Raw genomic sequence first — 112,625 nt, forward strand, 5'->3', positions numbered from 1 at the left:
TGTCCGACGACCCCGACGCGTCCAAGAAGATCAAGATGTTCTCCGCCTCGCAGGACCGCTGGCTGGTCGCGGTCCGGATGGTCTCCGAGGGCGTCGACATCCCCCGGCTGGCGGTCGGGGTGTACGCCACCAGCACCTCGACCCCGCTGTTCTTCGCCCAGGCCGTCGGCCGTTTCGTCCGGGCGAGGAAGCGGGGGGAGACCGCGTCGGTGTTCCTGCCCTCGGTGCCCACGCTGATGGGCCTGGCCGGGGAGATGGAGGCCGAGCGCGACCACGTCCTCGACCGCAGACCGGCCGAGGAGGGGCTCGACGACTTCCTGCTGGAGGACGCCCAGCGTACGAAGGACAATCCTGACGTCATCGGCGACGAGCTGCCGTTCGAGACCCTGGAGGCGGTCGCCACCTTCGACCGGGTGCTGTTCGACGGCGGCGAGTTCGGCACCGCCGCCGAGCCCGGCTCGCCCGAGGAGGAGGACTTCCTCGGCCTGCCCGGCCTGCTGGAGCCCGACCAGGTGCGGACCCTGCTGAGCAAGCGCCAGTCCGACCAGCTCAGGGCCCAGCGCAAGGCCCCCGAGCCCAAGGAGACGGAGCTCGCCCCGCACGAGCGGATCGCCGAGCTGCGCCGCGAGCTCAACGGCCTGGTGGGGGCGTGGAACCACCGCACCGGCCAGCCGCACGGCGTCATCCACGCGGAGCTGCGCCGGGCCTGTGGCGGCCCGGCCATCGCGCAGGCCACGGCCGAGCAGGTCCAGGAGCGGATCGACCGGATCCGCCAGTGGGCCACCCAGCGCCGCTGACCCTCCGCCCCGGCTTTCCCGGGGTGGGCCCGCCCTGACGCCGGACCCGCCCCGGTCCAGGCTCACCTGGAGGCTCACCTGGTCCCGGTTTCGGCGGCGGTCAGGCCCGGTCGAGGGCGATGAGGAGGCCGCTGCGGCCGTCCACCGTCCGCAGCCTGCCCCGGACCGGCGGCGGGGCCAGGCGCGCCCGCACGGAGGCGACGCCGTCCGACACGGCCACCGGGACGGTCCTGGCTCGGGCCGGACGGTGCTCCAGGGCGCCCTCGTTCAGCCAGATCCGCACCTCGCGTCCTTCCCGGCCCTCCCGGCGCAGGAGAACGGTGGCGGTGCCGCACTCGTCCGCCGTGGCCGGCCAGAACAGCCGCAGCGCCCGCGGCTCGCCCGCGCGGCGGACCAGCGCCGCGCGCTCCGGCACGACGGGCCGGGCGGCGCAGGGTGCGGTGGGTCGCGCCGGCCCGGCCGTCCGGAGGTGGACCCCCGCGTGCCCGGCCGTGCCCGGGGCGATCGCGTGCCCGGCCGCCGCCACGGCCACGGTGTCCCGGGGCACGGCCGCCCCCGGGCCGCCGCCGTTGACCCAGACGGTGACCGCCTCCAGCCCGGCCAGCGCGCACACCGCCCCCGCCCGGGCCGAGCCCCGGCCGCGCACCAGCAGCCACAGGGACAGGGGGGCCAGGACCAGCCAGGAGACACCGAGCAGCAGCATGGGCGGACACCACCGTGAGATCGAAGAGCGTTTCCGCTCTCCGTGATACTCCTGCCACGGCCGGTGGTGTCGGCCTTGGACGTTCCGTGACCGTCCTTTACGAACGGATCACCGGGGCCTTCGCCCCCGGGGACCCGGGGAACGGCCGCGCCGTTCGGGCGCGGGACCGGCCTCCGGTCATCGGGGCGTCACCCCGGGAGCGATCGTGCCGTCCGGGTGCGGGACCGGTCCCCGAAACGGGCGCGCCTGTCCGGCGGACGCCCCGCCGCTCAGGCGCCGACCACCGGCTCGCCGCTGAGCTCGACCCCCGCGGCGCGCAGCTCGGCCAGCGCCCGCTCGGTGGTCGGCCGGGCCACCCCCGCGGTCAGGTCGAGCAGCACCCGTACGGCCAGCCCGCCGGCCGCCGCGTCCAGCGCCGTGGCGCGCACGCAGTGGTCGGTGGCGATGCCGACCACGTCCACCGAGTCCACACCGCGGTCGGCGAGCCAGCGGCCCAGGGGGGTGCCGTCGGGCGCGGCCCCCTCGAAGCCGCTGTAGGCGGCGGCGTGGGCGCCCTTGCTGAACACCTCCTCGGCGAGGGAGTCGTCGAGGGCCGGGTGGAACTCCGCCCCCGGCGTCCCGGCGACGCAGTGCGCGGGCCAGGAGTCGACGTAGTCGGGCTCGGCGGCGAAGTGCGGGCCGGGGTCCACGTGGAAGTCACGGGTGGCCACCACGTGGTCGTAGCGGTGGGCGGCGGCGTGCCGCGAGACGGCGGCGGCCACCTCCGCCCCGCCGCTCACCGCGAGGCTGCCGCCCTCGCAGAAGTCGTTCTGGACATCGACGATGATCAGTGCATTCGTCACGAAGCTAGTCAAACACGGTCGGAAGGACCGCGTCTCCCCGGGAGAGATGGTGGGCGTCCGAGGGCAGCTCCGCCAGCGCCTCGCGGTGCCAGGCACGCGACGCCTCCAGGCTCTCGCGGCCGACGACCTCGCCGCCGCGCACCAGCGGCACCTGGAGCGGCCGGGCGCCCGGCACCTGGAGCGGCCCGGCGTCCGGATCCCGGAGCGGCCCGGCGTCCCCGGCCTCCCCGGAGGTGAAGACCAGCTCGGCGTCCGCCGTACCGGAGGCGTCGAGCCGCCGGAAGGCGCGCTTGCGGCCCCCGCGGCTGGGCTTGCCCACCGACTTCTTGGCCACCGGCGCGAGTACCCCGGAGGCGTCCTCGCGGGCGACGAGCTTGTACACCATCGCGGCCGTCGGCACACCCGAGCCGGTGACCAGGGACGTGCCGACGCCGTAGCCGTCCACCGGGGCCGAGGCCAGCGACGCGATGGCGTACTCGTCGAGGTCGCTGGTGACGATGATCCGGGTCTTGTGCGCGCCCAGCGCGTCGAGCTGTGCGCGGACCTCCGTCGCGACCTCGCACAGGTCGCCGGAGTCGAGCCGCACCGCGCCCAGTTCGGGACCGGCCAGCTCCACGCCGGTCCGCACCGCCTCGGCGACGTCGTAGGTGTCCACCAGCAGCGTGGTGCCCGCGCCGAGCGAGACGATCTGCGCCTGGAAGGCGTCCCGCTCGGAGTCGTGGAGCAGCGTGAACGAGTGGGCCGCCGTCCCGGCGGTCGGCACGCCGTACAGGTGGCCGGCCATCAGGTTGGAGGTGAAGGAGAAGCCGCTGAGGTAGGCGGCGCGCGCGGCGGCGACCGCGGACCTCTCGTGGGTACGGCGCGAGCCCATCTCGATGATCGGCCTCCCGGCCGCGGCGTGGACCATCCGGGCGGCGGCGGTGGCGATCGCGCAGTCGTGGTTGAGGACCGAAAGGATCACCGTCTCCAGCAGCACGGCCTCGGCGAACGTGCCCTCCACGGTCATGATGGGGGAGCCGGGGAAGTAGCACTCGCCCTCGCGGTAGCCGTACACGTCGCCGGAGAAGCGGTAGCCCGCCAGGAAGTCGAGGGTCGGCTCGTCCACCACCTCGCCGTCACGGAGGAACGCGAGCTCCTCGTCGCCGAACCGGAAATCCTCCACCGCGTCGAGCACCCGGCCGATCCCGGACACCACGCCGTACCGCCGCCCGCCGGGCAGCTGCCGGGCGAAGACCTCGAACACCGCGTGGCGGGACGCCGCCCCGCTGCGCAGCGCCGCCTGCAGCATCGTCAGCTCGTAGTGGTCGGTCAGCAGCGCGGTGCTCGTGGAAGTACTCACGATTCGAAGACTATGGGGACGGTAGGGCAGACTGTTCCTGTGGGTGGCATCGCTCCGATGGAGGTCGAGCGTCCGGAGACGGACGTCCGGCCAGACCTGCCATGGGTCACCGTCGTCTGGAACGACCCGGTCAACCTCATGTCCTACGTCACGTACGTCTTCCAGACCGTCTTCGGCTACTCGCGGGAGAAGGCCGAGAAGCTCATGCTCGACGTGCACCAGAAGGGCAGGGCCGTGGTCTCCAGCGGCACCCGCGAGGAGATGGAACGCGACGCGCAGATCATGCACTCCTACGGCCTGTGGGCCACGGTGCAGCACGACTCGTGAGCCGCGCCGTGGAGGTCCCTTCGGAGCCGGGTTCTCCCGGCGACCCGTCACGGGGCCGTGCGGCGGCGGGGTCCGTCGTGGGACCTTTCCGGCGGCGAGGTTCGTCGCGGGGCCGTTCCGGCGGCGGGCGACGGCGGACGAGTGAGGACAGGCGAATGAAGGCAGGCGGCCGGTGAGTTCGGGATTCAGGCGAGGACACGAGGGCGGGGTGATCGCCGTCTTCGAGGACGCCGAGGTCTCGATCCTCCGCTCGCTCGCGGCCCAGATCCTCGACCTGATCGAACCGCCCGAGACCGGTGACGACCCCCTGGAACGCGCCCTCGGCATCGGGCCCTCCACGCCGTCCGAGCCGTCCGGCGACCCGGTGCTGGCCCGGTTGTTCCCCTCGGCGTACGAGGACGACCGGGAGGCCGCCGCGGACTTCCGCCGCTACACCGAGGCCACCCTGCGCGACGGCAAACGGACCGACGCCCGGACCGTGCTCGACAGCGCCGCGCCCGGCCGGGTCGAGCTCACCCGCGAGCAGGCCCACTCGTGGCTGCGCGCCCTCAACGACGTACGGCTGGCCCTCGGCACCCGCCTGGAGGTGACCGAGGACGTCCACGAGGAGTTCGCCGAGCTCGCCGAGGACGACCCCCGCTACCCGGCGTACGTCACCTACGACTGGCTGACCTACCTCCAGGACACCCTGGTCCGCGCCCTCTGACCGCCTCCGGATCCGGGGCGCGTCCCGGCGGCGGCGTCCCCGGCGGGTCCGGGGCCCGTCCCGGCGCTGCGTCTTCGGCGCGGACGGCCCCGTGTGACGGCGTTCCCCCTGCCCGGGGGATTCCGGGTGACGGTGTCTCCCCATCAGGGCGGGTCCGGGCGTCCCGGGTTCCCACCCCAGGTCACGACGCGGGTCCTCCGGGGCGCTCTGGTACCTTCCAGGCATGCTCACGATCTCTCGGGAACTGGCTGACAGGATCATCGCCCACGCCAGGGCCGACCACCCGGACGAGGCGTGCGGGGTGATCGCCGGTCCGGCCGGTTCCGACACACCCGAGCGGTTCGTCCCGATGGAGAACGCCGAGCGGTCGCCCACCTTCTACCGCTTCGACTCGATGGAGCAGCTCCGCGTCTGGCGGGAGATGGACGACCGTGACGAGGAGCCGGTGGTCATCTACCACTCCCACACCTCCACCGAGGCGTACCCCTCGCGCACCGACATCAGCTACGCCTCCGAGCCCGGCGCCCACTACGTGCTGGTCTCCACCCGCGAGGAACTGGGGGAGGACGCGGAGTTCCGCTCCTACCGGATCATCGACGGCGTGGTGGAGGAGGAAGAGGTGAAGATCGTCCCCGCGTGACCGCCGCCGTGCCGCCGCGGGCGCCCGCCGTACGGGCGCGGATCGCAGAGGAGGCCGTACGGTGCCTGCCGCTCACCGCATGGAACGCGGACCGGCGCTTCCCGACGGGCACCGGCATAGGGCGTAATCCTCCTTTTCGGTAAACTGACCACGCCGACCATCGACCCGAGCCAGGAGGACCGACATGCTGTCACGTCCCTGCGCGCGGGCCCGGCACACGGGCCTGGCGCCCGTGCAGACCTACCTCTTCGCGCACACTCCCACCGTCGTCGTCTACGACTGTCGCTGAACCACGGCTTTCCGGAAAACCCTGCAACCCCGCCCGGAATCCCCCTGTGCCCGCCGGTGTTCTGATCCGGGGGGCGAGCACTCTCATGACGACACAAGGAGATTGACCCGCGATGGCCATCGAGGTTCGCATTCCGACCATCCTGCGCACCTACACCGACGGCGCCAAGGCCGTCGACGCCAAGGGCGCGACGCTCGAGGAGCTGATCGGCGACCTGGAGACCCGGCACCCCGGGCTGCGGGACCGCCTGGTCGACAAGGGCGCGCTGCGCCGCTTCGTGAACGTCTACCTCAACGATGAGGACGTCCGCTTCCTGGGCGGTCTGGAGACCCCGGTCTCCGACGGCGACACCGTCACCGTGCTGCCCGCCGTGGCCGGCGGCGCCCGCTAGGACCTGCCTCGCGGATCCCCGCCCCGGCGGAGGGTCCGCATGACGGGGCTCTTCCAGGCCCTCCGCCGTCACCGGCCCTCCGGCGGGCCGGTGACGCGCCACTTTCCGGCTCCCGCCGCGCCGCAGGGCACGGCCGGTGCCGGGACACCACGAAGGTCCTGCGGCGCGGCTGGGCACGGCCGGCGCGGGAACACCACGAAGGTCCCGCCGTGCGGCCGGGTACGGCCGGCCGCCGGGACGCCACGAAGGACGACGCGGAAGCCACACCATGCGCTTTGACTCACTGATCGACTCCGTCGGCCGCACCCCGCTGGTCGGCCTGCCCCGGTTGTCCCCTTCCGAGGACGTGCGGGTCTGGGCCAAGCTGGAGGACCGCAACCCGACCGGTTCGATCAAGGACCGCCCGGCGCTGTGGATGATCGAGCAGGCCGAGAAGGACGGGCTGCTCAAGCCCGGCTGCACGATCCTGGAGCCCACCAGCGGCAACACCGGCATCTCGCTGGCCATGTCGGCCAGGCTCAAGGGCTACCGGCTGATCTGCGTGATGCCGGAGAACACCTCCGAGGAGCGCCGCCAGCTCCTGCGCATGTGGGGTGCGGAGATCATCTCCTCCCCGGCGGCCGGCGGCTCCAACGAGGCGGTCCGGGTGGCCAAGGGCCTGGCCGCCGAGCACCCCGACTGGGTGATGCTCTACCAGTACGGCAACCCGGCCAACTGGCGCTCCCACTACGAGACGACCGGCCCGGAGATCCTCGCCGACCTGCCGTCCGTCACCCACTTCGTCGCGGGCCTGGGCACCACCGGCACCCTCATGGGCGTCGGCCGCTTCCTGCGCGAGCACGTCCCCGACATCAGGATCGTCGCCGCCGAGCCCCGCTACGGCGAGCTGGTGTACGGCCTGCGCAACGTCGACGAGGGCTTCATCCCCGAGCTGTACGACCCCGAGGTGCTGACCACCCGCTACTCGGTCTCCTCCGGCGACGCGCTGCGCCGTACCAGGGAGCTGCTGGCCACCGAGGGCATCTTCGCCGGGGTCTCCACCGGCGCCGCCCTGCACGCCGCGCTGGGTATGGCCGCCAAGGCCGTCAAGGCGGGGGAGCGGGCCGACATCGTGTTCGTGGTGGCCGACGGCGGCTGGAAGTACCTGTCCACCGGCGCCTACGAGGGCACCCTGGACGAGGCCGAGGAACGCCTGGAGGGCCAGCTCTGGGCCTGACGCCGTAGCCCCGCGTGAGGCTGTGACGGTGCGGTACGGTCGTTGACACCGTCCCTGCCAGGGGGAGGAAGTGAGCCCGGGCTTACCGCCGGAACCGGCGGGACCCCGGGCTTCGCGTTTTCCTGGCTTACCGGGAGACGGGACCCTTCTGGGCGATTGCTACAGAATGCAAACGATATTCCGACTTGCCCTCTTTGTGGGTCAGGTTCGGAGATCATCTGGGCATGGCAGAGCACCATCGTGCACAGGAGTCACACGAGCTCAGGCCACACGTTCCGAACGTGGCCCGCATGTACGACTACTTCCTCGGCGGGAAGGACAACTTCGCCGCCGACCGGGACGCCGCCGAGAAGATCATCGCCATCACCCGCGAGGCCGGAGGCGACCTGCGCCTGCTGGCCCGCGAGCACCGGGCGTTCCTCGGCCGCGTGGTCCGCACGCTCGCCGGGATGGGGGTGCGGCAGTACCTCGACATCGGAACCGGGCTCCCCACCAAGGAGAACGTCCACGAGGCGGCCCAGCAGGTGACGCCCGACGCCCACGTGGTGTACGTCGACAACGACCCGGTGGTGCTGGTGCACGCCCGCGCGCTGCTGCGGGACGACCGGCACACCCGGATCGTCGAGGCGGACCTGCGCGACCCCGCCGGCATCGTGGACCACCCCGAGGTCCGCGCCTTCATCGACTTCGACCGGCCGGTGGCCGTGCTCCTGATGGCGATCCTCCCGTTCATCACGGACGAGGAGGACCCCGGGCGGATCGTCCGCGACCTCACCGCCCGCCTGCCCTCCGGGAGCCACGTGGCCATCTCCCACTTCTGCGCCGCGCAGACCAGCCCCGACCTCGTCCAGGAGGCGCAGGACGTCTACGCCCGGACGGGACCGACCGGGATCACCCTCCGCAGCCAGGAGGAGATCCTCGGGCTCTTCGACGGCCTCGAACTCCTCGACCCCGGCGTCGTCCCCATCAACGCCTGGCGTCCCGACCGGGAGGAGGAGGCGGCGCCCGCCGACTTCAGCCGCCCGTCCTGGCTCGGCGGCGTCGCCCGCGTACCCTGACCTGTCCCGGACCGATCGGCGGTCGAGGCCGGGGCCCTCGACGAGACCGAGGAGCGACCGAGGCCGACTTCTGGCCCGGCGTACTGTGTCACCCTCAACTCATGTCGTCCGGTGTGAGCAGCCCGAGGCGAAGCGCCGCGCGCTCGTAGACGTCCATCTGAGCTCGGGGACCGACGGCGAGGATCTGGATGAGAGGAAGCGTTCGCGGGCGATGAGCAGGTAATTCGCGGTAGACGATGCGCCAGCGTGCGAGCCTGGGGATCTCGTCGAAGTAGAGGCGGCGGCATCCGGTGAGATCAGGGTCGGCCGTGCCGATGAGTTCTCTCCCGCGTTCCTCTCCGTACATGAGGTTCTGGATCCGAAGGACCGCGATGCTTCGGAGGCGGTGTGTCGGAAGGTTCTTGAGGTCGTCATGGACCTCGGGCCTCAGCCGGACATCGAAGATGCGTTCACGGGGGGACATGATCCGGAGAGTAGCTGATTCATGACTCTCCGGAGTCATGTTGGGGCATTGCGTTATGCGGCTGACTCCCTCCCGGGGGGAGGGGCGGCGCAAGGCTCCTCCAGGTCTATTCCGAGGGAATCCGCCACCTCCTCCAGGGTCAGATCGGATTCGGCCGTCGAGTTCGCGAGGCGGTCCCGGATAAGGGGGGCCAGTTGGATCTCGTCGATGAGATCCGCGAGCTTCTCATAGAGTTCGAAGCTGATGATCACGGCTTCGGGCTTGTAACGGCGACCGATGACGACCGGTTCGGCCTGGAGGCCCTCTTCGCCGATGCGGGCGATGGTCTCGCTGAGCTGGGCGCGGGCGGTGGAGATTGGTTCCACGTGTACGAACTTCGCCATGCCGTGATCGTAGCACCACGGAAAGTCACTTGTACAAGTAGTTGTACAACTTTTCGTCGCGTCTGAACGTGTCCTGACGGGCGGCCGGCTGGCCGATCGGATCACGCTTCCCCTTCTCCTGGAATGACCGTCAAAACGGGGGAGCCGGTCGACCGACAGCGTGTTCGTAGTGGCCGACGGTAGCTGGAAGATCCGTCCATCGACGCTTATGAGGGCACTCGGGCGAGGTCGAGGAGCACCTGAAGGGGCGGCTCTGGCCTGACGCCGTATCCTGCCGCGCTCACGGCCTCGTCCGCGCCAGCGCCTCAAGCTGCTGGACGACCCTGTCGATCGGCGCACTAGCGTCGATCTCGGCGGTGCAGGTAGCCCGGAGCAGCGGCTCCACGTCGGCCAGGTCGCGCAGGATGGCCTCACGCTCCTCAGGATGCTTGCCGAAGGGGTTGTTGGTCCGCGTCGCGATGCGCGCGAGCATGATCTCGGCGGGAGCGCTGAGCAGGACGATGTGGTCGAACCGCGGGTAGAACCGCCCCTGGTTGGTCTTGCAGCCGGCCACGAAGAGGGTGCCCTCGCGGTGGCCGGTGAGCAGGTCGTCGATGGCCGGCTCCCGCCACGCCCAGTCGGTGGATCCGTCCGGCAGGGTCACCCAGTGGCTCCACCGGCCGCTGTCGGTGTCGACGGCGCGATGGCCCCGGGCCGCCAGCATCTCCATCGCGGTGGACTTGCCGGTGCCGGACATGCCCGTGACCAAGACCTTCGCCATCGGCCGAGACTACCGCGCCACCCCGAACTGCCGGAGCTGACAGGACCCCGGACTTCGCGCTTTCCCGGTCGATCACAGCGCAGTCGGAGGAGCGTGATCCCTGCCGCTGCTGATGTCGTTGCCGCGATCCTCTACAAGAACGAATCTGGCGGGTCGCTCCTGCCTGCGCGGGGACAATGCTCCCCGTGAAGGCGGGGCCGTCGCTGTGCCTTCGGATCAGGCGGCACGGTACTCGTCATCGATCTGGTCCGGCAGGAATGACGCGGGGATGCCATGCCCGATCAGGAAGCGGCGCTCACGCTCGAACACCTCGCGGGTGTGGCAGGCGTAGGTGGCCACATCTCAGAGGAGAGCGTGTCGCGAAACGGCCCCTCCTAGTCGTCGATCAGGTAGCAGGAATGGGTGCCTCGCATCCAGTCATGTCCGAACTCCGTGCCGGTGACGCGGCCGACGAGCACGAAGGCGGAGGTGACGCACTCCGCGAGGGACGGGCTGTAACCGTCCAGAGACAGCTGGGTGAAGTCCTCCCACTCGGCGGGCATGTCCTCCTCGTCCTCCTCCCCATGGGTCTCCGACCACTCCTCGTAGGCGAGCCAGCCGGGCAGCAGATCGGGATCGGTTCGCCAGCTCGTGTCCGCCCAGTCGAACCGCAGCCCTTCCGCATAGGCGTCGAGCGCGTACGGGTCGCCGCCGCGACGGGCCTTGGGCCGAGTGATACTCATCTCGGTCAGGTAGCTGCCGTCGGCCGCGTATAGAAGGGTGCCGGGATCATTCACATGCCGGCTCAGCCCAAGCGCCCGGCCGCCCATCGACAGCTCGTCGAGGGCGTCGATGGCCTGAACGCCGTGGTACTGCACCACTTGGGTCCATCGGTCATTCAACCGGCCGATCCATACCGCGCCCTCGTCTTCGGAGAAGTCGTGCTTCTCCAGTTCCGCCCAGCTCAGCTGAACTTCGCTCCCGAGATTCGCGCCCATGAGCCGCGCCGTATCATGCACTCCCCAGTTCTCCACCCATAGGCCCAGGAACTCCTGGCCCATGCCGTAGGACCGGATGAGATGCCACAGCCGCTCCTCATCTCTCACTTTTTCTCCTCGCGAATCGGGTAGAGGCCGCCGGTACGGCTTTCGCCGCGCCGGCGGCCCACGTTTCTACTTGATATGCACCCAGAACTTGTCGTTGGCGAGCACCCGATATCTGGCGTAGAAGATATTCAAGTGCCTGCCGGCGCTCGTGTTCTGGCTACCCAGGATGCTCTTCACCGAGAAGTTCTTCGCCCCATACCTGTCATGGACGAACGCGGCGCCCTGCTTGGTCGAGGCGAACGGGAACTCATCGCACTGCTCCCATTTCGTCTTGTTCTTCTCGCCCGTTAGCTTACGCGGCCGATCATCGAAGAACTCATCGCAGACCTCGTCCTTCGCGTCCTGGTTGGCCGTGTACCGTGGGTCCTTGCTGGTGATTCTGGACAACGCCTCCCCGCTCGGCCACTTGCCGGGGAAATGCTTGGGCCCGTCCGTCTTGAAGGGCACGGTGTCCTGTGGACGGGTGTAGGCCAGCTCGATATGACGGGCGACCGCTCCGTTGTCGAGGTCGAGACGTGACATCTCGTAGACCCGGCTCGAACCGTAGAAGACACATCCGCCTCGGTAGGTGGCCGTCTTCGCACCCATGGAGAGACTGTCGCAACGAACGGTGGGCGCCCCCGCGGACTTGTCGTTCTCGGGCTTACCCCACGCGGAGACCGCGATCTTGTCCCAGTTTCCCGCGTGCACCGGGTCGTTGTAGACCATCCAGGGGCGGATCGAGCATCGGCTGGCCCTTCCCGTGCCGAAGGTCGAATGGAAGATGAAGACGTCGTCTCCGTCGTCCATCCACTTCTTCACGTTCCCGGTGCGGGTCAGGCCGCCGTTGTCTCCGGAGGAGAACACCTTGACGCAGTCATTGGTGCCTCCGACGACGTCCACCTGCAACTTGAAGCTCTGGTACAGGTCATCAGGATCCGTACCGCCCAGGCCGAGCAACATGTTCCAGAAGTCGTCGTCCGCCGTCCAGAAGTTGTCGACTCTGGTCCAGACCTTGATGTCGCGGGGTGACAGGCTGGTTCCCGCTCCGCCGATCACGCTCAGCCCGTCGGCGGAGCCGAGGTAGCTGTGCATGACCACGGTCATGTCGAAGTTGAGGTAGTCCTCCACCCCGGTGGTCGTCAACATGCACTTGCAGTGCTTGTTGTACTTCGTGCTTCGCTCGTATATCGCGAAACTGAGGTGACGGCTCCAGCAGCCGCTGTAGGGCGCGATGGAGTCCCACCCTTCGCCTCCGTTCCAGATGTCGGAGCCGCCAGTGCGCTGGTCGCGGCCTCGCTCGCAGTCCTCCAGGGACATGTGGTCGTACTTGAAGTCGTCCGACGCCAGCGTGGACGCCTTCGCCGGTGGCGAGGCGAGCGGAGCCGGTGTGGACTGCGGCGCCTGAAGAGCGGTGATCTCCGCCGGTGTCAGGTTCTTCAGGTGAACACGGACCTCGTCGATGCTTCCCACCATGGCGCTGCCCACGGTCATGAGCCGGGCGGCGTCCCAGGTGGGGAAGGTGAGCGTGGCCGTACCGATGGCAGTGCCGTTGAGATGGATCGTGGCCGTCTTGGTGGCCGCGTCGTAGACACCGGCCAGGTGGAACCACTCGCCCACCGGGGGCTCCACGCCGGAGCGTACGCCCTCGACGGTGGCATCGGCGGAGTCAGCGCTGGTGAAGGTGAACACCAGCCCATGCTCAGGGTCGTTGCCCAGCCGGAAGGGAGCCTGGTGGGTGCCCTTCTGCTCGACGACGCTGTAGGTGCCGTCCTTGTCGTTCCAGCGCAGCCAGGCGGCCACGGTGAAGCTCTGGTCGGTGCGGATGACCGGTCCGGCGGTCTGAGCCAAGGGCTCTTCGCCGGGCTGGGCGACGTCGACGGTGACCTGCTGCCAGTCCGACCAGGTCGAGGAGGCCTGCTCGGTGACCGCGCGGACCCGCCAGCGCACCTTCCACCCGTCGGTCAGCTTCCCGGCGGGGACGGTGAGGCTGGCCTGGGTGCCGGAGACGACGTTGTCGGCGCTGCCGGTCCAGATCTGACCGCTGCCCTGCCCCGCAGGTGCGGCCGGGTCATGCTCGATCTCGGCTTCAGCCCGTAGTGCCTGGCCGGTTGGGTCGGTGACGGTGGCTTGCAGTGTGGGAGTGAGCGTGGTGCTCACCGCGACGCCGTCTACCACCTTCAACGGGGTGATGGTCAGGCCGGTTGCGGTGGGCTTGGGCAGACTGACGGTGAAGGACTGCCAGCCTGACCAGGCGGAAGCGGTGGTGGCCGAGACCGCGCGGACCCGCCAGCGCACCTTCCACCCGTCGGTCAGCTTCCCGGCGGGGACGGTGAGGCTGGCCTGGGTGCCGGAGGCGACGTTGTCGGCGCTGCCGGTCCAGATCTGACCGCTGCCCTGCCCCGCAGGTGCGGCCGGGTCATGCTCGACTTCGACCTCGGCGCGCAGTGTGCCTCCGGCAGGGTCGCTCACCTGGGCCAGTAGGCTGGGAGTGCGAGTGGGGGCGACGGTGGTGCCGTCCACCTGCTGGGATGGGGTGACCTGCAACGCACCCACAGCCGGTTCGGAGACCGGATCGGACACGTCGACGATGAGAGTTTGCCAGTCCGACCAGGGCGAACCTAGGGCGGTGGCGGGGTTTATCGCACGAGTCCGCCAGCGCACCTTCCACCCGTCGGTCAGCGTGTTCGCCGGAACAGTCACGATGGCCTGGTTGCCGGAGACGACGTTGTCGACCGCACCGGTCCAGACCCGCCCCGATCCCTGACCGGGGACGGCCGGGTCGTGTTCGAGTTCGAACTCGGCCCGTAGCGGCTGGCCGGCCGGGTCGGTGATCGTGGTGTGCAAGGCCGGGGTCAGGCTGGTGGTGACGGTGACGCCGTCCACCTGCTGAGCGGGGGTGACCTGGAAAGAGCCGACCGCCGGGTTCGGTACGTCCACGGTGGCCTGCTGCCAGTCCGACCACGCCGAGGCGCTCGATGCGGCCGCGTTAACCGCCCGGGCCCGCCAGCGCACCTTCCACCCGTCCGTCAGTTTCCCGGCCGGGACGGTGACCGTGACCGGGCTACCAGAGGCCACTGCGGCCGAGGCACCCGCCCAGACCTGGCCGGTGCCCTGGCCGGGAGTGGCCGGATCGTGCTCGATCTCGAACTCACCAGTCAGATTGCCGCCGATGACATCGGAGACGGTGGCGGTCAGTTGCGGGGTGAGCGAGGTGGCGGTGGTGTTGCCACCGGTGCTCTGGGCTGGAGTGATAGCTAGACCGCTCACCTGCGGAACCGAGGTCGGACCGGAGGTGGTGATGGTCAGCGTCGGCGGCCGGTTGAAGTCGGAGGTCTCCTCGGCTGAGGGGAAGACCCGGTAGTTGTCGGCGGTGTTGGCCTCGTTCGGGTGGCGCAGCATCAGCCCGTGGTTGGCCGAGCCGTTCGCCCAATCCTGGGCGATGCCGGTGATGTTCCACTCCAGCGGCGCCACACCCTGAGTACAGCTTTGCCCGAAGGCAGTCGTGTTGGTGACGGCGTCCTCTGTGGTCGCGGCGGGCTTGTTGCTCCAGTGCAGGTTGTTCTCATCCCAGGCCGCGGTCACTCGGCGCACCTGAAGGCCCGGCCCGACCGCGGTGCCGCAGCCCTGGGCGTCGATGTTGAGCAGCGACAGCCTGGCGTCGCTCACCGTCTGCCCGGCCAGGCCGGCGGTGTCGAAGCGCAGGTAGATCCGTGACAGCGAGCCGTACATGCGTCCGGCCGTCAGGTACCAGGCGGTCGGATCGGCGGGCCACTCGGCATCACTGCTGTCGGCGACCTCCACGTCATTGTTGAATGGCAGCGTGGTGGTCGGATCTACCCGCACCGGGTACGTGGTGGCCGGGTCGGTCAGGAACGCATGATCGGGCTTGAGCACCAGCTCGGTGCGGCCGTCCTTGACCACCACATCGGTGGCGACCTTGGCGTGCCGTGCCTTGGGTGAGCCGCCCTTGGCCAGACGATCCTTGGCCTGGGAAGCCTTGGTGCTCGCCTCCCACATGGCCGGCTGCGGCGCTGAGGCGATCAGCTTCTTGCCCTTACCCTTGGTAAGAAACAGGCGTCCGTCTTTCCCCTCGGACAGGGTCAGACCGTCGGCCTGCACACCGATGCGGATCTCCAGCGGCTTGGTGGGTCGCTTGTGTAGCACCACGTCATGCCGGAACCCAGTCGGCAACGCCGTCACCACTAAGTCGGCGCCCACGCCTGCGGCATCGGCGTAGGTAGCGACATTGTCCTTGATAGTCGGCTTGGGCAGCGGGATCGGCCACGTCAGCGCGTAGGATTTCCCATCGGCGGTCATCTTCACGAAGGGGTCCGTGCCACCACCGGAGATCTCCACGGCCGCGCCTTCGGCAAGGGCCTTGGGCCACAGCTTGCCACCCTGCTCGGCCAGCGTGGTGTTGATCGGCACCCATGCGTCGTTCTGCCGGGTCCGCACCGGGCCGGCCGTGATCTCGGTCTTGAAACTCTTCCCATCCGGCTGGGCGTAGGTAATGCTGGTGGCGGTCGTCTCGTCGTCGACTTCGACGGCCTTACCCTGCTTGGCCGCTGCCTGGGAGGCAGCGATCCGCGCCTGCGACGGCACGTTGGAAACCGCGTTGCCGTTTTTCCCCACGATCCACGCCGCCGTGTCGTTCAGGCTCGCGTTGTGACCGTTGCCCGACGAGTCGGCCGTGGTGGAACCTGTACCTTCGTCGAGCTTCCAGTGGGCGGCCAGCGTGCTGACCGTGAACGACCACGGGTGGGGGTCCATCTTATTGTTGGAGCCGTCGCGAGCCCCACTGACCAGCGCGGTGTATTTGGCTCCTGGCGTCAGCGGTCGGCCTGGCGTGAACGTCAGGACCTTGTTGCCAGCGTCCATGATTGAGGTGCCCTCGACCACCGCATCCTGGGCGTCTTTGACCGCGATGACGGCGTCGGTGACCGCCTCGTTGAACGTCGCGGAGATCTTGGCGGAGGGCAACGCGTCGGTCGAGTCCTCCATAGGGCTGACCGCGCTCACCTCCGGGTCGAATTCGTCCATCTCCGGATCGACGTCCGTGGTCCAATCCTCGCCTGGCAGGGGCGTCAGGTTCTCTGGACCCACGAAGTACGGCGTGGCCGCGTTGCTCTCCAGCCTCTCGGCGAGCGCGTCCGACATGGGCCCGAGGTCGATGACGGAGGAGTCAGCCTGTCTGGCCAACGCGAGCGCCTCTTCCGGCGTGGGCTTGGACCGCCTCGGAGCGCCGCTCTCCGTCCAGTGCAGGACGCTCCGCTCGACTGTCGCGGGCTCGTACTCGACCATAAGGGTGGGCGGGTGGCGGAAGCCCGGGTAGGGGCTGCCGCCGTATTCGCTGGCGTAGTACTGGCGCCAGTTGATCGCCGGGCTCTCAGTGACCGCCCGCAGCAGCAATCCGTGGTTGGGCACGCCCTCTTCAATCCAGGCGCGGGCCATGCCGGAGATCCGGTGGACGAGCGCCTCTTCCTTGGCGCACCACCCAGTGGCATTGGGGTCGATGCTGTAGCCGTACTCGTTGCCGCTGCCGCCCTCGGCTCCGTTGTTGGAGGGCTGGTTGTTCCAGCTCAGGTTGGTCGACGTGCCATCGAGGGTCCACGGGGAGGTAACGCGGGAGGCCACGATGCCCGACCTGATCTCACCACACAGCTGGTTGTTGGGCCCGCCGGACTTGTAGTTCCACACATACAGGTCCGCGTCGATGACCCTGGCGCCCTCCAGCTCCGGGACGGTGGTGTTGAACTTCAGGTATACGCGGGCGATGTCGGCGCTGGTCTGCGTGGTGCCCACGCGCAGGTATCCGGCCGAGGCGTTGTTGGCGCTGGGGCTGTTCTTGTTGACCCAAGCGTCGGTGGGGACGCCGCCGCCGAACCATTCGGAGGCGGCCGCGATCGTCACCGGGTAGGTCACCGCTGGGTCGGCCAGGAACGTCGCATCTGGGGTGAACACCAGCTCGTGGGTCTTGCCGGAGGGTTCCACGCTTGCGGTGACCGGGAAACTCTTGCCCTTCTCAGGCGAATTCTCCACCTTGGCGTCCATCGCGGTCAGCACGATCGGCGCCGCCTTCGGCTGTCCCTCGGCGTCCTGCAGCTGCGGCTGCCCCTCGGCGTTCTTGCCGAACTTCGTGTCCTTGGGCAGCGTGAGCGGCAGCCGCACCGTCACTGGGCCGGTCGGCTTGTGTCGGAAGACCACCTGGGAGACGAACCCGTCGGCCAAGGCCAGCACCACCAGGTCCGCCCCTGGTGCGACGGCGTCGGGGTAGGTGATCGTATTTTCGGAGATCTTGGGTTCCGGCAGTGCCCGGCTCACGCCCAAGCCGCTCTTGCCCTCTTCCCCGGTCGCTGACACCAGGTGCTTGGTGCCGCGTCCGCCGAAAGTCAGCGGGGTCTTGACCCGGGCGGCTTGCAGTTTGCCGTCGCGGGTCACGATGCGGGTGTCGATGGGCTCCCAGACGCCGCTGTCGGGGTTCTTCAACTGGACGGGCCGGGTGTGCAGCTCGGCACGCAGGTTCTTGCCGTCGGGGTCGGCCCAGACCTTCATGGTCTCGGTGGAGCGGGAGGGAACCTCGACGGGTTTGCCGGACTTGACGGCCTTGTCCCAGGCGCTCTTGAGGGTCGGATCTGAGGCGGCGCCTGGTGGTGTCGTCGATGCGGAGGCCGGGGTGGGGGATGGCGTGGGGCCCTGGGCGATCGCGGGCGCGCTCATGAGCGAGAGCGGCAGCATCAGCGTTGTGATCAGGGCAACGCGGTGGTGCATCCGGGCGGATGAGCCAGACGCTAATCGGCGTGTTTTCACTCACGACCTTTCGAACATATGTATCAAAACGAAGCTATCGTCACATAAAGCAAAGGGATAAGTAAAGATTGTTTTCGGTATCGGGAAAGTGCTGCTCCGTGATCACCACACGTCGTCCACTCGCAGGCGCAGCCACGATCCGCTTGTGGCCTTGAGAATTTCGTCTGCCTTCGCGAGCCGTTCAGGGCGCCGCGAAGCGTGATCGGATTAACCGGACCGTGACAGGGGGGACTGGCCGACGACCGTTGTGTCGCTGAGACCGAGCAGAGGGAGCGGCTCACCGAGCGGCTGTCCATGAGGAAGATCGTCACCGCGCTGGACGCCGCCCAGCAGGAAGCGGCCGACGATGGTTATGGAGCGGTGGACACCGCGCTGGCCCTGTACGAGCTGATGCGCGAGCACGTGGCCTGTACCGACGACACTGCTCTCCGACTATCTGCCGCATCGGCGGCGCCTCCACCCTCAAGCGGCACCTGCTCTCCGTCGGGACATGACCGGCCAGTACGGTGAGCGCGTGAGTGGCGCCCCAATCCTCGGCAGCCGGATCACTGGCGGCATGAAGGCACCATGCCGCTCACCTCCTCGGGATCGGCGGACACCGATCCGCGCGACTCCACCGCACCGAAGATCTTCGCCATGATCCATCACCGGTGTGGGAGCCTGGGCGCGTGGCGGTCGAGTGGTCCCGGGAGGAAGCCCTTGAAGCGGTCAGGGCGTGCCTGCCGGGTATGAGCGCGATGACGGACGGGTGCTCCGGCCTCGATGTCGTCATGGAGCCGGACAACCTGCTGGTGGTCTTCCGCTGGCGGCGGGATCCGAACGTGTACGCCGTCGAGGTCGCGTTTCCGGCGACGCCCACGAGTCCGTGGACCGGCTTACCGGTGACCTCGGCGTACGAATGGGCCGCGGACGTCATGGCCGGCCTCTCGGAGAACCTCGCGACCGGATTGGTCCTCCGGAGCCGCCGGAAGGTCCGCGACGGGTATGTCGTGCTGGACGCCCGTGATGCCGTGGACGTCTGCCCCGCCGGTTACTTCATCGACTCGGTTCCCCTCGTCGGCGCGCCTTCCTCCTCGCGGCCGCCCTTCTCATGGTCGTGGCGGAGACGGACCCATGTCACCTGGGGGCCGCCGGAGGAGTCGGTTCCCCTGCCCGCGTCCGAGGTGGGCTCCTGGCTGGCCGGAGCGGGGATGGACGTGAGCCTACCCCGGCGGCTGATCGCCGAGGCGAGGCTTGCCTGCTGGCTGCAGGCCCATGTCGACAACGACCGTGGAGAACCCTACGTCGGCCAGGTGGTCGCGTCCTGGGAGGACGCGCGGTGCGCCACCGCACGTCTCGACCTGGTGCACACCAAGCCCGGCGTCCCGTCGGAGGTACGGGGTGCGTTGGTGCGTTCAGCGGTCCGCATGGTGACCGAGAACGGTGCTCTGCACGTGGTCACCGCGCTCGATGTTCCCGAACTGCACGGGCTGGGGTTCCGGCCCGCGAACGGTGGCGGTCTCACGTTGCGTACCAGCGACGCCGACCGGTCGTCGGCTCCCGTCGCCGAGGGCTGACCCCAGGCGTCGCTCGTCCGTCTCGTCCGAGGCCGGACCTCCGCGAGACCAGGGTGGAGACCCTCCGCGGGCGCATCCATGGAGGATTGCTCGCCATCGATGCGGGCGATGAGCGGGACGCCGGGTTCACGAACTCCGGCCGGAGAGCTGGAACCAGACGATGCGGCCAGCGGCGGTCTCGTACCAGCCCCAGGCGGTGGCCAGCTCCTGGACCAGCCACAGGCCGCGCCCTCCGCTGCCGTCGCCGTCGGCGTCCGAGCACAGGGCGGGGCGGCACCCCTCGGATCCGGCGTCGATGACGTCGATGTGGAGCGTTCCAGAGTGGTTGGCGACGGCGACGAGGACCCGGCCGCCGGGGACGCGGCCCGAGTCGGAGTGCCGTACGGAGTTCGTCACCAGTTCGGTGACCAGGAGGAGGGCGTCGTCGGTGTGCGGGTGCTCGGTGTCGTCCAGCAGGTCGCGGACGTAGCGGCGCATCCGGGGGACGGTGGCGAACTCGGCGGGCAGCTCGACCTGCCCGAGCAGTCCCAACGCCCTCAATTGAGGGAGCGCAAGGCTCTGACTCTTGAGGAGGCGGCCGAGCGTGTCGGCTGGTCCATGGCGAAGGTCTCCCGTATCGAGACGGCCCGTGTCGGGATCACCTCCCCTGACCTCACCCGCTTGCTGGACCTGTACGAACTGGACCCCGCCAAGCGGACCGCTTTGCACGCGTTGGCGCGAGCGGCACGAACCAAGGGATGGTGGGACGCCTACACGGACTCGTTGCCCAGCGACTATGCGACCTATATCCAGCTTGAAGCAGAAGCCGCATTCATCCGTAGTTTCGACGGCATGCTCGTCCATGGACTGCTTCAAACGGAGGACTACGCCCGTGAAGTGATCCGGTCGGCTCTGATGGCTCTGTCACCGCCCGCGGAGGTCGAACGCCGTGTTGAGGTCCGGCTGACCCGTCAGAACCTTCTTCTGCGCGAGGAGAGCCCGCTCCGGTTCTGGACGGTGATCGATGAGGCTGTCCTCGCTCGGCAGATCGGCTCGGAGGCGATCATGCATGATCAGTATGTCAAGCTCGTTGAACTTGCTGAGCAGGACAACGTCACGATCCAAGTGCTTCCATTCACCGCCGGAGTTCATCCCGCCACCTCTGGGACGTTCGCCATCATGGAGTTCCGCGAACCTTACGATCCTGACGTGGTGTACGTCGAGAGCATGACGAGTAGCTTGTACGTGGAGAAAGATGTCGAAATGTACTGGTACACGCTTGCTTTCGATCACCTCCGAGCGGCGGCGCTCGGCCCCGATGAGTCGAGAGCATTGATTTCAAAGATGGCGGAGAAGACCTTCTGAGAACAGCCTGCGCTCGATCGAAGGGTGAATCGATGAACGTGTCCCGCATTACGTGGCGCAAGAGCAGTCTTAGCGGAAACGGTTCAAACTGTGTTGAGGTTGGTGTCTGGCGCAAGAGTTCCTTGAGTGCCGCACAGGACTGCGTGGAGGTCTCCGCATGGCGGAGAAGCTCTCTCAGCGGTAGCGGTCAAAACTGTGTCGAGGTGGCCGCTGGATCCCAGCCCGACCGCCTCTTCCTGGTCCGTGACTCCAAGGACCCCGAAGGTCCGGTGCTCTCCTTCGCCCCAGCCGAGTGGGACGCCTTCCTCGTCACCGTCAAGAGCGGCGCACTCGACGCGCTGGCCTGACCGGCTTTTCGACGGCCCAGATGCCGGCGGCAAGGAGGTGAAGAGGCTGTTCGGAAGACGCGGACCAGGCCCGGATGCCGACCGAGTGAAAGCGATGACTCCGCGGCATCCGGAGCCAGCCGGACGGGCAGGAAGGACATGAGCCCTACGCCACCGGTGCCCACTCGCCGGCGAAGGCTTCCGTCTACCTGATCGCGAGGTCCATGGCCCGGCCCGGTAGCGACCGGTTCGGCTCGGTATGGAAAAGGGCAGCGCCCGCGGAGGCGGACGCTGCCCCGGGGTGTGGATCAGTCGGCGTGGACCGGGCGGCCGGTCCTGGTGAGGGACGGGTTCTCCGCCGGCCTCCTCGCGGCGGACGGCTCCGTCGGGTACTCGGGAGCGCAGCGGGTGCCGGGCTGCGGCACCTTGAGCTCGATCAGATAGTTCGCGATCGTGTCGTGGGCGCAGACGCTGTTGCGGAACTGGCCGTGCCCGACGCCCTCGTACTCCAGCAGGACCGACTGCGGGATCTGCTGCGCGGCCGCGTGGTTCCAGGCCGCCGGGGTGCCGACGTCGTGGCGGGCGGTGGCCACCAGGATGGGCGGGGTGTCACCGATGCTGAGCCGGTGCTGCGGGTTGGAGACGGGGCCCTGCCAGTTGAGGCAGCTCGTCACGTCGGACCAGAACGGCGAGAGCTTCGTGTGGGGGGCGATCGTCTCAAGGCGCCGCCGGTACTGGTCGAGCTGGGCGAAGCTCGTGACGTCCCACTTCCAGTCGGAGCACCAGATGGCGGGGTAGGGGTTGGCGACCGCTTCGGCCTTAGCGGTGAACGAGGGCGGCGGCGCGGCGCCCTCGGCGAGGGCCTTCAGCCAGTCGGCGGCGTCGAACCAGTCACTCGGGGCGTACATGTAGTCGAACAGCCCCACCCGCAGTTCCTCGGCGGAGATCAGGTGTCCGTCGGCGGGGTCGGTGAGGTCTCTGGCCGTGGCCCTGGTGTGCAGGCCGTCCCACACGTCGACGACCTTCTCGTCGTGCAGCGCACAGGCCGCGGTCTCGCCGCACCACTCGGCGAACTCGAGGAAGCTGCCCTCGAAGTCCTCCGTCGTGGTCTTCAGGTAGTGCCACGCGGAGGTGATGCTGTGGTCCATGTTGGAGTCGATCGCCATCGCCCGGATGTTCTGGGGGAACATCTCGGCGTACTGCTGGCCGACCTGCGTGCCGTAGGAGATCGCGAAGAAGCTGACCTTGCGTTCGCCGAGCGCGATCCGGATCGCGTCGACGTCGCGGGCCGCGCTGGTGGTGTCCACATGGTCGAACAGCGGGCCGGTCCGCGCGCGGCAGTCCCTGGACAGGTCCGCGTTGAACGTCAGGAGCGACCGGTATTCGGCCTCGCTGGCCGGATAGGTGACCGGTGTGCGGTCGACCAGGTCCTCGCTGCACACCGCCTGCGTGCTGCGGCCGACGCCGCGCGGGTCGAGGCTGACCAGGTCGAAATACTGGCGGACGGGATCGCTGTCCGGGATGCCGCGGTTGAGGATGAGCGAGTTGATGCCCGAGCCGCCGGGGCCGCCGGGGTGGACGACCAGCACGCCGATCCGCTTGGCGGGGTTCAGCGCCTTGAGCCGTCCGATCGCCAGGTTCAGGGTCGGCCCGTTCGGCTTCTTCCAGTCGATCGGCACCTTCAGGGTCGCGCACTCACCCTTCTGGGTGGTGCCGCACTCCGTCCAGGTAGGCGGCTCGGAGGGGCGCCACTGCGAGGCGGAGGCGGTCTGGGCGGCGGGCTGCTCGGCGGAGGGCCGCTCAGCGTGGGCGAGGGCCGGGTGCGTGAACGAGGCCGTCAGAGCGAGCCCCGCGAGCGCGACGGTGAACAATCGCGTCTTCATGGATTCCTTTCATGAGCGTGCGCCGTGTGCGAGGGGGCGGCGACGGGTCAAGGACGTACGGAGACGGCCTTGACCTGGGCGGGTGGCACTCGCCGGTGAAGCGAGTGCTACGGCGCCGGTCATGGAGGTTCACCCGGATCCCTTTGCGACGCCCGCCCCCTGGGCGGCATGAGAACCTGACGGGAACGTTCAGGAACCCACGCCCGAAGATCGCAAGTAGACGGGTGGATCTTGTCGTAGTCCGCATCCGGCCGCAAAGGGTTTCAGCCCTGGCTGAAAGGGATGCTTCGCCCAGGGCCGTACCGGGCCGGCGTCATGGGGACCCCTGCGGCGGACGATCTGTGCCGTGAACGGCCGGAGCCCGGCGACGGGTGGTCGCCGGGCTCCGTTCCAGGGCGTGGACCGGGTCTTCTCCCGGTCCCGGGCCTCACGTGACGGCCGGCCGTACGGCCGCCGGGCGCGAGGTAGGGCGGGTCAGTCGAACAGCACCCGCAGGGAGAAGGTCATCTCGTCGCCGGAGGCGGTGCCGCTCAGGCCCACGGCGCGCAGGGCCTGGAGGTTGGCCTTCTCCTCGCCCTGCATGCTCTTCAGGTAGAGGGGCTCGATCTTGTTGAGGTCGGCGAAGAGGGCGAAGGTCGCCTTGTCGCCGTCGGGGATGGCCTGCTTGAAGCTCTCGCTGTCGCCCAGCTCGCCGTCCTTGGACAGCGCGGTGGCGTACTCCTGGGTGCTGGCCACCGTGAACACGCCGTCGCCCGCGACCTTGCCGAGCTGCATGGGGGTGCCGGACTGGGAGAGCGCCTTCTCCAGCTTGCCGAGGACCGCCTGGGCCTTGGCCGGGTCGGTGGTGATGCGGGCGCCGACCCTGGGCTGGTTGTCGGTGAGGCCGTTGGCGTCCAGCGCGACGGTGAGGTTCTCGCCGAGCAGCGTCACCAGGTCGGCCGGGAGGGCCAGCCCGGTCTGCTGCTGGATCTGGGCGACGGACTGCTTGAGGCGTCCGCCGGCGGCCTGGTCCGCCGAATCGATGATCTTTGGCCACTGCTTGGAGACCGCGTCGCCGAGGCCGGAGATGGAGACCGCGCCGACGGTGGAGGCGGGCAGTCCGCCCATGCCGTTGGCGACCGGGTCCGCGAGGCCCTCGACCGGCTGTGCGCCGCGGGTGACGCCGGCCACTTCGGCGTAGGAGCCGTCGAAGCGGAGCGCCGCGGCGATCCGGGCGTTCTTGAGGGTGTCGAGGGCCGTGGTGTTGCTCTTGGACTCCTCGGGGAGGAACGGGATCATCCGTCCGGCGTTCACCCAGAACGACAGCACGCCGGTCTCGCCGAGCGCGCCCAGGTCGCCGGAGAAGTCGGCGTCGTCGGACAGCGGGGGCGCCTGCGCGGCCTGGTCGGCCTCCGCCTTGGTCTCGGCCACCAGCGCGTAGTCGTCACGGAAGGCGATGCCGTGCTTGTCCTCGCTCATCAGCTTGTCGATGCCGGCCTTGGCCTTGGCCTCGTCGGTGACCTGGATGGCGACCACGGGCCTCGGCTCGCCGCCGCTCTTGGCCGGCGGGAGCACCGCCACGCCGATCCGGCTGCCGAGCCACGGCTCGACGTCGGCGGCGTAGTCGACCTTGGCGAGATCGTTGCCGTCCTTCGTGAGCATCGAGTACAGCGCCTTGCGCGGGTCGTCGCCCTTGAAGGAGTCCCTGGTGTTCGAGAACTTCTGCGCGATCTGGAAGAGCGCGACCTTCTGGCCGGCGGCGGGGTCGAGGTCCAGGCGGGCGTAGACGATGGCGTTGCCGGGCAGCACGTCGTGCGGCTGGGTGCCGCCGCCGCTGAGCAGGTTGACCGCGTAGAAGCCGCCGCCGCCCACCAGGGCGGCGATCAGGACGGCGATCCCCGTGATCAGCATGCCCTTGCCGCTCCTGGGCCCCTTGCGGCGGGCCGGAGGGGACGCGGGGTGGCCGGAGCCGAGGATCTCGGTGTTCTGCCCGCCGCCGTAGGGCGGCTGCTGGCCGTAGGCCGCCTGGCCCCCATACGGCTGGCCGCCGGAGGGCTGGCCCCCGTACTGCTGGCCGCCGTAGGGCTGCTGGCCCGCGCCGTGGGACGCCTGGTCACCGTAGGGCTGCTGGCCGCCGTACGGCTGCCCGCCGGAGGGCTGGCCCCCGTACTGCTGACCGCCGTACTGCTGGCCTCCGGACGCCTGGCCGCCGTAGGGCTGCCGGCCGTACGGCGTCTGCCCGGACGCCTGCTGCCCGTAGGACTGCTGCCCGTAGGGCTGGCCGGAGGACTGGCCGTAGGGGGGCTGCTGGTGGGCGGCCTGCTCCTGCCCGCCGTACGGCGTCTGCCCGGACGCCTGCTGCCCGTAGGGGGGCTGGCCGTAGACCTGGGTCTGGTCGTACCCGGAACCGCCCTGGGGGTGACCCGGCTGCGGCGGCTGCTGCGGGTAGCCGCCCTGCTGCGGGTGCCCCGAGGCGGGCGGTGGGACCCGCTGGGTGGCGTCGTTCCAGGGATAGGGGGACGTGCCGTCGGGCTGCCAGCCGGGGCCGGGAGGCTGGCCAGGGGGGTTGTTGGGAGACATGCTCTCTCACAATGTGGATTTAGTGGGTAAAGCGAAAATAGTGGACTTCGGTAGCCGGGCGCTTGCATTGCACTAACCGTGAGACCGCCTGTCAGGGCGGAGCCGGGGGCCGGAGCCTCTCGCGGGGGCGCGTCCCGTGCCCGGACGGTGAGGCGTCGGCGCAGGTCATGGCGGTGGTGAGAGGCCGGGGAGGCGGGACCCGCCGGGAGTCGGTACAGTGAACGCTCTAGAACAAGGTTCGGGAGCGTGGATGACGAAGTTCGACGAGGCGACGCAGGCGATCCGGGTGGACGAGGCCACCTACGACGTGTGCCTGGACGCCGGCTACTCGATCGGCGGCCCCCTCAACGGCGGCTACCTCATGGCGGTGCTGCTGCGCGCCGCGGTGGACGCCTCCCCGCACGAGCACCCCGTCAGCACCGCGGCCCAGTTCCTGCGCGCCCCCGTCCCCGGCCCCGCCCAGGTACGGCTGGAGCAGCTCAAGGCGGGCCGCACCGCGGCGATGACCCGCGCCACCCTCGTCCAGGACGGCGTCTCCTTCATCGAGGCCCTCGTGACGACGGCGACCCTCGGCGACGCCGCCCCCGACTGGACGGGCGAGCCCACGGCGGTCCTGCCGCCCGTCGAGGAGTGCGTCAGGCTGCCCGACCCCAAGCCGGAGTCGAACATGACGCTCAGCGCGCGGATGGACATGCGGTTCGACCCGCCCACCATCGGCTGGCTGCAGGGCAGGCCCACCGGCCGTCCCGAGGCCCGCGCCTACTTCCGGATGTCCGAGCCGCAGGACCCAGACCCCTACGTGCTGGCGCTGGCCGTCGACGCCCTCCCGCCCGTGGTGTTCTCCGCCGGGGCGCGCGGCTGGGCCCCCACCGTGGAGCTCACCTGGCACCTGCGCGCCCTGCCCGCGCCCGGCTGGCTCACCCTGGTCGGCGGCGGCAGGCTGATCAGCGACGGCTGGTTCGACGAGGAGGTCGAGGTCTGGGACTCCACCGGACGGCTGGTCGCCCAGTCACGGCAGCTCGCCCGGGTGGGCCGCGGCTGAACCCGGCCCGGCGGGACCCGGCCCGGCGGGATCGGGAACGTGGCGGGACCGGGGACGCGGCGGGACCGGGGACGCGGCGGTGCGGGCGGTGGCCGTTCGAACCGGGCCCGGCCTGGAGCGGCCGGGACGTTCCGGGCACGGCCGGGGGAGCGCCGAAGCGGCGGACGCCGCTGTGACGATTATTACCGTGATCGGGGACCCGGGGTCCCCTAACCTTGGGAACCGTGTCCCAAGCGAGCATCGGGATCTTCGACAGCGGGGTGGGCGGTCTCACGGTGGCCCGCGCCGTCATCGACCAGCTTCCGAACGAGTCCGTCCTCTATGTGGCCGACACGGCGCGGCAGCCGTACGGGCCCAAGACCATCGCGCAGGTCCGCGCCTACGCGCTGGAGGTGATGGACCACCTCGTCGAGCACGACGTCAAGATGCTGGTGATCGCGTGCAACACCGCCAGCGCCGCGGTGCTGCGCGACGCCCGTGAGCGCTACGGCGTGCCGGTCGTCGAGGTGATCCAGCCCGCGGTGCGCCGTGCCGTACGGGCGACCCGCAACGGCCGGGTCGGGGTGATCGCCACCCGGGCCACCATCGAGTCGATGGCCTACCACGACGCCTTCGCCGCCGCCCCCGACGTGCTGCTGACCGGGGTGGCCGCGCACCGGCTGGTGGAGTTCGCCGAGCGGGGCGAGACCATGAGCGACGAGCTCATCGAGGTCGTCCGCGACTACCTCAAACCGGTGCTGGCCGACGGCTGCGACACGCTGATCCTGGGCTGCACGCACTACCCGCTGCTGGCCGGGCCGATCGCCTACGTGGCGGGGGACGGCGTCACGCTGGTCTCCAGCGCCGACGAGACCGCCAAGGACGTCTACCGGATCCTGCACGACCGGGGGCTGGCCGCGACCTCCGGCACTCCCCGGCACCGGTTCCGCACCACCGGTGACACCGGGCTCTTCGAACGGCTCGGGCGGCGGTTCCTCGGGCCGGAGATCGAGGCGGTGGAGTTCGCGGCGCTGGGCGACGGCCCCGGCGGGCGGCTCGTGGAAGCGGGGGAGGCGCCGTGAAGGTGACGATCGTCGGATGCTCGGGGAGCTTCCCCGGGCCGGACAGCCCCTCCTCCTGCTACCTGCTGGAGGCCGAGGGGTTCCGCATGCTGCTGGACTTCGGCAACGGCTCGCTGGGCGCGCTGCAGCGCCACATCGGCCTCTACGACGTGGACGCGATCTGCCTGTCCCACCTGCACGCCGACCACTGCCTCGACATGTGCTCCTACCACGTGGTGCGCACCTACTCCCCGCAGGGGCCGCACCCGAGGGTGCCGGTCCACGCGCCCGCCGACGCCCCCCGGCGGCTGGCCGGCGCCTACGGCATGCCCGACGAGCCGGGCATGGAGACCTCCTTCGACTTCGCGCCGCTGACCCCCGGCACGTTCGAGGCGGGCCCGTTCCGGGTGACGGCCGCGCCGATGAACCACCCGGTCGAGACCTACGGCTTCCGCGTCTCGTACGGCGGGCGCTCGGTGGCCTACTCCGCCGACACCGGGGAGACCGCCGAACTGGTCCGGCTGGCAGCCGACGCCGACCTGCTGCTGTGCGAGGCCAGCTTCCCCGACGTCCCGGGACTGCCCGCCGATCTGCACCTCACCGGACGACAGGCCGCCGAGCACGCGGCCAGGGCCGGGGCGGGCACGCTGGTGCTGACCCACCTGGTGCCCTGGCACGACCCGGCCCGCATCCTCGCCGACGCCTCCCGGGCCGGTTTCCCCGGACGTATGGAACTCGCGCGGAGCGGCGCCGTCTATGACCTAGGGTGATGCCATGGCTCGTGCAGATGGACGTTCCCCTGACCAACTCCGCCCCGTCACCATCACCCGTGACTGGCTGACGCACGCCGAGGGCTCGGTGCTCGTCGAGTTCGGCGGCACCAGGGTGCTGTGCGCCGCGACCGTGCAGGACAGCGTGCCGCGCTGGCGGCGGGGCAGCGGCCAGGGCTGGGTCACCGCCGAGTACGCCATGCTGCCCCGGTCGACGAACACCCGCAACGACCGCGAGTCGGTGCGCGGCAAGATCGGCGGCCGGACGCACGAGATCTCCCGGCTGATCGGCCGCTCGCTGCGCGCCTGCGTCGACTACAAGATCCTGGGCGAGAACTCCGTCGTCATCGACTGCGACGTCCTGCAGGCCGACGGCGGCACCCGTACGGCGGCCATCACCGGCGCCTACGTCGCGCTGGCCGACGCGGTGAAGTGGATGCGCGAGCGGAAGATGTGCTCGGGCAACCCGCTGGTCGAGTCGGTCGCCGCGGTGTCCGTCGGCGTCGTCGGCGCGACTCCGCTGCTCGACCTCTGCTACACCGAGGACGTCGCCGCCGAGACCGACATGAACGTGGTGATGACCGGCTCCGGCGCGTTCGTCGAGGTCCAGGGCACCGCCGAGGGCCGGCCGTTCGACCGCGCGGCGCTGGACGAGCTGCTCGACCTCGGCGCCGCCGGGTGCGCGGAGCTGACCCGCCTGCAGAAGGAGGCCCTGGCGTGAGCGCCGGAGTCCCGTCGGCCGTGAGCCGGGGGGCGGGGAGCGACGCGGGCCACGGACCGGGGGTGCCGGCGTGAGCGCCGGAGCGGCGTCACCCGCGAACCCGGGGATGCCGGGGGTCCCGGAGGCCGCGGGCCGGGTGGTGCTGGCCACCCGCAACGCCGGGAAGATCACCGAACTGCGCCGCATCCTGGCCGAGGCCGGGGTGCCGGTCGGGATCGTCGGCCTGGAGGAGTTCCCCGAGATCGGCGACGTCCCCGAGACCGGCCTGTCCTTCGCCGAGAACGCCCTGCTCAAGGCGCACGCGGTCGCCCGCGCCTCCGGCCTGCCCGCGATCGCCGACGACTCGGGCCTGTGCGTGGACGCGCTGAACGGCATGCCCGGCATCTTCTCGGCTCGCTGGTCGGGCAGGCACGGCGACGACCTCGCCAACCTGGAGCTGCTGCTCGCGCAGGTGTCCGACGTGCCGGCCGCGCACCGGGGCGCGCACTTCGCGTGCGCCGCCGCGCTGGCCCTGCCGGACGGGCGGGAACGGGTCGCCGAGGGCGCGATGCACGGCGTGATCGTTGACGCGCCGCGCGGCACCGGCGGCTTCGGCTACGACCCGATCTTCGTGCCCGAGGGCGAGAGCCGGACGAGCGCCGAGCTGTCGGCGGCGGAGAAGGACGCCATCAGCCACCGGGGCCGCGCCTTCCGCGCCCTGGTCCCGATCCTGGTGGAGACGCTCTCCGGCGCGACGGGCTCGTAGCCGGGTCCGTGTGCGGCCGGGGCGCTCCCTCGTGGGCGGTTCCGTGCCCGGAGTCCGGGGGATGGGCCGGGCCGCAGGCACCCTGGCCGGGTCCCGTAATCGGCGCGTAAGATCCCGGCCCCGCCGCCGGGCGTAGCGTCGGAGGCATGAGGAGTGACAACCGCCTGCCCGTCTGGGCCTCGGCGCTGATCGGACTGGTGACCGGCGCGGTGGCGATCGGGGTCTCACTGCTGGCGGCGGGGCTGGTGAAGGCGTCCGCCTTCCCGGTCTTCGCGGTCGGCAACGCCGCCGTCGATCTCACCCCGGCCGGGCTGAAGGACTTCGCGATCCGGACCTTCGGTGAGAACGACAAGCCGGTCCTGCTGGCGGGCATCTTCGCCGTCATGGCCGTCCTCGCCGTCGCCGTGGGCGTCTTCGCCGCCCGGGACCTCCGGTACGGCCTGGCGGGACTGGCGGCCTTCGGGGTCGTCGGCCTGGCCGCCGTGCTGACCCGTCCCGATGCCGGCCCGGTGGATGCGATCCCCACCGTCGCCGGGGTCGCGGTGGGCGCGATCGCGCTACGGGCCCTGCTCAGACGCGCCTCCGCCGCCCGGGACGACGGCACCCGGGACGACGGCACCCGGGACGGTGACGCCCGGGACGGTGACGCCCGGGACGACGGCGTCCGGGACGGCGACGCCCGTCCTGAGGAGACGGGGCCGCCGGTCATGCGGGCCGGGCGCGACCGGTACGCGGTGAACCGGCGCGGGCTGCTGACCGGCGTGCTCGGCGGCGCCGCCGTCGCCGGGGTGAGCGGCCTGGCCGGCCGGGCGCTGTCGGGCCGGTCGGAGGTGAGCGCCGCCCGGGTGGGCCTGGCGCTGCCCCGCCCGGCCGTGCCGGCGAAGCCGCTCCCGGCCGGGACGGATCTGCGGATCAGGGGCCTGACGCCGTTCGTCACCCCCAACCGCGACTTCTACCGGGTGGACACCGCGATCGTCGTGCCGCAGGTCGATCCGCGCGACTGGACGCTGCGGATCGGCGGCATGGTGGACCGGCCGGTCGAGCTCACCCTGGCCGACCTGCTCAAGCGGCCCCTGGTGGAGGAGGACGTCACACTGTGCTGCGTCTCCAACCCGGTCGGCGGTCACTACACCGGCAACGCCCGCTGGCTGGGCGCGCGGCTGGCCGACGTGCTGCGCGACGCGGGGGTGCGGAGCGGAGCCGACATGCTGCTCAGCACCTCCGCCGACGGCTGGACCTGCGGCACGCCGCTCGACGTCGTCCTCGACGGCCGCGACGCCCTGCTGGCCGTCGCCATGAACGGCGAGGCGCTCCCGGTCGACCACGGTTTCCCGGTCCGTCAGGTCGTGCCCGGCCTGTACGGGTACGTCTCGGCGACCAAGTGGGTCACCGAGATCAAGGTGACCCGCTTCGACCAGGACACGGCCTACTGGACGACCCGGGGGTGGGCGGAGAAGGGGCCGATCAAGACGCAGTCGCGCATCGACCTGCCGAGGGACGGCGGGAGCGTCCCGGCGGGCCGTACCGTGATCGCGGGTGTCGCCTGGGCGCAGCACCGGGGGGTGGACGCCGTCGAGGTGCGGGTCGACGGCGGGTCGTGGCTCCAGGCCAGGCTGGCCGAGGCGCCGACCGCCGACACCTGGCGTCAGTGGGTCGTCGACGACTGGGACGCCGTCCCGGGTCGGCACACCATCGAGGTGCGGGCCACGGACGCCACCGGCCACACCCAGACCGCCCAGCGGGCCCCGGTCACGCCCGACGGCGCCACCGGCTGGCACGCCGTCACGGTCACCGTCACCTGAGCCTTCCGGCCTCAGGCGGGCCTCACGACGGCCTGTACGAGACGGCCCGCACGGGACGGCCCAGGGCGATGACGGGACCGGTCCGGGCCGGGCCCTCGGCGCGGCGCCGGGCGCGGCACCTGCCCGAGTTCCTGGCCCGCGGGCAGGGCTTGGCGGCCTTGAACTGCGAGGTCACCGTGGAGAGCAGCCCGGCCGGCCCCGGGAGGCCGCCGAGCGCGCCCGGCGCCACCGCCGGAACGGCGAGGAGGGAGGCGAACATCGCCCCCGCCGAGAGGGCATGCTTGATCGTCGTCATGGGGTCACTCCCTGCCGTCAGTCGTTGATCCCGCCGGGACCTCCGGGACCGCCGGGCTGCAGGTTGTCGCCGTATCCGATGCCGGGCGGCTTCGGCGGCCTGCCGCGCTTCTCCTTCGGCGGGCGGGGCCGGTCCAGGCCGGGTCCGTAGGAGACCGCGGAGAAACCGCGGTGCCTGATGCACCTGCTGGCCTTGCGCCTGCTCGGGCAGGTGCCGTCGTCCCGTGTGAGGGCCGGGGCGGTGACCGGGGCGGCCCGCACGGCGGAGCCGGCCGATGCGGTCCCGGCCATGGCGGCCCCGGCCGCCGGGACGGCGAGCAGGGAGGCGAGCACCGTCCCCGTGAAGAGGGTGTGCCTGATCGTCATGGACATCACTCCGTCCGGCCCTCGGGTCCGGGTGCGGCCCGGACCGGCGAACCGCCGGGCCGCCGCCTCAACCGACGCCGTCCCGGCCTGGGAACCTCGTGTCCCACGGTAGGCACGGCGGGCCCCGGAGGTCGTCCAGGGGAGATCAAAGCCTTGCGCACGGCTTATTACCATCGAGTAACCACCTGTGACCGAAGGCATCGTTTCCATCACGGAAGGTGACATGGGCCACGCGGGGCATCGGCGCCGTCGCGCGCCGGGCCGGGGGCGCGGGTAACGCCCCGGTAGGTCGCCCCGTCGCCGTCCGGCCGCGGAACGTCCCGGTGCGCGTCCCCCGGTTCGGTCAACTCGCCCGCCGGTCTGGTCAACTCCCCCGCGCGGCAGGCGGGGCGGCCCTAGCATCGGGCCCGGACGGATGGGCGAGGGGGACGCATGACGCGGTTGTTTCTGCCCGAGGGGGTCTACAACCCCGTCGTGGCCGCGGACGGGCGGCGGTGGCGCGACTTCGAACTGGACGGCTCGCAGCCGCTCCCGGTTCCGGCCGCGCCGCCACGGGAGCCGGAGCCGGCGCGCTGGCGGCCGCTGCTGCTCGACCGGTGCCGGCCGTACGGCGTGGCGGGCGGGCTGGCGATGCCCGACCCGCAGACCCAGGAGGACGTGACGCGGGCGGTGCCGCTGACCGAACGGGGCGTGCCGCGGCGCTTCCCCGACCCGCGCGGCATGTGGATCAGGCTGGTCAACGGCTCCGGTCCCGCAGAGGACCCGTTCCGGGCGACCAACGCGGTGGACTGCGCGCTGGCGGTGCTGTCCACCTGGTACGGCGCGCCCGCGGTGGCGGCCCCCCGGCGGCCCGAGTACGACCGCGCCGGAAAGCCGCTGCTCACCGGGGAGGCCGGGGGGGTGGCCCGCGCCGAGCGGTGGCTGGGCCAGCGCTTCCGGTACGTCGGGCAGGGGCGGCAGGCCTACGTCCCGATCGCGCAGGCGCTGCTGTCCGGCGGGCACGGATCGTGCGCGGTCATCATGAACCGGTGGCCGGGCGGCGGCAGCCACGCCTGGAACGCGGTCAACTTCTCGGGCGAGGTGATCTGGATCGACGCGCAGCGGGGCCACATGTCGGTGGAGCCGCCGTACGGGTCGGTCGCCGGGGTCTTCTGCGTGGTGGTCGACGCGGAGGGGCGGCGGCTGTGAACCCCATCGATGTCATCGACGCGGAGGAGGGGCCGTGAACCTCGACCAGGCCAGGGCGATCGCCGAGGAGTACTTCAACGGCGTCCGCCGTCCCGGCTCCGCCGTGGAGATCCGGCTCCACGGCTTCGGCGGCGGCTACGTCGCCTGGGCGGCGGAGCCCGAGCCCGACGACCCCGGGGTGCTGCCCGACACCGTCGGCGGAGGCTGCGTGGTGATCGACAAGTACACCGGGGAACTCGCCATCCGGCCGCTGCTCCACCCCGAGGCGGTCGCCGAACAGTGGCCGGGCCCCCGCCTCCGATAAGATCGCTGCTTTTAGGAGTACGATACTTATAAATGTACTCCTAAAAATGGAGGGCCCGTGCGGCTGAACAAGCCTCCGGACATGTTCGACCGCGACTGGGAGTGGCGGCAGCTCACCCGCTTCGCCCGGGACGAGGGTGCGGGCGCCACCCTGGGGGTCGTCTCGGGACGTAGGAGGCAGGGCAAGTCCTTCCTCTTGGAGTCGCTCTGCGAGGCCGGCGGCGGCTTCTACTACGCGGCGACGGAAGCCGTGCCACGACAGGAGGCGCTCAGGCAGCTCGGTGACGCGGTGGCGGCCTACACCGGCGCACCGGGGACGGTCCGCTTCGGCGACTGGGCGCAGGCCGTCGACGGGCTGCTGGCCCTGGCGGCGGACCGTCCGCTCCCCGTCGTCCTCGACGAGTTCCCCTACCTGGTCAGGGAGGCCAAGGATCTTCCCTCGGTCATCCAGAAGGCGCTGTCGCCGCGTCGCGCCGAACGGCTGGCCTCCAGGGCGCGGATCCTGCTGTGCGGATCCTCGATCTCCTTCATGGGGGGCCTGCTCACCGGCGCCGCCCCGCTCCGCGGCAGGGCGGGCCTCGAACTGGTGGTGCCGACCTTCGACTTCCGGACGGCCGCCGGGTTCTGGGGCATCACCGACCACCGGCTCGCGGCCATGCTGTACTTCGTGCTCGGCGGCACGCCCGCCTACCGCACCGAGTATCTCCGAGGCGAAGCGCCGGCGAGCCTCGGCGACTTCGACGCGTGGATCGTCGAGCACGTGCTCAATCCGGCGAGCCCCCTCTTCCGTGAGGTGCGCGCTCTCCTTGCGGAGGATCCGACCCTCCGTGACACCGGCCTCTATCACACGGTTCTCGCCGCCGTGGCCGAGGGGAACGCCACCCGGGGCGGTATAGCGACCCGGATCGAGCGCAAGGCCACCGACATCTCCCACCACCTGACGGTCCTGGAGGACGCGGGTCTCCTCGTCACCGAACCGGACGCCTTCCGATCCAACAGGTCGGAGTACCGCATCACCGAGCCGCTGGTCCGCTTCTACCATGTGATCATGCGCCCGTACTGGGCGCAGCTGGAGCAGGTACGGCCCGGCCGTACCGAACGCATCTGGAAGGCGTCCGCGCCGAAGTTCCTCAGCAACGTCGCCGGGCCGGTGTTCGAGCGGATGTGTCGCGTCTGGGCGTCGAACATGGCCGCCGACGACACCTTCGGGGGCTTCCCCGCGAGGATCCTCTCGGGAGTCGTCTATGACCAGGCCACGCGCACGGGACACGAGGTCGACCTCGCCGCGTTCGACCCCGAGGGCGGATTGCTCGCCATCGGCGAGATCAAGTGGGGAGACGTCGTCGGTCTCGGCCACCTGAACAGGCTTGAGAAGATCGCCTCCTTGCTGGCCGCCCGGGGACAGGCGCCCGGAGTGCTCGTCATGTTCAGCGGAGCGGGGTTCACCGACGATCTCCGGACGGCGGCCGCCTCCGGTGACGGCCGAATCCAGTTGGTGGACCTCCGCAGGCTCTACACGGGGGAGTGAGGGAACGGCCGGGGCGCCGCCCCCGCGGACGGCCCCGGCCGTTCCCTGCGCGCACTCCGTCCGGCGCGCCGCCCGCCGCCCCTCGCGGACGCCCGGACGCGTTGGCGGCCGGTCAGCCCGTGGCGAGGGAGCCGACGATGGAGGCGCGGGCGGCCCGGCGGGCCGGCAGCACGGCGGCGACGACCCCGGCCAGGCCGGACAGCGCCACGAACGCCAGGACCTGCGTGACCGGCACCTGGAAGGCGACGTCGTCGGCCATCGTCCGCGTCGCGGCCCAGCCGAACCCGACGCCGAGCCCCACGCCGACCAGCGCGCCGATGAGCCCCAGGATCAGCGCCTCCACGGTGAGCATCCGCCGCAGCTGGGGCCGGGTCAGGCCGAGCGCCCGCAGGAGTGCCGACTCGCGGGTCCGTTCGTGGACCGACAGTGAGAGCGTGTTGGCGATGCCCAGCAGGGAGATGAGCACCGCCAGGCCCAGCAGGCCGGTGATGATCATCACCATCATGTCGAGCGACTCCTCGAACTCGCCGCGGACGTCGGCCGCGCTGGCGACCTTCGCCGTCGGGTACGGCCGCGCCGCCGCCTCGACCACCCGGCGGCCCACGTCGGCGCCGACGCCGTCCCGGGCGTTGATCATCAGCCGACTGTCGCCGACCGCGCCGAAGTAGCGGTCGAAGTCACCCGCCGGAACGGTGACCGGCGGCAGGACGCCCGAGTCGGGGTCGAAGGTGGCCACGACCCGCAGGCTCACCGTGCCGGCCTCGGCGGTCCGCACGCCGATCCGGTCGCCGGTCTTCAGCTTCAGGCTGGTGGCGACGTTCCGGTTGACGACCGCCGTCCCGGGCGTGAGCAGGGCGATCGACCCCTCGTCGAGCTTCGGCCGGAAGTCCGGCGCCGGGGTGAAGGTCCCCACCCGGAACTCGGCGCCGCGGTCCCCGACTTCGGCGATCTTCTCGCGGAACGCCGCGACCGAGGCGAGCTCGGGCCGCTTCCGGAGGCCCTCGCCCAGGGCGCGGGGCATCGTGGAGTCACGGTCCTGCGGCTGGACCAGGTAGTCCACCGGGAACTGCTCGTCGAGCCGCTCGGTGAAGGTCACCCGTATGGTGCCGGTGATGACGGCGATGAGGGTCATCAGCGTCACGCCCACGGTGAGCGCCACGGTCGTGGTGGCCGACCGGCGGGGGTTGCGGCCGGAGTTGTCCACCGCGAGCCTGCCGGGCACCCCGGCGAGCTTCGCGGGCAGCCAGCCGACCAGCGCGCCGAGCGGCCTGACGAGCACCGGGCCGATGATCAGCACGCCCAGGAAGAAGACCGTGCCGCCGCCCATGACGACGAACAGCGCGGACTCGCCGGGGCCCATGGCGACCCCGGCCGCGGTGACGCCCGCTCCGGCGAGCAGGAACAGCGCCGCCAGGGCCGTCCGGACGACGCCGGTCCGGAAGACGTGCTCCTCGGCCTGCGAACGCAGCGCCGCGATCGGCGCGACCCGCGTCGCCGTCCGGGCCGGCAGCAGCGCCGAGCCCACCGTGACGACGACGCCCAGGGCCACGGCCAGCCCGATCGTGCGCGGCGACAGCGCCGGTGCCGTGCCGGTGGGCAGCGGCGCGCCGAACGAGGTCAGCGCGGCGAGCGCTCCCAGGCTCAGGCCGTAGCCGAGCAGCAGCCCGAGGGCCGAGGAGATCAGGCCGACCACCGTCGACTCCAGCAGGACCGAGCCGAAGACCTGCCGGCGGGTGGCGCCGATGCAGCGCAGCAGCGCCATCTCCCTGGTCCGCTGGGCGACGAGGATGGTGAAGGTGTTGTAGATCACCAGGGCGGCCACGAACATCGCCACCAGGCCGAACAGCAGCAGGCCCGTCTTGAGGACCCCGGTGTCCGCGCCGTTCCGCTTCACCAGGTCGTCGGCGAACCTCTCCCCGGTCATGACCTGGTAGCCGGATCCCAGGGCGGCGGCGACCGCCGCGCGGGCCCGCTCCTGGGAGACGCCCTCGACGGCCGCGACGTCGATCTCGGTGAAGGCGCGCTGCCCGGTCATCCGCTGCGCCATGGCGGTGGTGTAGCCGACCGCGCCGGTGTAGCCGAGCTCCTGGTCGAGGCCGACGTCGAACAGGCCGACCAGCGTGAACTCGTGCCGGGCCTCGCGCGAGTCGAGCACCGTGATCCGGTCGCCGACCTTGAAGCCGCGGGTCCTGGCGGTGTTCTCGTCGAGTACGGCCTGCGCGTCGGTCCTCGGCGCCGTGCCGCTGGTGATCTCGGTGCGGTTCAGCGGGCCCTCGACGACGGAGACGCCGGAGGTCGGGTAGTCGCCGGCGGCCTTGCCGTCCTTGCCGATCAGGGCGGAGGTGCCCCGCACCAGCCCCTGGGCGTCGGCGACCCCGCCGGTGGCGCGGATCTTCTCCAGAACCGCCGCCGGGACGCGCTTCGGCTCCCGGCCGTCCGTGCCGGGGCCGGGCAGCACGGCGACGTCGATCCTGTCGGCCGCCGCGCCGAACCGCTGACCGAAGCCCGCGTCGATGGTGTCGGTGAGCACGAACGTGCCCGCGATGAAGCCCACGCCCAGCGCGATCGCCAGCGAGGTGAGCAGCAGGCGCAGCCGGTGCGCCAGCAGCCCGGCCAGTGTCGCCTTGATCATCTCCTCAGGCCTCCAGCTTCATCAGCGTGTCCAGCACGCTCTGCGGCGTCGGCCGGTGGATCTCGCTGACCAGCAGGCCGTCGCGGAGGAACACCACGCGGTCGGCGTAGGAGGCGGCCACCGGGTCATGGGTGACCATCACGATCGTCTGGCCGAGCTCGCGCACCGACGTGCGCAGGAAGGCCAGCACCTCGGCGCCGCTGCGGGAGTCGAGGTTGCCGGTCGGCTCGTCGGCGAAGATGACCTGCGGCTTGCTGATCAGCGCCCTGGCCACGGCCACCCGCTGCTGCTGGCCGCCGGACAGCTCCGCCGGGCGGTGCCCGAGCCGGTCGCGCAGGCCCACGGTCTCCACCACGCGGTCGAACAGGTCCCGGTCGGCCTGGCGTCCGGCGATGTCCAGCGGGAGCCGGATGTTCTGCTCGGCGGTCAGCGTCGGCAGCAGGTTGAACGCCTGGAAGATGAAGCCGATCCGTTCGCGGCGCAGCAGGGTGAGCCGCTTGTCGTCCAAGCCGGTCAGCTCGACGTCGCCGATGTGCACCTGTCCGTCGCTGACCGTGTCGAGGCCCGCCAGGCAGTGCATCAGCGTGGACTTCCCGGACCCGGACGGCCCCATGATCGCGGTGAAGGCGCCGGTCGCGAAGGAGACGTCCACCCCGCGCAGCGCGTGCACCGCCGCGTCCCCCCGGCCGTAGCTCTTCGTCAGCCCCTTCGCGACCACGGCGGGCGCCGCGTTCTCCCGCGCGCCCCGCGCGCCGACCTCTCCACCGGTGAGGGTCACGTCAACTCTCCTTGCGACAACAGCGTTCATTACCGGGAAAACGCTATTGCCAGGAGAAACGCCCGCCATCGGACTGCGGGACGGACCTGTCCTCCACCGGAGGGCTCGCGCGCGGCGGCCGTTTCCCACCGCCGGAGTAGCCCGGCATCGGCCGTTCGGCCGACCCGGCCCCGCGTGACCCTCCCTGTGCCCGACCGCTCCGTGCCCGACCGGCTCGTTCCTGCCTGACCCGCTCCGGCCTGACCCGCTCCGGCCTGACCCGCTCCGGCCTGACCCGGGCACGGACCCCGGGCGGGGTCAGCCCGCCGAGTTCGGGGTGACCAGGCCGCTCTCGTAGGCGTACACCACCACCTGCGTCCGGTCCCGCAGGCCCAGCTTGGCCAGGATCCGGCCCAGGTGCGTCTTGACCGTCGCCTCGGCCAGGACCAGCCGGCCGGCGATCTCGGCGTTCGACAGCCCCCGCGCCACCAGCACCAGCACCTCGCGCTCCCGCGCGGTGAGCCCGTTCAGCGCCGCCGGCTCCGCCGTACCCGGCGAGGGGAGGTGTACGGCGAAGCGCTCCAGCAGCCGCCGCGTCGTGCTCGGCGCCACCACCGCGTCGCCGCTGTGCACCGACCGGATCGCGCTGACGAGGTCGGCGGGCGGCACGTCCTTGAGCAGGAACCCGGCCGCGCCCGCCTTCAACGCGGCGAACGCGTACTCGTCCAGGTCGAAGGTGGTGAGGATCAGCACCCGCGGCCCGTCCGGCTCGGCGCGGATCAGCCGGGTCGCCTCCACCCCGTCCATGACGGGCATCCGCACGTCCATCAGCACGACGTCCACCCCGGTCGTCCGCGCGGCCCGGACCGCCGCGGCGCCGTCGCCCGCCTCCGCGACGACCTCGATGTCGGGCTGGGCCCCGAGCACCATGCGGAACCCCGTCCGCAGCAGCTCCTGGTCGTCCACCAGCATCACGCGGATCACGCCCCGCCCACCTCCTCGCTCGACTCTCGTCCGACCCTCGATCAGCCTTTGCTCAGTTCTGCTCAACCGGCCGCGGGCTCGCCCACCGGCAGCCGCGCCGTCACCTGGAACCCGCCACCGGGCCGGGGCCGGGCGTCGACGCTCCCGCCGAACACCGCGGCCCGCTCCCGCATGCCGACCAGGCCGTGACCGTCCGGGCTGCGGGGGGCCGCGGCGCCGCGGCCGTCGTCGGTCACCCGCAGCAGCAGCTCGCGCGCGCCGTACTCCATCTCGACCATGGCCCGCGTGCCGGGACCGCCGTGTTTGAGGGTATTGGTCAGCGCCTCCTGGACGATCCGGTACACCGTCAGCTCCTCCCCCTCGGGAAGGGCCTGGCGGTCCCCGGCGATGCGCAGGTCCACCGGCAGGCCGGAGGAGCGTACCCGCGCCACCAGGTCGTCGAGCTGGGAGAGGCCGGGCTGCGGGGTGTACTCCTCGGTGGTGTCGTCGGCCCGCAGCACGCCGACCATCCTGCGCATCTCGGCCAGGGCCCGCCGTCCGGTGGCGGAGATCGTCCTCATCGCCTCGCGGGCCGTGTCGGGGTCGCCGCCGCCCAGCGCGTAGCCGGCGCCGTCGGCCTGGACGATCATCACGCTGACGTTGTGCGCGACCACGTCGTGGAGCTCGCGGGCGATCCTGGCCCGCTCGGCCGCGGCGGCCAGCCGGGCCTGCTGGTCGCGCTCGCGCTCGGCCCGCTCGGCCCGCTCCTCCAGCCCCTCCAGGTAGCGGCGGCGGGTGCTGGTGTAGATCCCGGTGATCCAGATGGCCATGACGAACACCGAGGCGCTGGCGAAGGGCTTGCCCTCGAACTCGCCGGGGAGCCGGACGAGGGCCAGGAAGATGCCCAGTTCGGAGGTGAGCAGCGCGCCGATCGCCCAGCGCGGCGCGCGGTACGCCGCCACGCCGTACATGGCGATGAGCACGGAGAGGTTGAAGAACAGCGGCTGCACGTCGGCGAGCCACTGGGCGAAGCTGACCAGCGAGACGGTCGCGAACACCGCCAGCGGGCGGCGCCGCATCCAGAACAGGGGCGCCACCAGCGCCGTCGCGAGCGCGAGGAACCCCCAGGAACCGAGGTCCCGGCCGAGCGGGCTGACGTTCCCGGAGCGGATCTGCTCCGCGTTGACGAGCGAGAGCAGCAGGAACGGCGTCAGCCACAGGAGGCCCACGACCGCCGGGTGCCGCCGGCTCCAGGAGTGCAGTCTGCCGAACACATCCCCACGATACGTACGGGCGGATCGGTCCCCTTCCGCCTCAGGGTGGAGCGCGGTGTACGACCCAGGTAGCACATTTTGTACGGCTTACGTGTGCTTTACCGCTCCTTGGGCATCATGGTGTCCGGGAGCGCCCTCCGGGGTGAGTAAAGGGAGACCGTTGGTGATGGCGGATCACAGCGCCGGGCCGCGCGATGGTGAGGACGCACCGCGCGGCCCGGCGTCTCGGGAGACGTCCGTCCGCCGGTCCGGCGACTCGGGAGAACCCGCCGGCCGGTGACGATGGGAGAGCGCGAAGCGGCCCCGGCCCCTGGGGAGGGGACCGGGGCCGTCGCGGTCACGTGACGGACGGGCCGCCACGCCGGAACCGCCGGATCAGGACTTGGTGATCTTCACGTCGTCGACACCGGCCTCGATGAGGCTCGCCGTCGAGGCGTCGGCCGTCTCGACCAGCAGGCGGACCGTCTGGCCCGCGTAGGACGACAGGTTCACCGTCGCCGTCTGCCAGGCCCCGGCCCGGTCGGAGGCCGCGCCCAGCTGCTGGAACACCACGGTGTTCGAGCTGCCGCTCACCACGCGGACCCGGAAGTAGTCGCTGCTGCTGGCGTTGTTCAGGTGCGCCAGGTACCAGGAGAACGTCAGCGTCAGCGTCCCGGACGGCAGCGCGATCTCCGGCGAGCGGACGCTCGTCAGGCCGCCGTCCACGTCGTAGTCGCCCGCCGCGGTGCCCGCCAGCCGGCCGGTGACCAGGTCGTTGGACCCGCTGACGGTGGTGCCGAGCTGCAGCGTCACACCCGAGGAGGTCGCCGCCGGGTCACCGCGCTCCCACTGCCCGGTGGTGGCGGTGTCGGTGCCGCCCGCGTTCACCGTCCAGCCCAGGTCGGTCTCGAAGGTGTCGCTGAAGACGACATTGCCCGACGTGCCGACCGTGAGGGTGAACGTGGCCGTGTGGTCCACGCTGGCGCCGTCACCGGTGACGATCACGTTGTAGGTGCCCGAGGCGGTGCCCGCCGGAACCGAGATCGTCATGGTGGAGGAGGCGCCCGAGGTCACCGACGCCGGGCTGAAGGACGCGGTCGCCCCGGACGGCAGGCCGGAGGCCGAGAACGTCACGCTCTGCGCGCTGCCCGAGGTGGTCTGCGTGCCGACCGTCGAGGTCGCCTGCTGGCCGGCCTGCACACTGGCCGAGGACGGGTTCAGCGTCATCGAGAAGTCGTTGCTCGTCGAGCCGCACGAGGCGGGCTCACCCGAGGCGGCCGGGACGTTGACGGCGTTCCACGCGGCCTTGGTCGCGTTGAACTCGGTGCAGGAACCCGGGAACAGCTGGATCGCCGCCTCCAGGCTCGCCTTGCGGACGAGCTGGTGGGTCCACGTCGAGGTCTTGCGGTTCAGCGCGCCCATGAAGATCTGGCCGGCCTTCTGGATGCCGACGCCGGTGACCGCCGTGCCGTTGCAGGTCGGGCTGACCGGCTGGCCGTTGGTCGGGTTGGACCCCATCGAGAGCAGGTAGAACCAGTGGTTCTGCACGCCCGCCCCGGCGTGGACCTCCAGGTTCGGCACCGAGGAGGAGTAGCAGTCGGGGTGGCCGGAGATCTGCGACGGCTTGTGCATGTAGCGGATCGGGCCGTTGCCGACGAGGTTGACCTCCTCGCCCACACTGAGGTCCGGCGGGTCGTACTGCGCGGGCTCGTTGGCGTAGAACTCCGTCAGCGCGCCGAAGACGTCACCGGTGGACTCGTTGAGCCCGCCCTTCTCGTTGCTGCCGGTCGAACCGCCCGGCGTGGTCTGGAAGATCGCGTGCCCGAACTCGTGGGCCACCACGTCGATCGGCGTCGCCTGGCGCTGGTTGTCCTGCGAGTGGCCGAAGTTGGTGTAGCTGCCGTTCCAGTAGGCGTTGACGTCGCTCAGGCCGACCCGCGCGGGGAAACCGCTGCCGCTGCCGTTGATGCCGTCGCGGCCGAGCCAGTTCTTGAGCATGTCCCATTCCTGGGCCACCGCGTACATGGCGTCCACGCACGCGGTCTCCAGGTTGGTGCCCGAGCCGTTGCCCCAGCTGTCGTCCGTACCGGTGTAGGCGGTGCCGCCCTGGCCGCCGCAGCGGATGCCCGGGCGGGCCGGGTCGGTCATGGAGTACGACGTCCCGGAGCCGGTGGTGCCGATGGTGACCGGGCCGTTGTAGTAACTCGACCCCGAGCCGTCCCTGACCTCGTCCGACTTCTCGGCGACCTCACCGGTCACCGCGTCGACGAAGACGTGCATCTTGCTCTCGCGGCCGCGGTCGGCGCCGGTCACCAGGACCTCGTAGGCCAGCCGGCCCCGTCCCTGGGCCATCACCGAGAGCTTCGGCGCGGCCACCTCGGCGGGGTCGCTGATCTGCGTCCGGGCGATCTCGGCGGCCTTCGCCGCGTCGATCTTCGGGGTGGTCGGGACGCTCAGCGGCTCGGTCTGGGCGACCGACGTGCTCAGCACGCCGCCGGCGGCGTTCGTCACGACCACGAAGTCGCCGCCGTAGACCGGCAGGCCGGCGTAGGTGCGCTGGTAGGCGATGTAGCTGAGCCCGTCCTTGGTGGCGAGAGCGCTGTGGCGCAGGAAACGGTCCTTGGGAGAGGCCCGCAGGATCGCCGGTTCTGACTCCACCAGGCGGTCGGCGGCCTGGGCGGGAGTGTCGGGGGAGGCGGCCGGCGGAGCCTGGGCGATCAGCCCGGCGGCTCCGGCGGACGGGGCGGACAGTGCCACGGCGAGGCTTGACGCCGAGGCAACGAGCGCAAACGCGACAGAGCGTTTCACGCGGGTGCTCCTTTGCTGAGCGGCGGCCACGGGATCTTTTTGGGGGGTTGTCCGTGGTCCGCCGTGGTGCACGGTGGCGAGTCCCGGAGCGCGTTCACGCACGCTGCGCGCCTGGCGATGGTGAACGGCGGAGGGGAGAGACTCGTCGGTAGCACTGGGGCTGAGAGGATTTGACCCTGTGGAGAGATCGCCGTCAATATCTTGGTCAAAAGAGGAAATTTCACGATTTGGTGACGGAAAGCGATTGCTGCACGGAGCCCCTGTTCACAGACTCCGTCCGTCGTTCACGACCGGGTTCCGGCGTTCACAATCCCCTCCGGCCGGCGCCCCGCGCGCGGCGCGCCGGCCGGATACGGCGGGCCGTCGAACCGGCGGCGTGCGACCGGAACCATTCGCCGGGCCGCCGGGCCGGCGGCCGGGCCGTTCCGGCGGGCGTCGGACCGGCGGCGTGCGGCCGGAGCCATTCGGCGGGCCGTCAGACCGGTGGCCGGTGGCCGGAGCCATTCGGCGGGCCGTCAGACCGGTGGCCGGTGGCCGGGCCGTTCCGGCGGGCCGCCGAACCGGTAACGGGTGGCGGAAACAATCCGGTGGACCGTTAAACCGGTGGCGGAGCGCCGGAACCGCCTGGCACCATCTGCCCGATGAACCGCGACCTGATCAGCCACATCGCCCATCTCGACCATCCCGTCGCAGCCCCCGTGAGCGAGACGAACCTCGACCGCCTCCTCCGCCGGCCGCGCCTCCCCGACGGAGCACGGATCCTCGACCTCGGCTGCGGAGAGGCCCGCTGGACGCTCCGGGCGCTGGAACTCCACCCGGGGACGATCGCCGACGGCGTGGACGTCTCCCCGAGCGCCCTGGCCTCCGCCGGAGAGGAGGCCGCCCGCCGCGGCCTCACCGAGCGGCTCCGCCTCCACGAGACACCCGCCGCCGAGTTCGGCGGCGCCGCTCCCTACGACCTCGTCCTGTGCGTCGGAGCCACCCACGCCTACGGCGGGCTGCGCCCCACCCTCGACGCCGTCCGCAGCCACCTGCGCCCCGGAGGGCTCGCCCTGGTGGGGGAAGGATTCTGGGAGACCTCGCCCACACCGGCCTTCCTGGACCGGTTCGGCGCCGAACCCGACGAGTACGCCGACCTCGCGGGCACCGTGACCCGGGCGGAGGACGCCGGATACGCCACCGTCTACGCCCACACCAGCGAACTCGCCGAATGGGACGACTACGAGTGGTCCTGGACCGGCACCCTCACGAACTGGGCCCTCGACAACCCCGGCCCCGACGGCGACGCCGCCCTGGCCGCCGCCCGCGACCACCGCGACATGTGGCTCAACGGCTACCGCGGCGTCCTGGGCTTCGTCACCCTCCTGCTGCGCCGTACCGGCTGAGGTCACGACCCGGGATACGGACGGGTGCCGGCGGCGCGTTCCTCCTCCAGGGTCGTCTCACGCAGCAGTCGCAGCGCCTCACGGATGACCGCGGACCTCGACTTCGCGCCCTTCTTCTCCCGGTAGTACTCGATGAAGAAAGCGTCCTGGGGCGAGACGGTCAGGGCGGTGTCCACGGATCTCAGAACCGCCGAGTTGTTTTCGATTCTTTTGTGGGGCCGACGGGATTCGAACCCGCTCTGTACAGTACCTAAAACTGCCGCCTCCTGCCGTTGGGCTACGGCCCCTTTATTTTTTCCCGCGAAATTCTCTGTCTGAGAATGGCAGTTCGGGCAGAGAAAACGCAAGTTGTTTATTCTGTTGTCGAGCCAGTCGCCGTTGATGTGATCGACGTGCAGGGTCAGGTTCCGGCCCTGCCAGACTCCCTCGATCTTACAGCCCTCGCAGCGGTAGGGTACGCCCACTTCCTGGAGCGCCCGACGCAGCATGGGAGGCTTGATCCTGTGGGATCCGGGCGGGAGCACACGAAGGATCTGATCTGACGACAGGCGCTGGCGCGAGCGGCCTCCCCGATGGTGAGCCTGGCCGAGGAAGTGGGACGTGTCGATGCCGAAGCGCTTCAGCTGGCGGCTGATGTGGGCGTGGTTGCCTCCGGCGACCGTCACGCCCAGGCGGCGGAGGACCTCGGTGACGCTGAGGGATTCCGCCGCCGCCTCGGCCAGCATTTCGGGGGTGTATTTGTATTTGATGGGCACGTGCCGAGGATGGGCGGCGTGACCGACAATTCTCGGGGCGCGATCAAATGGCGATAAAAGGGTGAAAAGGTTATTCGTCCACGCCCAGCTCCCGGCGGAGACGCGCCACGTGGCCGGTGGCCTTCACGTTGTAGAGAGCCTTTTCGATTTTGCCGTCGGCGTCGATGACGAAGGTGGAGCGCAGCACTCCGACGATGGTCTTGCCGTACATCGTCTTCTCGCCGTGCGCGCCGTACGCCTTGTGGACCTCCAGCTGCGGGTCCGACAGCAGCGGGAAGGTCAGCGCGTCGCGCTCGGCGAACTTCGCCAGCCTGGCGGGGGAGTCCTTCGACACCCCCAGTACGGCGAAGCCGGCGGCGGCCAGCGAGTCGAGGCTGTCGCGGAAGTCGCAGGCCTGCTTGGTGCAGCCCGGGGTCATCGCGGCGGGATAGAAGTACAGGATCACCCGCCTGCCACGCAGACCCTCCAGGGAGACGGTCGTGCCGTCGGCGGCGGGAAGGGCGAAGTCCGGGGCGGCGTCGCCGGGCTCGAGTTTCATGGTGTCCCTTCGTGGAATCGTTCCCGGGTCAACTTACCGGTCGGCCCGAAGTGTCGTCGGGGGGACGGACCTGACAGACTGATCGATGTCAAGGGCGAGGAGAGGAGAGCCATGGCGGACACCGATCCCATGGAGCTGGAGCGGCGCATCGCGCGGACCCGTGCCGAGTTGGCCCAGACGGTGGATGCCATCGCCGACCGGGTGAGCCCGAAGAACGTCGCGCGCCGGACGGTCGCCAAGGCCGAGTCGGACGCCAGGCGGTTCCTGGTCTCGGTGAGCGAGCGGGTCGGCGAGGCGGTCGGGCTGAACCCGCGGCCGGTGCGGCCGGGGGAGGAATCCGAGGACCTCTGGGCGGGGGAGCAGCCGGAACTGGCGGAGCTCGGGCCGATCCTGGTGGGTGTGGGCGCGGTGCTCGCGGTCAGCGCGGCGGTCCTGCTCTGGCGGCGGCGCCGCCGCTGACCGGGCGGCGGGCCGTACGGACGGCGTCGCCGGGGAAACAAGCCGCCGGGGAAACAAGGCGTCAGGGAAACAAGCCGCCGGGGAAGCAAGGTGCCGGAGAAGTGAGTCCACGGGGACGTGAGTTGCCGGGGACGTGAGGACGTGAGGCCCGCGGGTGTGAGCCCGCGGGCCGTGTGCGTCAGAGGGGCCGGGTGCGTCAGAGGAAGGTCCGGCCCTCACCGCGGTAGGTGGGAGCCTCCTCCACGATCTCCTCGCCGTCGACGAGGTGCAGGCTCGCGAAGCGCTCGGACAGCTCGCCGGCCTTGGCGTGGCGGAACCATACGCGGTCGCCGACGCGCAGCTCCTCGGCTGCCTGGCCGAGGAGGGGGGTCTGGACCTCCCCGGCGCCCTCGTCGGGGTCGTAGCGCAGGCCGCAGGGGAGGTAGGGCTGGGGGAGGCGGTCGGGGCCGGGGGCGCCGGAGGCGTGGTAGCCGCCTCCGAGGACGGTGACGACGCCGGCGGCGGGGCGGCGGACGACCGGGAGGGCGAACAGCGCGGCGGGCCGGCCGGTGAAGCCGCGGTAGAAGTCGAACAGGCGGGGGTGGAAGAAGCCCGATCCGGCGGCCACCTCGGTGACGGCCTTCTCGCGGGCGGTCTTCTCGATGCTGCCGGTGCCGCCGCCGTTGACGAACTCCAGGTCGGCGACCTGGCGGACGGCGTGGACGATGCGGCCCCGGCGGGAGACGAGCTCGCGTCGCGACCTGGCCTGCATCCACCGGATCGCCCGGGTGCGGGCGGCGCCGCCCGGCGGGGCGTCGCCGACCCCGGCGATCTGGGACTCGTAGGCCATCAGCCCGGCGAGGCGGAAGCCGGTCCGCTTGGCGATGCCGGCGGCCAGGTCGGCGGCCTGGCCGGCCTCGCGGACGGTGGAGCGGCGGGCGCCGACCCGGAGCCGGCCGCCGAACGCGACGAACCCCGCGTCGATGTCAAGGCAGACCCGGATCTCGTGGCGGTCGCGGACGCCGGCCACGGCCGACTCGACGAGGTCCAGGTGGTCGGGGTGGTCGACCATGATCGTGATCTCCCGGGCCGCGCGGCCGTCGGCGGCCAGTTCGGCGAGCGCGGCGCGGTCGGCCGTGGGGTAGGCCACGAGCACGTCCCGCAGTCCGGTGGAGACGAGCCAGAGGGCTTCGGGGAGGGTGAAGGCCATGATCCCGGCGAAGCCGTCCATGGCGAGGATCCGTTCGAGAACGGGGCGGGAGCGGATCGACTTGCTGGCGACCCTGATCGGCTTGCCGCCGGCCCGCCGGACCATGTTCTCCGCGTTGGAGCGCATGGCCGCCAGGTCGAGGACGGCGAACGGGGGGTCCAGGTGCGCGGTGACCCGGTCGTAGCGCTGGCGGTCGTCCATGACGGCAGGATAACCCGGCGCGGCCGAACATGAGCAGTATTCATGTCCATCGGGCGGCGGTAAAGTCTCCCGCCAGGGCGATCACAAGATCATGAAAATGGCAGGTCGCGGCCCGCACGGGAGCTTCCGGCCGGTTAAGCCTGGGGGCGTGACGAGTAGCCTTCAGGAGACCTCGGCGGGGCTCGGGGGGACGACGGCCGAGGAACAGCAGCACGCCGCGCGCCGCCGGGCGGTACGGCTGTTCCGCCCGGCGAGGAGCCCGGCCGGCGTGGTGGTCGCCCTGATGACGTCCACCGCGTTGTCGGCCGCCGCCGGGGTGACGGTCGGGATGGTCACGGACCACCCGCTGGGGCGGGTGCCGTACCGGAGGATCGCCACCGGGCCCGGCGCCGCCGCCTGGTCGGACCCCTCCGTGATCCTCGTCTCGGTGGGCGCGATCGTGGCCGGCGCCGTGCTGCTCACCCTCGCGCTGCTGCCGGGGCGCACCCGGCTGGTGCCGCTGGAGACCTCCGATCCGCGGCTGTACATCGGCCTGACCAGGAGCGGGCTGCGCCGTACGCTCCGGGCGGCGGCCGAGTCGGTGGACGAGGTGACCGGCGCGCGGGTACGCCTCGGCGCGCGGGACATCGAGATCACGGTCATCAGCGGCGCCGAGCGGACCGGCCCCCTGCTCCGCCAGGTCGGCACGGTGGTGGGCGACCGGCTGGCGGGCCTGGGCGCGATCTCCGAGGGGGAGATCGTGGTACGGCTCCGCAAGCGGGGACTCTAGATGTCCGGCGGACGGGAGCGGCGGATGGGCGGAGAGCGCGGATGAGGCCGTACCGGGGCAACCGCATCGGGCTCGCCGTCGTCGGGCTGGCGCTGGCCGCGGCCGGCCTCTACGGCTTCCTGCGCGGGGAGGGCAAGCTCCCCCGGCCGCGCGGGGAGCGCCTGCTGCCCCGCGGGCTGCCCGCCCGGGTGGCCGAGCATCCGTGGGCGGGGTGGGCGGCCGCGCTGCTACTGACGGCGCTGGCGCTGCTGTCGATCCTCTGGCTGATCCGGGCCGTGGGGCTGGGACGCCTGGGGAGCCGGAGCGGCAGCGCGACCGCCATGCTGGGGGTTGCGCTTAAAGAAATCGAAGGGCTCGCCCGGATCCGCGTCCGGTGGGTCAAATGCGACCGGCTGCGGATCTCGGTGACCTGCGGGCCGTCGTCGGACCTCGCGAAGCTCGTCGCGCGGCTGAACCGCGACGCGGTCGGCAAGGTGCGCCGGACGGTCGGAGACGACGATCTCGGGGCGGTCGTCCGGCTGCACGTCGGACGGCGCTGACCCGCCGGACCACGACCCGGCCGGTACGGCGGGCGTCGGCCGGTCCGCCCACGGATCCCGGTCTCCCAGGCTCGGGTAGGCATCGCGGGACGGGCTGAAGAACGTGCCGGGACGCGCGTCGGCCGCCGCGGCGACCGGGACCGGATGCACGAGCCGGTCGCTCCGCCCGGGCGCGGGGAAGGCCGGCACCTCCGGGCCGGACGCGCCCGGGGTCTCCTCATCCGCCGCACGAGGTCTCCTGGAGGTCCGGGAGAAGGCCAGCCCGGCCGCCAGGCAGGCGAACGGCAGGGCGGGCACCACGTACCGGTGGTCGAAGGCCGCGATGAACGGCGGCAGCGCCAGCAGCGTCGCGCCGGCCGCCCACGGCAGCAGCACGGCGCCGCCGAGCCGCCGGACGCGCGCCAGGACGCCGACCAGGCCGATCAGCACGATCGCGGCGATGAACGGGCCGCGCAGGTAGCCGTACCGCTGGTAGTCGCGGAGCAGCCCGGCGTACGGCTCGGCCAGCACGGGCCGGCCCGAGACGCCCTGGTAGGCGGCGGTGATCTGCTCGGCCGTCCGGCCCCGGGAGGCGGCGCCCTCCGGGAAGGGCCTGGCCGTCTCCGGGAAGACGTAGGCGCTCTGCGGGCCGGGGGCGGGGTAGACGCGGCGGTTCCAGTCGAAGATGTGGGCCACGTCGGCCAGTCCGGTGCGCAGGAAGTCGAGGGGCTGGGCCCTGATGGCCTGGGCGGCGAAGTCGCCGGCGAGCCGGTCGCGCTCTGCCCAGCTCCCCTCGATCTCGTTCAGCGGGGAGGAGCCGTCCCAGATGTACGCCGGTGGGGCCTTGCGCTCGCTCACCGGCTCGTCCGGGCACAGGACGGCCTCCGGACCGGCCGGTCTGATCTTCGGGCAGTCGGCGAAGGTGAGCGTGCGCGCGTACAGGAAGGCGTTGCCACGGGTCAGCCCGTAGGAACCGTACTCGGAGTGGAACCAGGCGGCGTAGGCGCCCAGGCCCAGCGCGGCGGCCACGGCGGTGGCGGTGACCGCCCGCCAGCCGGCCCGGCGGATCACCAGGCAGACGAGGACGACGGCGGTCAGCGGCAGGCCGATCGTCCGGGTGACGGTCGCCGCGGCCAGCAGCAGTCCGGCGAACAGGGCGGCCGGGACGCCCGGCCGCTCCCGCCGCAGCAGCAGCGTGACGGCCAGCACCGCGAGGAACTCCATCAGGGAGTCGGCCATGACGAGGTGTTCGAGCTGGACCTGGTGGACGTCCAGCAGGACCGGCAGGGCGGCGAGCGTGGCGCCCCAGCCGGGCAGGCCGCCGGGGCGGCGCAGCACGAGGTAGACGCAGACCGCCGTGGCCAGGCCGAGGAGGTGCTGGACGACGACGACGGCCGGCACGCTGGACAGGGGGTGCAGCAGCCACAGGAACAGCGAGTATCCCGAGGGCCGCGACTCCATGGGCCGCGGGTCGAGGCCGCCGTTGAGGTAGACGAAGGAGTCGGCCCAGAACCACAGGGCCGGGCGGTAGCCGAGCACGGCCAGGGCCCGCAGCGCGCCCCCGGCGAGCAGGGCGGCCAGGAAGACCCAGTGGGCGCCGAGAAGGCGGAGAAGGCGCGGGGAACGGCGGTCCGGACGTACTCCCGCTGACACCTTCCGACCTCCGGGTCCATCTCGGGTGGAAGGCTCCTGCGGCCGGAACCTCCGCGACGAGCCAACCAGCATAGGCCGCCCGGCGGAGATCAGGTGCGGAAAGGCGGCTTTTGCGCTGATTCTGCCGATTCTGATGATTCGATGGTCATGCGCCGGAGACCTTCCCGCACGGTGACCTGCGGAGACGTGCGCGCGGCCTGCGGTGGCGGCTCAGCACTCGATGACGTTCACCGCGAGGCCGCCGCGGCTGGTCTCCTTGTACTTGTCGAGCATGTCCCGGCCGGTGTCGCGCATCGTCTTGATCGCCTTGTCCAGCGGGACGAAGTGCCGGCCGTCGCCGCGCAGCGCGATCCGGGCGGCGGTGATCGCCTTGATCGAGGCCACCGCGTTGCGCTCGATGCACGGGATCTGCACCAGTCCGCCGATCGGATCGCAGGTCAGGCCGAGGTTGTGCTCGATGCCGATCTCGGCTGCGTTCTCCACCTGCTCCGGGGTGCCGCCCAGCGCCTCGGTGAGCCCGGCCGCGGCCATCGAGCAGGCCGACCCGACCTCGCCCTGGCAGCCGACCTCGGCGCCGGAGATGGAGGCGTTCTCCTTGAACAGCACGCCGATCGCCCCGGCGGTCAGCAGGAAGCGCACCACGCCGTCCTCGCCGGGCGTCGGCGTGAACCGGTGGTAGTAGGTGAGCACGGCCGGGATGATGCCCGCCGCGCCGTTCGTCGGGGCGGTGACGATCCGGCCGCCGGCCGCGTTCTCCTCGTTCACCGCCAGCGCGAACAACGTGACCCAGTCCATCGCCTGCAGCGGGTCCTGCCCGGACGACTCGCCGCTGAGCCGCCGGTGGAGCTGGTGGGCCCGGCGGCGGACCTTCAGCCCGCCGGGCAGCACGCCCTCCTTGTCGATGCCGCGCCGCACGCACTCGCTCATGACGCGCCACAGGTTCAGCAGGTCGTCGCGGATCTCCTGCGCGGAGCGGCCGAACGCCTTCTCGTTCTCCATCATCAGCCCGGAGATCGACAGGCCGGTCTCGGCGCAGTGCGCCAGCAGCTCGGCACCGGTCGTGAAGGGGTACGGCACCGCGGTGTCGTCGGGCTTGATCCGGTCGGCGCCGGTGGCGTTCTCGTCCACCACGAACCCGCCGCCCACCGAGTAGTAGACCTTCTCACGGAGCGGGTCACCCGACTCGGAGAAGGCGGTGAAGCGCATGCCGTTGGGGTGGTGCGGCAGCGAGATCTTCCGTTCGAAGACGAGGTCCTCGCCGATCACGAAGGGGATCTCGTGCGCGCCGTACAACCGGACGGTCCCGCTCTCGCGCATGGCGGCCAGCCGCTCGTCGACGGTGTCGACGTCCACCAGCTCGGGCTTCTCACCCGACAGGCCGAGCAGGACGGCCTTGTCACTGCCGTGGCCCTTGCCGGTCAGCCCGAGCGAGCCGTACAGGATCGCCTCGACCCTCGCGGTCTTCTCCAGCAGCCCGTCCTGGGCGAGGCCGCGGGCGAACCTGTGCGCCGCGGCCATCGGGCCCCCGGTGTGCGAACTGGACGGGCCGATACCGATCTTGAAGAGATCGAAGACGCTGATCGCCATTGATCTGGTCCTTGCTTGCGTCGCCGCGACCACGCGAGCCCCCATGGCCCGCATGGTCACGGCACTGTTGGGAGGAGGTCAGGACTCACCGGAGGTGAGCACGCCGTACTCCTCGGCGGACAGGAGGTCCTCGGGCCGGCCCTCCATACGGACGCGGAAGAGCCAGCCCTCGCCGTAGGGGTCGCTGTTGACCAGCGACGGGTCGTCCACGACCAGGTCGTTGACCTCGACGATCTCGCCGCCCACCGGGGCGAAGATGTCGCTCACCGACTTGGTGGACTCGACCTCGCCGACCGCGTCACCCGCGGCGACGGTGGAGCCGACCTCGGGGACCTGCACGTAGACCACGTCACCGAGCGACTCGGCGGCGTAGGCCGTGACGCCCACGGTGAGGGTCAGGCCGTCGTCGATGCCCGCGACCCACTCGTGCTCCTTGGTGTACTGCAGGTCATCGGGAATGCTGCTCACTTTTTCCTCCTGTAGAAAGGCAGGTCGACGACCTCGACCGCTTCATGGGTACCCCGGATGCTCACGGCCAGACCCTCGGAACGGTCACCGTCCACGTAGGCCATGGCGATGGGCCTGCCCAGGGTCTGGGACGGGGCTCCGCTGGTCACCTCGCCGACGACGGCGCCGTCACCGGCGACGACCACCGGGTAGCCGTGGCGGGGCACCCTGCGGCCGGTCGCGATCAGTCCGACCAGGCGGCGCGCGGGCGGGACGTCCCTGAGAGGCTCCAGGGCGGCCCGGCCGACGAAGTCGCCCGGTTTGTCAAACCTCACCACACGGCCGAGCCCGGCGTCGAACGGGGTCAGCCCGGACGTCAGCTCGTTGCCGTACAGCGGCATGCCCGCCTCCAGGCGGAGGGTGTCGCGGGCGGACAGGCCCGCGGGGATGAGACCGTGCGGGGCGCCCGCCTCGGTCAGCGCCGACCACAGCGCCTCGGCGTCACCGGCGGCGACGAACAGCTCGAAGCCGTCCTCGCCGGTGTAGCCGGTGCGGGCGATGAGCGCCCGGACCCCGGCGACGGTCGCGGGCAGGCCGGCGTAGTACCTCAGGCCGTCGAGGTCGGCGTCCGTGAGCCCGCCGAGGATGGCGCGCGAGTTCGGGCCCTGCACCGCGACCAGCGCGTACTCCTCGGAGCGGTCGTCCACCGCGGCGTCGAAGTCCTTGGCCCGATCGGTCAGCTCGGCGGCGACCCGGGGGTAGTTGGACGCGTTGGCGACGACCATGAACTCGTCGGCGGCCAGGCGGTAGACGATCAGGTCGTCCAGCACGCCGCCGTCCGGCGAGACGATCATGGTGTAGCGGGCGCGGCCCGGCTCCAGCGCCGACAGGTGGCCGACCAGCGCGTAGTCGAGGGCCTCACCCGCCTGCGGGCCGGTCACGAAGATCTCACCCATGTGGGAGAGGTCGAACAGGCCCGCCGCCTGGCGGACAGCGTTGTGCTCGGCGGACTCGCTGCCGTAACGCAGCGGCATCAGCCACCCCGCGAAGTCGGTCAGGGTGGCGCCGAGAGCCTCGTGGACACCGCGCAGCGGCGTGGGTCGTGACATGTTCGCACCTCAGGCAGGGGACGGATGAGAGCATCCTCCCCCTCTGTCATCGTTGCCTGAGAGCTTCGCCCGATTTTTGCCGGACTTTCACCTTCGGCGAGGCCGTACGGCCTGCTTTCCAGAGGTCACCTACCCGCACGGTCCTTTGCCTTGAGAGGTTCGCGGGGAGGGCTTGCTCCTTCAGGGGTCCTGGCCTGGATGTCAGGACTCTCTCCCGCACGGGTTCATCGGTGCCGTGGCCAGCCTAACCGGCGGCACCCGCCGAGCGAAATCCCTCACGGGGACTCACCGGGAACTCACCGGGGACTCACGGGGGCTCGCGGGGGACTCGCGGGGAAACGTCCGTCTCCGCCCGGCCGTACGGCGGGGCGGCCGTGTCGCATGGGTTCCTTGCATAATCTGATGAATCGATGGACGACTTCTTCCGCGAGAGGATCCTTGAGACGGGACGGCTGCCGCTGTTCTGCTTCTTCGTCGCGCTGATCGCCGCGTTCGTGCTGACCAGGATCAACGTCCGGCTGATCCGGGCGAAGATCGGCTGGTTCGGGAACGTCAGCGTCGGTGACATGCACATCCACCACGTGGTGTTCGGCGTGGTGCTGACCCTGCTGGGCGGGGTGGCGGGGCTGGTCGTCTCGGGCCTCTCCCAGGGCTGGTACGCCGTGACGGCCGCCGTGTTCGGGGCGGGGGCCGCCCTGATACTGGACGAGTTCGCGCTGATCCTGCACCTTCGCGACGTCTACTGGGAGGAGGAGGGGCGGGCGTCGGTGGACGCGGTGTTCACCGCGATCGCGATCACCGGCCTGCTCCTCACCGGTCTGCGCCCGCTGGTCTGGGAGAACTCCGACGGCACGCCGCGTGGGGCGTGGCTCACCGCCGGCGTCATCGTGGCGAACCTCGCGCTGGCCGTGGTCACCCTCCTCAAGGGGAAGATCTGGACCGGCCTGGCCGGTCTGTTCCTGCCGCCGCTGCTGATCGTGGGCGCGTTACGGCTGGCCCGTCCGGGCTCGCCGTGGGCGCACTGGTTCATGGCGCCCGGCTCCCGGCGGCCCCGGCCCCGGAAGATGGCCACGGCGGTGCACCGGGAGAGGCGCTGGCGGCGACCGGTCATCCAGGTGAAGATCGCCTTCCAGGAGTTCGTCTCCGGCCGGCACGACCTGCCCTCCACCCGCCGCCTAGTCAGGCTCCAGGAGCGCCACGAGCACCCTGCGGGTCAGGAGCGCGTCACGGGCCGGGAACGTGCCACGGGCCGGGGACACCACGAGGGCGCCGCGGGCCGGGACGGCCGCGAGCAGAGCCGGGACGACCGCGGGCACACCACGGGCCGGGGACGCCATGAGGGCGCCGCGGGCCGGGACGGCCGTGAGCACACCGCGAGCCGGGAGTGACCCGGCCGTGAGCGGACTTCCGTCCCGCTGGGAGGGCGTGGCGCACCGGGTGCCCGACTCCCTCGCCGACCTGCGCGGCCCCGCCACCGGGGTGGTCAGCCTGCCCGTCCACCTGGCCTGGTCGGGCCTGACCGAGTTCGACCTGGGGAACCGGCTGCTGCGGATGAGCCTTTACCGGACGGTCATCACCGGCGGCGGGCGCGAGGACGCCGAGGCGTACCTCAACGCCGAGATCCTCCTCGCCGACTGGCCCCTGCTGCGCCGTGGCCTCGGGCCGAGTTACCGCGGAGCCTGGGAGGGCAAGATCTCCGCGTTGGGACGAGCGCGAGCCAGGTGGGAGTGAGCAGGGTGGACGCGATACGACTGCCCCCGTTGCAGGAACGGATGCTCCAGGCCGTCCTGCCGGTCTGCGACCGGTTCGGCCTCGTGCTGGCCGGCGGCTACGCCATGAACGCCCACGGCCTCACCGAACGCCCGAGCAACGACCTCGACTTCGCGACCGCCGCCGAGACGCCGCTGCCCGAGGTGGCCGGCGCGGTCGCCGACACGTTCCGGGAGGCCGGGCTGGACGCCACCGTGGTGGAGTCCGGGCCCCGGATGGCGCGGCTGGTGGTGAGCGACCCGGTGACCGAGCAGAGCTGCGAGTTCGACCTGCTCAGGGAGGCGCTCCAGCGCGGGCCCGTGGTCGTCGGCGACGTGTCCGTGGTCTCCCTGGACGACGCGGTCGGCCTGAAGATGCGGGCCCTGCACGAGCGCAGCCTCGCCCGCGACGTCATCGACGTCGTCTCGGTCTCCCACCTGTACGGCTTCCGCGACCTGGAGGGCCTCGCCCGCCTGCACAACGAGGAGTTCTCGCTCGCCGAGCTGGTGATGCGCCTGGAGTTCGTCGAGCTGATCGCCGACGAGGACTTCGAGGCCTATGGCCTGACCGCGGAGGAGACCGCCGCGATCCGCCGGTACTGCGCCGCCTGGGTGGAGGACGTCAAGCTCCGCCGCCCGGAGGACGGCGACGCCGAGTACGGCGCCGAGTCGGCCGACCTCCCCGACATCGGCTGATCCTCGGGGAGGCCGTCCGGCGTCGGACGGCCGAACATGTGGATCTCCGCCGCGAAAGTCTCGCCCGTGCGCGACCTGGTGTGCAAGGGGCGCCGGACGGCGGTCCTCGACGCCCGAAGCGGTCCGCCGCCCGCCGCCTGCCGCCTGCCCTCCGTCGCCCGTCGCCCGCCGTGCCAGAGCCGGGCGGCGGACCGCTTCAGTGCCGGCACGGGCCGATTCGTGGTCCGGCAGGCATATCCGGCCGCTCCCCGGGAAGCTGAAGGGCCTGCCTGCCGAAGGAGTGTGGATCGTGGGTCTGGTCGAGAAGCTCAATCTGCGTGAGATGAAGGCGAAGGCCAAGCGGAAGCTCGGCGGCCGGGTCGGCGACCGGCGGCTCGCCGCCGAGGGGCGGACCGAGGAGGCCGAGGCCAGGCTCCTCAAGACCCAGGACGAGATCCTGGACACCGTGGCCGAGATGCGCAGGGAGTACGGCGCCGCCCGCCGCGGCTGACACCCGCCTCCGCCCGGCGGCGCCGGGCGCCGGCGCTCCGCGGCCCGTGCTCCCCCTCCGGGCCGTGGAGCGCCGGCGCCCTGCGCCGCCGTCAGTCCAGGCTCTGCACCTGGTAGCGGGGCCCGAGCTCGGAGTGCCAGGGGTCGGTGGCGGCGACGACCAGGCCGGGCCCTCCGATGAGCTCCGCCAGCACCTCCTCGACGCGCCCGGGGTCCAACCCCGTCACCCGTGCGATCTCCGCCACGTGTCCCGGTCCGCCGGAGCTCTCCAGCTCCGAGACCGCCCTGAAGACCGCGGCCTGTTCCGCGGTCAGGTTCGCGTCGGCGGACGGGCCGATGTCCGCCGCGTCACCCGACACCCCTGTCATGTCCGAACCGCCGGGCAGGTTCACATCGTCCGCGTCCTTCATGCCGGTCCCCCTCCTGGCGCTTTCCGGTACTCGGCGGGCCCCCTGACCGTCACCATCCCCTCGGGTGACCGCCTCAAGCCTTCGGCGGGGATTGCGGAAAATCTGCGTAGCGGGTGGCGAGATACTTCGGAAGACCCGGCTTCCCGCTGATTCGCCGCTCCGGAAAGCGGGCACCTGGCCTGTGCGGAGCCTCTTCTTCGCAATTCGGAGCGTCCCGTGGGCGCTCCCCGGCTCACTCCTCTTCGCCCAGTCCGTGCGGGACTAGGGTCAGGGCGGGGGCCGGAGGACGGCCGGAAACGGAGGGCGTCCCGGCGGCGGCCGGGACGCCCTCCCGCACCGGGCCCCGCACACACCCTCCCGGGCGGGCCCCGCACACGGCCTCGCACATCGGGTCTCCCGGACCGGGTCTCCCGGACCGGACCTGCCGCGCCGGGTTGACCCGTGGCCTCCGGGTGACAAATATGAATGCATTCATTCATGACGATGAGGAGGCTCGGTCATGACCGGCAGCCGGACCGTGCGCGCCCCACGCGGCACCACGCTCACCGCCAGGGGATGGCCGCAGGAGGCGGCGCTCCGCATGATCCAGAACAATCTGGACCCGGAGGTGGCCGAGCATCCCGAGCAGCTCGTCGTCTACGGCGGTTCGGGGCGGGCCGCGCGCGACTGGCGCTCCTTCGACGCGATCGTCCGCACCCTGACCACGTTGGAGGGTGACGAGACGCTGCTGGTGCAGTCCGGCCGCCCGGTCGGGGTGTTCCGCACCCACGAGTGGGCGCCTCGGGTCCTCATCGCCAACTCCAACCTGGTGCCCGACTGGGCGAACTGGGAGGAGTTCCGCCGCCTGGAGGCCGCGGGCCTGACCATGTACGGGCAGATGACGGCCGGCTCCTGGATCTACATCGGCACCCAGGGCATCCTGCAGGGCACCTACGAGACCTTCGCCGCCGTCGCCGCCAAGCGGTTCGGCGGCTCGCTCGCCGGGACGATCACGCTGACCGCCGGGCTCGGCGGTATGGGCGGCGCCCAGCCGCTGGCCGTGACGATGAACGGCGGCGTGGTGATCTGCGTCGACTGCGACCCCCGGTCCATCGACCGCCGCATCGAGCACCGCTACCTGGACGTCCGCGCCGCCGACCTCGACGAGGCGCTGCGCCTGGCCTACGACGCCCGCGACCGGCGCGAGCCGCTCAGCATCGGGGTCGAGGCCAATGCCGCCGACGCCTTCCCCGAGCTGCTGCGCCGAGGCGCCGAGATCGACGTCGTCACCGACCAGACGTCGGCGCACGACCCGCTGATGTACCTGCCGTCCGGCATGGCCTTCGAGGACATGGCCGCCGAGCGCGACAAGGACCCGGCAGGCTTCACCCGCAGGGCCCGCGAGTCCATGGCCCGGCACGTCGAGGCCATGGTCGGCTTCCAGGACGCCGGCGCCGAGGTCTTCGACTACGGCAACTCCATCCGGGGCGAGGCGAAGCTGGCCGGCTTCGAGCGTGCCTTCGACTTCCCCGGCTTCGTGCCCGCCTACATCCGGCCGCTGTTCTGCGAGGGCAGAGGCCCGTTCCGCTGGGCCGCGCTGTCGGGGAACCCCGCCGACATCGCCAGGACCGACCGGGCGATCCTGGACCTGTTCCCCGACAACGAGCCGCTGGCCCGCTGGATCAGGATGGCCGGGGAGAGGGTCCACTTCCAGGGGCTGCCCGCCCGGATCTGCTGGCTCGGGTACGGCGAGCGTCACCTGGCCGGGGAGCGGTTCAACGACATGGTGGCCTCGGGGGAGATCGAGGCGCCGCTGGTCATCGGCCGCGACCACCTCGACTGCGGGTCGGTGGCGTCGCCGTACCGGGAGACCGAGGGCATGGCGGACGGCTCCGACGCGATCGCCGACTGGCCGCTGCTGAACGCCATGCTCAACGTCGCCTCCGGCGCCGCATGGGTCTCCATCCACCACGGCGGCGGCGTCGGCATCGGCCGGTCGATCCACGCCGGTCAGGTCACCGTCGCCGACGGCACCCGGCTCGGCGCGGAGAAGCTGAACCGGGTCCTGACCAACGACCCCGGGACCGGCGTGATGCGCCACGTCGACGCCGGCTACGACGAGGCCGTCACGGTGGCGGAGGAGCGCGGCGTCCGCGTCCCGATGCGCGAGTCCTGACCGGCCTGCGGGCCCGAGGGCCCGCGCCGGAACACGGGCGGGCCCGCCTGGCAGCCGGGCCCGTCCGACGGCCGGGCCCGCCGGAGAACCGGGCCCGCCGGCCAGGGCGCGTACGGGTCCCGTCCGGGCGGGTACGCGCCGGTCGTGCGGCGGTCACGTGCCGGACGCGCGGTGGACGCACACCGGATGCGCGGCGGGTGCGGGAATGCCCGTGCGCGGCCCGGCGGTTGGAGGGGACGTGGGGCACGGACTCGATCGACTTCTTGAAGGCCGGCGGCTGTCGCCCGTGCAGCGGCGGATCGCCCGTTACCTCGGCGACCACCTGGACGAGGCGATCTTCCTGTCCAGCGTGGAACTGGCCGACCGGGCCGGGGTGAGCCAGCCGTCGGTCACCAGGTTCGCCGTCGGGCTCGGCTTCGCCGGGTATCCCGAGCTGCGGCAGGCGCTGCGGCCCCTCGTGGTGGGCGACCGGGTCCCGCCGCGCGCCGGCGACCCGCGGAACGCCAACGATCTGCAGACCGCCATCGACGTCGAGATCGGCAACCTGCGCGGCGTGCGCGAGGGCCTGGCCGACCCGTCGCCGGTCGCCGAGCTGGGCGCCGCGCTCGCCGGGTGCGAGCCGCTGCCCGTGCTGGGGCTGCGCGTCTCCAGCGGGCTGGCCACCACGTTCGCCTACTTCGCCCGCCGCATCCACCCCGACGTCCGCCTGATGGTCCACGGCGGCTCCGAGCTGGCCGACGGCCTGCACGCCGCGCGCCGGGCCGGGGCGGGCTGGCTGGTCGCGGTGGTCCTGCCCCGCTACCCCGCCGAGGCGGTCGCCGCCCTGAACCAGGCACGCGAGCTGGGCCTGCGGACCGCGGTGATCACCGACCGGCGCGACGTGCCGTTCGAGGCCGACGTCCTGCTGGACGCGCCGGTCGGCGAGCGGCTGGTGTTCGACTCGCACGCGGCACCGCTCGCCCTGGCCATGGTGCTGGTGGAGGCCATGGCCGACGCCGCGCCGCTGCGCACCCAGGCCCGCCTGGAGGAGTACGAGCGGATGACCGACCAGGGCGGGGTCTTCGTCGAGTGACGGCCCCACGGCCTCCCAGACCCCGGCCCGTCGCCCGGCCCCACCACCTCCCCGGCTCCACCACCTCCCCGGCCCCGCCACCTCCCCGGCCCCGCCACCGGGAGGCGGGAGCCGGGGTCGCGGGAGGACCGGGGAGCGGGCGGGCGCCGGGGCCGGGGGAGCGGGCTGCGCGGGTCAGCCGGCCAGCTTGCGCAGCGAGCGGACCGACCAGGTCAGGGTGAGGACGCCCAGGACCAGGAACAGCGCGAAGGCGGTCGGGATCGTGCCGCTGGAGAAGTCCCCCGCGAACAGCGCCCGGCCCGCCTCGACCGCGTAGTACAGCGGGTTGAACTTCGCGGCCGCCTGCATCCAGTCCGGGCCGAGGGAGATCGGCAGCATCAGGCCGGACAGCAGCATCAGCGGCAGGAGGAAGAACTGCACGATCTGCGACATGCCGTTCTCGTCGCGGATCGACAGCGCCAGGCCGTACGACAGGTTCGCGGCGAACAGACCGGTGACGGCCATGAGCAGCAGCATGAGGCCCATCGCGGCCAGGGAGATCCGCAGGCCCATCAGCGCGGCCACGCCGAGGACCAGGAGCGACTGCAGGACCAGCATGATCATGTCCTTGGCGACCCTGCCGAGGACGATCGAGGGCCGCCACGCCCGGCTGACCGCCAGCCGCTCCAGCACCCCGTTGCGGGTCTCGTTGATCATGCCGAACCCGGTGAACATCGAGCCGAACAGGGCGATCATCACCAGGGCGGCGGGGGTGAACACGACCAGGGCCTCGGACAGCGTCCCGCCCGGGGTCAGTTTGGTCAGCAGCGGGGCGAACAGCAGCAGGTAGAGGACGGGCTGCATGATGCCGAGCAGGGGCCAGGCGGGGTTGCGGCGGAGGTTGCCGAGTTCGTAGCCCAGAAAGAGCATGGTGTGCCGGAGCATCGGGGGGTTCCTTCTTCGGTCGGGGGTCGGAGGCCGCACGGCCGGGCGGCGGGTGCCGGGTGGCGTCGTGCGGTGACGGCCGGGCGGCGGGTGGCGTCGCGCAGGGAACGGCCGGGCGGCGGGTGTCAGGCGGCGTCGCGCAGGGAGCGGCCGGTGTGCTTGAGGAAGACGTCGTCGAGCGTGGCCCGGTCGAGGGAGATGGAGCCGATCGTCACGCCTCCGGACTCCAGGGCGCGCAGCAGCGCGGGCAGGCTGTGCTCGCCGTCGTCGAGGTAGGCGCGCAGGACCTCCCCCTCCAGACGCGTCTCGGCGATGTACGGCTGCGCGGCCAGCAGTTCCCGGGCCGCGGCCGGGTCGCCGGTCCGCAGGGTGACGACGTCGCCCGCGACCTCCTTCTTCAGCCCGGCGGGGGTGCCCTCGGCGACGATCCGGCCGTGGTCGATGATGACCAGCCGGTCGCACAGCGCGTCGGCCTCGTCGAGGTAGTGGGTGGTCAGCAGCACGCTGGTGCCCGCGTCGCGCAGGGCGCGGATCTCGTCCCACAGGTTAGCGCGGTTCTGCGGGTCCAGTCCGGTGGTGGGCTCGTCCAGGAAGACCAGCGGCGGCCGGTTGACCAGGCCGATGGCCAGGGCGAAGCGGCGCTTCTGCCCGCCGGAGAGGGTCCGCGCCGGGCGGTTCGCGACCTCGGTCAGACTGAAGGTCTCCAGCAGTTCGCCGGCGCGGGCCAGCGCGTCCCTGCGGGAGGCCCCCGCGAGGCGGGCGGCCAGCACCAGGCTCTCCAGGCCGGGGGCGTTGTCGTCCACGCCGCCGGCCTGGCTGACGTAGCCGATCCGCTCGCGGACCTTGGCCGCCTCGGTGACCACGTCGTGTCCGGCGACCCGGGCGGTCCCGGCGGTGGGGACGGTGAAGGTGGCGAGCATCCGGACCGTGGTGGTCTTGCCCGCGCCGTTGGGGCCGAGCGCGGCGAAGATCTCGCCCTCGCCGACGCTCAGGTCGATGCCCCGGACGGCCTCCACCTCCTCGGCCTTGCCGCGCCCGCGCCGGGCGGTGAAGGTCTTGCGCAGCCCCTGCGCCTCAATGATCATGATTCTCCGTTCGGGGATGGGGGGTCGTGCGGTGCTCCGGGGTGTTCGCCGGAGAAGAGTGGCGAACGCAGGGACGTGCCCTTCCGGAGGGCGTGGCTGGAAGGTCCGGAAGGCGCGCCAGGACGTTTCACGGCGCGTCCCAAGAAGAGGGTGAACCCTCCGGTGGGGTGAGGCTCAACCGGTTTTTCAGGGCAACTCGCCGTTCCTGACCTTCTCGGCGGCCTCCTCCACCCAGGTGAGCTGGGCCTGGAGCTGGAGGAGGTTCAGCCGCAGGCACTCGTCGATGTGCGGGGGAGCGCCGTAGGCCTGCTTGCCGCCCATCGCCCGCCGGACCATCTCGACGGAGAACCGGAGCTGGGCGGCCCTGGCGTCCAGCGCCGAGGTCAGTTCGGCCGGCGCCAGCCGGTCCATGAAGGTGAGCGCCACCTGGAACGGGTCGACGATCGGCTTGATCTCCCACCAGTTCGACAGCAGCAGGCGGTTGAACTCCTCCCGGCCGGTCTCGGTGATCGCGTAGACGGTCCTGCCGCCCCTGCCCTCCTCCGCCCGCTCCAGCAGGCCCTCGTCGGCCATCTTGGCCAGCCCGTGGTAGATCGAGCCGTAGGCCACGTTGGCCCAGTGGTGGGTGCCCATGACTTCGAGGCGGCGCCGTACCTCGTAGCCGTGGAGCGGGCCGTCGAGCAGCACGCCGAGCAGGAGAACGCGGGTGGAGGACATATACAAGTTTGTATTCAAGTTTGTATATGGTGTCAACCGTGAGAGAGATCAGACGCGACGACGACGGCGCCCTCCTGGGCTACCTGCGGCAGAACGGCGACGGCTGGGAGCCGCTGACCGTGTTCGGCTACCCCCTCGGCGAGACCGGGTCCGAGGACCAGGCCGACGAGGAGGTCCGGCGGTCCGGGCTGGAGGTGCTCATGGGGCACTGGGAGCTCCTGCGGGACGGCGAGTGGTACCGCTGCGTCATCCTGGAGGCCGCCGCCGGGGAGGTCCGGGTCCGCCCGGACGACCACCGCTACCCGCACGACGAGTACGCCCTGACCCTGGAGCGGCCCGGCCCCGCGACCTTCCGCCCGTACCGGTAGCCGTGCCGGTGGCACCCCGGCGGTGAGCCGGTGGCGACCCGGTGGCGGCCCGCGGACGGGCGGTGACCTGGGCGGCGCCGCCCGGAGGGGGTGACGGCGGGCCGGCGGGCCCGGAGTAACGTGGCCCGCATGTCCGCACGACCGACCGCACTGGTCACAGGAGCCTCCCGGGGAGTCGGGGCCGCCGTCGCCCGTGCCCTCGCCCCCACCCACGATCTGCTGCTCGGCGGCCGCGACGCCGAGGCGCTCGGCAAGCTGTGCGCCGAGCTGCCCGGCGCGCGGCCCTGGCCGGTGGAGCTCACCGCCGTCACCGAGGCCGACGTCGCCGGGATCGACCGGCTCGACGTGCTGGTGCACAGCGCGGGCGTGGTGACGCTGGGCCGGATCGAGGAGACGCCCGCCGAGGTGTGGCGCCGCACGATGGAGGTCAACGTCGTCGCGGTGGCCGAGCTGACCCGGCTGCTGCTGCCCGCGCTGCGCGCCGCCCACGGCCAGGTGGTGGCGATCAACTCGGGGTCCGGGCTGAACGCCAACCCCACCTGGGGGTCCTACGCCGCCAGCAAGTTCGCGCTGCGCGCCTTCGCCGACGTGCTCCGGCAGGAGGAGCCCGCCCTGCGGGTGACCACCGTCTACCCCGGGCGCATCGACACCGAGATGCAGCGCGGGGTCCGGGCCCAGGAGAACGGGGCCTACGAGCCGGAGAGATACCTGACGCCGGAGTCGGTGGCCCGCGCGGTGCTGGCGGCGGTGACCGCCTCGCCCGACGCGCACCTCACCGACATCACCCTCCGCCCGGCGGTCCGCCCCGTCGCCTGACGCCTCGCGAGCCGCCTGGGGAGATCGGGCCGCCCGGGGGAGATGAGGGCTCGCAAATGAATGGCTTCATTCACATAATGGGATGGTGTTCGACGAGATGTGGGGTGCCATCGAGCACCTCGGACGTGACGGCCGCACCGGCGGGTACCTGCGCGACGCGTGGTCGCCCGCCGACCGGGAGCTGCGCGAGTGGTTCCGCCAGGAGGCGGAGCGGCGCGGCCTCGACCTGCGCCAGGACCGCAACGGCAACCTCTGGGCCTGGTGGGGCGACCCGTCCGCCCGTCCCGGCGTCGTCACCGGCAGCCACCTGGACTCGGTGCGGCAGGGCGGTGCCTTCGACGGCCCCCTCGGCGTCGTCTCCGCCTTCGCCGCCCTCGACACGCTGCGCGCCAGGGGCGCCGAACCCGCCCGCCCGCTGGGCGTCGCCTGCTTCACCGACGAGGAGGGCGCCAGGTTCGGCGTTCCCTGCGTGGGATCCCGGCTCCTCACCGGTGTCCTCGACCCCGACCGCGCCCGCGGACTGACCGACGACGAGGGCGACTCGCTGGCCGAGGTGCTGCGCCGGGCCGGACGCGACCCCGGAGCCCTCGGCCGGGACGACGAGACGCTCCGGCACATCGGGGTCTTCGTGGAGCTGCACGTCGAGCAGGGCCGCGGCCTGGTCGACGCCGGAGCCCCGGTCGGCGTGGCCTCGGCCATCTGGCCGCACGGCCGCTGGCGCTTCGACTTCCGCGGACGGGCCGACCACGCCGGCACCACCCGCCTGGCCGACCGCGACGACCCCATGCTGCCCTTCGCCCGGACCGTCCTGCTGGCCCGCGAGGCCGCCGAACGCGCCGGGGTGCTCGCCACCTTCGGCAAGGTGCGCGTCTCGCCCGGCAACGCCAACGCCGTGCCCGGCCTGGTCAGCGCCTGGCTCGACGCCCGGGGCGAGACGGAGGACGCCGTCCGGGCGCTGGTCGCCGAACTGGCCGGCTCCTCCGGCGCCGAGGTGAGCGCCGAGTCGTGGACCCCCGTCGTCGACTTCGACACGGACCTGCGCGACCGCCTCGCCGCGGTCCTCGGCGGCGCCCCCGCGCTGCCGACCGGCGCCGGGCACGACGCCGGGATCCTCGCCGCCGCGGGCGTTCCCAGCGCCATGGTGTTCGTGCGCAATCCGACGGGAATCTCACACTCCCCGGACGAACACGCCGAGACGTCCGACTGCCACGCGGGGGTCGCCGCCCTCGCCGACGTGCTGGAGGACCTGTGCCGGAGCTGAACTACTGGTGCGAGCTGGCCTGGCTGCCCCCGGGAGAGGCGGTGAAGGGCGTGCTCGTCACCGTCACCGGCTCGATGATCTCCGATGTCGTCCCCGGCGTGGCCGAGCCGCCCGCCGGGGCCGTCCGCCTCACCGGGCTGACCCTCCCCGGCCTGGCCAACGCCCACTCCCACGCCTTCCACCGCGCCCTGCGCGGGAGCACCCAGCGGGAGAAGGGCAGCTTCTGGACCTGGCGCGAACAGATGTACGCCCTGGCCGCGGCGCTCGACCCCGACTCCTACCTCGCCCTGGCCAGGGCGGTGTACGCCGAGATGGCGCTGGCCGGGATCACCTGCGTCGGGGAGTTCCACTACCTGCACCACGCGCCCGGCGGCAGGCCGTACGAAGACCCCAACGTCATGGGGCACGCCCTCGTGCGGGCGGCGCGGGAGGCGGGCCTGCGCATCGCGCTGCTGGACACCTGCTACCTGACCGGCGGCATCGGCACCCCGCTGACCGGAGTCCAGCAGCGGTTCGGGGACGGCGACGCCGAAGGGTGGGCGGCGCGGGCCGAGGCGCTGCTCGCCGCCTACCGCGGCGAGAAGGACGTGGAGATCGGCGTGGCCGTCCACTCGGTGCGCGCCGTCCCCGCCGAGCAGATGCCGGTGATCGGCGCGTTCTCGGCGCACCACGCGGTCCCGGCCCACGCCCACGTCTCCGAGCAGCGCGGCGAGAACTCCGCCTGCGTGGAGACCTACGCCGCCACCCCGGTCGAGGTCCTGTGCGAGCACGACGTCCTCGGACCCCGCTCGACCGCCGTGCACGCCACCCACCTGTCCGACGTCGACATCGCGCTGCTCGGCCAGTCCGGCACCCACGTCTGCATGTGCCCCACCACCGAGCGCGACCTGGCCGACGGCGTCGGGCCCGCCCGGAGGCTGCGCGACGCGGGATCGCCGATCACCCTCGGCTCCGACAGCCACGCCGTCATCGACCTGTTCGAGGAGGCGCGCGCCGTGGAACTGGACGAACGGCTGGTCAGCGAACAGCGCGGCCACTGGACGGCCGCCGAGCTGCTGTGCGCCGCCACCGCCGACGGCCACTCCTCGCTCGGCTTCGCCGACGCGGGCATGCTCGTGCCGGGCGCGTGGGCCGACCTGGTGTCGGTCCGCCTCGACTCGGTCCGTACGGCGGGCACGCCCGCGCGCGACCTGGCGGAGACCGTGGTCTTCGCCGCGTCGGCCGCGGACGTCCACTCGGTGGTGTCGGGCGGCCGCCGCGTCGTCGAGGACGGCCGGCACGTCCTGGGCGACGTCGGCGCGATGCTGGGCGAGGCTATCGCGGCGGCCCGCGGGGAGGGGGCGTGAAGGGCGTGCGCGGGTCGGCGGGTACGGGCGGCGGAGCGGATCGGGGGAGCGGCGTGGCGGGAACGGAGCGGGTGGACGGTACGGCGGGGGAGGGGCGGAGCACGCTTTTCCACCGGATCGGGCTGCTCTACACCGGCGACCCCGATCGGGAGGAGATCACGGACGCCGCGCTGGTCGTCGAGGACGGCCGGGTGGCGTGGATCGGAGCCTCCGGTGAGGCGCCCGCCGCCGACGAACGCGTGGACGCCGGCGGGCGCTGCGTCGTCCCCGGATTCGTCGACAGCCACGCCCATCTCGTCTTCGCCGGGGACCGCACCGCCGAGTTCGCCGCCCGCATGTCGGGCGAGCGCTACACCGCCGGGGGCATCCGCACCACGGTCGCGGCGACCCGCGCCGCCACCGACGCCACGCTGGCCGGGCGGGCGGCCGCCCTGGTCGCCGAGATGCTCGCCCAGGGGACCACCACCGTCGAGATCAAGAGCGGCTACGGCCTCACGGTCGACGACGAACGCCGGTCCCTGGAGATCGCCCGGCGGTTCACGGCCGAGACCACCTTCCTGGGTGCCCACGTCGTGCCGCCGGACGCCCCGTCCGCCGACGACTACGTCCGCGTCGTCACCGGGGAGATGCTCGCGGCCTGCGCGCCGTACGCCAGGTGGGTAGACGTGTTCTGCGAGCGCGGCGCGTTCGACGCCGAACAGAGCCGGGAGATCCTGCTGGCGGGCATGAAGTCCGGGCTGCTGCCGCGCGTCCACGCCAACCAGCTCGGCGAGGGGCCCGGAGCGCGGCTCGCCGCCGAGGTGGGCGCCGCCTCGGCCGACCACTGCACCCACCTGACGGCCGGGGACGTCGATGCCCTGGCCGCGGCGGGGGTCGTCGCCACCCTGCTGCCGGGTGCGGAGTTCTCGACCCGCTCGCCGTACCCGGACGCTCGGCGGCTGCTCGCGGCCGGGGTGACCGTCGCGCTGGCCACCGACTGCAACCCCGGCTCCTCCTTCACCTCGTCCATGCCGTTCTGCGTCGCGCTGGCCGTACGGGAGATGCGGATGACGCCGCTGGAGGCGGTCCGGGCCGCCACGTACGGCGGAGCCAGGGCCCTGCGCCGCGACGACGTCGGGGTACTGCGGACGGGAGCCGCCGGTGACCTGGTGATCATGGACGCCCCGTCCTACGTCCACCTCGCCTACCGGCCCGGGGTGCCGCTGGTGGCACAGGTCTGGAAGGAGGGGCGTCGTCTGGTTTGAGGCCTCGGTCGTCTGGTTTGAGACCCGTGAGACGTGGGCAGCGGCGGGGGGTGTGACACCACGCGCGCGGACGTCCTTCCCGGGGAAGGCATCCTCCTTGAGGAGGAAATCCAAAACCATTCTCCAGGCGTACTTCTTTAGGGAATCTTTGCTCCGGTCCGAGCGTTGATCAGACAAGCGGTGTGTCCGTGCACGCGGGGCGTTGAGCGAATGCGTGGGCACGCCATAAGCAGGCGGAGCGAGGTGCCATCGGATGGCAAGGCCGACGGGGAATCGGACGCAGGAGCAGCAGGTCTCGGATCGGGACCTGCTCGGGACCTACCTGGCTGAGATCGGGCGGGTCCCCCTGCTCACCGCGGAGGAGGAGGTGGAGCTCGCCAAGCGCATCGAGGCGGGCCTCTTCGCGGAGCAGTTGCTGGACGGCGGGCTGCCGGAACCGCGGATCGGGGACGCGGCCGACGAGGAGCTGGAACGGATCGCCGTTTCCGGGCAGCGGGCCAAGGACGAATTCATCCAGGCCAATCTACGTCTTGTGGTGGCGGTCGCGCGCAAATACTCCGGCCGGGGAATGCCGTTGATCGATTTGGTCCAGGAAGGAAACCTGGGCCTGGTGCGGGCGGTCGAGAAATTCGACTACCGCCGGGGTTACAAGTTCTCCACCTACGCCACGTGGTGGATCCGCCAGTCGGTGGGGCGCGCCATCCACGAGCAGGCCCGCCCGGTCCGGCTGCCCACCCACGCGGGCGAGCAGATGACCCGGCTGATGAGGGTCCGGCGCGACATGCTGGCCGAGTTCGACCAGGAGCCGACCGACGCCGATCTGGCCACCGTGCTGGAGCTGCCGATCGAGCGCGTCCGCGAGCTGCGCCGCTGGGCCTCCGAGCCGGTGTCCCTGCAGCTCGGCGTGGGCGACGAGGACGAGACCGAGCTGGGCGACATGATCGCCGACGAGACGTGGGCCGACCCCGAGCAGCAGGCCATGGACATCCTGGAGCGCGAGCGCCTGGAGCAGTGGCTGACCGGTCTGGAGGGGCAGACCCGGGAGATGCTCCGCTGGCGGTACGGCCTCATGGACGGCCGTGAGCACACCCTCACCGAGGTCGGCGAGCGCTACGGCATCGGCCGCGACCGCGCCCGCCGCATCGAGCGCGACGCCCTGGCCCGCCTGCGGAAGATGGCCACGGCGGCCTGATCCCGTTTCCACCAGGCCCGGCTCTTCGGAGCCGGGCCTTCCGTTTTCCGGGTGATGAAGGCGGGGCGGGGGTTTCCTCGGGCTGGGGCTTTTCCGCCGGGTGGCCGGGCGCCGTGGTCTCTCGCTTTCGGGCCGCTCACGGTTCCCGCCGTGGTCGTCACCGGGGCCGGCCCGCCGGGATCATGACCCCCAGGTGACGGGGAGTTCGTGGACTCCGAAAATCATCATGTCGTCGCGGAGGGGGACCTTCTCCGGTGGTACGGCCAGCCTCAGGTCGGGGAAGCGCCGGAACAGCGCGGAGAAGCCGGCCCGGATCTCGACCCGCGCGAGCTGCTGGCCCAGGCACTGGTGGACGCCGTGCCCGAAGGCCAGGTGGCTGGTGGAGGGTCTGGTCAGGTCGAGGGTGTCGGGGTCGGGGAAGCGCTCGGGGTCGCGGTTGCCGCCGGGGATCGAGACCATGACGCTCTCGCCCGCCCGGACGAGGACGCCTTCGATCTCGATGTCCTCCAGGGCGGCGCGGATCGTCCCCGGGACGATCGGGAGATAGCGCAGGAGCTCTTCCACGGCGCCGTCGGCGGTCTCCGGGTCGGTGAGCGCCGGAATCCGCCCGGGGTTCAGCAGCAGGGCGAAGGCGCCGAGCCCCAGGACGTTCGTCGTGGTGTCGAAGCCCGCGCCCAGCAGCATGAACGCGATGTTGGCCAGCTCCTCGTCGGTCAGCCCGGCATCCGCGACGAGCCCGCCGAGTATGTCGTCGGTGGGCTCGGCCCGCTTGCGCCGTACCAGCTCACCGAGGTGGCCGCCGACGTCGGCCATCGCCCGCTGCCGGTCCTCCTGGGTGGCGTCCTTCCGGATCATCTCCGTGACGTCCGCCTGGAACCGTTCGCGGTAGTCGTACGGCACACCCAGCAGTTCGCAGATCACCAGGGCGGGAACCGGCGCGGCGTACTCCCGTACCAGGTCGGCCGGAGGGCCGGCCGCCTCCATCCGGTCGAGCCGTTCCTCGGCGATCTGCTCGACGCGGGCGGCGAGCCGCCGCATCCGGCGTACGGTGAACTGCCCGGTGAGCAGGCGCCGGTAGCGGGCGTGGTCCGGGTCGTCCATTCCGATGAACATGCCGGGAAGGGCAGGCGGGATCTCCGCGGCGCTGAACGGGCTGTTGCGCAGCTCCTGCCGGGCGCTGAACCGGGGGTCGGCGAGGACCGCGCGGATGGTCGCGTGCCGGGTGACCATCCAGCCGAGCCTGCCGTCCGGGAAGCGGACCCGGGCGATCGGCCGCTCGCCGCGCATCGCCAGGATCTCCCGCGCCGGGTCGAACGGACCGGCGGCGGTCATGGGGAACGTCAGGGGCTCTGTCGGCATCTTCGCCGTCCTCACCGGGCGACAGGGGTCGCCCACGTCGTCTCTCGGGGCTGTCGTGTTCCGGCCTCCGCGATCTCATGAAACTACATCAAGTGTAAGAATACAATGAGGGTAAGGATAGTTTGCATGTAAAGTGAGTTCGTGGACGATTCACGGCGCGAGCGGAAGAAGCGGCAGACCAGGCAGCTGATCGCGGAGACGGCGATCAGGCTGTTCGGCGAGCAGGGATACGAGCAGACGACCGTCGCGCAGATCGCGGCCGCCGCGGACGTGGCCACGAAGACGTTCTTCAACCACTTCCCCAGTAAGGAGGACGTGCTGTTCGCCGACGCCCGGGAGCGCAACGCGGTCCTGCTGGAGGTGCTCGCCGGCCGTCGTCCGGGGGAGAGCCTCCCCGACCTGTTGACCCGGATGTACGACAGGCTGCTGGCCGACTACCTGGTGGCGGGTGCGGACGACCCCGAGCTGATGGAGACCTACACCCGCCTGGTCATGACGGTGCCCGCCCTCCAGGCGAAGGCGTTGCACATGATGTTCGAGCTGCAGAAGGAGATGGCGGCGGTCCTGGTGAAGGTCTATCCCGACGAGCTCGACCCGGTCGGCGCCGCCGCGGCGGTCGGCTCGGTGATAGGCGCCGTCCAGGGGGCCGCGCTGGCCAGTATGGACCTGGGCGAGCCGGAGGAGCGGTTCTGGGTGTCGATGCGCCGTGGCTTCGACCTCGCCCTGCGTGCCCTGCGCGCTCCCTGAGTCGTTTTCGCCCGTGGAGACCCGGGTGTAGGCCCGGGTCTCCCGTGGCCTCATTCCGGATACGCGGGGCGACCGAGGCGGTCACCGGCCCTGTGGAGCAGGTCGCCGAACGTCTTCCGGGTGCCGTCCTCGAATCCCGCGAAGAAGCGGTTGGCCATGGGCACGGCCCAGCGGCTCCGCCGTGCCACGTTGAGGACGCGGTGGACGAGACGGGTTCCCCGGGGGTGGGGCTGGAGGAGATACTCGCCGCGGTACCACCAGTTGCCCTGCAGCGCGAGGGCGTTCCGGCTCACCTCGACCGTCATCGTGTGGCCGGGGGCGTGGAGCGTGAACCGCTCCGGACCGCCGGACAGTCTCCCCTCGTGCGAGCCGTCCAGCAGCCACAGGTTGTCCGGGCCGACCGGGCCGGGCCGTACGGCGAGCAGCAGCCCGGCCACCTCGGCGACGGGGGCCTCGATCACCCCCGCCACCTCGCAGATCGGAGATCTCACCGGCTGGGCCCGGCCGGTGCCGACGGGTTCGTCCGCCGGGTGTTCTGGAAGGAGGCGAAGCGCCAGGCGTCGGGTTCCCGTACGGCCGTCAGGGTGATGACGGAGTCGCGCCCGGGGTCGGGCGTCCCGTCGAGGGACGAACCTCCGCCGGCGACCACGACCGCGACGTCCGGTCGCAGGAAGCGGATCGAGGGGGACGCCAGGCCGGTCAGCCTGGAGCCCTTCAACGGCCCCTCGAAGAGCGCGCGGTGGGAGTCCTCGATGGCCTTTCGGCCCGTCATGTGCAGGCCGAAGAACGTGACGTAGTCCGCGTCCTCGGTGAACTGCCCGGCGTAGGCGACGGCGTCGCCGTCGTTCCAGGCGGCGGTCATCCGCCCCAGCAGCTCTCCGACCTCCTCGATGGCTTCCACGGCGTGGTCGGTCATGTGCTCCTCCTCAGGAATCGGGCCCGTACGGGCTCTGGTCCGGTCCGTGAGGCGGCCTATCCTTGGAGACTGCGAGTCCTGGACGGCCGCATCGCGGATCCGGTTCGGGGTCATCCGTCGGCCGGGTGTTGGCGCACCCGGCCGGCGGTCTCTCACTCCTGTGGCGGCTCCTCGTCGAGGAGGCCGTCCAGCAGGGTGCTCTTGACGGAGGCGGGCCAGGCGAGCTCGCCCGACTCCAGGCGTGCGACCACCCCGCGCACCCAGCCGAGTTCGGCGGCCCTGAGCGCCCGGTCGCACTCCACCTCCAGCGTCAGGATCGCGGGCAGCCCGGAGGCCGCCAGCCCGCTGATGTGGGCGTCGGCGGCCACGACCATGCCTTCGAGGGTGGCGGCCCGGGTTCGCAGGCACCGGCCGGCGTCCTCGGGCGACAGGCAGCCCATGAGGGAGACGGCCGCCGTGAACGCGCCGCCGTCGGCCCCGGCCTCCTCCAGGAGCCTCCGGAGCCGGCTGCGCAGCTCGGCCCCGCCCTCCGGGGTGATCTCGTACACCGTGCGCTCGGGCCGGCGGCCCTCCCTCGTCGTCCCGGCGGGCGTGATGAGCTCCTCCGCCGCCAGCCGGTCCACCGCGTGGTAGAGGCTGCGGGGCAGGCCGGTGACGTAGTCCTTGTGGGTCTCGACGATGAGGCGGTGCAGCTCGTAGGGGTGGCTGGGCCGTACGGACAGCAACGCGAGCACGGTCAGCCCGACCAGATCCGGTTCATGTCTCCGCCGCGCCGCCATCCCCGCCTGCCTTCGATATGCAACTCTCTATATTGCATATTGCACTATCGCGACATGCGCGTCCAGACGGAGTCGGGATCCGGCGGCCGCCGTCCCTTTCGCGCGCCCGGTCATCCCGCGCCTCAAGTCGCTGAAAGTGATCACACGGCTCCCAGGGTCTACGCTGTCGGCCACGGTCGATGAATCAATGATCATGGGACGGTCGTCTTCACGACGCCTGGCCGGACATCGTGAAGCCTTGATGGAGTACCGGGGGGTCTGCCAGGTGTCCGAAATCGACAACAGGGCCTTGCTGGAGGAGGTCTTCGCCGAGACCGCGAAGGGGAACGGGCGGCCGTTCGTCGACGCGCTGGCCGACGACCTCCGCTGGACGATCATCGGGCGGACCGCGTGGTCGCGCGTCTACGAGGGGAAGCGCGCCGTACTGGACGAGCTGCTCCGTCCGCTCTCGGAGCAGCTCGGCGGACGCAACGTCGTCAGCGCCGAGCGTTTCGTGGCCGACGGCGACGTGGTCGTCGTCGAAGCCCGCAACCACGGTGTCACGACGTCGGGGCATGACTACCCGAACCGTTACTGCTGGATCTTCGTCATGCGCGACGGCGAGATCGCCGAGATCACCGAGTACACCGACACCCAACTGATCGCCGAGGTGCTCGCCCCGCCTCCGGCGGCCCGGTGACCGTCCGAGCGCCGGGTGAAGTCTGACGCGGTCGTCGCTCCCCGGCGCCGGCGCGCCGGGGAGCAGGGGGCTTCCGCCGGTCAGTGCCGGGCGCCGGCGATCGCGCCGAGCACCGGCAGCTTCACCAGCCAGTCCCCGGCGTGTGCCGCGGCGAGCCGCCACGGGGTGTTCTCGTGGAGGATCGCGCCGGTCCACAGCACCGCGGGAAAGCCGAGCCACAGGACCAGCCCCAGCAGCAGGCCGCCGGTCCAGGTGCCGGTTCCGGTCCATACGGCGAGGCCGGTCACCGCGCAGGCCAATGCGAGGCAACGCCCGAACTCGGCCGCGAACGTCCGCGGCGAGGCGGGGGCCGCCGAGGTCACCACCCGGCCGCCGAGGACGGCGTAGTAGAGGCCGCCCAGCACGAACGCCGTGACGGTCATGACCGGGACGAGGAGGAAGAGGGACTCAGGCATCGGCGGCACCGCCCGCGAAGTCCGCGGCGAGCGAGGTCAGGCGGTCACGCCACCACCGCTTCGCCCGTTCGGCCGCCTCGGCGTCCGCGAGGCGGGCGTGCTCGACCGTCACGGTGCCGCGGTTCTCACTCTTGGCGGTGAACGTGACGTGGACCCGGGTTCCGTCCTCATCCCAGTCGAAACGCGCCGACCTGGGCCGGGTGGCCGTACGTTCGCGCAGCCGCCCGTCGGGCAGCCAGCGGCCCCGTTCGGTCTCGTCCGCGAAGGCGGTGAAGAGCCGGTCGGCGGAGGCGTCCATGGTCCGCGACACGGTGACGGCGAACCCGTCCGCGCGCTGACCGACGGCGCGCCCGCGGGCCCGCTCATAACTCCCGGTCACCGCCTGCGGCTCCCACGCCAGCGGGACGGCGCCCAGCGACCCGGCGACCCAGCGGGCGATCTCCCGATGCGGTCGTCCCGCCATCCCGGCGGCGTCGAGGAGGTCGAACCACTCCTCCCAGCCGCGCCCGGTCCGCCGCCGGATCGTCTCGTCGGAGGCCGCCAGCACGGGGGCCGCGCCGGGGCCGTCCGGCTCGCGGGCCGCGAGCAGCGCGGCGCGCGCCGCGGCGTAACGTTCGCCCGTCTTGGCCATCCGCAGCCGGACGAGCTGTTTGAAGGATCGCTGCACGGTCAAGGTCCGCTCCCTGTCCACGGCGGCGATCCGCGACCCACGCTCGCGCGACCCCGCCGGAAGGGGCATGACAGACCGGCGCCCCGAGGGCTCGGGCCCCCTTTGCCCCCGCTGGGCCGGTGGCGTGAGCACCGGAACCGGGGGTTGGGCGCAGGACGGCGCCGCACACCGAGATTACACCGCCGATACCGGCTTGCCGATCGATATGTTCCGATCGAGGGGAAAGACCGAGGTATGAAGGGTTCCTCGGGAACACACATGACCGGCACCCCCGGAGGCGCGTGATGCGTATGGACGTCAACGGCGTGGAGCTTGAAGTCCAGGTCAGCGGGGAGGGGCCGGACGTCGTGCTGCTGCACGGCTACCCGGACACCCACGCCTGCTGGCGGCACCAGGTGGCCGCGCTGAACGCCGCCGGATACCGCACGATAGCCCCCGACCTGCGGGGCTTCGGAGCCTCGGCCAAACCGGAGGGGCTGGAGAACTACCGCCTCTCCCGCTACGTGGCGGACCTGCTCGGGATCCTGGACCACCTCGGCGTGGAGCGGGCCCATCTCGTCGGCCACGACTGGGGGTCGCCCATCGTGCAGCTCACCGCCGTCGCGGCGCCGCAGAGGACGCTCAGCCTCACCTGCATGTCGGTGGGTCACCCCGCCACGCTGGCGGCGGCGGGCCCGGCGCAGTGGAGGCGCTCCTGGTACATGCTGCTGTTCCAGCTCCCGGGCGTCGCCGAGCGGTGGCTCAGCCGCGACGACTTCGCGGCCATGCGGCGGTGGATGGGGCACCCCGAGGCGGAGGAGGTCGTCGCGCGCATGCGTGACCCCCGCGCGCTCACCTCCTCGCTGGCGATCTACCGTACGGGGCTGCGCCGCATGCCGTCCGGCAGGATCGCCAAGCTGCCGCCGGTGCCCGTCATGGGCGTGTGGAGCAGCGGCGACCGGTTCCTCACCGAAAGGGCGATGCTCCTCACCCAGGAGCACGTCACCGGACCGTGGCGCTACGAGCGGGTCGACGGCGCGGGCCACTGGATGCAGCTGGAGGCCCCGGACAGGGTCAACGCCCTGCTCCTCGACTTCCTCTCCACCGCCGCCCCGCCCCGCTGACCTCGCCGGCTCCCCTGCCTGGCCCCAGGGCCGGTGGAGGGGGAGCGGCGACTCCCCTCAGGCGAGGTCCGCGTCGTGCACGAGGATCGCCGCCTGCACCCGGTTGGTCAGGCCCAGCTTGGCGAGCACCCGGCTGACGTGTGCCTTCACCGTCGCTTCGGCCAGCCGGAGCTCCCGTCCGATCTCGGCGTTCGACAGGCCGCGGGCCAGCGCCCTGATCACGTCCTCCTCCCTGGCGGTCAGCGACGCGAGCCGGTCGCGAGCGGTCTCGGCGCGTGAGGGCGCCCGGTCGACGAAGGAGGTGATCAACCGTTTGGTGACGGTGGGGGACAGCATGGCCTGGCCCGCCGCGACCGTGCGGACGGCGGCGGCCAGCTCCCGGGGCGGGGTGTCCTTGAGCAGGAACCCGACCGCGCCCAGCCGCAGCGCCTCGTGGACGTACTCGTCCAGGTCGAAGGTGGTGAGCATGACCACCTTGGGCGCGCCGGGCGCGGCCAGGACGCGTGCCGCGGCGGTCAGGCCGTCGGTGCCGGGCATGCGCACGTCCATCAGCACCACCTCGGGCCTGAGCCTGGCGACGGCGGTGACCGCCTCGTCGCCGCCGCGGGCCTCGCCGACGACCACGATGTCGCCCGCCGCCTCCAGGATCATCCGGAGCCCGGACCTGACCAACGCCTCGTCGTCGGCGATCAGCACGCGGATCATGCGGCGGGGATCCTGGCCAGGACCTGGAAGCCGTCTCCGTCCCGCGGACCGGTCTCCAGCCGCCCGCCGGCCAGCTCGACGCGCTCCCGCAGACCGACCAGCCCCCATCCGGAGCCGGGCAGGCCGCGGCCCGGCTCCGCCGAGGGTCCGTTGCGCACGACGACCTCCAGTGCGGCGGGCAGGTAGCGGACGAACACGTCGGTCTCGGCGTCGCCCGCGTGCCTGTGCACGTTGGTGAGCGCCTCCTGGACCACACGGTAGGCGGTGCGTTCCGCGGTGGGCCCGAGCGGGCGCGCCTCGCCCTCGTCGTGACGGCTGACCGTGAGGCCCAGCGCCCGGGTCTGGTCGAGCAGCCGGTCGAGGTCGGCCAGCGTGGGCTGAGGATCGCGTGCGGGGTCCTGTGAGCGCAGCACGCCCAGCACCTCGCGCAGGTCGCTCAGCGCCTCCCTGCCGATGCCGCCGATCAGCGCCGCGGCCTCGGCGGTGCGGTCGTCGGTGGCTCCGACCTCCAGGGCACCCGCGTGCAGGACCATCAGCGACACCCGGTGCGCGACGACGTCGTGCATCTCCCGCGCGATGCGGGCGCGTTCCTGGCCGCGAGCCCGCTCCGCGCGCAGCGCCTGCTCGCGGCGCAGCTGCCGCGCCTGTTCGCGCGCCGCCTCCAGCACCTGCCGTCTGGAGCGGATCCACATCCCCACGACGAGGGGGAGCCCCAGCAGCGCGGCGCCGAGGAGGAACACGTTGGCCGGGGTGCCCGCGACGATTTCCCGGTACCCGCCGCCCCACCGGGAGACGAGGCCGCCGAGCAGCCACACCACGACGGCGACGGCCCCGTAGAGCCGCAGGTGGCGGCGATGCAGGCGCGTGCCCGCGTAGTAGGAGGCCACGGCGGCGGCGGGCCACATCACCAGCCAGACGTAGGTGACGGCCCCCACCGCGGCGAGCGGCCACGGCGAACGCCTGGCGTGGACCGCGGCCGCCCCGGAGACGGCGGCGACGCCCGCGAGCACGGGGACGGGCAGCTCGGATCCGACCCCCACCGAACCGGTCGCGGACGCCATGGAGAGGAGGAACACCGCCGCGCCGAGCGCCCACGGCGTGATCCGCTCGACGATCCCGGCGTCGCCGTACGTCATGAGCCGAGGTTATCCGGCCGTCCGGGCGGCGCCCCGCTACGAAAGTAGCGGGTGCCGGGAGACTTCCGCCGGGGACGGTACGGCAGGACCGCCCGGCAGGGTGGCGGCATGAGAAAAACGATCATCGCGAGCGCGCTCGCCCTCTGCGCGTTCACCGACGCCGGCACGGCGCACGCCGCGTCGCCCACATCCGCACCCACCATGCCCGCGCCCGTCCTGCCCGCGCCGACCGGCGACCACCCCGTCGGACGGACGGTCGTCCACCTGGTCGACTCCACCCGCCCCGACCCGTGGGTCGAGGGGAGGAAACGCGAGCTGATGGTCTCGATCTGGTATCCGGCGCGCAAGGCCGTGGGGAAGCGGGCCCCGTACGTCACGCCCCGGGAGTCGGAGCTGATCATCAAGAGCGTGCCGCAGCTGAAGGACGTGCCGCCGGACACACTCGCCAGGACGAGGACGTACGCCCACGTCGACGCGCCCCCGCTGAAGCGCAAGGGCGGGTGGCCGCTGGTGGTCATGTCACCCGGCATGACGCTGCCCCGCGCCACGCTGACCTCGCTGGCCGAGGACTTCGCCGGCAGGGGTTACCTGGTGGCGGGCATCGAGCACACCTACGAGTCGGTGGCCACCACGTTCCCGGACGGCAGGACCGTCACGTTCGAGGCGGGCAGGGGCGGCCAGACGCCGGAACTGGGGGAGAAGGTCGCCCGGGTCCGGGCCGCCGACACGGCGTTCGTGCTGAATGAGCTTGAGAAGGACAGGCGCTGGAACCGGCTGGTCGACGAGACCAGGACCGCGATGGTGGGACATTCGGTCGGCGGGCAGAGCGCCGCGCATCTCCTGCAGGGGAACCGGCGGATCCGGGCCGCGGTCAACCTGGACGGCACCTACAACCCGAAGACGCCGGCCGAGCCCGTCCGCAAGCCCTTCATGATGATCGGCAACCCGCGGCACGAGCCGGCCGGTGACGGGGAGGACGGGTCCTGGAACCTGTTCTGGCCGCATGTGACCGGCGACTGGAAGCGCTGGCTGACCGTCACCGGCGCCGAGCACATGAGCTTCGTCGACTACGCGGTGCTCCAGCCGCAGCTGGGACTGCCGGCCGCCCCCCTCGACGGCGAGCGCTCCCTGGCGATCACCCGTGCGTACGTCGGCGCCTTCCTCGACCTGCACCTGAAAGGCGAGCGCAGACCGCTGCTTGACGGCCCGTCGGACGACTACCCCGAGGTGAGGTTCTGGTAACCGGAGAGCCGCTCCCGCCCCCCCAGGCCCTGTTTCTCCCGATGCCGGGGCCACGGGGAGGAACGGCCACGGCGAACTCCATGAGCGACCCGAGGGGGTCGGGTACGGCGGGTACGGTGGGCGGTCCGTAAGTGAGGGGCTACGGCGCCCGGCCCTGCGCTCTCCCCTGTCAGTGTGGCCGCAAGGCTACGGCGACCAGCCCTGAGTGGGGAAGCAGGGTGGCTTCAGCATCGGTGAGGACCGTGGGCCGCCCGAAAGCAAGAAGCTACGGTGAGCTGGCCGTACGGACGAAGCGGTCTTGGCGCGGAGGTGGGCGGGTGTTCCGGCCGGCTTCAAAACGCCAGAAACCGTCGCGCCCGGGACCAGGCCGGAGGCCGGGAAACACCAGAGCCCGGCCACAGCGCCGGCCGGAACACCCGCCCACCGCAGCGCGCACCGTCGTCCAGCCCGGGAAGGGGCCGGAACACCCACCCACCGCAGCGCGCGCGACCGCTCACCCGGTAAGCGCCGACCCGCACAGACCCAGGGAAACGCCCCGAGCCTCGAAACAGGCGGTGACCGTTCCGAGCCCAAGACCGTCACGGTCGAAGACCCGTCTTGGCCCCGCCCGGGGTTCGAGGTCGTTTCAGGTCGAAGCGCCGTTCGAGGACCGAAGCGTCGTACGGGATCAGGGCTTGGCGTACTTCTCCAGGTCGTCGAGGATCTTCCCGGCCGCGGTGACGCCGATCCCGGTCATCCAGATCTCGTCGTCCACGTTGTGAGCCGTGCCGTTCTCGACCGCCTTCAGGTTCTTCCAGAGCGGCCCGGCCGTCACCGACGCCTGCGCCTGCGCGGCCTGCTCGCCGTACGCGCAGTAGAAGAGGACGTCGCCGTCGGCCTGGGAGAGGTTCTCCTGGCTCAGCTCGGCGAAGCGCCGGTCGGCGACGCCGTTCAGCTGCTGGGGCTCGGGGCGGGCGAAGCCCGCGTCGCCGACGACGATGCCGCTGAACGACGTGGGACCGTACATCCGGATCGTGCCGGGGATGAAGCGGATGATGCTCACCGTGCCCGCGTCCGAGCCGTTCAGAGAGCGCGCCCGGGCCTGGTAGTCGGCGAGGAGCTTCTCGGCCTGGGCCTTCTTCCCCAGCGCTTCGGCGTCGAGGAGGAAGTTCTCCTTCCAGGTGGATCCCACCTTCTCGGTGAACACCGTCGGTGCGATCCGGCTGAGCTTGGCGTAGAACTGCTCCTGGCGGAACTTCGAGCCCAGGATGAGGTCGGGCTTGAGGGCGGCGATGGCCTCCATGTTGGGCGCCTGCAGGGTGCCGACCGCCTTCGTCGCGTCCAGGGCGGAGCCCAGGTACTTCGGCCATTTCTGGCTCGCGTCCGACTGGGCCGCGCCGACCGGGGAGAGGCCGAGGGAGACCATGCTGTCCAGCTTGTCGGTGTCGAGCACGACGACCCGCTTGGGCGTCTCGGGCACCTTCGTCTCGCCCATCGCGTGTTTGACCGTCCGGGTGGGGCCCTCGGCGGTCTGATCCCCGCTGCCGGAGGAGCCGCAGGCGGCGAGGGCGGCGGTCGAGAGCAGAACCGCGGCGGCGGCTCTGACCAGGCGGAAGGACATGGGTTCCCCTCGGTTCATAAGGTAAGGCAAGCCTAACTATAGATGCGGTCATCTCCCGGTCAGGAACCCGCCTGCCCGAAACGCGACCGAAACACCGCGCGCCCGGGTTTCACAGGCCCGAAACACCCGTGCACGAGCGCTGAAACCGTGCGCCACCAGGCTGTGGGCCAACGTCAGTGCGCGGCCGGTCAACGAAGCCCAGAAGCGTCCACTGCGACCTTGAGACGGCCATACGCCATGTGTAAGGGAGGGTCGCGTCGAATGAAGATCGATAGCGGCACCACTGCCTGGATGCTCACAGCCGCCGCCCTGGTGCTGCTGATGACTCCGGGCCTCGCGTTCTTCTACGGGGGCATGACCAGGGCCAAGAGCGTTCTCAACATGATGATGATGTCGTGGGTCAGCATCATCGTCGCGACGATCGCCTGGGTCCTCTACGGCCACTCGCTGGCCTTCGACGAGGCCGGCTCCGGCGTCGTCAACAAGATCGTCGGCGGCCTCGACAACCTTGGGCTGGCCGGCCTGGCGGACACCGCCACCAAGGACGACGGCACCGGCATGCCGAGCCTCGTCTTCTCCATGTTCCAGATGACCTTCGCGATCATCACTGTGGCCCTGATCAGCGGCGGGCTCGCCGACCGTGTCAAGTTCGGCGCCTGGGTCGTCTTCGCGACCGTCTGGGTGAGCATCGTCTACTTCCCCGTGGCCCACTGGGTGTGGGGCGGCGGCTGGCTGAGCAACCTCGGCATCGAGGACTTCGCCGGCGGCACGGTCGTCCACATCAACGCCGGAGCCGCGGCCCTGGCGGTGGTGCTCGTGATCGGCAAGCGGGTCGGCTGGGGCAGGGAGCCGATGCGGCCGCACAACCTCCCGCTCGTCCTGCTGGGCGCCGGGCTGCTGTGGTTCGGCTGGTTCGGCTTCAACGCCGGCTCCGAGCTCGCCGTGGACGGCACCACCGGCCTGGCGTTCATCAACACCCAGATCGCCACCGCGGCCGCCGCCGGCGCCTGGATCGTGGCCGAGAAGCTCCGCGACGGCCACTCCACCAGCCTGGGCATCGCCTCCGGCGCCGTCGCGGGCCTGGTCGCCATCACCCCGGCCTGCGGTTTCGTCGACCCCTGGGCGGCATTCGTCATCGGCGCGATCGCCGGCGCCGTCTGCGCCTACGCGGTCGGCCTGAAGCACAGGCTGGGCTACGACGACTCCCTGGACGTGGTCGGCGTGCACCTGGTGGGCGGTGTCATCGGCGCCGTGGCGCTCGGTTTCGTCGCGGCCTACCCGTTCGCCGACGGCCAGGCCAAGGGCATCCTGCTGGGCGGGCCGATCTCCCAGCTCGGCGTCCAGGTGCTCGGCCCGGTCGCCGTCGGCCTGTACTCCTTCGTCGTCTCGTGGATCCTCGCCAAGGTCATCGACAGGACGATGGGCTTCCGCGTCACGCAGGAGCAGGAGGTCGCGGGCGTCGACGTCACCACCCACGCCGAGACCGGGTACGACCTCGGCACCATCCACTCCTCCGGCGTGGCCTCCCCCAACGGCGCGGCCACCGCCCCGGTGTCCAAGAAGGTGGACGCATGAGACTCATCACCGCCGTGATCAAGCCCTTCAAGCTCGACGACGTGAAGGCCGCCCTCGAACAGTTCGGCATCAAGGGCATGACGGTCAGCGAGGCCAGCGGGTACGGCCGGCAGCGCGGCCACACCGAGGTCTACCGGGGCGCCGAGTACCAGGTGGACCTGGTGCCCAAGGTCCGCCTGGAGGTGCTCGCCGAGGAGGACGACGCCGAGGACGTCATCGACGTGATCGTCAAGGCCGCGCAGACCGGGAAGATCGGCGACGGCAAGGTCTGGTCGGTCCCGGTGGACGCCGTCGTGCGGGTGCGCACCGGCGAGCGCGGCCCCGAGGCGCTCTGACCCGTGAGGGGTGACGCCCGCTCCTACGCCGCGGTCCGCAGGGACCGGGCGGCGGACATCGACCGCTGGCTCGCGGACCTGCTCCGGGCGGCCTGCGGCACACCGTACGGCGCCGCCGCCGGGAACACCGGCGGGGACGGCGGCCCGTACGGGATGTCCGGAAGGAGCACGCCGTACGAGGTCCAGGACGCTTCGCGGGGGGTCGCGCACAGGGCTTCGAACGGTTCCCCGCACGGCGCTTTCAACGGTGTCACGCGCGGCGCCCGGCGCGGCCCCTCGCGCGGGGCGCCGGGCGGCGGGATCCCCGAGGGCGTAGCGCTGGTCGCGGTGGGCAGCCTGGGGCGCGGGGAACTCGCCCCGGGCAGTGACCTGGACCTGGTCCTGCTGCACGACGGCAGACAGGACGTGGCGCGGGTCGCGGACCGCCTCTGGTACCCGGTCTGGGACGCGGGGGTGGGCCTGGACCACTCGGTGCGCACGGTGGAGGAGGCCGCCGCCGTGGCCCGGGACGACCTCAAGGCCGTGCTGGGCCTCATCCAGGCCCGGCACGTGGCCGGGGACCCGGAGCTGACCCGGGCGGCGCGCGAGGCGGTGCTCGCCGACTGGCGGGCCGACGCCAGGCGGCGGCTGGGCGAGCTGCGGGAGGCGTCCGAGGGGCGGGCGGAGGCGTACGGGGAGCTGGCGTTCCTCCTGGAGCCCGATCTGAAGGACGCCCGCGGCGGTCTCCGCGACGTGCAGGCGATGCAGGCCGTGGCCGCGGCCTGGGTGGCCCCGGCCCCGGGGCCCCGCTCCCGCGAGGCCTACGAGCTGCTGCTCGACGTGCGGCACGCCCTGCACCTGGTCACCGCCCGCGGGGCCGACCGGCTGGTGCTCCAGGAGCAGGACGCGGTGGCCGGGACGCTGGGCCTGCTCGACGCCGAGGCGCTGATGCGCCGGCTGGCCGAGGCGGGCCGTACGGTGGCGCACGCCCTCGACGCCACCTGGCGCGCCGCCGACCGGCTGCTCACCGGTCCCGCGCCGCGGGGCCGCCGTCCGCTGGCCGACGGCGTCGTCGAGCACGGCGGCGAGGTGGCGCTCGCCCGCGGGGTGAGCCCCCGCACCGACCCCGTGCTCGTGCTCCGCGCCGCCGCCGCGGCGGCGCAGGCCGGGTTGCCGCTGGCCCCCGCCGCGGTCACCGCGCTGGCGGCCCAGTCGCCGCCGATGCCGGTCCCGTGGCCGCCCGCGGCGCGTGACGCGCTGGTGGCGCTGCTCGGCGCGGGACGCGCGGCGGTGCCGGTCTGGGAGGAGCTGGACCAGGCGGGGGTGCTGGTCCGGCTCCTGCCGGACTGGGAGCGGGTACGGCACCGTCCGCAGCGCAACCCGGTGCACCGCTACACCGTGGACCGGCACCTCATCGAGACCGCGGCCGCGGCGGCCGCGCACACCCGGGACGTCTCCCGCCCCGACCTGCTGCTCATCGCCGCGCTCCTGCACGATGTCGGCAAGGGCTGGCCCGGCGACCACTCCTCCACCGGCGCGGTGGTGGCCCGCGACATCGGGACCCGCATCGGGCTGCCGCCCGCCGACGTCGCCGTCCTGGAGCGGGTGGTCCGGCACCATCTGCTGCTGCCGGAGACCGCGACCCGCCGCGACCTGGACGACCCGGTGACGATCTCCCGGGTGGCCGGGGCGGTCGGCTCGCGGGAGGTCCTGGAACTGCTGGCCGCGCTCGCCGTGGCCGACGGCGCCGCCACCGGCCCGGCCGCCTGGAACGCCTGGAAGGCGTCGCTGGTGGCCGACCTCGTGCGCCGGACGCGCTCGGTGCTGGCCGGCGCGCAGCCGCCCCCGGCGCCCACGCTGTCCGCGGAGCGGGCGTCCCTGGCCCGGCACGACGGCTGCGCCGTGCGGGTCGGCGGGGGAGCGGTCACCGTGGTGGCCCCCGACCGCGCCGGGCTGCTGTGGCGGGCGGCCGGGGTGCTCGCCGCCCACCGGATGGTGGTGCGCGCCGCCTCCGCCGCCTCGGCGGGCGGCACGGCCGTCATCGAGTTCGCGGTCGTGCCCGAGTACGGCTCGCCGCCGGACCCCGCGACCCTGGAGGCCGATCTGCGGCTGGTGCTGGCGGGGCGGCTCGACATCGAGGAACGCCTGGCCAGGAGGGCCAGATCGATGCGCCCGTCCCGGGTGCCGGTGGCTCCGCCCCGGGTCGCGCTGCTGGACGACGCGTCCGCCACGGCCACGGTGATCGAAGTGCGTGCGCACGATAGACCCGGACTATTGTGGCGAATCGGCAGGGCTTTCGGAGACTGTGGTCTTGACGTACGCGCCGCGCGTGTGGAGACTCTCGGCGCGGAGGCGGTGGACGTTTTCTACGTCGTCGACAGGGCCGGACGTCCGCTGACCGACGCGGTTCAGCGAGTACAGGTGCGGGACCAGGTGCTCGCCGCTCTGCGGTAACCGTAGCCAATCGTTCCTTTGTCACCTTCGTAACGATTAAGGCCGGTTTGTCGGCTATGCCGATTGCGTCCCGTGACCTTGTGGTCTCATTGTGGCCACGTACGTCGGTTAGGTGAGAGGTGTCGAGAGCGTGACGACGGCGACAACCGACAGCGGCCGTCATCCGGCGCGCGATCGCGGCAAGCGGGCCGGTGGCAGGTTCAGCCTGCGCAACTGGCGCGTGCGATCCCGCCTCACGGCCCTGATCCTGGTGCCCACCGTGGTGGGCGTCCTACTCGCCGGAACCCGGGTGTACGCCTCCGTCGAGAGTGTGGCCGGCTACCAGCGGGCGGCTTCGGCCGCCGAGTACGGCAACCGGATCCGCGACCTCGCGCAGGCCCTCGGCCTGGAGCGCGACCGGGTCGCCTGGGCGTCGTTCCAGCCGGGCAACAAGGGGCTGAAGTCGAGCGCCGAGGCGCAGATGGAGACCGTGGACGGCAAGGTCACCAAGGTCCTGGCCGACCTGGGCGCCATCGACGACTCCTACGGCCGGCGGGCGACGGACGCCGCCAGGGACGTGCGCTACCAGCTGTCCGGGCTGAAAGAGCTGCGCCGGCTCTCCGGGACGATCCGTGTGGAACGGTACAGCACCATGGTCGCCCCGCTGCTGCAGCTCCACGAGGAGCTCACGGCGGTCAGCGACGACCCGGAGATCGTGGGCAACACGCGCGCGCTCAGCGCGCTGTCCTACGCCAAGGAGGAGGTCTCCAGGCAGCGCGCCCGCCTGCTGTCCGGCTACTACGCGCCCTGGCTGATCAACGCCCAGGAGCTGGAGAAGTTCATCGCCTCCCGCTCGCGCATGCAGGACTACGTGGCCGACTTCACCGTCGAGGCGACCCCGGCCAACGCCCAGCTCCTGTCCAACGCCCTGATCGACGAGCGGGTGTACCGGGCCGAGCTGACCAAGGCCAGGGCGATCGTGCTGGCCAGCGACCCCCGCCACCAGGGCCGGCTGCTGACCGACTTCGCCGACGTCAAGCAGTGGTTCTCCGACAACGCCGTGACCATCGACAAGATCGCCAAGGTCGAGTCCAAGGTCGCTGCGGACGTGGTCACCCGCGCCCGCGACCTGGAGGAGACCGAGCAGCGCAACGCGATCATCACTTCCGCGCTCATCCTGCTCCTGCTGGCGCTGGTCATCGGTCTCACCGTCCTCATCGCCCGGTCGATGGTCCAGCCGCTGCGCCGCCTGCGGGCCGAGGCACTGGACGTCGCCGGGCACCGGCTGCCCGAGGTGGTGCGCAACCTGCGGGTCTCCGGCGACAGCCGGGTCCCCGAGGTCGACCCCATCCCCGTCGACTCCAAGGACGAGATCGGAGAGGTCGCCAAGGCCTTCGACGAGGTCCACCGCCAGGCCGTACGGCTGGCCGCGGAGGAGTCGGAGCTGCGCTCCAACATCAGCGCGATGTTCGTCAACCTCTCGCGCCGCACCCAGACCCTCGTGGAACGGCAGATCTCGCTGATCGACGGTCTGGAGAAGGGCGAGGAGGACGGCGGGCGCCTGGGCGACCTGTTCAAGCTCGACCACCTGGCCACCCGCATGCGCCGCAACTCCGAGAACCTCCTGGTCCTCGCGGGCCACGAGCCGACCCGCCGGCGCAGCCAGCCCGCCAAGCTCGTCGATGTCGTACGCGCCTCCCTGTCGGAGGTCGAGGACTACGAGCGGGTGCAGGTCAAGGTGCACCGGACGATCTCGGTGGCCGGGATCGCCGCCAACGACATCGTCCACCTGGTCGCCGAGCTGGTGGAGAACGCCATCCAGTTCTCCCCCCGGGCCAGCCAGGTCGTGGTCTCCAGCAGCATGGTCGAGGGCGGCGCCGCGCTGCTCGCGGTCAGCGACTCCGGCATCGGCATGACCACCGAGGAACTGGTCGAGACGAACCGCCGCCTGGCCGATCCGCCCGTCGTGGACGTCTCGGTGTCGCGGCGGATGGGCCTGTTCGTGGTCGGCCGGCTGGCCCTGCGGCACGGCATCCGCGTCCAGCTCCGGCCGCAGGAGGGCGGCGGCCTGATCGCCATGGTGCTCTTCCCGCCGGAGCTCATCGTCCAGCAGGTCCAGCCGGGTCAGACCCCCTCGTGGGGCGGCGAGTCGCAGGCCGGGCGGCAGTCCCCCTTCGACCAGCCGTCGTTCGGCCAGTCGCCGGCGTCCCAGCCGTCGTTCGGACAGTCGTCCTTCGGGCAGCCGTCGTTCGGCCAGTCGCCGGTGTCGCAGCCGTCCTTCGGGCAGCCGTCGTTCGGTCAGTCGTCCTTCGGCCAGTCCTCCTTCGACCGGCCGATGGCCGGGCGGCCCGCCCCGGCGCCGAGCCCGGCGGCGGGACCGAACGGCGAGTCCCCGCTGCCGCGGCGACAGCCCCGGGCGGCCGCCCAGCCGCAGGCGGGCGAAGCGTCCTGGGAGCAGGCGTCCGCCTGGGAGCAGCCGCCTCCCTCCTTCGACCGGCCGCCTGCCTCCTTCGACCAGTCGCCCCCTTCCTTCGAGCAGCCGCTCCCCTCCTGGGATCAGCCGCCCGCCTCCTGGGGGCAGGCGTCCTACGAGGAGCCGGTGAACACCCCGATGCCGGCAGTGGAGGTCTCCCCGCTCGAACCCGAGCAGGAGGAATACCTGCCGATCTTCGCCTCCGTCGAGTCCGCCTGGTTCCGCCGGCCGGACGCCTCGGAGCCGCACCCGGCCGCCGGGGCCTCCCCGGCCGACCGGCCCGCGCCGTACGACCCCCTGGCCGCGGGGCCCACGCCCCCGGCCGGAATGCCCGCCGCCGAGCCGGTCGCCGCCGAGCCGGCCCTCGCCGAGCCGGTCACCGCGGGCGGGGGCTGGCACAGTCCCGCCGACGCCGGATGGCAGGCGGCCAGGGCCGCGAGCGAGCCTGCTCTCGGCGGGCTGACCGCGGCCGGCCTGCCCAAGCGGACGCCCAAGGCCAACCTGGTGCCGGGCGCCGCGACGAGCACGCCCGCGCCGGCCGCTCCGATGGCGCCGGTCTCGGCCGAGCGGGTCCGCAACCGTCTGTCGAGCTTCCAGCAGGGGATCCGGCGCGGTCGCGCCGAACTGTACGAGGACACCGCCGGGAACACGGCGGATAAGGAGGAGCGCTCGTGACGACCCTGAGCCATGAGGCACGCAGGTTCGACTGGCTGATCACCGAGTTCGTCCGCGGCACCCCCGGCGTCGCGCACGCGGTGTGCGTCTCGGCCGACGGACTGCGGCTCGCCAGCTCCGAAGGGTTCCCCGACGACCGCGCGGACCAGCTCTCCGCGGTGGCGGCCGGGTTGCTCAGTCTCACCGTGGGCGCGTCCCGCGTCTTCGACGGCGGGTCCGTCACCCAGACGGTGGTCGAGATGGAGCGCGGACTGCTGCTGGTCATGGCGATCAGCGACGGCTCCTGCCTGGCGGTACTGGCCTCCGCCGAGTGCGACATGGGTCTGGTGGCCTACCAGATGACCCTGCTCGTCGACCGGGCCGGCCAGGTGCTCACCCCCGCCCTGCGGGCCGAGCTGCAGTCCACCCGGGGGCGTTGATGAGCGCGCGCGTCACGGGAGAGGTCCATGATCGGTAACGACGGGATCGGGGACGAGGAGCCCCTGTTCCGTCCGTACGCGATGACCGGCGGCCGCGCCGAGCCCCGTTACCACCTGGCGCTGGAGACGCTGGTCTCGTCCTCGTTCGTCACGGACGAGGAACTCGTCCTGCTCACCCCCGAGCAGGACGCCATCATCAGATTGTGCCGGTCCTTCCGGTCGGTCGCCGAGATCTCCGCCCTGCTGCGGGTCCCCCTGGGCGTGGCCCGGGTGATCGTCGCGGACATGGCGGACGAGGGCCTCGTCCGCCTGCACCAGCCGCAGCTGGACAAGGGGCAGCCGGATCTCGACATGCTCGAAAGGGTGCTCAGTGGACTTCGCAGGCTCTAACCCCGGCGGCCTGACCTCGACGAAGATCGTCGTCGCCGGCGGGTTCGGCGTCGGGAAGACCACGTTCGTGGGGTCGGTCTCGGAGATCCTCCCGCTGACCACCGAGGCGGTGATGACCGACGCCAGCGCCGGCATCGACGACCTGGGACTGACGCCCAACAAGACGACGACCACGGTGGCCATGGACTTCGGCCGGGTCTCGCTGGACCAGGACCTGATCCTGTACCTGTTCGGCACGCCGGGTCAGCACCGGTTCTGGTTCATGTGGGACGACCTGGTGCGCGGCGCCCTCGGCGCGGTGGTCCTGGTCGACACCCGCAGGCTGGCCGACGGGTTCCCCGCGATCGACTACTTCGAGGAGGCGGGACTGCCCTTCGTGGTCGCCATCAACGGCTGGGACGGGCAGTTCATGCACTCCCAGGACCAGGTGCGCGAGGCGCTGGCGCTGGCGCCGTACGTCCCGGTGGTGACCACCGACGCGCGCTCGCGCGACTCCGTCAAGAGCACGCTCATCACGCTGGTCGAGCACGTCCTGCGGGTCCGCACGGGCCACGGCATGCCCGCCTGACCGGTTCCCGCCGCGCCTGACCGGCCCGTCGCCGGGGCCGATCAAGGCGTCGGGGCCGGGCCGGCGCCGTGTGGCCCGGCCTCCGTACGGCCCGCGGGACCGCCCCGGGCGGCCGGCGTCCCGCGGTGCGGTGCCGGCGGGGGGCGGTCCTCAGCCGATCCACCACCGGGCGGCGACCAGTTCGGCCACCAGCGTCTCGGTGAGCAGGGCGACGCCGGGGTCGTCGTCGTGGCGGTAGCGGACGGAGTCCCGGGCCCCGGACAGCTCTCCGCCGACGGTGAGCACGGTGGAGCCCCGCTGCCGGATCCAGTCCATGGCCTGCTCGTCGTAGGCGGACCCGGGGAAGAGGATCGCGCGGTAGTCGAGGGTCTTGGTCAGGTAGACGTCCACGTGGGCCCAGTCGCCGGTCTCGCAGGCGTCGGCCGCGCGGCGCGGGCCCTCGCGGAACATCAGCGCCGACTGCTCCGCCGACGACAGCCGCTCGGCGGGGGCGATCGTGTACACACCGTGCGGGCCGTCGAGCAGCTCCGCGGCCCGCTCCAGCCACTCGCCGCGCCGCTCCAGCAGGTCGGCGGCGGCCTCGGCGGAGCGGCGCAGCAGGGCGGGCACGTCGGGTCCCGAGCCGGTCAGGCGGCCGTGCAGGGCCAGCAGCAGCGCGATCGTGTGCTGGAAGGTACGGCAGGACACCCCGCCGCGCTCCTCGCCGGCGGACATCGGGACCGTCAGGTCGGCGCCCTCGGTGACGGGCGAGCCCTCCCGGTTGGTCATCGCCAGGACGAACGACCGGCCCCGGTGGCGGGCGACCGCGTCGAGGGTCTCCCGGCTGCCGCCGGTCGCGGAGATCGCCACGACGAGCGTGCCGGGGTCCGGCGGGTAGGAGGCGGCGGCGGAGGCGTACTCGGCGACCGCGTCGATCCCCGCCGCCCGCAGGCGCGCCGCGGCGACCCCGGCGGCGTAGCGGGAGCTGCCCATGCCGAGGAGGAGGACCCGCCGTACGGCGGGCGGCAGGGCGCCGAACGGGTCGCCTGCCTCCAGGGCGTCCGCCAGCCCGGTCAGCGCGGCCGGCTTGGCCTCCAGGTCGGCGAGGTACAGCTCGGGGTTCACGTTCTCTTCTCTCCTTCGGCGGGTGTTCCCCGGGGTCCGGGGTGACTTCGGCGGTGGGGACGGCGGGGGCGGAGTCCGGGTGCGCGGCTTCCCGGGCTCCGCTCCGCGGGCTTCCCGGGCTCCGCGGGTTTCGCGGGGATCTCTCAGGGGCGCGGCGGCTCAGCCGTACCAGGACCGCAGGACCCCCATCGGCGCGTAGCGCCAGCGCGGCAGGTGCCGGGCGGCGTAGACGAGCTCCCGGCACTCCTGCTCGATCTCGAAGGGCCGCAGCAGGAAGTCGTCCAGCAGGTCCGGCCGGCCGTGCTCGGCGAGGCGGGCGCGGTAGGCCGTCTCCAGCGCGGTGCGGGCCGCCGTCGCCCAGGCGCCGGCCGCGGACGGGTCGGCCCCACGGCGCCTGATCGCGACCTGGGCGACGTGGTCGACGCTGGCGGTCAGCTGGGCGAGGTCGCGGGCGGCCGGCTGGAAGGGGTCCGCTCCGGTGACCGTGGGGTTCCCGTCGAAGTCGATCACCGCGTAGCCGCCGCGCCAACGCAGGATCTGGCCGACGTGCAGGTCGCCGTGGATACGGATCAGCGGGGTGGGGCCCGCGCCGGCCAGCGGAGCGAGCCCGGTGCGCAGTGCGCCGGCGCGGGCGGCGAGCCAGTCGCCGTCCTCGCCGCCGGTCAGCGCGAGCGCCTCCTCCAGCGCCGCCAGTGCCCGCCCGTGCGGCTCGGGACTGATCGGGGCGTGCCGTACCGGGCCGGGGACGGCGGACGAGGGGGTGGCCAGGGCCGCGTGCAGGTCGGCCGCCAGCGTCCCCAGTTCGGCGGCGAAGGCCGTCCCGCCGCCCGCGGCCTCGTCCACGCACCACTCCCAGCCGTCCGAGGCGTCGGGGAGGTAGGCGGTGACCAGGGCGAGGAGCACCTCGCCGTCACCCCCGTCTCCGTTTTCGCGCCGGGTCACCGCCGCGTACGGCGTGGCGGTGGCGGTGAAACCGACCTCGGTCAGATGGGCGAACATCTCGGGTGCCGGCTGGGGAAGCGGGGCGGGGGGTGTGAGCCACTTCACGACCACGCTCTCGCCGACGATCACCGAGTGATTCGTCTGGTCGGCGTCGAAGCCCCGCTCCACCGGCGGGCACCCGGCGGAAACAGGTGTCGACTGAATAAGCGATGAAAAGCTTCCGACATCCGTCCCGGGAAGCGGCCGGAACTGTCTCACGGCGAACGGCGAAGGAATTTCGCTGGTCAGAGCCTTGATGAGTTCACCGCTGCGCCCATCACCGGCACGCGGCGGAGCTCCGAGCCGCTCCCAGATTGAACGTGGATTTAACAAACTGATCAAACTTCCCTGGGACGTTGTCGGGCAAAGTCTTGCTCAAGATATTCTTGCCTGCAACACTCCTGCTTTGGTCTGCCGTGTCCGTTACGGCCGGTCTACCCCCCTTAACCTGAATTCCGAAGGAGTAGCGGCCGTGTTCCGTGCTCGGTCCCCCCGTTCCCTCTCCGCTGCCGCGCTGGTCACAGGCCTGGCCCTCGCCGTCTCCGCCTGCGGCGGAGGTTCCGGTGAGACCACCGCCGCGGACGCCGGCGGCCCCACCGCCGCGGCCGCGCAGCTCGACCCGAACGCCGACCTGACGAAGCAGAGCGTCACCCTCACCGTATGGGAGGGCTACACGCCCAAGGAGCTTCCCGAGAAGGTCAAGGAGAAGCTCAAGTTCGACCTCAAGGTGACGCCGCACGACACCAACGAGACCGCCATGGCCAAGCTGACCTCGGGCGCCGACAGCGGCATCGACGTGGCGTTCGTCTCCGGCCAGTACGCCCAGGCGCTCAACGAGGCCGGGCTGCTGGAGCCGCTCCACCCCGAGCTCATCCCCAACCTCGCCAACCTCTACCCCGAGGCCAAGGAACTGGCCTACGACAAGGGCAACGTCTTCTCCGTCCCCTACACCTGGGGCACCACCGGCATCTGCTACCGCACCGACCTGGTGAAGACCCCGCCGGCGAGCTGGAACGACATCCTCAGCCCGGCCCCGGACGCCGAGAAGAAGGTCACGATGATGACCACCGAGCGCTGGCTGGCCCTGCCCGCCATCAAGGCGCTCGGCTACTCGGTCAACACCCGCAGCGACGAGGAGCTGGCCAAGGTCAAGGAGAAGCTGCTGGAGGCCAAGCCCCACCTGCTCGGCTACGACGACGTCACCTTCGGCGACAAGCTCAAGTCGGGCGAGGCCGTGATGGTCGAGGCGTGGGACGGCTGGTGCCCCACCACCGAGAAGAACATCAAGTTCGTGGTGCCCAAGGAGGGCAGCGACCTGTGGGTGGACACCATGGTGATCCTGAAGTCCTCCAAGAACAAGGAGGCCGCCCACGCGCTGATCAACTACATCCTCGACCCGGAGATCCACGGCTGGGCCGCGGAGAACATCCTGTACAAGGTCCCGAACAAGGCCGCCATGGACCGGGTGGACGCCAAGCTCAAGGCCGACAACACCCCGCTGCAGATGACCCCCTCCCAGCTCCTGCAGGGTGAGTCGATCGTCGACCTGGGCGAGGACTCGACCAAGTTCAGCCGCCTCCAGACCGAGGTCAAGGCAGCGAAGTGACATCTTCCACCGTCTCCGGTGCGGCCGCGGGTCCGCGGCCGCACCGGTCGCGTGTGATCGGACGGCTGACCTTCCTCGGCCCCGGCCTGGCCTACCTGGTCGTCTTCCTGCTGGTGCCGCTGGCGCTGGTGCTGAGCTACACGCTGTTCCGCCGGGGACGGTTCGGCGGAGTCGTCCACGAGGTCACGGGGGAGAACTTCACCCGGCTCCTCGACCCGCTCTACCTCGACGTGGTCGTCGGCTCACTGCGGCTGGCCGCGCTCGCCACGCTGATCGCGCTGCTCGTCGGCTACCCCACGGCCTACCTGATCGCGCAGCTGCCGCGGAGATGGAAGACGATCGCGCTGGTGGCGATCGTGCTTCCCTTCTGGACCAACTTCCTGGTCCGCATCTACGCCTGGATCATCCTGCTGAGCGGTCCCGGCCTGGTCAACTCCGCGCTGACGAAACTCGGCCTGGTCGAAAAGCCGCTGGAACTGCTGTACAACGAGGGCACCATCGTCACCGGCCTGGTCTACTCCTACCTGCCGCTGATGGTGCTCCCGCTGTACGCCGCGATCGAACGGCTCGACCCGCAGCTCCGCGAGGCGTCGGCCAACCTCGGCGCCCGGCCGGCCCGCACGTTCGTGTCGGTGACGCTGCCGCTGACCCTGCCGGGCGTGCTCAGCGGCTGCCTGTTCGTCTTCGTGCCGAGCTTCGGCAACTTCGTCATCCCCGAGCTGCTCGGCGGCGGACGCTCGATCATGGTCGGCAACCTGATCCGCGACCAGTTCCTCAACGCGCGCGACTGGCCGTTCGGCGCCACGCTCTCGCTGGCGCTGCTCGCCGTACTGATCGTCCTGCTGCTGCTGCAGGCATGGAGTTCCCGCCGTGCGTAGACCGCGCCTGCTGTACGTCCCCTTCTGGGCGACCTACGTCTTCCTCTACACCCCGATCGTGGTGCTCGTCGCCATGTCGTTCAACGCCGGGAAGTCGCCCTACGTCTTCGCCGGTTTCAGCCTGAAGTGGTACGGCGAGCTCGCCGGCGACGCGACCATCCGCGACGGCCTGGTCAACACGCTGATCGTGGCCGCGGGGTCCACGGCGCTGTCCACCGTCCTCGGCACCCTGCTCGCGGTGGGCCTGGCCCGCCACACCAGGTCGCGGGTGCTGGACGCGCTGGGCGTGCTGCCCGCCGTGCTGCCCGACCTGGTGCTGGCCATCGGCCTGCTGGTGTTCTACGCCGCGGTCAAGATGACGCTCGGGCTGCACTCGGTGCTGCTGGCCCACACCGTGTTCGGCATGGCGTTCGTCACCGCGGTGGTCCGCACCCGGCTCAGCCACGCCGACACCTCCCTGGAGGAGGCCTCCCGGGACCTCGGCGCCACGCCGTTCGCCACGTTCTTCCGCGTCACGCTGCCGCAGCTCGCGCCCGGCGTGGCCGCGGGCGCGCTGCTGGCGTTCACACTGTCGGTCGACGAGTTCGTCATCGCGTTCTTCACCGCGGCGCCGACCGCGCCGACCCTGCCCATCGTCATCTACTCAATGGTCCGCTTCGGGGTCACCCCGGAGATCAACGCGCTGGCGACCCTGCTGCTGGCGGTGAGCTTCACCGTGGTGATCGTGGCCCAGCGGATGACCCGACTGACGGAGTCCCTGTCGTAATGCTGCAGATCACAGGTGTCAGCCGCCGGTTCGGCGAGATCACGGCGCTGTCGGAGGTCTCCCTGGACATCCGGCAGGGGGAGTTCTTCGCGCTGCTCGGCCCCAGCGGCTGCGGCAAGACCACGCTGCTGCGGATCCTCGCCGGATTCGAGACCCCCGACTCCGGAGCCGTCACCCTCGACGGCTCCGACCTGCTCGCGCTGCCCGCGCACCGCCGCCCGGTCAACCTGATGTTCCAGTCGTACGCGCTGTTCCCGCACATGACCGTGGCGAAGAACGTCGCCTACGGCCTGGAGCGGGAGCGGCTGCCCCGGGCCGAGGTCCGCGAGCGCGTCGAGGAGGTCCTCGCGAAGGTCGGCCTGGCCGAGATGGCCGGACGCCGGCCGCAGCAGCTGTCCGGCGGCCAGCGGCAGCGGGTCGCGCTGGCCCGCGCGATCGTGAAGCGGCCCCGGATGCTGCTGCTCGACGAGCCGCTGTCCGCGCTGGACAAGAAGGTCCGCGCGGAGATGCAGCTGGAGCTGAAGCGGCTCCAGCACGAGGTCGGCATCACCTTCGTCGTGGTCACCCACGACCAGGAGGAGGCCATGTCGCTGGCCGACCGGATCGCGGTCTTCAACGCGGGCCGCGTCGAGCAGGTGGACGAGCCGGTGGCGCTGTACGAGCGGCCCCGCACGCCGTTCGTCGCCGGGTTCGTGGGAGCCGCCAACCTCTTCGAGGGCGAGGTCCGCGCGGGAGGCCTGGACGGCGGGCCGCTGGGCGTCCTGCCGGGTGCGGGGGACCTGCCCGAGGGGGCCTCCGCGCTGCTGGCCGTACGGCCGGAGCGGATCCGCCTGGCGGACTTCGGCGTGCCGGAGGAGCCGGCGGGCTCGGGGGAGACGTCCCCGGAACCCGTGGAGGAGGCCCCGGCGGAGCTCACGGAGCAGTCCCCGGAGTCCCCGGAGTCCCCGGCGGAGGCGGCGGCGGAGCCGGTGGGGGAGCGGGGCGTGCTGCGGGGGAAGGTGGCCGACGTCAGCTTCTACGGCGGCGTCTCGCACGTCTCCGTCGTCGTGCCGGGACGCCCGGCGCCGGTCCTGGTGGCCGTCCAGGGGGCCACCAGGGTCCGGACCGGATCGGCGGTGGCCCTCCGCTGGACGGCGGACGACGGGGTGCTGGTGCCTCAGTGAGACGTCTTGAGCGGGTTGTCCGTCGCGGTCCGGGCGTAGGCCAGGATGAGCTCCGCCGCCTCCTCCGGGCCGATCACCGGGTGGCGGGCCGTTATGCGGTAACCGTACGCGTCCTCGAGCGCGACGAGGTTGCGCGCGACGACCAGGGAGTCGTCGGCCAGAGTGAAGGCCCCCAGGGCGGCCCCGGTCTCCAGGACGCTCTGGTACAGCGAGACCTGGCGGTCGTAGAGCGTGGTGAGCAGCAGGGCGTACATCCGGTTGCGCGGCGCCGCCCCGCCCAGCTCGTTGAGGAGCCGCACGTCGGGGTCGTCCGGCCCGTGCGGCAGACCGGAGCGGATGGTGACGACGAGCTTCTCGACGGGGTCGCGCATGCCCGCGATCCGCTTCAGCCTCTGCTCGTAGAAGCGCTCCATCCCCGCGTGGTGGGCGTCGACCAGCAGGTCCCCGAGCTGGGGGTAGTGGTAGAGCACCGCCCCGGAGGTCAGCCCGGCCTCCTCGGCGACGTGGTTGAGGTGGACTCCGTCGGTGCCGTGCCGGATTATCGCCCGGTGCGCGGCCGCTATGAGATCGAGCCGCCTGTCCGCCCGGTTCTTGCGCGTCATGATACCCCGCTCGTTGAAAAGAAATCCGTGACCCCGGGGTCCATGGTGGCCCCTTTCCGGCGATTTAGCCAGACACAGAATTGAACCACTCTTCAAAGCCCAGAACACCACAACATACGGAGGCGTGATGTCGCTCACGATCCTGTTCATGCCGGAGAGCGCTTACGGGCCGACGAACAACTGCATCGGCATCGGTGACATTCTCCGCAAGCGCGGTCACCGGGTCGTCTTCGCAGCTGAGGCCTCCTGGAAGGGCAAATTGGAAGCGCTCGGATTCGAGGAGGACCTGGTCGACCTCGCGCCTCCGTCCGAAGAGGAGCAGGACGCCGGGCAGTTCTGGAAGGATTTCATCCGCGACACCGCGCCGGAATACCGCAAGACGACCGCCGAGCAGCTGGAGACGGTGACCAAGCCGATCTGGGAAGCGCTGATCGACGGTGTGAAGTACTGCGAGCCGCAGCTGAGGGAAATCATCGGGCGGGTCAGGCCGGATGTGATCGTCGAGGACAATGTGATCACTTTCCCGGCGCTGCTGACCGCGGGAAAGCCGTTCGTCCGCATCGTCTCGTGCAACCCGCTGGAGGTCCGCGGCGAGAACGTCCCGCCGGTCTTCTCCGGACTGCCCGCCGACGACCGCTCGGAGTGGGACGCCTTCCGCGCCGAGTACGACCGCACCCACCGTGAGCTGTGGAGCGCCTTCAACGAGTGGTGCGTCGCGCAGGGCACCGAGCCGCTGCCCGACCTGGACTTCATCCACGAGGGCGACCTGAACCTCTACCTCTATCCGGAGATCGCCGACTACACCGACGCCCGGCCGCTGGACGAGCGCTGGCACCGCCTGGACTCCTCGGTCCGCGAGACCGACGCCGAGTTCGAGCTGCCCGAGCCGCTGGCGTCCCGGGACGGCGCGCTGGTCTACTTCTCGCTGGGCTCGCTCGGCTCGGCCGACGTCGCGCTGATGCAGCGCGTCATCGACGTGCTGGCCACCACCCCGCACCGCTTCATCGTCTCCAAGGGCCCGCTGCACGAGGAGATCAAGCTCGCCGACAACATGTGGGGCGCCGAGACCCTCCCGCAGACCACGATCCTGCCGATGGTGGACCTGGTCATCACCCACGGCGGCAACAACACCACCACCGAGGCGCTGCACTTCGGCAAGCCGATGATCCTGCTGCCCCTGTTCTGGGACCAGTACGACAACGCGCAGCGCGTCCACGAGCTCGGCTACGGCGTGCGGCTCGGCACCTACACCTTCACCGACGCCGAGCTGACCGGCGCGCTGGAGCGGCTGCTCGGCGACACCGCGCTGCGCGAGCGGCTGGCCGCGGCCGGCGAGGAGATCCGCCGCCGCGACGGCCTGCGCAGGGCCGCCGACCTGATCGAGCGGGCCGGAGCCCCCGGAGCCTGACGTCCGCCCCCGCGGGTTCCTCCCGGTCCCCGCGGGATCTCCACCGGGCGGGACGCCGCCGTCCGCCCCGGCCCGGCCCCTCCGCCGCGAGAGGCCCGGCCGGGGCGGACGAGGAACCCCGCCCACCACCACGAGGGAACGACCATGGGCAAGTTGATCAACCCGGCGACCGGCGGGCTCCTGCGGGAGGTCGCCGACACCCCCGTCGCGGAGGTGGCCGCCGCCGTACGGCGGGCGCGGGCCGCGTTCGCGGAGTGGGGCGAGGCCACCCCGGCGGAGCGGGCGAAGGTGCTGCTGCGCCTGGCCGACCTCGTCGAGGCCGACGCCGAGGAGCTCACCCGGCTGGAGGTCGCCGAGACCGGCAAGCCCGCGGCGGTGTTCCGCGACGGCGAACTGCCGTTCGCGGCCGACAACCTCCGTTTCTTCGCCGGCGCGGCCCGCTCCCTGGACGGCACCGGGGCGGGGGTGTTCAGCTCCGGCTACACCTCGGTGATGGTCCGCCGCCCGGTCGGCGTGGTCGCGTCGATCTCCCCGTGGAACTTCCCCCTCGTGATGGCGGTGTGGAAGATCGGCCCCGCCCTGGCCGCGGGCAACGGCGTGGTCATCAAGCCCGCGCCGCAGACGCCGGGCACCACACTGCGGCTGGCCGAGCTGTTCGCCCGGGCCGGAGCGCCCGAGGGACTGCTCCAGGTCGTCCTCGGCGACGCCGAGGTGGGCGGGGCGCTGGTCGGCGACCCGGGCGTGGACATGGTGAGCGTCACCGGCTCCACCGAGACCGGCCGCGCCGTCATGCGCGGGGCGGCCGGCTCGCTCAAGCGGGTCCACCTGGAGCTCGGCGGCAAGGCCCCGGCGCTGGTCTTCGGCGACGCCGACCTGACCGAGATGGCGCGCGGGGTGGCCATGGGCGCCACCTACAACAGCGGGCAGGACTGCACGGCCGCGACCCGCGTCTACGTCTCCCGCGAGGTGTACGGCGAGGCCGTCGAGGCGCTCCGCGCGACGCTCACGCGGGTCACGGTGGGCGACCCCTGGGACGACGCCACCGACATCGGCCCGCTGGTCTCCGCGGGGCACCGGGACCGGGTCCACGGGTTCGTCGAGCGGGCGGTCGCCGAGGGCGCCTCGGTGCTCTGCGGCGGCGCGCCCCTCGACGGTCCCGGCTCCTACTACCCGCCGACGCTCGTCGCCGGCGCCCGCCAGGACAGCGAGATCGTGCGGGGCGAGCTTTTCGGTCCGGTGCTGGTGGTTCTGCCCTTCGACGGCGAGGACGAGGCGGTCCGCCTGGCCAACGACACCCCCTACGGCCTGGCCTCGTCGGTCTGGTCACGGGACGTGGCCCGGGCGCTGCGCGTGTCGCACCGGCTCGACGTGGGCGTGACGTGGGTCAACGACCACCTGCCGATCGCCTCGGAGGCGCCGCACGGCGGGGTCAAGCAGAGCGGCTTCGGCAAGGACATGAGCCAGGAGGCCGTTCAGGAGTATTCGGTCACCCGCCACCTTATGATCAAGCATCAGGACCCCGAGGCCAGGGCCTCTTTCCGGCCCGCATGACAGCCTGGTGTTATGTCCTTTTTATGGCGGTTTGACGATATTTACGCCATTCGAAGTGAAATAAAGGATGTGTTCAAATTGTCTGCGCCGCATCCGAATCCGGCGAGGGGTTACGTAGGCCAGTGAAGACAAAAGACCGCCGGAGCCGCCGCGCGCCGAACGCCGGGAGCAGACTGCTGCCGTCGAACTGGCGAGTACGCCCGCGACTGGTCGCTCTGATCATGCTTCCCACGGCCGCCGCCGTGCTGCTGGGCGGGCTCCAGCTCTCCGGTTCGCTGTCCGGCGCGAACACGTACCGCAGGATGACCGAGGTCGCCGCGCTCGTCGACAAGCTCGGCACCCTGTCCTACGAGCTGGCCGAGGAGCGCGACCTCACCTCCTGGTACATCGCCGACCGCCGCAACAGCCGCAGGCTCGCCAAGGTCCGGGAGCAGCGCGAGGAGGTCGACCGTACCCGCGCCGACGTGCTCGCCGCGATCGACGCCCTCAGCCCCGACCAGCCGGCCCGCGTCCGCGCCGAGACGACGCGGATGCGCAACTGGCTGCGCGGCCTCCCCGGCCTGCGCAAGCCGCTCACCGAGGGCGGCGTCCTGCCGCGAGCGGCCCTCGACATGTACTCGGACATGATCGACGACCTGACCACCCTCTACGACGACCTCGGCCGGAGCGGCGGCGACGAGCGCCTGATCGGTGACGCGCTCGCGCTGGGCGCGCTGACCCAGGCCAGGGAGCAGTCGTCCCGGCTGCGCGGCATCCTGCTCGTCGGCCGCATCGAGGGACGCTTCGACTTCGACGACCCGGCGCAGTTCCTGGGCGCCTGGCAGGACCAGCTGAACCAGGTGGCCGCCTTCCGCGCGGCCGCCTCGCCCACCGACATCAAGCGCTTCGACAACGCCACCGACACCGTCAAGGCCGCCCGGGCCGACGCCTCGCGCGCCCTGGTCATGTCCCGGATGCGGGAGAACCGCGGTCTGCCGCGGACGCTGCGCATCAACGACTGGTTCGACACCTCCTCGGCGCTGGTGGACGGCATGCGCACGGTCGAGCGCGGAATGTCCACGGCCGTCGTCGCCCGAAGCCAGGAGCTGGAGGCCGCCGAGCGGCGCAGCGCCATCATCTTCGGCGCCGCGATCGCCGTCCTGCTGGTCCTGATCCTGCTGATCACCGCCTGGGTGGCCGGCACGCTGGTGCGGCCGCTGCGCAGGCTGCGGTCCGAGGCGCTGGAGGTGGCCGACACCCGGCTGCCCGAGACGGTCCGCACGCTGCGCGAGTCCGGCGACCACGCCCCGGACGTCGAGGTGCCCTCCATCGGGGTGGTCTCCCGCGACGAGATCGGGGAAGTGGCACGGGCGTTCGACGAGGTCCACCGCGAGGCGATCCGGCTGGCGGGCGACGAGGCCCGGCTGCGGAGCAACGTCAACTCGATGTTCGTCAACCTCTCCCGGCGCACCCAGTCGCTCGTGGAGCGGCAGATCGACCTCATCGACGACCTGGAGCAGGGCGAGCAGGACGAGGGCCGGCTCGCCAACCTCTTCAAGCTCGACCACCTGGCCACCCGCATGCGCCGCAACTCCGAGAACCTGCTGGTCCTCGCGGGTCAGGAGCAGAGCCGCCGGTGGAGCGAGCCGGTCCCGCTGAGCGACGTGGTCCGCGCCTCCCTCTCGGAGGTCGAGAACTACGAGCGTGTGGCGCTGCGGGTCGAGGGCGGCATCTCGATCATCGGCTCGGCCGTCAACGACATCGTCCACCTGATCGCCGAGCTGGTCGAGAACGCCATCTTCTTCTCGCCGCAGGACACCAAGATCACGGTGGGCGGCAACGTCAACGAGACGGGCGCCGTCATCCTGGCGGTCACCGACGCCGGCATCGGCATGAGCGACGAGGAACTCGGCGAGGCCAACCGCAGGCTGGCCGAGCCCCCCGCCGTGGACCTGTCGGTGTCCCGCCGGATGGGCCTGTTCGTGGTCGGCCGCCTGGCCATGCGCCACGGCATCCGCGTCCAGCTCCGCAGCCCGGAGAGCGGCGGCCTGAGCGCCGTCGTCATGCTGCCCCCGCAGGTGGTGGCCCAGGGCTCGCCGGAGCTGGCCCTGACCGGTCCGGGCGCCTCCCAGTCGTCGTTCGCCGGCTCGTCCTTCTCCGACGCCTTCGGCGGAGCCTCGTTCGGCGGCACGCCCGCAGCCACGGACTCGTTCGGCGGCAGGTCCAACGCCGGTCCGTTCGGCGGCGCGCCCGCAGCCGCGGACCCGTTCGGCGGCGCGCCCGCCGGCGGCTCGTTCGACCGTTCCTCCTCGGTCTTCGGCTCGCCCGGGGACGACGGCCCCGACCCCTTCGGGTCCGGCTGGGGAGACTCCCCCCGCAGGCCCGCCGCGCCCGAGCGGCCCTCCACCCCGGAGCGGCCGCCGGCCGTCGCGCAGCCGCCCGCGGCCTCCCCGACGGCCGATCTGTGGTCGTCGCCCGTGGTCCCGGCCTCCGCGGTGGAGGACCTGTGGTCGTCGCCGCTGACGTCCGTACCGCCGGCCTTCCCGTCGGCGCGGCCCGACCCGGCGCCCGGGGAGACCTCCGGGCCCGGCCGGGGCGGGCCGGGACGGCCCGGGACCGGGCAGCCGTCCGGAACGCCCGCGGGTCCCTCGGCGCCCTCGCCGTCCTGGCCGGAGATGCCGCCCGCCGACCCCTGGACCCCGCCGCGCAGGGAGCCCGCGCAGAGCAGCCCGTCTCTGCCCGCGGTCGAGGTGTCGGCCACGGAGCCGGAGCCGGAGGAGTTCCTGCCGATCTTCGCGGCGGTGGGGTCCGACTGGTTCCGCAGCAGTGCCTCCGTCGAGCAGGCGGCCCCGCCCGACCTCGGCGACGCCCGCCCGGAGCCGGAGCCGGAGGCGGCGGCGGATCGTCGGCCGGAACCCTCCGTGGAGGAGCCGCTGCCCGTCCGGCAGCCCAGGCCGGTCGAGAGAGCGCCGTGGAGCAGCCCCGCGGACGAGGGCTGGGCCGCGGCCAAGGCGGCGAAGGAGCCGTCGCTGGGCGGGGTCACCGGCTCGGGCCTGCCCAAGCGGGTGCCGAAGGCCAACCTCGTCCCCGGATCCGCCACTCCCGCCCAGGCTTCGCCTCCGCCCATCCCTCCGCTCTCCGCGGAGCGGGTGCGCAGCCGACTTTCCAGTTTCCAGCAGGGCATCCGCCAGGGCCGTGCTGAGATGAACGAGCGGCTGAACGCCGCCGAAAGAGAGAAGCAGTGAACCACCAACTCAGTCAGGCCGCTCGGGGCTTCAATTGGCTGATCACCGAGTTCGTCAAGGAGATGCCCGGGGTCGCCCACGCCGTGATCGTCTCGGCGGACGGCCTCCCGCTGGCCTACTCCCAGGGATTCCCCAAGGACCGCGCCGACCAGCTCGCCGCGATCACCGCCGGCCTCATCAGCCTGACGCAGGGAGCCTCCCGGGTCTTCGAGGGCGGCCCGGTCGTCCAGACCGTGATCGAGATGCAGCGGGGCCTCCTGCTGACGATGTCGATCAGCGACGGGTCCGCGCTGGCCGTACTGGCCTCGCCGGACTGCGACATGGGCCTGGTGGCCTACCAGATGACGTTGCTGGCTGAGCGTGCCGGACAGGCGCTCACGCCCGCGCTGCGGGCCGAGCTCCAGTCGGCCCAGCGATAGGGAGGTGATATGGACGCACCAGGTTGGCGCGGCCAGGGAGACGATTCTCCCGCCCCGCCCCAGGCCAAGAGCGGGCGGAACCGGCTGATCCGCCCGTACGCTGTGACCGGTGGGAGAACCGCGCCCCGGATGCAGCTCGCGCTCGAGGCACTGGTCTCCTCGGCGACATTCGTGAGCGTGGATTCGGCTACGCTCTCCACGGAGTATCAGGCGATCATCTCGTTGTCCCAGCAGGTGCGCTCGGTCGCGGAGCTGTCGGCTCTGCTGCGCATGCCGCTGGGCGTCACCCGAGTCCTGATCGCGGACATGGCGGCCGAGGGCCTGGTGCAGATCCACCAGCCGTCGCTGGATGCCGGAAAGCCGGATCTCAACTTGCTTGAAAGGGTGCTCAGTGGGCTTCGCAGGCTCTGACGCCGGAATGACGTCAACGAAGATCGTCGTGGCCGGAGGATTCGGCGTCGGCAAGACGACCTTCGTCGGCGCGGTCTCCGAGATCATGCCGCTGACCACGGAAGCGGTGATGACGGAGGCCAGCGCGGAGGTCGACGACCTCTCGCACATCCCGACCAAGCGGACCACCACGGTGGCCATGGACTTCGGCCGGGTCTCGCTGGACCGTGACCTGATCCTGTACCTGTTCGGTACGCCGGGTCAGCACCGGTTCTGGTTCATGTGGGACGACCTCGTCAAGGGCGCCATCGGCGCGATCGTGCTGGTCGACACCCGGAGGCTGGCCGACAGCTTCCCGGCGATCGACTACTTCGAGGAGGCCGGGCTTCCCTTCGTCGTCGCCCTCAACGGCTTCAACGGCTCGCACATCCACGCCGAGGAGGAGGTGCGGGAGGCCCTGACGATCTCCCCGCACATCCCCGTCGTCCGGACCGACGCCCGGTCACGGGACGCGGTGAAGACGACCCTGATCACCCTGGTGGAGCACGTCCTCACACTGAGGGTCTGAACACCGAGGGGCTGACAACGGGGCAAGGGCCCCGTCCCCGCCGCCGGGCCGTACGGCTCCGCGGCGGGGACGGGGCCCTTGTCGTGACCCCGTGGAGCGGGGTCCGCGCCGGTTCCTTCGAACGGCTTCTCCGCCGGAGCCGGATCCTCGACGAGGGAGCCGGGCTCTCGGTGAGAGGGTTCGATCGCAAGGCTGAATCCTCCGTCAGGAGGATCCCTCTGCCCGGAGAGAGCCCCGACGTGGTCCCCGGACATCGGAGAGAGGGCTCCGGTCGCGGATGTTGAATCATTCTTCAAAATGTCTCTGGCTTTCGGCGCCCCCTTTCAGATTTCCGTTCCGCCCGCCGGAGCCGTTCCGGCGGGCCGCGCCCGCCGGTTTCCGGGGGTCGATTCTCCTGCCGTCCGGTGGAATCCGCCTCGCCCCGCCTCTCTCGACGGCCTTTTCGGGAAGTGCTTTCCCTGAGGGGAAGCCCGGATAAGGCATCGAAGTATGCTGTAGCCACAATTCGCGATCTTGACGGAAAATCGCCATGGATTTCCGGCGTGGGTGGAGGACGTATGCGGGTGTTGGTCGTCGGCGGAGGAATCGGTGGTCTCACCACGGCTCTCAGCCTGCACGCCGCGGGGATCGAATGCGTGGTCGCGGAGTCGGTGCGGGAATTGCGGCCTCTCGGGGTCGGAATCAATCTCCAGCCGCACGCGGTCAGGGAGCTGACCGAGCTCGGAATGGGCGACGAGCTCGCGGGCCTCGGCGTGCCCACCAGCTTCCAGACCTTCACCGACCGCTTCGGCAACACGATCCTGTCGCTGCCCAGGGGCAAGGCCGCCGGCTACCGATGGCCGCAGTACTCCGTGCACCGGGGCGCGCTGCAGATGTCACTGCTCGGCGCGGTGCGCGAGCGGCTCGGTCACGCGGCGGTCAGGACCGGCCTGACCTTTGAGAACCTCACCGAGGAGCGCGGAGGCGTCGTCGCCTCGTTGCGGGACGCGAGCACCGGCGGGCTCGTCGAGATCGGCGCCGACGTCCTGGTCGGCGCCGACGGCCTGCACTCGACCGTGCGCGCCCGGCTGCACCCGGACGAGGGGCCCCCGCTGTGGAGCGGAGTCCGGATGTGGCGGGGCATCACCGAGAGCCGCCCGTTCCTGGACGGCTCCACTCTGCTGATCGCCGGCTCCAACCACTCGTGCAAACTCGTCGCCTACCCCGTATCGCCGGATCGGACCCGGATCAACTGGGTCGCGGAGGTGAAGGTGGCCGAGGGCGGGACGGCTCCGGCCGCCGACTGGTCGCGGCGAGGGCGGCTGGAGGACGTGCTGCCGCACTTCGCGGACTGGAAACTTCCCTGGTTCGACGTGCCCGAGCTGCTGTCGAACGCCGGGCGGATCCTGGACTACCCCATGGTCGACAGGGAGCCGCTGCCATCGTGGGGACGGGGCAGGACGACCCTGCTGGGCGACGCCGCCCATCCGATGTACCCCGTGGGGTCCAACGGCGGCTCGCAGGCCGTTCTCGACGCGCGGGCGCTGGCGCGCTGCCTGGCCGCCGCGGGACCGGTCGACGGGCCGGCCGCGTACGAGGAGGAACGCAGGCCGGCCACCGCGCCGTTGGTCCTGGCCAACCGGGAGATGCCTATGGAGCGGACGATCCAGCTGGTCACCGAGCGGGCGCCCCTCGGCTTCGGCGACGTCTCCGAGGTGCTCACCCCGGCGGAGCTGGCGGAGATGGCCGCGGGGCATCGGCGTACCACCGACATGGACGTCGCCTTCCTCAACGGACGCCCCTCCTGGAACGCCGGCGGCCGGTGACGTGGGCCTCCACGTCACCGGCCGCCGCGCCGGACCGGTCAGGCGGGCAGTGCCTCGACGATGGAGGCCCCGCCGCCCAGCTCGATCTGGCGGCTGAACCGCAGGCCCGCCTTGGCCAGCAGTTCGCCGTAGTGCGAGAGGCCGCGCTCCATGCCCTCACCGAAGAGGGCGAGCATCCGCATGTCCAGGTCCTTGCTGATGTGAGGGGCGTCGTCGTCGGGCACGACGAACTCCACCAGCAGCACCCGGCCGTCCTCCGCCATGGCCTCCCTGACGTTGCGCAGGATCCGCGTCGCGTCCTCGTCCGACCAGTTGTGCACCACGCTGCCCAGCAGGTACGCGTCCGCCCCGGAGGGCACGGAGACGAAGAAGTCGCCGCCGACGAATTCGCATCGGTCTTCAAGACCGGCCTCGGCCATGAGCTGCCGCGCCCCGGGGACCACGTGCTCCAGGTCGAACAGCACGCCACGCGTATTTGAATGAGCGTTCAGGACGGCGGCCAGGATGTGTCCTTTGCCGCCGGCCACGTCCACCAGGGTCCGCACGCCGGAGAAGTCGTAGCGGGAGGCCACAGCCCGGGCGACCGGCCAGGCCCTGGACACCATGTAGTCGTCGAACAGCCGACCCACCTCGGGGTTGTCCCGGTATCGGGTGTACATCGGGCCGAAGCGCTCGACGAACGCCGACCGGCCGGTCCGGGTGGTCCGGGGGACGTTGCCCATGCCGTACCAGAAACCCTCCTCGGCGATCATCCGTACGGCGGGGCGCAGCGACTCGGGCGCGTCCTCGCGCAGGGTGGCGCCCACCTCGGTCAGCTCGTAGACACCGGGGGCCGTGGTCGCCACCACGCCCATGGCCGCGAGCTGGCGCAGCACCCTGCCGAGCGCGGCGGGGTCGGCCTGGCAGCGCAGCGCGAGCTCGTCGACGCTCAGCGGCCCCTCGTGCAGGTGGTCCGCGCAGCCCAGCTCCGCCATGGTGGCCAGGGCGGCGAAGCGGGAAACCCCGCCGATCGCGTCCCAGATCGGCGCCTGCGGGTCGTTCATCGAATACCTCCAGCGTGGGCCCCGCCTCCGGGCGGGGGAGACGCGGCGTGACGCCGCACGGAATGTTCTCGGACGCCTGCGCGGTCCGGTCCTCACGGCCGCCCCTCCTCGGCCGGGGCGGCCGGTTCTCACCGGGCGGAGGCCGACGGGCTCCGCATGCCACGGACGAGGCGGCCGACCTCGGCGCGCAGGTGCACGAAGTCGGGGTGCTCCCTGGTGGTGATCTGGTCACGTGGGCCGGGCAGATCCACCCGCAGGTCGCCGACGACCTCGGCGGGCGCTTTGGACAGGACCACGACACGGTCGCCGACGTAGACGCTCTCGTCGATGTCGTGGGTGATGAGCAGGATGGTCATGTTGTGGTGGCCGCGGACCCTCAGCGTGAGGTCCTCCAGATCCTCGCGGGTCTGGGCGTCCACCGAGCCGAAGGGCTCGTCCATCAGCAGCAGGGCGGGCCGGTAGGCGAGCGCGCGGGCGATGGACACCCGCTGCTGCATTCCGCCGGAGAGCTGCCACGGATACTTGGTGGCGGCGGCCTCCAGCCCGACCTGCGCCAGGGCCTCCGCGGCGGCCTCCGCACGCCCCTTCTTGTCCATTCCTCTGCGGCGCAGCGGAAGGGAGACGTTGTCGGCCACCGACATCCAGGGGAACAGCGAGCGGCTGTAGTCCTGGAAGACCACGGCCAGGTTGTCAGGCGTCCGCTCGACGGGGACGCCGTTCAGCGCGACCCGGCCACCGGTGGGGCGCAGGAGCCCGGCGATGGAGCGCAGCAGTGTCGACTTGCCGCACCCGGAGGGGCCGACGATGCACACCAGTTCGCCCTCCGCGACCGACAGGTCGACGCCGCCCAGGGCGTGGTGGGCGGACGGGCCCGTGCCGTAGGTGTGGGTCAGGTTCGAGATCTCAAGCACGGCAGGTCCTCAGCTCGTCTGCTTGGCGGTCCGGTGCCACGACAGGATGCGCCGTTCGGCCGTGAGGAACATCGCGTTCAACACATATCCCAGGACACCGAGTACGACGATGGTCCCCCACACGCCGGGCAGGTCGTAGGACCTCTGGGCGTCCAGGAGCTGGAAGCCGATCCCGTCGGTGCTGCCCACCAGTTCGGAGATGACCATCAGGATCAGCGCCAGGGAGAGGCTGACCCGCAGGCCGGCGAAGATGTTCGGCAGCGCCGAGGGCAGGACGACCCGCAGCAGGCGCCGGCCGCGCGTCAGACCGAACACCGCGGCGGTCTCCAGGTGCAGGCGGTCGACCTGCCGGGCGCCCTCGGCGGCGTTGATCAGGATCGGCCAGACGACGCCGAACGCGATCACGTTGATCTGCATCCGGGGGCCGATGGCGAACAGGGCCATGAAGAACGGCAGCAGCATGGGCGGGGGGATGGCGCGAGCGAACTGGATGAGCGGGTCGAGGAAACGGAAGAGCACCGGGGAACGGCCGATCGCCAGTCCCAGGGCCGTTCCGGCCACCCCGGCCAGCAGCCACCCGGCCAGCAGCCGGCCGATGCTCGCGGGGATGTTCGTCAGGGCCGCGTCGTTGAGCCACAGCCGCCCGGCCGGGCCGGTCAGCCACATCCGCTGTATTCCGGCGGCGATCTCGGTCGGCGGGGGGAAGGACAGGTCACCCGCGGCGCGGGCGGCCAGCTCCCAGCCGGCCAGGACGACCGGGACCGGCCACAGGTGGACGGCGGCGCGCAGCGGCCGGCTCATCGGGCCGTCCCCGTCCGGGCGGTGTGCCAGCGGAAGATCCGCCGCTCCACGAGGACCAGGAGCGCGTTGACGACGAAGCCGAGGATCCCGGCCCAGATCGCCGCGGCGATGATGTACTCCAGCGCGTCGGCGCTGCCGCCGGCCTCGATGACGAACGTCCCGATGCCGCTGGCGCCCCCGGCGAGCAGTTCCGCGCTGATCGCCACGATGAGCGCGATCGAGGCGGCCAGCCGTACCCCGGTGGCGATGAACGGTGCGGTGCTGGGCAGCGAGACCCGCCACAGCACGGCCAGCGGGCCGAACCCGAAGCTGCGAAGGGTCTCCTTGGCCAGCGGGTCGACGTCCTTGAGGCCGTACATGGTGTTGATCAGTACCGGCCAGCTCGCCGCGTAGACGATCAACATGACCTTCATGTCGGTCTTGTCAGAGAACAGCACCAGCGCCAGGGGGATCAGCGCGACCGAGGGGATCGGCCGCAGGAACTCCAGGATGGGGCGGAACGCCCGCTCCACCCGTGGCAGGGTGCCGAGCGCGAAGCCGAGAGGCACGGCGATCACGACGGTGAGCAGGAGGCCGGCGGCCCACGCGCCGATGGTCGAGACGACATCGGCGAGGAAGTCCCCCTCGGTGGCGAGTTCGGCGGCGCGGCCGAGCACGGTCGAGGCGAGCGGGAAGACGACCGGGCTGATCAGGCCGGTGCGGCCGGCGGCCTCCATGGCGCAGAACAGCCCTGCGACGCCGAGGGCGCCGCAGAGCAGTCTGCTGTCCAGCGGACGTCGGCCAATCACCCGAGGTTGCCCGGCAGGATGCTCTTGGCGTCGACCTTGCTCTTCAGGTAGCCCTGCTCCAGCATCAGGTCGGCCACGCGCTGGAGGCGGGTCTCGTCGAGGCTGGTCGGGAAGGAGCCCATGGTGATGACGGCGGCCGTGGCCGCGTCGATCTTGGTGTAGGTGGGCAGGATCTCCTCCACCACCTTGCGGTTGGAGGCCGCCAGCTTCTGGGCCTTGTCCAGCGCCCGCTGGAAGGCCGCCACCGTCTTGGGGTTCTCGTTCGCGAACTTCTCGGTGACCACCATGCCGGCGATGGGGAAGTCGGCGGTCGCGTCGACCATGGTGTCGGCGAGCTTACGGGCGCCGATCTTCTTCTGTGCCGCGGTCAGGTGCGGCTCGGTCATCCAGGCCGCGTCGACCACGCCCTGCTCCAGCTTCCCGGCCATGTCGGGGAAGGGGAACTCCACGAACTCGACGTCCTTGTCCGTCAGCCCGTAGGTCTTGAGAACGGAGGTCACCGCCAGGGTGCCGATGTTCTTGAGGCTGTTGACCGCGATCTTCTTCCCCTTGAGGCCGGCCGGGTTCTCGATCGTGGAGTCCTTGGGGACCATCAGGTTGAAGGCGTTCGGGGCCGCCTGGTACATGTCAGAGATGATCTTCAGCTTGTTGCCCGCCGACACCGCGAGGAAGGCCGAGACGTAGTTGGTCTGCGTGGAGTCCAGCGAGCCGCCCAGCAGGCCCTGCTGCGCCTGTGCGCCGCCCTGGACGGTCTCGATCTTGACGGTCAGGCCCTCCTGCTGGAAGAAGCCCTGCTTGTTGGCGATGTACAGCGAGGCCGCGTCAGGAATGGGGAGGGCACCGACGACCAGGTTGGTCTTCTCCAGCCCGCCGCCCGCGCTGGCGGCCTTGGTGTCGGTGTCCGAGCCGCCGCAGGCGCTGACACCGAGCGTCAGCGTGGCGACGAGTCCTGCGATGACCGCCCGGCTCGCGAGGCTGAACCTCATGGGTCTCCTTAGCTGCAACTGATCGCTCTCGCCGGACCCGCTGGGAGTTGTCGGACGGCATGGAGATGGTCCTGGGAGGCATGCGATCGCGGGGGGTATGCCGACCGCCGATCAGAGTAGCGGAGTAGATCAGCAAAATTACAAATACCGGTCCAAAGGACCGAAGCAGACATAGGCCAGCAGGTTTCGCCCTGATTACGAAACGTGGTCGCCACGGTTTACCCAGTGATCACCTTTTTGAGCATGGAGGGAAGGCCGTTCCGAGTTCTCTCCGGCTCTTCCCGCGTAAACCCAGAGTTACTGCCCGATTACCGACGTGATGCGTTGATTCAACCGATACGGCGTATTTTGTACTGTTGGCCGAACTCATCCGCCTGTGCTCCAATAACCCCTACCCCATGGATGCGTCTGCGTCACTCCCATCATTTAGGTGACGCGATCCCCCCCAAGTGGACGATCCGAGGAGAGGCAGCGGAGGCCAGTGAGGACAGCGTCAATTTCCGGCGAGCGCGAATCCAGGCCGGCGGCCACCCGGGGGTTCGACACACAGGAGGCGCCGCCGGGCGGCTCGGCTTCGGACTCCACGGGTGAGGAACCCGGCGGGCGGAGGGGCGGCAGGTTCGCCCTGAAGAACTGGCGCGTGCGCTCGCGGCTGATCGCGATCATCATCATCCCCACCGTGGCCGCGATCGTCCTCGGCGGGTTCCGGGTGGTCGGCTCGATCAACACCGCCGCCGAGTACGAACGTGTCCGCGTCGGCACCGAGCTCGCCGCCAAGCTGAGCGAACTCGCGGACTCCCTGCAGGCCGAACGGGACGTGTCCGCCAGATTCGTCGCGCAGGGGCGCGGCGGAGCGGCCAGGCAAGCGCTGCTGGAGAAGCAGTACCGGATCGTCGACGAGGCCGCCAAGAGTGTGCGGGACCGCATCGGGCTCATCCTCGACAGCGAGGACGCGGGAGGATTCGGCGAGCGGGGCAGGAACGAGCTCACCCAGATGCGCGGCCGCGTCGACGAACTCGCGAGCATGCGCAAGACCGCGACCGACACCCAGCTCCAGGCCGAGCCCACGATCGCCATGTACTCCCGGACGATCACCGACCTGCTGGCCCTGCATGACGAGATCGTCCAAGGCGTCACCGACTCCGACCTCGCGAGCGGCGCGCTCGCGTTCGGCGCCCTCACCAGGGCGAAGGAGCAGGTCTCGCTGGAGCGGGCGAACCTCGCGGTCGCCCTGGCCACCAGGGCGTTCACCCCCGGGACCCTGAACGCCCTGCTGGCGGCCCGTGCTCAGCGCGACAGCGAGCTCGCCACCTTCCGCGCCAAGGCGTCGCTGGCCCATCGCCAGCTTTACGACGACACCGTCAGCAGTCAGGAGAAGGACCGGGCCGCGGCCATGCGCGCACGCGCCCTGGTCCTCGGCCTCCGCAACGAACCGCTGGTCCATGTCGACGTCTCCGGTGCGCGCGCGGGGGACCAGACCACCTGGTTCAACGCGTCGTCCGACGCCATAGGACGCATGCGCCAGGTCGAGAAGCAGGTGGCCGACTCCCTGATCGCGCGGAGCCGTGTCCTGCAGGAGACCGAGCAGCGCA

104 protein-coding genes, 1 tRNA gene, 1 pseudogene and 2 riboswitches (2 of these 108 only partly in view) are annotated in these 112,625 nt (G+C 71.6%); of the genes and pseudogenes, 57 read left to right on the top strand and 49 right to left on the bottom strand.

Features of this window, described 5'->3' with window-relative positions; translation table 11 throughout:
- Positions 1 to 797, top strand: the 3' end of a protein-coding gene (locus tag ACFYSC_RS22350; protein WP_389964743.1) for a DEAD/DEAH box helicase. 952 nt of this gene lie to the left of the window's left edge; only the last 797 of its 1,749 coding nucleotides appear in the window; the start codon falls outside the window, past its left edge; it ends in the stop codon at positions 795 to 797.
- Positions 798 to 897: 100 nt separating this feature from the next.
- On the opposite strand, the gene ACFYSC_RS22355 is transcribed toward ACFYSC_RS22350, so the two are convergent.
- From ACFYSC_RS22355 to ACFYSC_RS22365, 3 genes are all read right to left on the bottom strand, one after another.
- A complete protein-coding gene (locus ACFYSC_RS22355) occupies positions 898 to 1,500 on the bottom strand; it encodes a hypothetical protein (RefSeq protein WP_389964746.1) in 603 nt (200 codons plus the stop codon).
- A gap of 269 nt (positions 1,501 to 1,769) precedes the next feature.
- Positions 1,770 to 2,342 carry an isochorismatase family protein gene (locus ACFYSC_RS22360; RefSeq protein WP_389964749.1) on the bottom strand — a complete coding sequence of 191 codons (573 nt, stop codon included), beginning with the start codon at positions 2,340 to 2,342 and terminating at the stop codon, positions 1,770 to 1,772.
- A 4-nt stretch (positions 2,343 to 2,346) separates the two neighbouring features.
- Entirely contained in the window at positions 2,347 to 3,630 is a 1,284-nt protein-coding gene (locus ACFYSC_RS22365) for a nicotinate phosphoribosyltransferase (RefSeq protein WP_389965190.1), read from the bottom strand.
- A gap of 108 nt (positions 3,631 to 3,738) precedes the next feature.
- Between ACFYSC_RS22365 and clpS the strand changes: the two genes are divergently transcribed.
- From clpS to ACFYSC_RS22395, 6 genes are all read left to right on the top strand, one after another.
- Positions 3,739 to 4,008, top strand: coding sequence for an ATP-dependent Clp protease adapter ClpS (gene clpS, locus ACFYSC_RS22370; protein ID WP_389965193.1), 270 nt, complete (start codon positions 3,739 to 3,741; stop codon positions 4,006 to 4,008).
- Positions 4,009 to 4,180: 172 nt separating this feature from the next.
- Positions 4,181 to 4,714 carry a DUF2017 domain-containing protein gene (locus tag ACFYSC_RS22375; RefSeq protein WP_389964752.1) on the top strand — a complete coding sequence of 178 codons (534 nt, stop codon included), beginning with the start codon at positions 4,181 to 4,183 and terminating at the stop codon, positions 4,712 to 4,714.
- A gap of 223 nt (positions 4,715 to 4,937) precedes the next feature.
- Positions 4,938 to 5,354, top strand: coding sequence for a M67 family metallopeptidase (locus ACFYSC_RS22380; protein ID WP_362930534.1), 417 nt, complete (start codon positions 4,938 to 4,940; stop codon positions 5,352 to 5,354).
- A 401-nt stretch (positions 5,355 to 5,755) separates the two neighbouring features.
- Positions 5,756 to 6,034, top strand: coding sequence for a MoaD/ThiS family protein (locus ACFYSC_RS22385; protein ID WP_179819177.1), 279 nt, complete (start codon positions 5,756 to 5,758; stop codon positions 6,032 to 6,034).
- A 268-nt stretch (positions 6,035 to 6,302) separates the two neighbouring features.
- On the top strand, positions 6,303 to 7,250 hold the full coding sequence (locus ACFYSC_RS22390) for a PLP-dependent cysteine synthase family protein (RefSeq protein ID WP_389964757.1): 948 nt from the start codon (positions 6,303 to 6,305) through the stop codon (positions 7,248 to 7,250).
- A gap of 224 nt (positions 7,251 to 7,474) precedes the next feature.
- Complete coding sequence (locus tag ACFYSC_RS22395; protein WP_389964760.1) at positions 7,475 to 8,308, top strand: SAM-dependent methyltransferase; 834 nt, start codon at positions 7,475 to 7,477, stop codon at positions 8,306 to 8,308.
- A 94-nt stretch (positions 8,309 to 8,402) separates the two neighbouring features.
- Here ACFYSC_RS22395 and ACFYSC_RS22400 read toward each other — a convergent pair whose 3' ends face one another.
- The 6 genes from ACFYSC_RS22400 to ACFYSC_RS22425 form a co-directional block, all read right to left on the bottom strand.
- Positions 8,403 to 8,771, bottom strand: a complete 369-nt coding sequence (locus tag ACFYSC_RS22400; RefSeq protein ID WP_389964763.1) for a hypothetical protein — start codon at positions 8,769 to 8,771, stop codon at positions 8,403 to 8,405.
- 53 nt (positions 8,772 to 8,824) lie between these two features.
- Positions 8,825 to 9,154 (bottom strand): type II toxin-antitoxin system Phd/YefM family antitoxin, encoded by a 330-nt coding sequence (locus ACFYSC_RS22405; protein ID WP_362930544.1) that lies wholly within the window; start codon positions 9,152 to 9,154, stop codon positions 8,825 to 8,827.
- Positions 9,155 to 9,434: 280 nt separating this feature from the next.
- A complete protein-coding gene (locus tag ACFYSC_RS22410) occupies positions 9,435 to 9,914 on the bottom strand; it encodes an AAA family ATPase (RefSeq protein ID WP_389964766.1) in 480 nt (159 codons plus the stop codon).
- Between the two features lie 216 nt (positions 9,915 to 10,130).
- Positions 10,131 to 10,253, bottom strand: coding sequence for a hypothetical protein (locus ACFYSC_RS22415; RefSeq protein ID WP_362930548.1), 123 nt, complete (start codon positions 10,251 to 10,253; stop codon positions 10,131 to 10,133).
- A 35-nt stretch (positions 10,254 to 10,288) separates the two neighbouring features.
- Positions 10,289 to 10,999 carry a DUF6461 domain-containing protein gene (locus tag ACFYSC_RS22420; RefSeq protein ID WP_389964769.1) on the bottom strand — a complete coding sequence of 237 codons (711 nt, stop codon included), beginning with the start codon at positions 10,997 to 10,999 and terminating at the stop codon, positions 10,289 to 10,291.
- Positions 11,000 to 11,065: 66 nt separating this feature from the next.
- Positions 11,066 to 17,749, bottom strand: coding sequence for a DNRLRE domain-containing protein (locus ACFYSC_RS22425; RefSeq protein WP_389964772.1), 6,684 nt, complete (start codon positions 17,747 to 17,749; stop codon positions 11,066 to 11,068).
- Positions 17,750 to 18,516: 767 nt separating this feature from the next.
- On the opposite strand from ACFYSC_RS22425, the gene ACFYSC_RS22430 reads away from it, so the two are divergent.
- A complete protein-coding gene (locus ACFYSC_RS22430) occupies positions 18,517 to 19,344 on the top strand; it encodes a hypothetical protein (RefSeq protein ID WP_389964775.1) in 828 nt (275 codons plus the stop codon).
- 126 nt (positions 19,345 to 19,470) lie between these two features.
- On the opposite strand, the gene ACFYSC_RS22435 is transcribed toward ACFYSC_RS22430, so the two are convergent.
- Positions 19,471 to 19,884: an ATP-binding protein gene (locus ACFYSC_RS22435; RefSeq protein WP_389964778.1), complete on the bottom strand. Its 414-nt coding sequence runs from the start codon at positions 19,882 to 19,884 to the stop codon at positions 19,471 to 19,473.
- On the opposite strand from ACFYSC_RS22435, the gene ACFYSC_RS22440 reads away from it, so the two are divergent.
- Together ACFYSC_RS22440 and ACFYSC_RS22445 are read left to right on the top strand one after the other, a co-directional pair.
- Positions 19,885 to 20,688 carry a helix-turn-helix domain-containing protein gene (locus ACFYSC_RS22440; RefSeq protein WP_389964781.1) on the top strand — a complete coding sequence of 268 codons (804 nt, stop codon included), beginning with the start codon at positions 19,885 to 19,887 and terminating at the stop codon, positions 20,686 to 20,688.
- A 32-nt stretch (positions 20,689 to 20,720) separates the two neighbouring features.
- A complete protein-coding gene (locus ACFYSC_RS22445) occupies positions 20,721 to 21,035 on the top strand; it encodes a DUF397 domain-containing protein (RefSeq protein WP_389964784.1) in 315 nt (104 codons plus the stop codon).
- A 287-nt stretch (positions 21,036 to 21,322) separates the two neighbouring features.
- Here the strand turns inward: ACFYSC_RS22445 and ACFYSC_RS22450 are convergent, their stop codons facing one another.
- The gene (locus ACFYSC_RS22450) at positions 21,323 to 22,897 is read right to left on the bottom strand and encodes an alpha/beta fold hydrolase (RefSeq protein WP_389964787.1); all 1,575 of its coding nucleotides are present in this window, start codon (positions 22,895 to 22,897) and stop codon (positions 21,323 to 21,325) included.
- 474 nt (positions 22,898 to 23,371) lie between these two features.
- Positions 23,372 to 25,456 (bottom strand): DUF3352 domain-containing protein, encoded by a 2,085-nt coding sequence (locus ACFYSC_RS22455; protein WP_389964790.1) that lies wholly within the window; start codon positions 25,454 to 25,456, stop codon positions 23,372 to 23,374.
- A gap of 250 nt (positions 25,457 to 25,706) precedes the next feature.
- Here ACFYSC_RS22455 and ACFYSC_RS22460 point away from each other — a divergent pair, with 250 nt between their 5' ends.
- The 6 genes from ACFYSC_RS22460 to ACFYSC_RS22485 all read left to right on the top strand — a co-directional run bounded on the left by ACFYSC_RS22460 (position 25,707) and on the right by ACFYSC_RS22485 (position 31,576).
- Positions 25,707 to 26,498: a thioesterase family protein gene (locus tag ACFYSC_RS22460; protein WP_389964793.1), complete on the top strand. Its 792-nt coding sequence runs from the start codon at positions 25,707 to 25,709 to the stop codon at positions 26,496 to 26,498.
- A gap of 224 nt (positions 26,499 to 26,722) precedes the next feature.
- The gene (gene murI, locus ACFYSC_RS22465) at positions 26,723 to 27,559 is read left to right on the top strand and encodes a glutamate racemase (protein ID WP_389964796.1); all 837 of its coding nucleotides are present in this window, start codon (positions 26,723 to 26,725) and stop codon (positions 27,557 to 27,559) included.
- Positions 27,556 to 28,308, top strand: a complete 753-nt coding sequence (locus ACFYSC_RS22470) for an MBL fold metallo-hydrolase (protein ID WP_389964799.1) — start codon at positions 27,556 to 27,558, stop codon at positions 28,306 to 28,308. The genes murI and ACFYSC_RS22470 overlap by 4 nt, the downstream gene beginning before the upstream one ends.
- 4 nt (positions 28,309 to 28,312) lie before the next feature.
- The gene (gene rph / locus ACFYSC_RS22475) at positions 28,313 to 29,029 is read left to right on the top strand and encodes a ribonuclease PH (protein ID WP_362930567.1); all 717 of its coding nucleotides are present in this window, start codon (positions 28,313 to 28,315) and stop codon (positions 29,027 to 29,029) included.
- Between the two features lie 106 nt (positions 29,030 to 29,135).
- Positions 29,136 to 29,774, top strand: a complete 639-nt coding sequence (rdgB, locus tag ACFYSC_RS22480) for an RdgB/HAM1 family non-canonical purine NTP pyrophosphatase (RefSeq protein WP_389965196.1) — start codon at positions 29,136 to 29,138, stop codon at positions 29,772 to 29,774.
- A gap of 146 nt (positions 29,775 to 29,920) precedes the next feature.
- Positions 29,921 to 31,576 (top strand): molybdopterin-dependent oxidoreductase, encoded by a 1,656-nt coding sequence (locus ACFYSC_RS22485; RefSeq protein WP_389964802.1) that lies wholly within the window; start codon positions 29,921 to 29,923, stop codon positions 31,574 to 31,576.
- Positions 31,577 to 31,598: 22 nt separating this feature from the next.
- Here ACFYSC_RS22485 and ACFYSC_RS22490 read toward each other — a convergent pair whose 3' ends face one another.
- Together ACFYSC_RS22490 and ACFYSC_RS22495 are read right to left on the bottom strand one after the other, a co-directional pair.
- A complete protein-coding gene (locus ACFYSC_RS22490; protein WP_389964805.1) occupies positions 31,599 to 31,871 on the bottom strand; it encodes a hypothetical protein in 273 nt (90 codons plus the stop codon).
- Between the two features lie 17 nt (positions 31,872 to 31,888).
- Positions 31,889 to 32,236 (bottom strand): hypothetical protein, encoded by a 348-nt coding sequence (locus ACFYSC_RS22495; RefSeq protein WP_389964808.1) that lies wholly within the window; start codon positions 32,234 to 32,236, stop codon positions 31,889 to 31,891.
- A 432-nt stretch (positions 32,237 to 32,668) separates the two neighbouring features.
- Between ACFYSC_RS22495 and ACFYSC_RS22500 the strand changes: the two genes are divergently transcribed.
- The 3 genes from ACFYSC_RS22500 to ACFYSC_RS22510 are packed head-to-tail and all read left to right on the top strand — an operon-like array spanning position 32,669 to position 35,255.
- On the top strand, positions 32,669 to 33,424 hold the full coding sequence (locus ACFYSC_RS22500; RefSeq protein ID WP_389964811.1) for a toxin glutamine deamidase domain-containing protein: 756 nt from the start codon (positions 32,669 to 32,671) through the stop codon (positions 33,422 to 33,424).
- Between the two features lie 34 nt (positions 33,425 to 33,458).
- Positions 33,459 to 33,728, top strand: coding sequence for a PepSY domain-containing protein (locus ACFYSC_RS22505; protein WP_389964814.1), 270 nt, complete (start codon positions 33,459 to 33,461; stop codon positions 33,726 to 33,728).
- 57 nt (positions 33,729 to 33,785) lie between these two features.
- Positions 33,786 to 35,255: an ATP-binding protein gene (locus tag ACFYSC_RS22510; RefSeq protein WP_389964817.1), complete on the top strand. Its 1,470-nt coding sequence runs from the start codon at positions 33,786 to 33,788 to the stop codon at positions 35,253 to 35,255.
- A gap of 112 nt (positions 35,256 to 35,367) precedes the next feature.
- Here the strand turns inward: ACFYSC_RS22510 and ACFYSC_RS22515 are convergent, their stop codons facing one another.
- From ACFYSC_RS22515 to ACFYSC_RS22535, 5 genes are all read right to left on the bottom strand, one after another.
- Positions 35,368 to 37,887: an ABC transporter permease gene (locus ACFYSC_RS22515; RefSeq protein WP_389964820.1), complete on the bottom strand. Its 2,520-nt coding sequence runs from the start codon at positions 37,885 to 37,887 to the stop codon at positions 35,368 to 35,370.
- A gap of 4 nt (positions 37,888 to 37,891) precedes the next feature.
- A complete protein-coding gene (locus ACFYSC_RS22520; RefSeq protein ID WP_389964822.1) occupies positions 37,892 to 38,665 on the bottom strand; it encodes an ABC transporter ATP-binding protein in 774 nt (257 codons plus the stop codon).
- A 297-nt stretch (positions 38,666 to 38,962) separates the two neighbouring features.
- Positions 38,963 to 39,628, bottom strand: coding sequence for a response regulator (locus tag ACFYSC_RS22525; protein ID WP_389964825.1), 666 nt, complete (start codon positions 39,626 to 39,628; stop codon positions 38,963 to 38,965).
- A 62-nt stretch (positions 39,629 to 39,690) separates the two neighbouring features.
- Positions 39,691 to 40,881, bottom strand: coding sequence for a sensor histidine kinase (locus tag ACFYSC_RS22530; RefSeq protein WP_389964828.1), 1,191 nt, complete (start codon positions 40,879 to 40,881; stop codon positions 39,691 to 39,693).
- A gap of 375 nt (positions 40,882 to 41,256) precedes the next feature.
- Positions 41,257 to 43,617, bottom strand: coding sequence for a M4 family metallopeptidase (locus ACFYSC_RS22535; RefSeq protein ID WP_389964831.1), 2,361 nt, complete (start codon positions 43,615 to 43,617; stop codon positions 41,257 to 41,259).
- A 692-nt stretch (positions 43,618 to 44,309) separates the two neighbouring features.
- Here ACFYSC_RS22535 and ACFYSC_RS22540 point away from each other — a divergent pair.
- A complete protein-coding gene (locus ACFYSC_RS22540) occupies positions 44,310 to 45,053 on the top strand; it encodes an SAM-dependent methyltransferase (RefSeq protein WP_389964834.1) in 744 nt (247 codons plus the stop codon).
- Between the two features lie 2 nt (positions 45,054 to 45,055).
- On the opposite strand, the gene ACFYSC_RS22545 is transcribed toward ACFYSC_RS22540, so the two are convergent.
- The 4 genes and pseudogenes from ACFYSC_RS22545 to bcp form a co-directional block, all read right to left on the bottom strand.
- Positions 45,056 to 45,229: a hypothetical protein gene (locus ACFYSC_RS22545; RefSeq protein WP_389964837.1), complete on the bottom strand. Its 174-nt coding sequence runs from the start codon at positions 45,227 to 45,229 to the stop codon at positions 45,056 to 45,058.
- 37 nt (positions 45,230 to 45,266) lie between these two features.
- Positions 45,267 to 45,340, bottom strand: a tRNA-Leu gene (locus ACFYSC_RS22550).
- A gap of 30 nt (positions 45,341 to 45,370) precedes the next feature.
- Positions 45,371 to 45,778: pseudogene (locus ACFYSC_RS22555) on the bottom strand (HNH endonuclease); the annotation flags it as partial.
- Positions 45,779 to 45,878: 100 nt separating this feature from the next.
- Positions 45,879 to 46,346 carry a thioredoxin-dependent thiol peroxidase gene (bcp, locus tag ACFYSC_RS22560; RefSeq protein ID WP_389964840.1) on the bottom strand — a complete coding sequence of 156 codons (468 nt, stop codon included), beginning with the start codon at positions 46,344 to 46,346 and terminating at the stop codon, positions 45,879 to 45,881.
- A 111-nt stretch (positions 46,347 to 46,457) separates the two neighbouring features.
- Here bcp and ACFYSC_RS22565 point away from each other — a divergent pair, with 111 nt between their 5' ends.
- The gene (locus ACFYSC_RS22565) at positions 46,458 to 46,805 is read left to right on the top strand and encodes a DUF3618 domain-containing protein (protein WP_389964843.1); all 348 of its coding nucleotides are present in this window, start codon (positions 46,458 to 46,460) and stop codon (positions 46,803 to 46,805) included.
- A 196-nt stretch (positions 46,806 to 47,001) separates the two neighbouring features.
- Here the strand turns inward: ACFYSC_RS22565 and ACFYSC_RS22570 are convergent, their stop codons facing one another.
- Positions 47,002 to 48,195: an amino acid deaminase/aldolase gene (locus tag ACFYSC_RS22570; RefSeq protein ID WP_389964846.1), complete on the bottom strand. Its 1,194-nt coding sequence runs from the start codon at positions 48,193 to 48,195 to the stop codon at positions 47,002 to 47,004.
- Positions 48,196 to 48,343: 148 nt separating this feature from the next.
- On the opposite strand from ACFYSC_RS22570, the gene ACFYSC_RS22575 reads away from it, so the two are divergent.
- Complete coding sequence (locus ACFYSC_RS22575) at positions 48,344 to 48,964, top strand: DUF6286 domain-containing protein (RefSeq protein ID WP_389964849.1); 621 nt, start codon at positions 48,344 to 48,346, stop codon at positions 48,962 to 48,964.
- Between the two features lie 227 nt (positions 48,965 to 49,191).
- Here ACFYSC_RS22575 and ACFYSC_RS22580 read toward each other — a convergent pair whose 3' ends face one another.
- From ACFYSC_RS22580 to gcvT, 4 genes are all read right to left on the bottom strand, one after another.
- Positions 49,192 to 51,135 carry a hypothetical protein gene (locus tag ACFYSC_RS22580; protein WP_389964852.1) on the bottom strand — a complete coding sequence of 648 codons (1,944 nt, stop codon included), beginning with the start codon at positions 51,133 to 51,135 and terminating at the stop codon, positions 49,192 to 49,194.
- Between the two features lie 210 nt (positions 51,136 to 51,345).
- Positions 51,346 to 52,722 carry an L-serine ammonia-lyase gene (locus tag ACFYSC_RS22585; RefSeq protein WP_389964855.1) on the bottom strand — a complete coding sequence of 459 codons (1,377 nt, stop codon included), beginning with the start codon at positions 52,720 to 52,722 and terminating at the stop codon, positions 51,346 to 51,348.
- A gap of 78 nt (positions 52,723 to 52,800) precedes the next feature.
- Positions 52,801 to 53,190: a glycine cleavage system protein GcvH gene (gene gcvH, locus ACFYSC_RS22590; protein ID WP_362930604.1), complete on the bottom strand. Its 390-nt coding sequence runs from the start codon at positions 53,188 to 53,190 to the stop codon at positions 52,801 to 52,803.
- On the bottom strand, positions 53,187 to 54,278 hold the full coding sequence (gcvT, locus tag ACFYSC_RS22595; RefSeq protein WP_389964858.1) for a glycine cleavage system aminomethyltransferase GcvT: 1,092 nt from the start codon (positions 54,276 to 54,278) through the stop codon (positions 53,187 to 53,189). The genes gcvH and gcvT overlap by 4 nt, the downstream gene beginning before the upstream one ends.
- Positions 54,279 to 54,311: 33 nt before the next feature.
- Positions 54,312 to 54,406: riboswitch (glycine riboswitch) on the bottom strand.
- Positions 54,407 to 54,505: riboswitch (glycine riboswitch) on the bottom strand. It abuts the riboswitch before it with no gap.
- Between the two features lie 183 nt (positions 54,506 to 54,688).
- Here gcvT and ACFYSC_RS22600 point away from each other — a divergent pair.
- From ACFYSC_RS22600 to ACFYSC_RS22615, 4 genes are all read left to right on the top strand, one after another.
- Entirely contained in the window at positions 54,689 to 55,666 is a 978-nt protein-coding gene (locus ACFYSC_RS22600; RefSeq protein ID WP_389964861.1) for a hypothetical protein, read from the top strand.
- 7 nt (positions 55,667 to 55,673) lie between these two features.
- A complete protein-coding gene (locus tag ACFYSC_RS22605) occupies positions 55,674 to 56,009 on the top strand; it encodes a hypothetical protein (RefSeq protein WP_389964864.1) in 336 nt (111 codons plus the stop codon).
- A 5-nt stretch (positions 56,010 to 56,014) separates the two neighbouring features.
- Positions 56,015 to 56,722 carry a nucleotidyl transferase AbiEii/AbiGii toxin family protein gene (locus tag ACFYSC_RS22610; protein ID WP_362930612.1) on the top strand — a complete coding sequence of 236 codons (708 nt, stop codon included), beginning with the start codon at positions 56,015 to 56,017 and terminating at the stop codon, positions 56,720 to 56,722.
- A gap of 289 nt (positions 56,723 to 57,011) precedes the next feature.
- Positions 57,012 to 57,212, top strand: coding sequence for a hypothetical protein (locus ACFYSC_RS22615; protein WP_362930616.1), 201 nt, complete (start codon positions 57,012 to 57,014; stop codon positions 57,210 to 57,212).
- A gap of 91 nt (positions 57,213 to 57,303) precedes the next feature.
- On the opposite strand, the gene ACFYSC_RS22620 is transcribed toward ACFYSC_RS22615, so the two are convergent.
- The gene (locus ACFYSC_RS22620) at positions 57,304 to 57,621 is read right to left on the bottom strand and encodes a hypothetical protein (protein ID WP_389964868.1); all 318 of its coding nucleotides are present in this window, start codon (positions 57,619 to 57,621) and stop codon (positions 57,304 to 57,306) included.
- A 499-nt stretch (positions 57,622 to 58,120) separates the two neighbouring features.
- On the opposite strand from ACFYSC_RS22620, the gene hutU reads away from it, so the two are divergent.
- A complete protein-coding gene (hutU, locus tag ACFYSC_RS22625) occupies positions 58,121 to 59,776 on the top strand; it encodes a urocanate hydratase (protein WP_389964871.1) in 1,656 nt (551 codons plus the stop codon).
- A gap of 238 nt (positions 59,777 to 60,014) precedes the next feature.
- Positions 60,015 to 60,848 carry a MurR/RpiR family transcriptional regulator gene (locus tag ACFYSC_RS22630; protein ID WP_389964874.1) on the top strand — a complete coding sequence of 278 codons (834 nt, stop codon included), beginning with the start codon at positions 60,015 to 60,017 and terminating at the stop codon, positions 60,846 to 60,848.
- A 174-nt stretch (positions 60,849 to 61,022) separates the two neighbouring features.
- Here ACFYSC_RS22630 and ACFYSC_RS22635 read toward each other — a convergent pair whose 3' ends face one another.
- The 3 genes from ACFYSC_RS22635 to ACFYSC_RS22645 all read right to left on the bottom strand — a co-directional run bounded on the left by ACFYSC_RS22635 (position 61,023) and on the right by ACFYSC_RS22645 (position 63,574).
- Positions 61,023 to 61,772, bottom strand: a complete 750-nt coding sequence (locus tag ACFYSC_RS22635) for an ABC transporter permease (protein WP_362930624.1) — start codon at positions 61,770 to 61,772, stop codon at positions 61,023 to 61,025.
- 125 nt (positions 61,773 to 61,897) lie between these two features.
- Positions 61,898 to 62,857 (bottom strand): ATP-binding cassette domain-containing protein, encoded by a 960-nt coding sequence (locus ACFYSC_RS22640; protein ID WP_389964878.1) that lies wholly within the window; start codon positions 62,855 to 62,857, stop codon positions 61,898 to 61,900.
- Positions 62,858 to 63,043: 186 nt separating this feature from the next.
- Positions 63,044 to 63,574: a PadR family transcriptional regulator gene (locus tag ACFYSC_RS22645; protein WP_389964881.1), complete on the bottom strand. Its 531-nt coding sequence runs from the start codon at positions 63,572 to 63,574 to the stop codon at positions 63,044 to 63,046.
- Positions 63,575 to 63,612: 38 nt separating this feature from the next.
- Between ACFYSC_RS22645 and ACFYSC_RS22650 the strand changes: the two genes are divergently transcribed.
- The 6 genes from ACFYSC_RS22650 to ACFYSC_RS22675 all read left to right on the top strand — a co-directional run bounded on the left by ACFYSC_RS22650 (position 63,613) and on the right by ACFYSC_RS22675 (position 69,801).
- Positions 63,613 to 63,942 (top strand): hypothetical protein, encoded by a 330-nt coding sequence (locus ACFYSC_RS22650; RefSeq protein ID WP_389964883.1) that lies wholly within the window; start codon positions 63,613 to 63,615, stop codon positions 63,940 to 63,942.
- A gap of 129 nt (positions 63,943 to 64,071) precedes the next feature.
- On the top strand, positions 64,072 to 64,758 hold the full coding sequence (locus tag ACFYSC_RS22655; RefSeq protein ID WP_389964886.1) for an SDR family oxidoreductase: 687 nt from the start codon (positions 64,072 to 64,074) through the stop codon (positions 64,756 to 64,758).
- Positions 64,759 to 64,840: 82 nt separating this feature from the next.
- Entirely contained in the window at positions 64,841 to 66,019 is a 1,179-nt protein-coding gene (locus ACFYSC_RS22660) for an allantoate amidohydrolase (RefSeq protein WP_389964889.1), read from the top strand.
- On the top strand, positions 66,007 to 67,365 hold the full coding sequence (locus tag ACFYSC_RS22665; protein ID WP_389964891.1) for a formimidoylglutamate deiminase: 1,359 nt from the start codon (positions 66,007 to 66,009) through the stop codon (positions 67,363 to 67,365). The genes ACFYSC_RS22660 and ACFYSC_RS22665 overlap by 13 nt, the downstream gene beginning before the upstream one ends.
- A gap of 53 nt (positions 67,366 to 67,418) precedes the next feature.
- Positions 67,419 to 68,609, top strand: coding sequence for an imidazolonepropionase (gene hutI / locus ACFYSC_RS22670; RefSeq protein ID WP_389964894.1), 1,191 nt, complete (start codon positions 67,419 to 67,421; stop codon positions 68,607 to 68,609).
- A gap of 253 nt (positions 68,610 to 68,862) precedes the next feature.
- The gene (locus ACFYSC_RS22675) at positions 68,863 to 69,801 is read left to right on the top strand and encodes an RNA polymerase sigma factor RpoD/SigA (protein WP_389964897.1); all 939 of its coding nucleotides are present in this window, start codon (positions 68,863 to 68,865) and stop codon (positions 69,799 to 69,801) included.
- Positions 69,802 to 69,981: 180 nt separating this feature from the next.
- Here ACFYSC_RS22675 and ACFYSC_RS22680 read toward each other — a convergent pair whose 3' ends face one another.
- Positions 69,982 to 71,160 (bottom strand): cytochrome P450, encoded by a 1,179-nt coding sequence (locus ACFYSC_RS22680; protein WP_389964900.1) that lies wholly within the window; start codon positions 71,158 to 71,160, stop codon positions 69,982 to 69,984.
- A 141-nt stretch (positions 71,161 to 71,301) separates the two neighbouring features.
- Here ACFYSC_RS22680 and ACFYSC_RS22685 point away from each other — a divergent pair, with 141 nt between their 5' ends.
- The gene (locus ACFYSC_RS22685; RefSeq protein WP_389964903.1) at positions 71,302 to 71,907 is read left to right on the top strand and encodes a TetR/AcrR family transcriptional regulator; all 606 of its coding nucleotides are present in this window, start codon (positions 71,302 to 71,304) and stop codon (positions 71,905 to 71,907) included.
- Between the two features lie 50 nt (positions 71,908 to 71,957).
- Here the strand turns inward: ACFYSC_RS22685 and ACFYSC_RS22690 are convergent, their stop codons facing one another.
- The 3 genes from ACFYSC_RS22690 to ACFYSC_RS22700 all read right to left on the bottom strand — a co-directional run bounded on the left by ACFYSC_RS22690 (position 71,958) and on the right by ACFYSC_RS22700 (position 73,602).
- A complete protein-coding gene (locus ACFYSC_RS22690; protein WP_389964906.1) occupies positions 71,958 to 72,368 on the bottom strand; it encodes a hypothetical protein in 411 nt (136 codons plus the stop codon).
- Positions 72,369 to 72,394: 26 nt separating this feature from the next.
- A complete protein-coding gene (locus ACFYSC_RS22695; protein WP_389964909.1) occupies positions 72,395 to 72,823 on the bottom strand; it encodes an SgcJ/EcaC family oxidoreductase in 429 nt (142 codons plus the stop codon).
- Positions 72,824 to 72,975: 152 nt separating this feature from the next.
- Positions 72,976 to 73,602 carry a PadR family transcriptional regulator gene (locus tag ACFYSC_RS22700; protein ID WP_389964912.1) on the bottom strand — a complete coding sequence of 209 codons (627 nt, stop codon included), beginning with the start codon at positions 73,600 to 73,602 and terminating at the stop codon, positions 72,976 to 72,978.
- Positions 73,603 to 73,867: 265 nt separating this feature from the next.
- On the opposite strand from ACFYSC_RS22700, the gene ACFYSC_RS22705 reads away from it, so the two are divergent.
- Positions 73,868 to 74,281, top strand: a complete 414-nt coding sequence (locus ACFYSC_RS22705; RefSeq protein ID WP_389964915.1) for a nuclear transport factor 2 family protein — start codon at positions 73,868 to 73,870, stop codon at positions 74,279 to 74,281.
- An 80-nt stretch (positions 74,282 to 74,361) separates the two neighbouring features.
- On the opposite strand, the gene ACFYSC_RS22710 is transcribed toward ACFYSC_RS22705, so the two are convergent.
- Together ACFYSC_RS22710 and ACFYSC_RS22715 are read right to left on the bottom strand one after the other, a co-directional pair.
- A complete protein-coding gene (locus ACFYSC_RS22710) occupies positions 74,362 to 74,736 on the bottom strand; it encodes a DUF1761 family protein (RefSeq protein WP_389964918.1) in 375 nt (124 codons plus the stop codon).
- Positions 74,729 to 75,409 (bottom strand): hypothetical protein, encoded by a 681-nt coding sequence (locus ACFYSC_RS22715; RefSeq protein WP_389964921.1) that lies wholly within the window; start codon positions 75,407 to 75,409, stop codon positions 74,729 to 74,731. The genes ACFYSC_RS22710 and ACFYSC_RS22715 overlap by 8 nt, the downstream gene beginning before the upstream one ends.
- 281 nt (positions 75,410 to 75,690) lie before the next feature.
- Here ACFYSC_RS22715 and ACFYSC_RS22720 point away from each other — a divergent pair, with 281 nt between their 5' ends.
- A complete protein-coding gene (locus tag ACFYSC_RS22720) occupies positions 75,691 to 76,509 on the top strand; it encodes an alpha/beta fold hydrolase (protein WP_389964924.1) in 819 nt (272 codons plus the stop codon).
- A 57-nt stretch (positions 76,510 to 76,566) separates the two neighbouring features.
- Here ACFYSC_RS22720 and ACFYSC_RS22725 read toward each other — a convergent pair whose 3' ends face one another.
- Both ACFYSC_RS22725 and ACFYSC_RS22730 read right to left on the bottom strand, forming a co-directional pair.
- Complete coding sequence (locus ACFYSC_RS22725) at positions 76,567 to 77,214, bottom strand: response regulator (protein WP_389964927.1); 648 nt, start codon at positions 77,212 to 77,214, stop codon at positions 76,567 to 76,569.
- Positions 77,211 to 78,350, bottom strand: coding sequence for a sensor histidine kinase (locus ACFYSC_RS22730; protein WP_389964930.1), 1,140 nt, complete (start codon positions 78,348 to 78,350; stop codon positions 77,211 to 77,213). Before ACFYSC_RS22730 ends, ACFYSC_RS22725 begins: the two co-directional genes overlap by 4 nt.
- Positions 78,351 to 78,458: 108 nt before the next feature.
- Here ACFYSC_RS22730 and ACFYSC_RS22735 point away from each other — a divergent pair, with 108 nt between their 5' ends.
- Positions 78,459 to 79,592 carry an alpha/beta hydrolase family protein gene (locus ACFYSC_RS22735; protein WP_389964933.1) on the top strand — a complete coding sequence of 378 codons (1,134 nt, stop codon included), beginning with the start codon at positions 78,459 to 78,461 and terminating at the stop codon, positions 79,590 to 79,592.
- Between the two features lie 667 nt (positions 79,593 to 80,259).
- Here ACFYSC_RS22735 and ACFYSC_RS22740 read toward each other — a convergent pair.
- A complete protein-coding gene (locus ACFYSC_RS22740; protein WP_389964936.1) occupies positions 80,260 to 81,192 on the bottom strand; it encodes an ABC transporter substrate-binding protein in 933 nt (310 codons plus the stop codon).
- A gap of 261 nt (positions 81,193 to 81,453) precedes the next feature.
- On the opposite strand from ACFYSC_RS22740, the gene ACFYSC_RS22745 reads away from it, so the two are divergent.
- The 7 genes from ACFYSC_RS22745 to ACFYSC_RS22775 all read left to right on the top strand — a co-directional run bounded on the left by ACFYSC_RS22745 (position 81,454) and on the right by ACFYSC_RS22775 (position 90,039).
- Positions 81,454 to 82,767, top strand: coding sequence for an ammonium transporter (locus ACFYSC_RS22745; RefSeq protein WP_389964939.1), 1,314 nt, complete (start codon positions 81,454 to 81,456; stop codon positions 82,765 to 82,767).
- Positions 82,764 to 83,102: a P-II family nitrogen regulator gene (locus ACFYSC_RS22750; protein WP_189246045.1), complete on the top strand. Its 339-nt coding sequence runs from the start codon at positions 82,764 to 82,766 to the stop codon at positions 83,100 to 83,102. The genes ACFYSC_RS22745 and ACFYSC_RS22750 overlap by 4 nt, the downstream gene beginning before the upstream one ends.
- A 3-nt stretch (positions 83,103 to 83,105) precedes the next feature.
- Positions 83,106 to 85,535 carry a [protein-PII] uridylyltransferase gene (locus ACFYSC_RS22755; RefSeq protein ID WP_389964943.1) on the top strand — a complete coding sequence of 810 codons (2,430 nt, stop codon included), beginning with the start codon at positions 83,106 to 83,108 and terminating at the stop codon, positions 85,533 to 85,535.
- 130 nt (positions 85,536 to 85,665) lie between these two features.
- A complete protein-coding gene (locus ACFYSC_RS22760) occupies positions 85,666 to 88,662 on the top strand; it encodes a nitrate- and nitrite sensing domain-containing protein (RefSeq protein WP_389964946.1) in 2,997 nt (998 codons plus the stop codon).
- On the top strand, positions 88,659 to 89,081 hold the full coding sequence (locus ACFYSC_RS22765; protein ID WP_386149223.1) for a roadblock/LC7 domain-containing protein: 423 nt from the start codon (positions 88,659 to 88,661) through the stop codon (positions 89,079 to 89,081). Before ACFYSC_RS22760 ends, ACFYSC_RS22765 begins: the two co-directional genes overlap by 4 nt.
- 27 nt (positions 89,082 to 89,108) lie before the next feature.
- Positions 89,109 to 89,471: a DUF742 domain-containing protein gene (locus ACFYSC_RS22770; protein ID WP_362930670.1), complete on the top strand. Its 363-nt coding sequence runs from the start codon at positions 89,109 to 89,111 to the stop codon at positions 89,469 to 89,471.
- Between the two features lie 10 nt (positions 89,472 to 89,481).
- A complete protein-coding gene (locus tag ACFYSC_RS22775) occupies positions 89,482 to 90,039 on the top strand; it encodes an ATP/GTP-binding protein (protein ID WP_389965199.1) in 558 nt (185 codons plus the stop codon).
- A gap of 150 nt (positions 90,040 to 90,189) precedes the next feature.
- Here ACFYSC_RS22775 and ACFYSC_RS22780 read toward each other — a convergent pair whose 3' ends face one another.
- Together ACFYSC_RS22780 and ACFYSC_RS22785 are read right to left on the bottom strand one after the other, a co-directional pair.
- Positions 90,190 to 91,143 (bottom strand): SIS domain-containing protein, encoded by a 954-nt coding sequence (locus ACFYSC_RS22780; RefSeq protein ID WP_389964950.1) that lies wholly within the window; start codon positions 91,141 to 91,143, stop codon positions 90,190 to 90,192.
- Between the two features lie 159 nt (positions 91,144 to 91,302).
- The gene (locus ACFYSC_RS22785; protein ID WP_389964953.1) at positions 91,303 to 92,253 is read right to left on the bottom strand and encodes a hypothetical protein; all 951 of its coding nucleotides are present in this window, start codon (positions 92,251 to 92,253) and stop codon (positions 91,303 to 91,305) included.
- A 343-nt stretch (positions 92,254 to 92,596) separates the two neighbouring features.
- Here ACFYSC_RS22785 and ACFYSC_RS22790 point away from each other — a divergent pair, with 343 nt between their 5' ends.
- Genes ACFYSC_RS22790 through ACFYSC_RS22805 form a run of 4 tightly spaced genes read left to right on the top strand, consistent with a single transcriptional unit; the run spans position 92,597 to position 96,537 of the window.
- Positions 92,597 to 93,730, top strand: a complete 1,134-nt coding sequence (locus ACFYSC_RS22790) for a spermidine/putrescine ABC transporter substrate-binding protein (protein ID WP_389964956.1) — start codon at positions 92,597 to 92,599, stop codon at positions 93,728 to 93,730.
- A 53-nt stretch (positions 93,731 to 93,783) separates the two neighbouring features.
- Positions 93,784 to 94,608, top strand: a complete 825-nt coding sequence (locus tag ACFYSC_RS22795; protein ID WP_389964959.1) for an ABC transporter permease — start codon at positions 93,784 to 93,786, stop codon at positions 94,606 to 94,608.
- Positions 94,601 to 95,374, top strand: a complete 774-nt coding sequence (locus ACFYSC_RS22800; RefSeq protein ID WP_389964962.1) for an ABC transporter permease — start codon at positions 94,601 to 94,603, stop codon at positions 95,372 to 95,374. The genes ACFYSC_RS22795 and ACFYSC_RS22800 overlap by 8 nt, the downstream gene beginning before the upstream one ends.
- Complete coding sequence (locus tag ACFYSC_RS22805) at positions 95,374 to 96,537, top strand: ABC transporter ATP-binding protein (RefSeq protein ID WP_389964965.1); 1,164 nt, start codon at positions 95,374 to 95,376, stop codon at positions 96,535 to 96,537. The genes ACFYSC_RS22800 and ACFYSC_RS22805 overlap by 1 nt, the downstream gene beginning before the upstream one ends.
- Here ACFYSC_RS22805 and ACFYSC_RS22810 read toward each other — a convergent pair.
- Complete coding sequence (locus ACFYSC_RS22810) at positions 96,531 to 97,139, bottom strand: TetR/AcrR family transcriptional regulator (protein ID WP_389964968.1); 609 nt, start codon at positions 97,137 to 97,139, stop codon at positions 96,531 to 96,533. The two genes, ACFYSC_RS22805 and ACFYSC_RS22810, sit on opposite strands and share 7 nt — an antisense overlap.
- Before the next feature lie 127 nt (positions 97,140 to 97,266).
- On the opposite strand from ACFYSC_RS22810, the gene ACFYSC_RS22815 reads away from it, so the two are divergent.
- The 7 genes from ACFYSC_RS22815 to ACFYSC_RS22845 all read left to right on the top strand — a co-directional run bounded on the left by ACFYSC_RS22815 (position 97,267) and on the right by ACFYSC_RS22845 (position 106,504).
- Entirely contained in the window at positions 97,267 to 98,547 is a 1,281-nt protein-coding gene (locus ACFYSC_RS22815) for a glycosyltransferase (protein ID WP_389964971.1), read from the top strand.
- Between the two features lie 144 nt (positions 98,548 to 98,691).
- Positions 98,692 to 100,098, top strand: a complete 1,407-nt coding sequence (locus ACFYSC_RS22820) for an aminobutyraldehyde dehydrogenase (protein ID WP_389964974.1) — start codon at positions 98,692 to 98,694, stop codon at positions 100,096 to 100,098.
- A 122-nt stretch (positions 100,099 to 100,220) separates the two neighbouring features.
- Positions 100,221 to 103,322: a nitrate- and nitrite sensing domain-containing protein gene (locus tag ACFYSC_RS22825; protein WP_389964977.1), complete on the top strand. Its 3,102-nt coding sequence runs from the start codon at positions 100,221 to 100,223 to the stop codon at positions 103,320 to 103,322.
- Positions 103,319 to 103,741 (top strand): roadblock/LC7 domain-containing protein, encoded by a 423-nt coding sequence (locus ACFYSC_RS22830; RefSeq protein WP_179819103.1) that lies wholly within the window; start codon positions 103,319 to 103,321, stop codon positions 103,739 to 103,741. The genes ACFYSC_RS22825 and ACFYSC_RS22830 overlap by 4 nt, the downstream gene beginning before the upstream one ends.
- Before the next feature lie 129 nt (positions 103,742 to 103,870).
- Positions 103,871 to 104,152: a DUF742 domain-containing protein gene (locus tag ACFYSC_RS22835; RefSeq protein WP_373287382.1), complete on the top strand. Its 282-nt coding sequence runs from the start codon at positions 103,871 to 103,873 to the stop codon at positions 104,150 to 104,152.
- Positions 104,153 to 104,159: 7 nt separating this feature from the next.
- Positions 104,160 to 104,699 carry an ATP/GTP-binding protein gene (locus tag ACFYSC_RS22840; RefSeq protein ID WP_362930698.1) on the top strand — a complete coding sequence of 180 codons (540 nt, stop codon included), beginning with the start codon at positions 104,160 to 104,162 and terminating at the stop codon, positions 104,697 to 104,699.
- A 557-nt stretch (positions 104,700 to 105,256) separates the two neighbouring features.
- Positions 105,257 to 106,504, top strand: coding sequence for a flavin-dependent oxidoreductase (locus ACFYSC_RS22845; protein WP_389964982.1), 1,248 nt, complete (start codon positions 105,257 to 105,259; stop codon positions 106,502 to 106,504).
- Between the two features lie 38 nt (positions 106,505 to 106,542).
- Here the strand turns inward: ACFYSC_RS22845 and ACFYSC_RS22850 are convergent, their stop codons facing one another.
- From ACFYSC_RS22850 to ACFYSC_RS22870, 5 genes are all read right to left on the bottom strand, one after another.
- On the bottom strand, positions 106,543 to 107,547 hold the full coding sequence (locus ACFYSC_RS22850) for a methyltransferase (RefSeq protein ID WP_389964985.1): 1,005 nt from the start codon (positions 107,545 to 107,547) through the stop codon (positions 106,543 to 106,545).
- A 128-nt stretch (positions 107,548 to 107,675) separates the two neighbouring features.
- Positions 107,676 to 108,458 carry an ABC transporter ATP-binding protein gene (locus ACFYSC_RS22855; RefSeq protein ID WP_389964988.1) on the bottom strand — a complete coding sequence of 261 codons (783 nt, stop codon included), beginning with the start codon at positions 108,456 to 108,458 and terminating at the stop codon, positions 107,676 to 107,678.
- Between the two features lie 9 nt (positions 108,459 to 108,467).
- The gene (locus ACFYSC_RS22860) at positions 108,468 to 109,259 is read right to left on the bottom strand and encodes an ABC transporter permease (RefSeq protein ID WP_389964991.1); all 792 of its coding nucleotides are present in this window, start codon (positions 109,257 to 109,259) and stop codon (positions 108,468 to 108,470) included.
- On the bottom strand, positions 109,256 to 110,047 hold the full coding sequence (locus ACFYSC_RS22865; protein ID WP_389964994.1) for an ABC transporter permease: 792 nt from the start codon (positions 110,045 to 110,047) through the stop codon (positions 109,256 to 109,258). Before ACFYSC_RS22865 ends, ACFYSC_RS22860 begins: the two co-directional genes overlap by 4 nt.
- Positions 110,044 to 111,033, bottom strand: a complete 990-nt coding sequence (locus ACFYSC_RS22870) for an ABC transporter substrate-binding protein (RefSeq protein WP_389964997.1) — start codon at positions 111,031 to 111,033, stop codon at positions 110,044 to 110,046. The genes ACFYSC_RS22865 and ACFYSC_RS22870 overlap by 4 nt, the downstream gene beginning before the upstream one ends.
- 640 nt (positions 111,034 to 111,673) lie before the next feature.
- Here ACFYSC_RS22870 and ACFYSC_RS22875 point away from each other — a divergent pair.
- Positions 111,674 to 112,625, top strand: partial view of a nitrate- and nitrite sensing domain-containing protein gene (locus ACFYSC_RS22875; protein ID WP_389965000.1) — the beginning only. 2,039 nt of this gene lie beyond the right edge of the window; only the first 952 of its 2,991 coding nucleotides appear in the window; it begins with the start codon at positions 111,674 to 111,676; the stop codon falls past the right edge of the window.

It is taken from the genome of Streptosporangium sp. NPDC004379, assembly GCF_042873875.1.
In the GTDB taxonomy this organism is placed as follows: Bacteria; Actinomycetota; Actinomycetes; order Streptosporangiales; family Streptosporangiaceae; genus Streptosporangium.

Bases quoted from the DNA above. Each gene is read 5' to 3' on its own strand.
- ACFYSC_RS22750 (WP_189246045.1), top strand. From the start codon at position 82,764: ATGAGACTCATCACCGCCGTGATCAAGCCCTTCAAGCTCGACGACGTG.
- ACFYSC_RS22355 (WP_389964746.1), bottom strand. From the start codon at position 1,500: ATGCTGCTGCTCGGTGTCTCCTGGCTGGTCCTGGCCCCCCTGTCCCTG.
- ACFYSC_RS22385 (WP_179819177.1), top strand. From the start codon at position 5,756: ATGGCCATCGAGGTTCGCATTCCGACCATCCTGCGCACCTACACCGAC.
- ACFYSC_RS22495 (WP_389964808.1), bottom strand. From the start codon at position 32,236: ATGACGATCAGGCACACCCTCTTCACGGGGACGGTGCTCGCCTCCCTG.
- ACFYSC_RS22680 (WP_389964900.1), bottom strand. From the start codon at position 71,160: ATGCCGACAGAGCCCCTGACGTTCCCCATGACCGCCGCCGGTCCGTTC.
- ACFYSC_RS22365 (WP_389965190.1), bottom strand. From the start codon at position 3,630: ATGCTGCAGGCGGCGCTGCGCAGCGGGGCGGCGTCCCGCCACGCGGTG.
- ACFYSC_RS22675 (WP_389964897.1), top strand. From the start codon at position 68,863: ATGGCAAGGCCGACGGGGAATCGGACGCAGGAGCAGCAGGTCTCGGAT.
- ACFYSC_RS22770 (WP_362930670.1), top strand. From the start codon at position 89,109: ATGATCGGTAACGACGGGATCGGGGACGAGGAGCCCCTGTTCCGTCCG.
- ACFYSC_RS22710 (WP_389964918.1), bottom strand. From the start codon at position 74,736: ATGCCTGAGTCCCTCTTCCTCCTCGTCCCGGTCATGACCGTCACGGCG.
- ACFYSC_RS22515 (WP_389964820.1), bottom strand. From the start codon at position 37,887: ATGATCAAGGCGACACTGGCCGGGCTGCTGGCGCACCGGCTGCGCCTG.
- ACFYSC_RS22695 (WP_389964909.1), bottom strand. From the start codon at position 72,823: ATGACCGACCACGCCGTGGAAGCCATCGAGGAGGTCGGAGAGCTGCTG.
- ACFYSC_RS22645 (WP_389964881.1), bottom strand. From the start codon at position 63,574: ATGTCCTCCACCCGCGTTCTCCTGCTCGGCGTGCTGCTCGACGGCCCG.
- ACFYSC_RS22660 (WP_389964889.1), top strand. From the start codon at position 64,841: ATGGTGTTCGACGAGATGTGGGGTGCCATCGAGCACCTCGGACGTGAC.
- bcp (WP_389964840.1), bottom strand. From the start codon at position 46,346: ATGAAACTCGAGCCCGGCGACGCCGCCCCGGACTTCGCCCTTCCCGCC.
- ACFYSC_RS22870 (WP_389964997.1), bottom strand. From the start codon at position 111,033: ATGAGGTTCAGCCTCGCGAGCCGGGCGGTCATCGCAGGACTCGTCGCC.
- ACFYSC_RS22735 (WP_389964933.1), top strand. From the start codon at position 78,459: ATGAGAAAAACGATCATCGCGAGCGCGCTCGCCCTCTGCGCGTTCACC.
- ACFYSC_RS22745 (WP_389964939.1), top strand. From the start codon at position 81,454: ATGAAGATCGATAGCGGCACCACTGCCTGGATGCTCACAGCCGCCGCC.
- ACFYSC_RS22620 (WP_389964868.1), bottom strand. From the start codon at position 57,621: ATGAAGGACGCGGACGATGTGAACCTGCCCGGCGGTTCGGACATGACA.
- ACFYSC_RS22860 (WP_389964991.1), bottom strand. From the start codon at position 109,259: ATGAGCCGGCCGCTGCGCGCCGCCGTCCACCTGTGGCCGGTCCCGGTC.
- ACFYSC_RS22720 (WP_389964924.1), top strand. From the start codon at position 75,691: ATGCGTATGGACGTCAACGGCGTGGAGCTTGAAGTCCAGGTCAGCGGG.
- ACFYSC_RS22570 (WP_389964846.1), bottom strand. From the start codon at position 48,195: ATGGACGACCGCCAGCGCTACGACCGGGTCACCGCGCACCTGGACCCC.
- rph (WP_362930567.1), top strand. From the start codon at position 28,313: ATGGCTCGTGCAGATGGACGTTCCCCTGACCAACTCCGCCCCGTCACC.
- ACFYSC_RS22655 (WP_389964886.1), top strand. From the start codon at position 64,072: ATGTCCGCACGACCGACCGCACTGGTCACAGGAGCCTCCCGGGGAGTC.
- ACFYSC_RS22400 (WP_389964763.1), bottom strand. From the start codon at position 8,771: ATGTCCCCCCGTGAACGCATCTTCGATGTCCGGCTGAGGCCCGAGGTC.
- ACFYSC_RS22500 (WP_389964811.1), top strand. From the start codon at position 32,669: ATGACGCGGTTGTTTCTGCCCGAGGGGGTCTACAACCCCGTCGTGGCC.
- ACFYSC_RS22820 (WP_389964974.1), top strand. From the start codon at position 98,692: ATGGGCAAGTTGATCAACCCGGCGACCGGCGGGCTCCTGCGGGAGGTC.
- ACFYSC_RS22395 (WP_389964760.1), top strand. From the start codon at position 7,475: ATGGCAGAGCACCATCGTGCACAGGAGTCACACGAGCTCAGGCCACAC.
- ACFYSC_RS22390 (WP_389964757.1), top strand. From the start codon at position 6,303: ATGCGCTTTGACTCACTGATCGACTCCGTCGGCCGCACCCCGCTGGTC.
- ACFYSC_RS22430 (WP_389964775.1), top strand. From the start codon at position 18,517: ATGAGCGCGATGACGGACGGGTGCTCCGGCCTCGATGTCGTCATGGAG.
- rdgB (WP_389965196.1), top strand. From the start codon at position 29,136: ATGCCGGGGGTCCCGGAGGCCGCGGGCCGGGTGGTGCTGGCCACCCGC.
- ACFYSC_RS22640 (WP_389964878.1), bottom strand. From the start codon at position 62,857: ATGATCATTGAGGCGCAGGGGCTGCGCAAGACCTTCACCGCCCGGCGC.
- ACFYSC_RS22740 (WP_389964936.1), bottom strand. From the start codon at position 81,192: ATGTCCTTCCGCCTGGTCAGAGCCGCCGCCGCGGTTCTGCTCTCGACC.
- ACFYSC_RS22380 (WP_362930534.1), top strand. From the start codon at position 4,938: ATGCTCACGATCTCTCGGGAACTGGCTGACAGGATCATCGCCCACGCC.
- ACFYSC_RS22445 (WP_389964784.1), top strand. From the start codon at position 20,721: ATGAACGTGTCCCGCATTACGTGGCGCAAGAGCAGTCTTAGCGGAAAC.
- ACFYSC_RS22450 (WP_389964787.1), bottom strand. From the start codon at position 22,897: ATGAAGACGCGATTGTTCACCGTCGCGCTCGCGGGGCTCGCTCTGACG.
- ACFYSC_RS22810 (WP_389964968.1), bottom strand. From the start codon at position 97,139: ATGACGCGCAAGAACCGGGCGGACAGGCGGCTCGATCTCATAGCGGCC.
- ACFYSC_RS22845 (WP_389964982.1), top strand. From the start codon at position 105,257: ATGCGGGTGTTGGTCGTCGGCGGAGGAATCGGTGGTCTCACCACGGCT.
- ACFYSC_RS22850 (WP_389964985.1), bottom strand. From the start codon at position 107,547: ATGAACGACCCGCAGGCGCCGATCTGGGACGCGATCGGCGGGGTTTCC.
- ACFYSC_RS22725 (WP_389964927.1), bottom strand. From the start codon at position 77,214: ATGATCCGCGTGCTGATCGCCGACGACGAGGCGTTGGTCAGGTCCGGG.
- ACFYSC_RS22565 (WP_389964843.1), top strand. From the start codon at position 46,458: ATGGCGGACACCGATCCCATGGAGCTGGAGCGGCGCATCGCGCGGACC.
- ACFYSC_RS22485 (WP_389964802.1), top strand. From the start codon at position 29,921: ATGAGGAGTGACAACCGCCTGCCCGTCTGGGCCTCGGCGCTGATCGGA.
- ACFYSC_RS22815 (WP_389964971.1), top strand. From the start codon at position 97,267: ATGTCGCTCACGATCCTGTTCATGCCGGAGAGCGCTTACGGGCCGACG.
- ACFYSC_RS22600 (WP_389964861.1), top strand. From the start codon at position 54,689: ATGGACGACTTCTTCCGCGAGAGGATCCTTGAGACGGGACGGCTGCCG.
- clpS (WP_389965193.1), top strand. From the start codon at position 3,739: ATGGAGGTCGAGCGTCCGGAGACGGACGTCCGGCCAGACCTGCCATGG.
- ACFYSC_RS22805 (WP_389964965.1), top strand. From the start codon at position 95,374: ATGCTGCAGATCACAGGTGTCAGCCGCCGGTTCGGCGAGATCACGGCG.
- ACFYSC_RS22425 (WP_389964772.1), bottom strand. From the start codon at position 17,749: ATGCACCACCGCGTTGCCCTGATCACAACGCTGATGCTGCCGCTCTCG.
- ACFYSC_RS22585 (WP_389964855.1), bottom strand. From the start codon at position 52,722: ATGGCGATCAGCGTCTTCGATCTCTTCAAGATCGGTATCGGCCCGTCC.
- ACFYSC_RS22405 (WP_362930544.1), bottom strand. From the start codon at position 9,154: ATGGCGAAGTTCGTACACGTGGAACCAATCTCCACCGCCCGCGCCCAG.
- ACFYSC_RS22730 (WP_389964930.1), bottom strand. From the start codon at position 78,350: ATGACGTACGGCGACGCCGGGATCGTCGAGCGGATCACGCCGTGGGCG.
- ACFYSC_RS22835 (WP_373287382.1), top strand. From the start codon at position 103,871: ATGCAGCTCGCGCTCGAGGCACTGGTCTCCTCGGCGACATTCGTGAGC.
- gcvT (WP_389964858.1), bottom strand. From the start codon at position 54,278: ATGTCACGACCCACGCCGCTGCGCGGTGTCCACGAGGCTCTCGGCGCC.
- ACFYSC_RS22455 (WP_389964790.1), bottom strand. From the start codon at position 25,456: ATGTCTCCCAACAACCCCCCTGGCCAGCCTCCCGGCCCCGGCTGGCAG.
- ACFYSC_RS22410 (WP_389964766.1), bottom strand. From the start codon at position 9,914: ATGGCGAAGGTCTTGGTCACGGGCATGTCCGGCACCGGCAAGTCCACC.
- ACFYSC_RS22700 (WP_389964912.1), bottom strand. From the start codon at position 73,602: ATGGCGGCGCGGCGGAGACATGAACCGGATCTGGTCGGGCTGACCGTG.
- ACFYSC_RS22840 (WP_362930698.1), top strand. From the start codon at position 104,160: ATGACGTCAACGAAGATCGTCGTGGCCGGAGGATTCGGCGTCGGCAAG.
- ACFYSC_RS22540 (WP_389964834.1), top strand. From the start codon at position 44,310: ATGAACCGCGACCTGATCAGCCACATCGCCCATCTCGACCATCCCGTC.
- ACFYSC_RS22460 (WP_389964793.1), top strand. From the start codon at position 25,707: ATGACGAAGTTCGACGAGGCGACGCAGGCGATCCGGGTGGACGAGGCC.
- ACFYSC_RS22490 (WP_389964805.1), bottom strand. From the start codon at position 31,871: ATGACGACGATCAAGCATGCCCTCTCGGCGGGGGCGATGTTCGCCTCC.
- ACFYSC_RS22635 (WP_362930624.1), bottom strand. From the start codon at position 61,772: ATGCTCCGGCACACCATGCTCTTTCTGGGCTACGAACTCGGCAACCTC.
- hutU (WP_389964871.1), top strand. From the start codon at position 58,121: ATGACCGGCAGCCGGACCGTGCGCGCCCCACGCGGCACCACGCTCACC.